Raw genomic sequence first — 115,343 nt, forward strand, 5'->3', positions numbered from 1 at the left:
AGTTATTATCGCTAAATTGTTATTTTCCTTTTTAAAATCACCCTCCACTCCTTTTTGAAATGATAAACTTTTAGTTGGTGAAACATAAAGTTGAATTAAAGATACTATTTCAACATCATCTGATTTTGCAAAGCACTGTATTTCATTTAAAATCATTTCATCTTGTAACGGAAGAAAGTCTTCTACTTCTAACTTCTCTCCTTTATGAAAGAAGTTTTGAAGTTCAGGAGTATAGAACGAAAGATTTTTCTCCTCTATCATTTTAAAAATTGTTTGCAGCAATACGTCTTTTCCTATCACAAACGGGTGGCCAAATCCATTATTGTAAAGCCCTTCTTTCATTTTCATTAATTGTTCGATGAAGGGGATTCCCGATTCTTCAATAACAAGTTTACCGTCAATTAAACGCATGTTAGCAATCAATTCTTCTATCTGTAAACCTTCTAATTCAAGCGACGAGTAATATAAATCTCTATTCCAAAAATCTAATTGATCCATTCCTAATGAATTAAATAAGAGCTCATCTATAATTGGAAAAACTCCATCTTCTGTTAAAGCTTTCGTTACATCATCTAATAATCTAGGTGTTTGATTTAAAATCGTACGTATTTCTTCGTCCTCTTGAATGATTCGTACCGTCCACTCACTATGATTTTCACCCGATATTTGCTGAAAACAATGTGAATATGGCCCATGTCCAACATCATGTAGAAGGGCTACAGTAGATACTAGCTTTCGTTCATATTTCGATAAATGTATGTCACCAATCTCAGTAAGATGTTCTATCACTTTATTTACTAGCACATATACACCTATCGAATGTTCTTTCCTCGTATGTATTGCGTTCTCATGTAAAAAATAAGTATGTCCTTGTTGTTTAATATTCGCCAACCTTTGAAATGCTTTTGTATCTATCAATCGAAGGATATCTCTATCACGAATAGAGATTGGTCCATAAATCGGATCTGTAATATACATACGTTCTCCTCCTATTTTTGTAAATGAAAGACCTATATCATTATACTTAATTTTCAGTCTATTATCATTGATATATGAGAAATTTTTAATAATCTTTTCATTAACCCTTCATGAAAACGTAGCTTATATACTTTACTATAATACTTATGAGAGACATAAAAGAATTGAAATAGCAATCCCCTATGTAAATAAGGTATAATCTACATATAGTGAACCTTTTACGTAATTAAATAAAAGGTTCTTATACTCAAAAATTCATAAACTAGAAGGTGCAACAATGTTAAGTAGTTTTATTCATTCAGTATTAACGTTTTTTGAAGGATTAGGTTATTGGGGCATTATGCTTGGACTTATGATTGAAATTATCCCAAGTGAAATTGTCCTTGCTTATGCAGGATACTTAGTATTCAATGGAAGTATCTCATTTATAGGCGCAGTTGTATTCGGTACAATTGGCGGTGTTATTGCCCAAATCTTTATTTATTGGCTTGGACGATACGGCGGACGCCCTATATTAGAACGTTATGGAAAATATATTTTCATACATAAAAAACAAATAGATGCTGCAGAAGATTGGTTTAATCGTTACGGAACTGGCGTCATTTTTACAGCACGCTTCATTCCAGTAGTGCGTCATGCGATTTCAATTCCTGCTGGTATTACAAAAATGCCTTTACTACGTTTCACTACATTAACAGCACTTGCGATTATCCCTTGGTCTATTATTTTCATTTATTTAGGTGAAAAACTAGGTGAAAATTGGGAAAATATTAACGATATTGCTGGTCCTTATGTGAAATCATTCGCAATTGGTGGCGTCGTACTTATACTTTTATACTTCGTTATAAAAAAATGGACAAAAAAGCGTAAAAATCTTGCTTAAGAATATAACAAAAACCGCTATAAATTCATTCGGAGTTATAGCGGTTTTTTATTTATTTATATATATATATATATATGAATTAATCTTCAAGAATTATATAACACCTTTCCATCTACATTTACATGGATAAGCAACCGTTTGATCATTTCTTTCGTATATTATCTCAAAAAGGAGTGATTCCCCTATGCATTGGCAGCAAAAAATACTATACTTAATCGGACGCCCTATCGGTATTTCCTTCATAAATGGGCAAGGAACTTCTGGTGTATTATGTTCAGCTCATGATGGTCAATTATATGTGTATGAATACCTTTTATCAAGCCCAGTTCGCAATGAAACATTATGATTATAGACAGATTCAAGATATACATGCATTCCCAAATTGTCCTCACCAAAATCCTCTATACTAAAAAAAATCGGAACGGCTCATAGCCATTCCGATTTCTATACTTTATTTCTCAGAATTAAATTTCTGCACTGCTTCATCAAAATAAATCCAACCTTTCCAGCCCAAATGAATCGTATCTTTTAAGAAATACTTATCATATTCATGACCAGAGAAATCAACTACTGGATATCCTGCTTTCTCAACCTGTTCTCGAACTTTTTTATAATACACTTCACGGCGTTCTTTCGGGAATCCAGTATAATCATACCAAGGCCCATTGACAGGTACAGAAATAAAGAGTGGTTTGACATTTTTCTCTTTAAATAAATCTAAAATAATTTGTAAATCATCGTATTCTGGTGATTCATCATATGTTTCATTTGCTCTAAAGTTTTTTAAACCTTTTAGTTTTTTCTTCAGATTATTCTTATGATAATACGGATTTTCAATTCCGAATGTATTTGTAGTAGACTCTGCTTTCCCTTCTTGTTCTGCGTGTTTACGTGCGTCTTCCCAAGAAATTGAACGAAGTCCGATATTTGTTTTCTCTTTCATCGGTTCGATTTTAAATAAAGAGTTAAATAAATCTCTATGATCTAAAATATTTCGATGCATATAAGCAAGTGGTTTAACTAAACCTGCTTTTATGTTATGTTTCGTATCATTATATACAATACCTTCTAATGAATTTTTTAATATATCATCTTCTTGAACAACTTTATAATCTAATAGCCGTTTCGCGATTTGCTTCTTCATTTCTGGATTTATCTCATCATTAAAAATAAAATGATATGCTTGTTGTTTGGAGAAATTATTAGTGAAATCCCCTTGTGATACACCAGTCTTTGTAAACCATTGTGGTGAAAGAACAAAGACTACTTTTTTACCTTCTAATTCATCCATAGTAGATGTCATATTTAAAATATGAGCTAAACTTTGTGTACCGCCAGTTCCAATTAAAAACGGTGTAAAACCAGCTGGATTTACTTTGAAATAATTAGACGGATGATATGCATCCATTCGTAAAAATTCTGATGAACCGTACATCGGTAAATACTGTGAATTCTCTAACATTTTTTGCTGTAAGAAAACACTTTGTAATTTCTCTTTTTGTAAAGAAGTAGCCGCATCTTCTACCTTCTTATCACTAATAAGCGATACTAAACTTTTCGATGGGATTAGAATGATAATGAAAAAAAGCACACACGCTAAAATTATAGGACCAAAGGCATGCTTCATTTTCATCTTCTGTCCCTCTTTCTATCGTTATTAACTTGTAACCCTTGTCTTTGACACGCCATCTTTTCTCTCCTTTTTCTCTATACATGTTCCATTCTATTTGTCTATTATATACATGTATGTATTTCCTTCCTTGTTCTATTAAATCCTATAGAAATAGCGCAAGAAAATGTTTCCATAGAAACACGTTAATTATACAAGATTCTACATAAATTTCACACTGGAATTTTAGTAATAATTTTATTTTTAAGTCGTAAAAAAACATATGAAATGTCTATATTTCATTCGGAACTGTACAAAAAAACAGACTATCACATACGTGAAGTCTGTTTCCCCATTCTTTTATTTTTGTACATCTGCCCATTTTAAACTTGTAGCTGGACCAAATTGATGTACATATAAATCTTTCACATATGGTTTTTGTAAGTAAGATAATCCGCGCTGGAATACCGGTGCAATTACTGCATCATCAAGTAGCATTTTTTCAGCATCTTGCATTGCTTTCCAGCGAGCCTTTTCATCATTACCTAATTCTGTTTTAATCTTCTTAATTAACGCATCATATTCTGGGTTTGCATATTCTGTATTATTAACACTGCTTCCAGAAAGAAATACTTCTAAATAAGTCATTGGATCTGGATAATCCGGTAACCAGCGTGATAACGACATTTCATATTCTTTCTTCTTCTCAAGTGCTAATTTTTGCGTATGTGGCTGTAATTTCACATTCACTTTTAAGCCTGGTAAGTTTTTCTCAAGCTGCTCTTTAATGTACTCTCCAACTTTTTTAAAGTTTTCTAAGTCATAATTTAATAGTTCTAACGTCACTTCATTTGTACCTGTCTCTTGTTTTGCTTTCTCCCAATATTCTTTCGCTTTTTTTACATCAGTTTTATTAAACTCACCTGCCGTACTTCTAAAATCTTTCTTATCTGGGCCCTTTAAGAATCCTTTTGGTACGTAATAGTTTGCTGCAACCGACCCATCATTTAAAAATGAATCTGCGAGTCCCTTCTTATCAAAAACTGTACTTAGCGCAAGACGTGCATTTTTATTTTTAAGAATCGGTACATTTTCATTAAATCGGAAGAAGTACATAACTGGATCTGTATATTGTTTTAGCTCTTTATTATTTTTATATTTATCTACGAATTCTGTAGAAATAACAGCTCTATCAACTTTATCTGTTTCATATAAATTTACCGCAGTTGAAATTTCTTTTACAATTTGATAGTTTACTTCATCTAACTTCACTTCTTTTTTATCCCAATACTTATCGTTTTTCTTCATTGTAAAGCTAGCTTCATGCTTCCACTCTGATAATGTAAACGGTCCATTATATACCGCTTTATTTGCTTCTAATCCATATTTATCACCTTGCTCTTTCGCATATTTTTCGTTAATTGGATAGAAGGATGGTAAAATTAATAATTTCGTAAAATACGGTACAGGATGTTCTAGCTCTACGACGAATGTTTTATCATCCTTCGCTTTTACTCCTAATTCATCTAGACCTAGTTGTTTTTTATTTATCTTCTCAGCATTTTTTACATCGTACGCAATGTATGCATATTGAGAAGCTGTATCTGGATTAATCAATTGCTTCCAAGCGTATACGTAATCATGGGCGGTTACTGGATCTCCGTTAGACCATTTCGCATCACGCAATTGGAATGTATATGTCTTTCCATCTTTACTCACTTCATATTTTTGTGCGCCTGCCTCAATTACTTCATCATTTTTCGATAGACGGAATAGTCCTTCCATTACGTTATTCAAAACGTTAAACGAGATTGCATCTGTGACTTTCACTGAGTTTAACGACGGAATTTCACCCGTTTCTAGTAACTGTAATACTTTCTTGTCATCTTTCGGCTTTGTCGTTGTTTTTTCTTTTTCGCAACCAACTAAAAATGAAGAAACGAATAGAATACTAACTAATGAGTAACGAACAACTTTTTTCATTTAAAAACCCCCTCTATTTTTAAGGTAAGTAACGACGAGCACCAGCGTATTCTTCTATATATCCTGGTGTATTTAGCGGTATAATCTCTACCGATCTTTCAGCTCTTGGTGAGTGAATCATATTGCCATCACCAATATACATTGCGACGTGATGGACACTACCTTTCCCTTGATCATGTGCAAAGAAAATTAAATCTCCTTTTTGTAGATTTTCTTTATCAACTGCAACTCCTGCTCTTGATTGTGGTCCAGAATCTCGCGGAATTGTAATGCCGTGCGATTTATAGATCGTATGCGTGAAGCCAGAGCAATCAAATCCAAAACCACTTGTACCAGCCCATATATACGGTAAACCTAAAAACATTTTCCCTGTGTTTATTAAATCATCGGCCGCCGGGGTTGGAATATCATTTTGAGAACGGTAAACCGTTCCATCATTTTTTCGTAGCCAAGCTTTCTGACCATTTGGCAACAATACACGGTATGAAATTGTGTCTTCACTTAATAGCGGCAGTCTTGTATTATAACTGACTTCAAGTGATTTATGTTTTTCAGAAGGATTTATATATAAAATCGCTGTTGGCTTTGTTATTAACACAAAAGGTTCATTTGTTTTATCTGCAAATTCTTGATTATATGTTAATTGCTTTTCAGGCATCCAGCCCGGATAACCTTCTTCATTTCGTGGCGTTGGCTGTCCATGCACTAATACCTTCACCCATTCACCTTTCTTATCAATAACAGTTACTTCTTGACCGAGTAACGCTTGTGTTTCTAATTTATTTGCATTTGTTAACCATAGTTTCTCGTCAAGTGTCATTGATTTCGTCCATTTCCATAGATCCACTGGATTTGTTGCACTCGGTGTATCGATTGGCCTTAATGAATCAGGTACTGTCCATAACGTTGCAGCAGATACATCTATAAATGCTTTATTATCCTTCTTTTCTTCAGCATTTGCCGATGTAAACGATGAAAATATAAATAAAGTTGTTAAAAATGCAGTTCCTACTTTTTTCATATTTATCCCCCTTAAAAGATAGTTTACTAGTCTCTTCTCCTAAAACTTACTATTCACTGTCGATTGAAGGTTTATCTTTGATCCAGAATACGTCATTCCTTCTGGCTCTTCCATTAACCAAAGCGGTGCATCAAGATCAAAATAATGAATATTAGGATGCGCTGCCGCTAAATGCGCAACAGCACTAACGGAAAGTGAAGACTCCATCATGCTGCCCACCATACACTTCACACCAGCTGTTTCTGCGATATCTGCAATACGCCATGCTTCACGTATGCCACCACATTTCATTAATTTAATATTAATGAAGTCTGCATATCTTCCTTGAACGAGCTTTAATGCGTCACTTGCTGAAAATATACTTTCATCGGCCATAATTGGCGTTTGCACACGATCTTTGACGTACTTTAACCCATCCCAATCTTTCGCGTGTACTGGTTGTTCAATAAATTCTATATTTAAATTACGATTTTCCATCTCTTGAATGATAGAGACCGCTTCTTTTGGACTCCAACCTTGATTCGCATCTAAACGTAATGTCGTATTTCTTGGTACCACATTTCGAATTGCCTCAATACGTTCCAAATCTAAATGCGCCTCTTTACCCACTTTAATCTTCAATGTTTGAAATCCTTTTTCTATATGTTTCTTCGCTTCTTTTGCCATTAATACAGGCTCATCTACACTCACTGTAATATCGGTATGAATTTCTTTCTTCCCGCCTAACAATGCATATAACGGCACATTTTGATATTGGCAATATACATCATATAAAGCGATATCTACCGCTGCTTTCGAACTTGAATTTCCAATACAACTCATTTGAATGCCCTGTAGTAACTGCTGAAACTGAATGATATTTTGACCAATTAAACATGAACGCATCGGTCCTAAAATCGCTTCTTCCATTCCGCTGGTGAAATCCCCCGTAATAACTGGCGTTGCGGCTGCAGCCCCCTTACCAATCACTCCTTCGTCTGTATGAATATAAACATCTATACTTTCAATTTCTGTTACAGTACGAAGTGCGGTTTTAAACGGTGTATGCAGTTTTACACGTCTACGATTTACTTTTACATCTGTAATTTTCATTTTGTTCATCCTTTCGTTCCCCAATGAAGTGAAATCTTAATCCACCGGAGATTTATACCCACGAATTATTAGGTAAACCCATTGGACATTTACTCTTCTATCACTCTACTTTGTTTTCGTTTACTTTTGATGTAGAACGATAATGTGAAATAAAAAAATCCAGCCATAAGAATGATTCTTACGGCTGGATTTTGTCTATGATTGAGTAGACAAAGCAGCAATCTGATTATATTTTTTCTGTGCATCTTTTAGCGCTACAAGTAACGCTTTTTGAGAAGAACCGAAATATCGGTTCTTTACTTCCATTACTAATGCCGGGTCATTTATATTTTTATGTAGAAATAAATATTTAACAAATTGAGATGTTAATGCAATTGTCGCTGAGCAGTCTGCATCTACAATTTCCCCTGTATCCTTAACAAGTACAAATGCTACGAAATAGCTTTTAAACTTTTCAGTAATGGGATTATTTTGAGGTGCTTTCGCATCCCCTACGATATAAATTGTATTTGAAGCGTACACAGCTATCTTCCTTTCGTATACGAGGATAACGGGTTTCTTAATAGTCGTATGAGCGAGGAACTCAACGTTGATTAAAAAATGTATCCACTTACCTTGTATTATAATATAATTGACAGAATTTTAACAACATTTATTTTAGTGCATATTCCATATCTATGAAAATAGCTTAAACTCTTCATTTTTACAATATGTGATTATTCCTTGTACCATTACATTCATACATAAAAAAACAGTTAGCGACGGCTAACTATTTTTTTCATTACTTGGGCATCACAAATATAGTTTCATTTGACTTAGAAAATTGATACTCTTTTCTCGCAAACTTCAAAATTTCTTCCTCATCGTCTGTTAAATTTTCTATGTTAGTCTTTAAAGAATCTTTATCTTTCTTTAAAGATACTAATTGTTCCTTTTGATCCGTAATCGTACCTTTCTTCTTATCAATTACTTCTTGTTGTTTCGTTAAAATATATTGAACGTACAGAGTAGTTGCTGCAATAAAAAGGACCATTAAAATAAGTCGCCTTAACTTCTTTTTATTTATCCTACGCTTGTCACTAGGTTGTGATAACTGCTCTGGTATATTAGGAACATTTACTCGTTTGAGTTTCCTCATTCAAATCCCCCTAACCCATATTTTTCACTACCATCGGCACGTTTTCTTACTAAACTAAATTCTATTCTTATAAAATAAACTCCTTCACAAAAATATCCCATAAATTAACCAATTAAAGATAGCATTCGACGACATTTCCATATTTACACCGATTTTTTTTATACATGCTGCTATAAAATAGTAGTTTCTGTAATTCTTTTTCTACTATTGTAGAAGAGTTTTTTCACACACAAAATTCCTTCCCTACATATCCATGTTATAACATGCTTACAAGGAGGGGAAATATGCATTACCGCACATTAGGTAACACTGGAATAACTGTTTCTGAAATAGGTTTTGGGGCATGGGCAATCGGTGGTGATGAATGGGGACCTGTTAACGATAAACAATCTATAACTGCTATAAAAAAAGCCATTGAGTGTGGTGTGAATTTTATTGATACTGCGGATGTGTATGGTTTAGGACATAGTGAAAAGTTGGTGGCTACCGCGATTAAAGGACATCGTAATGATATTATACTATCAACGAAAGGTGGTTTAATCGGACATCACTACGACCCTAATGGCGTTCCTGTATATGATACTCCTGAAAAAATCATCGCCGTATTTGAAACAAGTTTACAACGTCTTCAAACAGATTATATTGATCTTTATTTTTGTCATATTTGGTGGCATAATCGTAGAGAAACAGAAGCATTTCTACGTGCATTTGACATATTAAAACGTGATGGCAAAGTAAGAGCAGTCGGTGTTTCGACTCATGATTTACAATACATTCATCATTTCAATAACAACAACGAAATTGATATCGTACAACTTGATTACAATATATTAAATCGAAAACCGGAAAAAGATATATTACCATTCTTACAAGAGAAAAATCTAGGAGCTGTTATTCGTGGTCCATTAAAAATGGGCATTTTAACTGGAAAATTCACAAATAAAACAATTTTTCCAGATGGAGATTTACGCAAAGATTGGCCAAATGAAACTTGGTTTCAAGAAGACTTACAAACCGTAGAGAAACTTCGGTTGCTCTCAAATAAAAATCAGACCCTAGGGCAACTTGCACTTCGCTATGTACTCTCTCATCCGGCAGTAAGTGTTGTAATTCCTGGTGCGAAGTCAGGAACGCAAGCACAAGAAAATGCAAATGCATCTGTTCGCCCTATTTTGAGTGATGAAGAGCTTAACTATATTCATTCAATATAAAAAGCCCAATCCGGGCTTTTTAATTTGGCAAACTAATATCATACTCCATTCGCTTCGCTGTGTCCTCCGCAACATGCACACCTAACAAGTTTTTCACAATATGAAATGCCATATTAATTCCAGCTGAAATTCCGGCAGATGTTATAATATGTCCTTCATCTACAAACTTTACATTTTCTATAACTTCAACATTTTGAAACTCATTTTTAAACTTTTCAATACTAGCCCAATGTGTTGTTGCTTTTAACCCTTCCAGTAAACCTGCTTTCGCCAGTAATAACGCTCCTGTACAAACTGAAGTCATCAGCTTTACTTCTTTCATTTGTTGGCGAATCCATTTTATTACTATTTCATTTTTTATTTCATATTTCCTAGCACCTAGCCCACCCGGAATTATTAAAATATCCACTGGTGGTAAATTTTCAATACTATAATCTGGCTGTACCTTCAATCCATTCCTTGCTGTAATCATTTCTCCATTCTCGCTAACTGTATAAACAGTAAATGGTTTTTCTTCATTCACCTCAGTTACAGAAAAAACTTCAAATGGTCCTGCAAAATCTAACACTTCTACTTCATTAAATAAAAATATACCAACACTCCATTTATTCATCATAAGTTCACTTCCTGTTTCAAATGATGTAAAAGGTGATCATATCCTTTTTCTAATGCAATATCATACGCTGTTTTCCCATCATTTTCTTTATCATCTTATTAGCTCCATTTTTAAGGAGTAGCATAATTATTTCTTCATTTCCTAATAATGCCGCTTCGTGAAGTCCTGTCCAGCCACCACTTTGCATAATATTTACATTTGATCCTTTTTCAATTAAGAAAGCAACAAGTTCACTTTGCTTGTTCGCGATTGCTGCTTGCAAAGGCGTATTTTCATTTTCGTTTTTCGCTCTACTATGTATATCTGCACCGCTTTCTACAAGAAAACTCGTTATTTCTTTCTGTCCAAAATAAGCTGCTAAATGAAGTGGTGTCCAGCCATCTTCACTACATTCGTTAACAATACTTGGACTCGCCTTTATAAACTTCACTACTTTTTCCTTATGACCACTTATAACAGCTTGTGCTATTGATTGTAAATGCTCCATAATAATCTCCCATCCTTCAAAATATTTAAGCATCTCCTTCTACATGTTCTATTAATTATTATATTTTCCTTTTAAAACCTTAAGTTTACATAATAATATTCTATATCACCTTTTGTGCTTAATGCTGAATAGCAATAATGTTAAAAATACTGCCTTTAAACAATGAAGACCATGATTTCATTAGAGTTACTGAAAAAGCAAGCAAAAAACTATACTCATAGTTTTCATCATATTTGTTCAGTTGCATGAAATAAAACAGGTAATGTTTATTCTGCTATTTATGCTTTCAACATATCAAATAATATTATTCCAATAAAAAAACAATCCATTTTTAAAATGGATTGTTTTTTTATTTCTGTTTTATGCGGTTTATTTTATTTTTGTATTTTCAATGATGGAATAATTACATTTACAAAAATGAAACGCTACTATCTTAGCCCCTCTTATAGTAAGTTTTTCGTTTGAAAACAAAAATACAATTTCACCTTACAATTGAAAAAAACATACGTAAAAGTTTCTAAAACAGCTGCCTTATCATACTAATCTATAGCAATTCTGTCTTCTTCCCTTACCTGTTTCCTTTAACACATACGATTTTAAAACTAGCGCCGTTAATGAATCTGTTAATGTTTTATATGATAAATTTGATAATGCCAATAGATCGTTTGTATATAACATTCTATGCTTCTCTAATAATAATAGTACTAATCGTTCAGACGGTTTTAATGCCTCGTCACTTTCTAGTATAAAGTCTATATTTTTCATTTCTCTAATTACTACTCCTTATAAAAAAATACTTTAGGTGCTAATTTAATATAAAAATAATACATAACAAAACTATAGATATATTAAAATAGCACCATCTAAAAACACTATTATACTATAACATAGAAGTAGTGTTTCCCCAAATAGGAAATGCTTTTTTATATCGCTGTAAGATTCTTGCAAACGTACATAATATTTTGTACCATTACCCGCCAAGTTTTCTTCTAATTTCGCTGCTCATCCTGATGTATTTGTAATCAATGAAGTTCTTCTAAATTTATAAACAAATAAAAAACGGTTCGTCTATCATGCCCTAAACATGAATGACAACCGTTTTCCAGCTTCTTCTTAATTAACATGTTCTATCTTAAATATTTCTTGCAATATGCGGCTTACTGTAATGACTTGTTCCACCGCCACCAACTACTACTTTACCGCCTTTTTCGAAAATTAATAATTTACTTGAACCATCTGCAAGAAGCACTATTACTTCAGCATTATTACTTGTTGCTACATAAATTACATAACCACTCTTTGATATACAAGTTTCCCAATTCGAATCAAATTCTGATCTTACTACACGATTTGAATACACTTGATTTTCAATTCTATCTTGTTCTACGTTTTCCAAATTGATTCCTCCCACTTCACTAAAATAGCATTTATAGGAAAATAACAGCCCTATATTAAATAGTAGCCGACTTTAACATAAATAGTATATGTAATTAGTAGGAGAATGCTTGGACAACGAAAACGAAATAGACTTCAAAAATCTCACAATTGAAACTTCTCTTTAATCATTTCCGCCACTTCTTTTGCACTCAAATACGTGTTATTAATTTTTATATACTCTTCTTTTTCAATTTCACCATGAAGAGAGTTTAATCTATGCTTTTTCATCGTTTCTTTCAAATTATTTTCAGACCACTCAATATCTCTTTTTTTCGGTTTATGTTCTAATCTATTCGGGCTTTTATTTCGTTCTAATCTTTCATCTAATTCCGCTTCCAGCTCTACAAAATACACTGTCCCACCTTTTGATTCAAAAATACTTTCTACATTATGTATATAATCCCAATCCGCTTGGAGGTCAAATGCCCATATATACGTAAAAATCATTCCAGATAAATCACTTTTAGATACTTCTTCAAATATTTCATTACGAAATAAACTTACTAGTCTTTTTGCTTCTTTCGTACTGTAATCAAAAATTGGACTTACTAAATCAATTGTCATGTGGTTATGAAAAAGTTTTAAACCGGTTAATGTTGCTAATTCTTGCCCCACTGTCATTTTTCCAACTGCTTGTGGGCCAAATATTAATATAAGTTTCATTTATTTCCCTCCAATCTTTCTCTATAAACCATTACATAAAATTAAAAATAAGGCAGCCGATTTTAAATCGATTGCCTTATTTTTTATTCATATTTTTAGTTCTATTCTTTTCGCATAGCTTCAAAAGTAATCATTTGATTTGCATTTGACGGTTCTTTTTCATAATCATATTCAGCAGAGCAAGTAATGTTAGAGAAACCTATACTTTCTAACAAAAGTTTAAACTCTTCTATTCCATACCAACGCAGCGCAAAGCGTTGTAGTTCTGTTTGTACTAACTGTCCTTTACTCCACTTTTCATATTTCAAATATGATACAGTAACTTGGTTCAGCCAATCTATTTCAATTGATTTATTTTCTAATGTGATTCCGTCTCCACTCGGCAAAGAGAAAGTCGATGTATGAATTTCCCCAGTCTTCCAGTCATGCGGAAGCATAATATCTACGATTAATCGTCCATCTGGATTAAGATGTTCATAAAAACATTTCAATGCATTTATAGAATCCACACGATTTTCAATTAAACAAAAAGATCCAGTAGGAATGATAATTGCGTCATATTTATACGGAAGTGAAAATTGTTGCAAGCTTCCTTCATATAAATTAGGATGTAAGCCTCTCTCTTTACAGCGCTTACGACAAGAATCTAGCATTTCAGGTGAATAATCTATCCCATCCACTTTAAAACCAGCCTCTAGAAGCGGAATGATGACACGCCCTGAACCTACTGCGGCTTCGAGGATTCTTCCTCTACAATCTTTTAAACGTTCTTTGTAATACTCAATATCACCATTTAAAGAATAACCGACTGGTTTTGTGTAATCATACAGTTCCGTACAAAGTGTACTATAAAAGCTAAACATTTATTTTCTCCTCCGTTTTTACGTACGGAAGATTTCAATTCAACTAATCTTCCTGTACCTCTAATTTTAATGAGATTTCGAAAGAGCTGACTGTCATAATATATCACTCACTTTCCATAGAATATAATGATATTGTATTACATAACCTTCCAATTTGAAATATAAAAATTAAAAATTCAGACTACAAATTAAAGAGCTTACTTTAGTAGGCTCTTCAGAAAAAGTATTTATTTCACAATCGGCAATGTCACTTCACTTAATTTCACTGTAAGTTTCGTGCCAGCTTTCGGTCTAATTGTATAATCATAATCACTTGCAATTAAAACAACTCCGATTTGATGCCCCGCTTTAAATACATAATCATCTGGCTGCATGTCCCATGTAAATGTATAATCTTTGCCCGGTTGAATCGCTGTTGAATTTTCTATACTCTTTAAGTTTTGTGGATCCATCCAGCCTCTCGTTACGATTTCCGGCTTCGCTCCTCCATAGTCAACAAGTAATGCTGTTAAATTTGATACAGATCGATCAATATTTCCTGTAATTGAAATCTTTGGTGTACCACTTATACGCGTATCTTTTTGCAGTACAGGCATTGTATATACTAATCGATTTGCTACTTCTAATTCTGGATTTGCTACTAATTGGTTTGATTTCATTTGTGCATCATCTAAGAATGAGAAAGCTTTATTAGCCGATCCCATACTTAATGGTAAATTGACTGATTTATTACTTAAATACATACGGATTTTTGAAGGTACAGCTGATGGATCTGGCCAATTTTTTATCTTTTGCCACGTTTTATTTTCTCTTTGCACATCAACCATTGGTTCATCCATAATTCCATTTTCAATTCCGTACAACCAATAATCTAACCACTTATTTTGTGTTTGCTGCCAGTTATTACTTGATGTCCCACCATGACCACCTTGGTGTAGCCACATTTTACGAGGAACATTATTTTCTCCAAGTGCTTCCCACCATTGCGCGAACTGTTTTGTTTTAACATTCCAATCGTTTAAACCATGAACAACAAATACACTCGCTTTTACATTTTTAGCATCTTTTACATAGTTACGTTTATCCCAAAAATCATTATAATTACCTGTTTTTCGGTCTTGTCCAGCCGTTAACTCTTTTATAACTTGTCCGCAAACTTCAGGGTTTTCCCTTGTCAGTACTGCTTCTGCCATATTATCTGTATCTTCCCCTTGATATCCGCCTGGAGCAATGACTGCACCATTTGCACGATAATAATCATACCAACTACTAATTGCTGCGATTGGAATAATTGTTTTTAAACCTTCAACTCCAGTAGTCGCAACAGCATTTGGTAATGTACCATTATAGGAAACTCCAGTCATACCTACATTTCCTGTAGACCAATTTACCTGAACTTCCTCACCCTGTTCTGTAAATGCTTTCGCGCGACCGTTTACCCAATCAATAACAGATTTTGTCCCGAGTATCTCTTGTTCATCTCCAGTTGTAGGGCATCCATCTGATTTTCCAGTACCAATACTTTCGCCTAGAATAACTGCATAACCTCTTGGCACGTAATAGTTCCCATACGAACCAAGATTAACCGCTCCATACGGTTTTCCTTCATACACATACAATTCTTCATCTACATTATATACAGGAACATCTTTTAATCCAGATCGATATGGACTCATTTCATAAATAACAGGAACTTTCACATTCGGATCTGTCTTTGGACGCATAACTTTCATCGATACTCTGTCTTTCTTACCGTCTCGATCACTATCAACTTCTGTCTCTACATATAAATTTTCGATAATAGCTTCATCGAGAGAATAAATCGGTTTTGTCATCCCATTTTCTAATTCAATTTTCGTACTTTTAGTCTCTTCCTTCTTCTCTGCATGCACATCCATAGTAAAGCTAGGTATAATTGTTGCAGATAGCATTGCTGACAGTGTAATTGCCATTTTCTTTTTACTCAAAATGTTCCCTCCCCTTATTCGTTCTCTTTTACTATATAACAAAATAACTGAAAATTCAGTTTTATTTTATATAAAAGTTGAGAAACTCAAAGATTTCTTATTAAGTAAAATTTAATGCAGGTATGAAAGTATTTTCCCACTTCCTCCTTCTTTATAAAGTGAAACTTTAATCAGCCCTCACCAATTGGGCGTTTACGATCAGCAGGGCCACTTCTTTGCTTTCGCTGAATTTTGAGGTGGGGTCTTACTGCCCGGCAAATAGCGGGATAAATAGAGAAAAAGACAACCGATATTTCTATCGCTTGCCTTACATTCCATTTATTATTTTTCTAACTCTTTAAAGGTATCTTTCAAGTCTTTATCAGATACCTTTATATCTGCATTTTTAAGCAGTTCTCTAGTAACTTGTTGATGGAATTGAGGATCTTGTATACGTTGCTGTTCTAATTCTTTACGAATATTCTCTTTCTCTTCCTCATACGGTTTAAGCTCTTTTTTATCCGTTAGCTTAATAATATGATATCCGAAAGAAGATTTAACAGGTTCACTCAATTGACCAACTTCTAACTTATACGCAGCATCCTCAAATTCTTTCACCATCATACCAGGTCCAAATTCAGATAGTTCCCCACCTTTTTCTTTAGAACCTGGATCCTCTGAATATTGTTTAGCCAATGCCGCGAAATCTTCGCCACTATTTAATTTTTCTTTAATTTCTTTTGCTGTCTTTTCATCTTTTACTAAAATATGGCTAACTTGAAGCTTTGGCTTATAATGATCTTTAATATCTTTTTCCGTTACGGTTGCTTTAATAGCTTTTTCAAAAGCAAAAGTAAGCTTTAATTTCTCTTTCAACTTATCTTCATTTTTCACACCATTGGATTCCATATATGTATTAAAATTATCGCCCATCTTGTCTTTTAATTCTTTTAGTTGTTTCGTTACCTCTTCATCCGTAGCTTTATATTTATCATTTAATACTTTTTCTACTACCATTTCAGATAAATTCTGTTTACCGTAGTTTTCTTTTAATTTCTTGTTAAAATCACTTTCTGAAATGCTTCCTGATTTTGTCGTTACAATATTATCTGATGAACCACATGCAGATAAAGATAACGTCATACCCATTAAAATGCTACCAATTACTAATTTCTTTCTTTTCAAATCTGAATACCTCACTTCATTAAATTCAAATATAACCATTTAAATATAACGTTTTCCTGTGAACTTCACGTGAATTTAATGCAAGTAGAACATTTGCTAATTCTCCATTTAATACATCAATTTTGAAAATTATGGTGATTCATCCTGTATCGCTAATCGCTAATCTCTAAAGCTGCAAAAAGGACTAATATTTTCATTAGTCCTTTTTCACATTTATATAAAATTGAATTTCTCCATCTATAGAGGAAACTCCATATTCAAAACCATGCCTTTCTAAAATACTTTTCACTATCGCTAAACCTAATCCTGTACCTGATTTTTCTTTACTACGAGAAGATTCTAGTACATAAAAAGGCTCCCAAATTTTCTCGATATCCTTAATTTTATCCGTAGGAATGCCATTTTTTATTTGGAAATATATACTTTTATTTCTATCTTCTAATGTAATTATTATGTTTTGATTTGCTGTATATTTTATCGCATTAGAAATTAAATTTTGAAACACCATTCTCATTTTATTTAAATCTGCATAAACGATTGTATCGCCCGCATTACAATTTACTTGCAAGTTAATTTCTTTCGAATCCAGTTCAATCTGATGCTTATCTAATATACTCTGGACCAGTGGTTCAATGGGGAATTCTTCTTTTTGTAAAATATCTCTTTCTAGTTTAGAAAATCGTAATAGTTCTTCAATTAAGTTTGATATTTGATCTGTTTGTTTAATAATTGTATCTACATAAGTCCCATCATCTAATCCATCTTTAATCCCCATAGAGTATGCTTTTACTAATGCGATCGGTGTCTTTAATTCATGCGTTACATCACCCATAAATCGTTTTAAATGTTCATTACGATCAGTTAAATCTTGATGTGCTTCATGTAGTTTTTCGCTCATGATATTAATACTATTGGCCAACTCTCCTATTTCATCATTCGTTTTCACTTTCGTTCTTTTAAACTGTAAATGTGAAATATCCTGAGCTACATCACTTAGCTCTTTCAGTGGCGTCGTTATTATTTTTGAAAGTATCCACACAAGTAAAATAATAAGAAGCAGCGAGAAACATACGATGTATAAGTAAAATGTATTTAACGTATTTATAATTTCATTTGAATTCGCAATGGAAGTACCAATTAAAATTATCGTATCATTTTTCGCAATATATTTAGCAAAAAAACTCGCTTTTACCTTTCCTTGATCGTACAGTTTATTCGATTGCCCTTCCGTTTTCACTTTCATGACTTCGTCTTTCGTAATCCAAAGCTTATTTAACGTTACTTTCTTTTTCGTAAGTTGCATGCGTAACGCGTCGTTCATAGCATCTTCTGACTGATTAATTGGCGTATACGCAATTGTAACGTTATTTTCACTTTCAATTATATGGATAACATCTTCTAAGTCATTGACTGGCGCATTTTGTATTTGAGTTGTAAATTCATTTAAGTTCTCACGTGTTTTATAAATATTATATTTCGGCAGGAGATAGTTAATTAACAATAAAGAAATTGTAAATATAAGAATAACGGTTAAAGAAATGCTGAGAAATAGCTTTTTCCCAAGTTTATTCATTTTGTTCCTCCAAACTATAACCCAGCCCACGATGCGTCTTAATAATATTTTCTCCAATTTTTTTACGCAGCCTTCTTACATGTGTATCAACCGTTCTCTCTTCTCCAAAATAGTCAAATCCCCATACAATGTCTAACAATTTTTTACGAGTTAAAATAGTTCCTTTATGATTTAAAAAGCATTTTATTAATTCGAGCTCTGTTTTTGTAATTTCTAACTCTATATCATTTTTATATACTTTATTTTTGGCAAAATTTATCTTTACATCTTGTACTTGAATAATATCATCATGCTGAATAAGTTTTTTCGCTCGTGTAATTAGTACTCCTGGATGAAATGGTTTTTTTACGTACTCATCTGCCCCACTTTGAAGCGCTGCTAATTCATCTTCACTTTCACTTTTCGCCGTAAGCATTAATACTTTTACGCTTGAATTCTTTTTTATTTCCTGACAGACAGTAATACCACTATGTTTCGGCATCATCCAATCCAAAATAGCTAAATCAATTTTTTCATCATAAAATATTTGAAGTGCTTCCTCTCCGTCTTTCGCTAATAATACTTCAAAGCCTTCTTTTTCAAAATAAGCTTTTAAAATCCTTAACATATCTTGTTCGTCATCTGCAATTAAAACTTTCATATTTTTTCCTCCATTGCTTTTAAACAAAAACCAATTGTATCATACAACATCTTTGTTACATGAATGTGACAGAAAAATATTTAAAGCTTTTGAGGGGATAGTAATGGTGAGGTGTTGTACTATGATAAAAAAAATCGGGGTCATTTCTCTTCTTCTATTTCTATTATCAACAAATGCGTTCGCAAATACAAATCAACAAATTGAAGTATTTGATTGTCAAAAAGAAATGGTCATTCAAAAACAATCTTTAGATCCAGTAATCCAAAAAGAAGCAGTTCAATACGCTAAATCAATTACTGGTCCATTTAAAAACTTAAATGTCGTTCCAAAAGATGGCTATATGATAAAAATCCCTTTATCTAAGCCGGTTTCTATTACTAATCAATGGTTACACACTACAATAGACGAAGTACTTATACTACTCCCACTAAAAGATAAGCCTTATATTATGCTTTATGATGATGAAAATAATCCGCATTTTTATTATGTAAAAGGTAAACCAGGATTATTATTGAAACAAATGAAGGTTAAAACGTAATTGACTGAAAAGGAGTCACCTTATAAGCTAAATTTTAAAAGCTAAGGTGCTCTTTTTTATAATAACAATTTGGTAAATGAAATTATAAAAGTTGTTTCTAATATAAGGGTCGCACCTTCATATATATCAGCGATTTTTTAAGATATATCGATTTATCAACGAAAATACCTTTCCGTAGCTATTGTTTGGATAGCAATCTCTATAATACTTTGTAGTGACTTGATCCCTTATATAATCCTCCTTTTACAAATCCATTTGAAGTATAAAACACATCCCCTTGCTTCGTGTCAGTATGTAAAACAATCACTTCAAAATACTTTTCCGCATGACATAATAGCTGGTTTAATAATAAGTTCCCTAACCCTATACGCCGATAATCCCTTAAAATATAAAATCTCCTTAACCGCCCAATCCTATTGTCTTTTGTGTACGGATCTTTATTTAAACCTCCAACTCCGACTAACATATCCCCTTGGAAAATACCATATAAACATTCTCCAGTTTTATTGAATACATTTACTTTGTTTTTATATTCATTTATTAGCCTTATAAGGAAATTAAAGCCCTCTTCTTCACTGTCTTGAACGAGATGACTGAATTCATATTCCATTAAATCTTCTATTTGTTGAATATGTATATCTTTCAAGTCCAATCCCCCTAAGTACGAAAACACATAAAAATGCTCGAGAATCATTTATTCTGAGCATTTTTATGCTTATTACTTTATTTAATTCATAGTATGCATATACTTCACTTCATATGTAAATCGATAATATAGTTGTTTAAGTCTTATTGAACTAAAGCACCTGTTTGCTTAAATAAATACATTTATATTTATAATGTCTCTCAAATATAATATCAGTTTATAAATTCACCGTTCTTCTCTAGCAGGTATAAGTTAAATTATAATTTGTTAATTGATATGCTTGTGTAACCACTGTTCAAATATCTTTAACTGTTCTTCAGTATGAAAGTAATGTTCACCCGTCTCCATAACTTCTAATTCACAACGATGTTTTTTTGTAAAATAGTTAATAGTTTCAAATTCGCACAGTTCATCCTTGGCTCCGTACATAATATATGTATCTGTATTCCATGTACTAATAGGATGCTCTTTTACATAGCATAAATAATCCCAATATAACTTTTGACCAATAGGTGTCTCTATAGTCATTTCTTTTTGCAAAAGCTCCGGTGTTACATTAAACCATTTCATCATATTTTCAATAATTCGTTCCATATTAACTACTGGTGATAAAAATAATGCCTTTTCTAGCACATCATTTTGATAAGCTAAAAGACTAAAATACGCCCCCATACTACATGCAAATACGTTTATTTCTTTCCAATGATCTTTTGCGTAGTTCATAATTATAGATAATTCATTAACACAAAACTGTACTTTACAAGGAGTGTTATCATTTTTTCTTTCTCCATGCTCAGGTTAGTCCCCTTTATTAATTAATCCCTTTAATCCTCTCAGACATAACCGATAATAAAAATTTCGGAAGTACAAGTTGTCGCTTTAATCTTTTCGGCTGTGAGAGTAACCTATACAACCATTCAGTTCCAGTATCCCTCATTATTTTTGGTGCTCTTTTTACAGTACCAGATATTATATCAATCATGCCTCCGATACCAATAGATAGCGGGACGTTTAATGTTTGTATATTTTCATAGATGAACTCTTCTTGTTTTGGTGAACCTAGTCCTACGAGTAGTAAATGTGGCTTGAACTGCTTAATTTTCATTTTTATTTCTTCTATTTCTTCACCATTTACAAATCCATGCTGTCCTTTAAAATGTGCTCCTGGAAACTGCTCATTTAATTTTTTTAATGCCTTTTTATTACTTTCTGGCGCAGCTCCAAACAGAAAGACACGATATTCATTGTCGTTACAATATTTTATTAAATCGTGAGTTAAATCCGCTCCAGTAACACGTTCTTTCAAAGTTCCTTTTAATATTTTCGAGCCAATTATGACACCAATCCCATCCGCTGTTATTAAATCCGCAGATAGTAACATCTTTTTAAACTGCTTTGATTTTTCCGTATTTTCCTTTGCAGACATAACAATTTCAGGATTTGCAGTTACTACAAACCTTGGTTTCTCTTGTTGTTCATGTAGCCAACCTTTTAATAAACTTATAGCTTTTGCATATTCTAAAGTTGAAAAAGGTATACCTTTTATAAACTGCTGATCCACTATACTCTCCCCTTACATAAGCTGCAAATATTCATCAATATCTTTAGAAATTTGAATAAAAGCCTTATTCCAAAATTCATAATTTCTTATATCTATTTCAAAATATTTTTTCATAAGCTCCTCTACTGGAACCTTTCCTGTTTCTCGTAAAAACTCTTTATATTTCGAATGAAAAGTACCTTTACTTTCTTGAGCGATTTCTAATAAACTAAAACTTACTAAATATCCAAATGTGTATGGATAATTGTAAAAAGGAACATCTGCTATATAAAATTGAATATATTTCATCCATACAAACGGTTGGTATTCACTTAAAGCATTTCCATAAGCTTCTTTTTGTGCAATTATAGATAATTTCTCAATTTCATCAGCACTTAAAGGACCCTCTTTACATTTTTCATAAAATGTTTTTTCAAACTGATACGATGCTCGTATTGCCATTACATAATTAAAACTATTTCTTATTTTCCAGCTAAGTAATGACTTTTTCATATCTTTACTATCCGTTGTTTCAATTAGATAATTTAAGAGTACCGTTTCAAAGAAAATAGATGCTGATTCAGCCGTACTCATTGGCAAATTATCATCTAAAAAAGATATAGATTGTTCGAAACTCATATTATAAAAATGCCAAGCGTGTCCTAATTCATGAGCGAGCACTCTTGCACTATCTATACTCCCATCATAGCGCATTGAAATTCGTGATTCTTTCTCACTGAAAAATGGAGCACAAAACCCACCTGGTGGTTTATTCTCTCTCGGTTCAGCATTTACCCATCCACTTTCTATCGCATTACGTGCAAATTCTGCTAATTCTTCATCAATATTCTTACATGCATCATAAACGTTTTGTACTGCTACTGAAAAAGGAATTATAACGTCATTATTTTCCTTTACCGTCATAAGTTCATGCCATGTAATTGACTCTTTTCCCTTCTTATACACGTTTAAAGCACTTACTAATTTATCAAGGTTTTCTTCTGTCGCATTCCACATTTGGAATAATACAGCTTCTGAAATGCCATTCGCATGAAAAGATTGTGTTAAAATCTCTCTATCTTCTATTTCATTACTCTTTGCATTACGCAATCTCCCTATTTGATTTAATACAGTAGCAAAGATTTCTTTTTCCTTATGTAAAGTACTTGTAAGTAACTCGAATACTTCTAATCTTTCCTTTTCATTTTCACTATTCATTGCAATATTATTTGCTTGTCCAAAGGATAATTGTTTATTATTGTGCTCTATTTCTATCCTATCCCGTAATTGTATGTACATATCTTCCCACGCACTAAGTTCATTTTTTATAAACTTAATATTAATATTATCGGAAGTTTCTACTTCACTATGTTTTATTATTTGCTGTACTTCACTTTTTAGTTCCTTCACTTTCACATTCAATTTAGTAAGGTCAGATGAAACACTTTCTTCAACCCATTGACAATACAAATAGTATTCTGCTTTTTCAATAGCTTGTATAAGCTTTGAAAGAACCTCTACATCTTTTGTTACAAAATATTGCTCTTTCAACTCTAAAATCGGAAATAGAATATCCTCATTCAAATACAATCGATTTAAATCCCATCTAGCAATTTCTTGCATTTTTATAGCCGCCTCCTATTTTTACAAATAGTTACAGATATTTCTTCCTACACAATTATATATGAAATAAAAAATTTCGATATCCTTAAATATTCAGATTCCTATAAATGCATTCTTATTTATATCTTTTCTTCTACCATAAAGTATCATTTCACATATAAAAAATAATCCCTCTACAGAATTGCATTTGATATAGGCTAACTTCAAAGGTTTCATCTTCATCCATACCATATCGACCGATTATCACAGATTAAAAAATAAAAAAGGATTGATCAAAAGATCAATCCTTTACTCTACTTCATTTAAGAAAAATAACGTTATAACGCCAGGTCCTGTATGTGCACCGATTGCTGCACCAATTGTATTTACGATAAATACTTCACAGCCGAATCTTTCCGTAATTAATGATTTTAATGCTTCAGCTGTTTCTATGTCATCACCATGAGTTATACCGATTGTTTGACCTTTAAGGTCTTTACCACGCTCTTCCATAATATCAACAATTCGGCTTAATACTTTCTTTTTCCCTCTTACCTTTTCAAGTGGTACAAGTTTTCCTTCTTCCACGTTTAAGATAGGCTTAATGTTTAGTAAACCACCGATAAAACCAGCTACTTTACTTAAACGTCCACCTCTAACAAGGTACTGTAAGTCAGCTACAGTGAAGATGTGCTCCATATGGTTCATTAGAAAAGCGACACGGTTTAAAATATCTTCTTTTGATGCGCCGTCTTTTGCCATTTTAGCAGCTTCTAAAACGACAAGACCTTGACCAAGCGAAGCACATTTCGTATCAATAATTTCTAAATCTAAATCTGCATATGTTTCTTTTACTTCCTCTTTAATGACAACTGATGATTGATATGTACCAGACAGTTCAGATGAAAAAGCTAAATATATACAAGGATTACCTTCTTTTGCATAAGAAACAAATTTTTCTTGGAAAGTTTCAAGTGAAGGCAATGACGTTCTATAAACAGCGCCTTCTCTCATTTTTTGCAATAATGTAACTGACTCTAATGTTACTCCATCTAAATACTCTGTTTCTGCTTCATCATATACACGGAGTGGAATTAAATCAATATCATATGCTTGCAGCAATTCTACTGGTAAATCCGCCGCACTATCCGTAATGATTTTAACACTCATTTTTAAACCTCTATTCTGTTATAAATATAAAATAATAAAATAAAAATAGTACTTTTAAATTATATACGTAAAACTTAAATGAAGAAAGGAAAACACTTTATATTGTATGCACTATTCTTCAAAACTTGAACTATTAATGAAAATCATGTGATTCCAACCACTTTTTCCCTGATATTATATTCGATATAATGAAAATAGCACAAGTAGCCTGAAGGAGGATGCACATGAGTATTCAACTAGCTACATCTAATGATCTAGAATGGATTAATAATCAATATGAATCAATAGGATTTGTACGAAGTGATTTAAAGAGAGATAAAGTTGCAATTATTACATATAACAACGAGTATGCAGGTGTTGGACGATTAGTCCAAATAGATGCAGATACTATAGAAATGGGCGGGATTTTTATTCTCCCTAAATTTAGAGGGCTACAATTAGCTGGTGAGCTTGTTTCATTTTTAGTAGAAACTGTAAAAAAATCACAAATACAAGATGTATATTGTCTTCCTTTTGAGGAATTAGAAAACTTTTATAAGAAATATGGCTATACTGAAGTCGATACTACGAAAGAGGTAGTCCATCCAATTATTCTAAAAAAATATAATTGGTGTTTGGAGAATTACGATAAACACGTTCTACTCTTCAAATTGTAAATGTAATAAAAAAATATATTCTCAATTGCTTTTCTATCCGTACTCCTAATCGGAGCTAAGGATTAATCAAAGATATTTTATCTCTCCTTTTATAAATGGTTGATTAAAACTCAATGTTCCGTTAATACTATAGGTAACATGATTGTATTTCTCCATTCTCCCTTGGAGAAGAGCAGTTAGCTTTTGCTAGCTGCTCTTTTATTTTTTCAAAAAGTCACATAAATATCTTTAATTCCAAACATTCAAAAGATAAAATGTGATAAGATTGTTATGAAGATATTTACCAACTAATAAATGCGCCCTAGACTTACGTACTAGGGCGCATTTATTTTTTAGTATGTAATTATCTATTATCCACAAAATAAGTATCATACGCTTTATCAAAAACATATCCTAACTTTTCTGCTCGGTTAGCAGATGTAGTATTCGCTGCGTCCCAGTTTGGATACTTTCCATTTTCTAAGCAATCCAATATAAGAGCTGCACTAACTACAGTTGCCAAACCTTTTCTTCTATGATTGTGATCAGTCGCAACTTCAATTTCAATTCCATCATTATAAATACTATACGAGGATGCACCACATACAACTTCTCCGTTATATAAAATGCTATAACCTATACCACGGTTTATATAATCTTCTACCGACTGAAATTGACTTATAAAATCTTCAGAGATTTTATGTAATATAGGGCTATTTGCGATATGCTCATCTATTCTTCTTAACTCATATTCTTTTGGAAGTGTTGATATAAAAGACTGTAATTTTGAACGATTAAAAACTTCTGGATTTCGTTTGAACTTATAGCGTAAAAACTTATCTATTTTTCTTTCATGGAATGTTTCTAAGCGTTGTTTCCACTCTTCACTATTTACGATAACTAAAATTCTTTCTGGAATATTACGTAATAACTCTTCTGTTTCTTTCACATTTGGGTCTCCAGCGTAAAATGTAAAAATCCCTACCGTAACTTGTGCTACTGTTGGATTTTCAAGATCATTGACCCAAGCAGTACCCATATGCCCTTGTAAATAAGAAAGTAAAACAACGTTATTGAAATCCTCAAACATAGAAACTAGTTTTTTTCTTGTATGTATATTCGCTTCATATATCATTTACATTCCCGCCTTCTTTAAAATCAATCGTATTCTAAATCTTTAAGAATCAACTTATATAATTTTTCACTCAACCGCTTGTTATATAAGCAAACACTATTAAACTAAAATTTTATATAATTATAAATTATTCACAAATATAAAATTATTATAACATCTAATAAAAAAGAGTATCTCACTTTTTAAACTTTTGAATATACATCGTGTATGTATAAACCCTCAACATAATGTATGAGGATTTATCAAAAAATGCGTTACAACTCCTTCTTAGAAATAAAAGATTCCATTTCACCATTTTTATATACTTTAGTCAATTTAACAACTGACTTGTACGTGTTAACCTCATCCCTTATCATTTTTTTCAACTCTTCTATTTCGATATTACCAGTTCCACTCTCTACTTTTAAACAATTTGAAATGTTTAAGTATCCACTAGATGCGAAAAGAATAATGAATGTAATATCAGGAAAATTAATGAACAGTATTCCAAACTTTAAAGGGTTCGCAGCAGTATCGGATAAAACTAATCGAAAATCTAACAGTTCAGGTACTTGAACAAAGTCCTTAGAAACAATCGCTTTACCTACAATTGCAACTTGCTTTACTACATTCCCAAGTTCATCTGTAAATTCAGTACATATAGGTGTATCTATTGTTTTAGCTTGTAAAGATACATTTAATTCTACATTATGAAAATCGAAAAAGATTGTACTACCCTCTGTTAAACATTGCGGGCACACATTTCCTAGCAAGCTAAAGTCCTCTTCAATATATTTAACTTTTGTTTTGCAACTACATACTTTCCCTATTCGAATCGCATCAATCTTTGAACAATCGACAAATATAACCTCATTGTCTTCTTGTACGAATGATACGATACCTGTTTTCTTATTAAATGAAAGAAAATAAGATACAACAATTTCCTTTCTTGCTATTATGATATTTTCAACTTTAGTATACGCTTCTAGACTTTGTAAAAACTCACATATACTATTTTGGCAACACCCACAATCACGTTTCGGTTCACAACCCACTTACACTCCATCCCTTCTCTATATAGAATTGCTACTACATATATATGAGTAGCAAATAAGAAAAGCTTGGACAATATAACTTTAACGTAACATTATCGTTACCTACTCGTACATTTATATGGAAATTACACCAATTTTGAGTAAGGACACATAATTTTTACTATAAATACATATAACAATTTCATCTTTCATAAAAAAAACGTTATAATAAGGTGTAGCCTCTACGATTACGTTATAAAGGAGATTAAAACTATGGCTAAAATTAAAGTGTACCAAGCAAAAGAAGAAAATATGGATGCAGTAAAAAATATCATTGATGTTGAGGAACAAAACCCAACTGCTGAAAATTTACAAAATCTATATGCGTGTGTATTAGATACTGAAGATATGGCATTGCCTGAATCATATATTGAAGAAGATATCTTAATTGATTCTATTGAAGTTATGGTTAACGCTTCTCAAAGCAAAGTAAGAGACTTAGGCGCATACGATGTAATCGAAGTTCAAAACAAAGGCAAGAAAACGCAAATTTTATTACTTGCAGACGAAGAATACGAAATTATCGAAGGCTAATCTAACACCGTACATACGAAAAAGCTCCTTTCCAATTGGAAAGGAGCTTTTTCATTACGCTTTTGATGTTTCACTCTTTTTATTCATTTGTTCTTTCTTAATTACCATACGCTCATTTCCCATAAAGAAAATGAATATGAATGCTAATCCAGCTGGTACCAATGCCCACATGAATGTTTGAACAATTGAACTAGAAAGAGCGTCAATAATCTTATCTAATATTTGCGGAGGGATTTGAGATCTTGCCGATTCTGATAAAATGGCTCTTGAATCCCCTAATTTTGTATTCATTCCCCCGCTCATACCTTTAAACGCTTCTTCTAATTGATCTTGGAAACCTGTTCTTTGGATCATTCCGAAGATTGTAATGCCTAGTGTCATTCCTAATGAACGAATGAAGTTACTCGTTGAAGTCGCAGACCCGCGCTGTTCCATACCGAAGTTGTGAATAGCTGCCATACTTAGTACAGAGAATGAGAAACCGACTCCAAATCCGATAATAATCATATAAACTGTTAATAATGCACGACTTGTTTCTGGTGTTAACGTGCTTAATAAGAATAATCCAATTAGCATAATAACCGCAGAAATAATCATAATGTTTCGGTAGCTAAGCTTAGTTGTTAAAAATCCGCCTAACTGCGCTGTTACGACTGACCCTAACATCATCGGTAAAAGTAATAATCCTGAGTTTGTTGCAGTCCCGCCGTATACACCTTGAATGAATAACGGAATGTATACAGTTGCTGACATAAATGCAGCCCCGTAACATAATGCAATAATTGTACTCATTCCGAATAAGCGCTGTTTAAACATCTCAAATGAAATAATTGGTTCTTCTACTTTTCGTTCAATAAAAATGAATGCGATGATTAAAATAGCGAATCCACCAAATAAACTTAAAATAAAGCTAGAATCCCAATCATATTTTTGTCCGCCTAGTTCAAGCGCAAACATTAAAGAAACTACTGCACCAACTAAAGTAATTGCGCCAAACCAATCAATTTTTTGCTTTCTATGAACGCGTGATTCTTTATAAAAGAATGTAATAAAAATAAGTGCTAAAATGCCAAGTGGTAAGTTAATATAAAATACCCAGTGCCAGCTAATGTAATCGGTAATATATGCGCCAAGTAATGGCCCGAAAATACTAGATAATCCAAATACAGCTCCAAATAAACCACCCATTTTCCCGCGTTTTTCAGGTGGGAAAATATCAAAAACGATAGTAAACGCGATCGGCACTAATGCCCCGCCGCCAATACCTTGAATAGCACGATAAATACCTAACTGTGTAATATTTTCAGCAGTACCACAAAGTGCCGAACCAATCATAAAGACGATTAAACCGAAAATAAAGAATCTCTTTCTACCATACATATCTGATAGCTTACCGAAAATCGGCATGCCTGCCATTTCTGCGACCATATAGGCAGAAACGACCCATACAAAGTTTTCGAGGCCTCCTAAGTCACCAACGATTGTTCCCATCGCCGTTACGACAATGGTATTATCCATCGATGCCATTAAAATACCTAGCAATAAGCCCGCCACAACAAAGCCGAGCTTACTATTCTTCTCAACCATATCTCTTGCTCTCCCTCATACTACTTATATTTGTTTATGTTCTTTTACGACTGCATTACCTTTTTGATTAAAACTAGTATGATATTCTACAACACTAATTTCACATCCAGGACCAATTGTGACGTTGTTGCCTCTTACAACTTCAGCAATCGTATGTTCTAAATAGATATCATCTCCTTCAACAATCGAAGTTTGGAAGTTTCCAGCATGACTAGTAAAAGGAATAAATCTCGCTTTTTTACGAACGGTAATTTTTTTACCACCAATTTCTCTTACCTTACTGCCTTCATAACGAAGTGAGATTTGAATATTTTCAGCATTAAGTAATCCATCACTTTCAAGACCACCAGTTAATGATAAATCTTCTACTTCAATATCTCCCTTTACATTTAAAGCACCTTTTACATCTACGAAATCACCTGAAAACTTTCCTTCAATATCTATCATACCTCTAACTTTTGTTTTTTCAATATGAGCATCACCATGAATTTGTGTATTACCATATACTTTTACATATTCCGCATCTACATTTCCTTGTACTTCGTTATCTCCATACACGACATAGTTTTTCACTTTTACATTACCACGTACATCACTCGTTCCGTACGTTTTAAACTCATTGCAACTCATATCATTCGTAATTGTTCCTTCACCGCGAATCTTCACTTTATTATAATCTCCGCCTACTGAATTACCAGAACCATTTACTGTGAGACTATGTGGATGTTCCATACTGATTTCTCCCTTCCGTTAAACCTGCTTAATTTCTTTTACATTTGCATTTTTATCAACAGTAAGAACACCAGTATATTCAATCAGTTCAATCTCACAGTTTGCTCCTACTGTAACATTGTTTCCTCTTACCGTTCTTATGTGAGCATAATCAATATCGATATTGTCACCTTCTAATAGTTCAGCTTCTAACTGCAAGCCAAACACTGTTTTAAATAGTCTACTAAATGTACCTGATCTATGTCTTACTTTAATCGTTTGACCACCAATTTCTTTCGCTCGACATGTACCGTGAATATTTATATTAATTTCATCTGCGCTTAATAAACCACCGATTGTAAATTGTCCTTCTGAAGAAAAAGTATCCACTTCACAATTACCGTCAATTGTAGCTTGACCATTGACTTTAAATTCTTCACCAGTGACATTTCCACCTATTGTACCTTTTCCTGCAATTTTCAAACTGTTTGCTTTTACATTTTGCGTAATTGTTGCTTTTCCATCAATTCGCATCGTTTCAGCTTGAACTGTGCCATCAACTTTACCAGATCCGCTAATTCGTGCACTGCTACTTTTCAAATCGCCAGTAACTGCACCGTAACCGTTACATTCAAATTGCTCACATTCAACATTTCCATTCACAGTTCCTTTTCCGTTTAATTGCACTTTATGAAACTCGCCACCATTCGATGAACCGTAACCATTTATAATCAAATTATCTGTACGCATACTTTCTCCTCCACTACAACAATTTAGTTTTTAATGCTTCGGTATATTTCATAATCGCTTCGCGTAAAACGATTTTGGTGCCTTTTTCAAAAATTAAATCGTCCACGTTTGAAACTAATAAACATGTAGAAATCCCTAACTTTCGGACAATGATTAAATCACAAGTTTTATGTTTAATTGCTTCATAATTTTCACGTAAAACTTGCAAGACCATTTTTCCTTCTTCTAAACTAATCTCTCCTGATTGTAGTAATTCTTCTAACATGTACACATAAAGAATGTCTACAAATTGAAACTCTGCTGTTTTATTCGTTTGTTCTATGAAAAATTGTAAAACTGGTTCTGATGCAATCCCCTTGCATAAAATGTCTTCCTTTGTTAAAAGAATTTCTCTCACACTCGGCGAAAACATGTTCGCTAGTTCATCAAGTGATAAATCCTCTTTCATCGTTTGGATTTTATCGATACGCTCTAATATCTTTTCTTTCGGAAAAAATGTCTCTTGACCTGTAAACGTTGATTTTCGTACAAACCAATCTTCCGGAATTAAATTTTTTCTTTTCCACCTATATAACTGTCCGTATGAAATACCAGTTAGTTCTAATAAATCTTTTTTTGAAATTAAATCTGTACTCAACTGTACAACACTCCTTCCTGATAACAATGTAACATAACACTGTTACGTTGCAAATAAACTTTTATCACAAGTAGCGTAACAATGTGTAAAACAAACCTATTCCTACATACAAAAAAGGCTCTTACACACCTTATGAAAATGTGCAAAAGCCCTTATATATCAAGACTTAAACCAAATATTATAAAAATCAATCCAACCTTGTGAATTAATCATTATATTTTGAACTTTTTCATGTGTACTTACCTCTTGTTTATTACGATATAAAGGAATAATATGAATTTGACGTAACAAAGTATCCTCGATATCGCGTAACAGTGTAACTCTTTTCTCTAATTCTTCTTGTCTAAAATAAGGAGACAACTTTTCATGAAAGTCCATGCTGCTTTGTCCATGAATAAAACTATTTTTTGTAAGAAACATATATAATAGACTATCTTCTATTCGTTCACTAATTGTGGCACTATCATGCATCATATCGGCCTTTTGTATCATACTTACTTCCAATAGCTCTTCTATATCAAGAAAATTATTTTCTACACGAACCCCGTATTTCGCACACTCTTTTTGTATCCACTGTGCATCTTCAACATGATCTCGTCCTGTAAATGTGTAGAGTTGTAGCACTTCATTATGATAAGTACTCCTTTTAATTAAACTTTCTACATCTTCCTCAATCTCTACAATGCTTTCACCTGCTAATATTAGTTTTTTTGCCACTTCTCCACGTTCTCCGCCGAGTTCTTGAACGATTGTATAACCATGAATGATGTTGTATAACGCTTTCCGAAATAACGCATCTTGCATTGGTCCTTCTTTCGTAAGATTACATGTTATATATGTCACGTTCGACTCAAGCCGAGACAATTCTTTATTATGTTTTTCTTTATCTTTATACTGCGCCTTTACTAAAACATCGTATGTACTTACACCTTGTTCTACATTCCACAACTCAACACGATCTAAAAAAGGTCTTTCACGAAAATATAAAGGATGTCCTTCTAAAATGAACAGATTTTCATTACTTTTATATAATTGAAAAGGCCCTGTTCCAATTAGCCCTCCTGCTTCATCTTCATTCACGATAGAACACTGTTCTGCACTTAGCATATGTAAAAACATTCGATTTTCTGTATGTAATTGAATTTCGAAAACGTAGTCATCCACTGAACGGATACTTTCAACGTGTTGTAACATCCATGCGTGTGCATTATTTTCCAGCTTCATAAATCGATTCAACGAGTATATAACATCATGTGCAGTAAGTTGTTTTCCATTATGAAAGTGAACTCCTTTTCGTAAGTAAAACGTCCATATTTTTTTAGCGTCATTATATTCCCAGTGAAATGCAAGTCTTGGCTCTATAATGTTTGTATTACCGTCTACATACACGAGTGTGTCGAATATATGTTTTACCATATGGCATTCTGAGCGCATTGTAGCGTATACAGGATCTAATGTGATATCTAAATTCATTTGTACTTGCAACCGGAGTACATCTCTTCTCCCTTCAGATGTCATTTCAACCTTATGACCAAATATTGAATCCACCCAGCAGTGATATTCTCCCTTTACCGATGGAAAATGCGAGCTATAGCGTTCCACAAATATGCTTCCGCTTTTCACATCCCCTTTTTTCGTTATTTCTTTTCCTCTATCTAAAATTAAAGAAATCGGGTGCTTTTGAAATATTAACTTAGAACGATTTCCTCTACCGCGACCTGGAAACCACTTAATCCAATTTAAATCATCTAATTTTTTTATAATTAATTTACTATTACGCTCTGTACAAAATAAAGTTTCAGATATATTTTGCACTGTTACTTCCAAACGTTCTCCCTCTTTTTTTCCTTTTCCATAAGCAATCCATAGTTCAATGTATTGATCTAAAATAAACATCAAAATCCCCCTAAAAGGTGAAAAATACTCCCTATTCTTTCTACCCTTTTTCCAACTCTCCTTTCATCTTATCATTTCAATATAGAAAGGAGGAATTAATATTGAATTATCTCTTACTTCGTTACAATAAACCTATTTTTATTAGACTGTGCGGTGAATTATTAACCCGAACGACTGAATCTATGTTAGCTCTCATTATGATTATTTACGTCAATAAAATGTTAAACGGCAATGTAATAATAACTATGCTGATTTTCGGCTTACAGCCACTTTCAGACATTTTATTTACACTTATTGCTGGAGGAATTACTGATAAATATGGTCGAAAAAAGATTATGTTACTCGGATTATTACTACAAGGTGTTGCAATCGGTAGTTTTGTTTTCGCTCAATCCGTTTTTATATTTGCACTGTTATATGTCATTAATGGTATTGGCCGTTCCTTATACATTCCAGCTCAGCGTGCACAAATTGCTGATTTAACAAAACAAGAGCAGCAAGCAGAGATTTTTGCTCTCCTACAAACGATGGGAGCAATTGGATCCGTAGTCGGCCCTTTAATCGGTGCAATTTTTTATAATACTCACCCAGAATATTTATTTATCGTGCAAAGTGTAACCCTTACGATATATGCCGTTGTTGTTTGGACCCAGCTCCCAGAAACCGTTCCACCTATAAGTAAGTCGAAACAAACAGTTGAGGCAAGTTCACCAAAACAATTTGTTTTTAAACATTATGCCATATTCGGTCTTATGGTTTCTACACTTCCTATTAGCTTTTTTTATGCCCAAACTGAGACGAATTATCGTATTTTTGCAGAACATGTATTTACTAATCTCGTATTCATACTCGCATTTATTTCAATATGCAAAGCCATTTTGGAAATCATTCTACAAATCTTCCTCGTAAAATGGTCTGAACGATTTTCTATGGCGAAAATCATCCTTATTTCTTACGCCTGCTATACAATAGCTGCAGTTGGCTTTAGTTATTCAACGACGATATTGTCGTTGTTCTTCACCTTACTCTTTTTAGTCATTGGAGAAAGTATTGCTCTAAACCATTTATTACGATTCGTTTCAGAAATTGCACCTCATGATAAACGTGGTTTATATTTTTCAATTTACGGTATACACTGGGATATATCTCGAACGTGTGGACCAGTTATTGGTGCAGTTTTATTAAGTAAGTTAAATGGAAGTATGCTGTTTTATATTTGTGCTAGTTTCTTATTAATTGGAGGTATTGTTCAAGCGCTATTTGTTCAAAATTTGGAACGTAAAAAAATCGTGAACCATCCTACACATAATTTATAGGTTACTACTTTTTCAGTAGATCAACATTTCTTATTGGATGAATGCTAAAAGTATTTCGCATATGACAGGAGACGTTCCTTATTTACAACTAAAAACACCTCACTTAAAGAAAGTGAGGTGTTTTTGAAATCACTTAATTTCTTATCCTGCCATTTTATTAATACTATCCTCTGGTGAAAATACGGAAATATGATCTACCTTCCCAGTCGATTTTGGAATGACAAATTTCAATTCATACTGGTTATTTACTTTGTATACATATATTTTGTCTTCACCATTCTCTTTAACTGAAGATGGTTTTCCTAATGCTTTTTCAATTTCTTGTAATGTAATCGATTTTAGTTCTGCATGATATGAGCGTACATCAAAAACTTGTGATCCTTTATTAAATCCGAAAACAACATTTTTATTTGTAAAAGTTGCGTACATTCCGTTCCCTGCTTGTTCGGTTTTATTTGCTTTCCCCCACGCTTTTTCAATTTCTTCAATATCCCCTGTATGGGCTCCAAATGGTACATTAGGTACTTTTCCTTCTTTGGCGAGTTCAAACAAATCTTTAACGTGGTTAATTGATTTTTGATTAAGTGTTCTATTTTTCGAATCTGACTCAGGTGATGGGTTTGTTGTTTTTTCATTACTTGGTTTTGCTTCAGGATTTTTCTGTTCTTCTGAAGAATTGCTTTGTTCATTTTTATTATTTTCCGAGGTTAGATTTGTTTCCTTTCTTTCGTCTGTCCCTTTACATGCTGCTAATGCAAATGTGCATGTAAAAGTGAGGAATATCATACCTATTTTCCAATATACCTTCATCACTTTTACCCCCTATTGTATTTTATTCATTTCGATAACCAACCGGATGCGAAGTATAATATCGATTAAGGACTTCTAATTCTAAATCATCACTTTCCCATAATTTAAAAAACTTGGATTTATATTGTTAATCATCGTATTCATCTCCTTATTTAAACCTTCTCTTCTCAATGATAATATCCTCTATCTATATACTTAAAACATGCTGTTACAACAGCTCCTTGAAACAGAAAAAAACCAGTAGGAAATAATTATTCTTTTCCTACTGGTTGAAATGAAATTAAACGGTAAATCTTAGCTTCTTAAAAAATATAACGATAGTGTTTTTTACAGTTTCAAAATTATAAGCAAACGTATTGTCTCCACTTAATGATGAAATACATGTTAAACCTGCAGCTTTAATAAAAGCTTTTACATCTACAAGCATAGAATTAGCCTCCATGAATTTAATTACAATCATTATAACAGGTGTTTTACGATGCTAACATGAAAGTAATAAATACATTTCTATTATTAATTTATCCCGCTATTTGCCGGGCAGTAAGATCCCCACCTCAAAATTCAGCGGAAACAAAGAAGTTAGGTGGGGGCCCTGTTGTCCGTAAAAGCCCGATTGGTGAGGGCTGATAATCAGTGGGGATGAACAAAACCCCCACTGATTAAAGTTTCACTTATTTAGCTCACAGTACACCATTCCAATGTCATATAAAAAAGCTGCCCAAAAAGGGCAGCTTCAAATATGTATATTACACTTCCACCGTTTTACCATCTTCAACAATATGATAAAGTAAATGCGCTAAATGATGAATTGGACCGTATTCTTCCTCTTCCTCATCTGTTTCACCTTGGAACTCAAGATCGTTTAAGTACAGTGCTAAAAATTGATAGTATAGTTTTAAATCAAATCCGTAGCACGCAGTTGGCTCTTCATGATCACCTTCGTATTGTAACATTAAGTATTGATCGTTCCCTTCTGCATCTTCTGCGTCAAAGAATACGAAGAATCCAACGTTTGTATCTAAATCAAATAGATGACGAGTGCCTTTTTCTGTTGCTTTGTTGAAGTCCTCTTCACTTAATTTATGTACTGTTGTCGCTTTAGCATTATCTTCTTGATGGAAATTTACTGTAAATGTTTTCAATGCTGACACCTCCTGATTGTATAATACTAGCATAACATATAAAAAGGACTGCTTACAAATGTAAACAGTCCTTACATTCATTTTCGCATTGCTCGTAATAAGAAGCTTACGATAAAAATTAAAATAATCGCACCGATTAAAGCTGGAATAATTGCATATCCGCCAATGACTGGACCAAAACTACCAAGTAATTTCGAACCAACCCAAGAACCGATAATACCAGCAATAATATTACCTATTACACCACCAGGTACGTCCTTTCCAGTAATTAAGCTCGCAAGCCATCCTAATATACCACCGACGATTAAAGACCAAATCATATAATAACCTCCTTTACATTTCACCAATCAAAATATAATTAGAAACAATTGCTTACCATTAGTTATGTGACATTTTTCATAAGTTATTCATGTTGTTCAACTTTAAGATTTTTGAGAATAATACACACAGATTAAACCTTTTTTTGAACTAACGATTTATCCGACTTGTTATTACACACATTAAGGACAATCTGGCTTCAATATTGTTCGCATAAACTCTTCTTTAAAAGCTGCATAGTTAAAACCAACAGCAATTCTTTGAATCGGCCGATCATCAAACCTTGTTGGCTCAGCTATTTTTCTAAAGTCTGCTACACTTTGGCCCCTAGTCACATCATTTGTCGTACTAATCCACACTGCCGATTTTTTATATTCGAAAATACTGTCATTTATAAACGAGATAAACGGTAGTAAATCGTGTATAGGACTTCCACCAATACCCGGATATTCTTTTTTATAGAAATTCTCATAATAAAAATCAATCATTGGTTTAATGAGTTTCGCCTGTCCAGTTCCTTGTTTATCTATTATATTGGCCATTTCAGGTGTAATAAGCGCGCCCTGTGTTACATTTAACGGGTATATGCTAGCGTTTTTCGCATATTTCATAACAATATTTGCTGCAATTGGATCACCATAAAAATTCGCTTCAGATACTGGTGTAACATTACCTGGAAATAGGAAAGCGCCGCCCATTATATAATACGAACAAATACGATCCATTATATTTGGATACAATAAAAATAACGTAGCAAGCGTCGTTAGTCTCCCTGTCGCCACAATTATAATATCTTCTGGACAAGGTTCGATTAATTTGATTAATTCACAAAAATTTTCTCGTTTACAAATTCTCATCTCAGGTGGAATAATAGGACCTAAACCGTGGTCCCCGTGGATTTCAGGGAAAAACAAAGGCTCTTCAGCTGTCATCGGTCTACTCGCACCTTCAATAATTTTCACTTGTGTAGCATAGTACCTTTCCAAAAAATAAACATTTTCCGTAACGATATCTCGTGATACATTCCCGTACTCAGCAACAATACCTAGAATATCTAATTTACATGTTTTATTTGCATAAATTAACGCTACGGCGTCATCAATACCAAAGTCTCCAAAAAAGATAATTTTCTTATTAACTATTCTCACCCCTCTTGAGCATACTCTACTATTATTATTATGTGAAAAAGACAAGGCGGTGAAACAGCGCAAACTAAAAAAGCCGCCTATTTATTGGCGACTTCAATCTTTTTATAAGACAAATATGCAAGTACATTTTTACTTGAATCGTATTTCGGGTTATTTCCTTTTCTCGGCTCTCTCATATGTGTCTTTTCAAATCCAGGAATGTCTGGCATTTTCCCCATAAATTCAAGCATTTCTTCCTCAGTACCTTCAATGCGTACACGAATCATTATAACTATTCCTCAATTCTCAGTTTCTCTGTACTAAGTATATCGTACTTCAGAAAGACTGCAACACATTTATCTTTTTAACGTTGTACTTTTTTTACATATAAACATAGCCATTTCAGTATAGAACGATTCTACTTTATTATTTTTAAATTGAATATTAAAATATCCCTTCATTTCGTTTGGTGCTTTCATCATACATTCTGTTAACTTTTCACGCTTTTGTACAGGGACATCCATCATATTACACCACCAGTCAAAATCAAACTTCTTATCAAAAGTCAGACATGACTGCATTTGCAAACCGTTTTTTTCTAATAAAGTAAGCCATTCTGTCTTTTTTAGAGCTCGTTCATGACTTGGGTCACGCTTTTTTTCTATAAAATTATAAAATGTATCATATTCATTATTTTCTGGCGAAACATTATCTATTAAGATGAATAATCCATTATCCTCCAACGTACGATTTACTTCATAAATAAATTGAGCCGGACTCGTAAAATGATGGGCTGCAATCCGGCATGTAATTGTATCAAAAAAATGGTCTGAAAATGGTAAATTCTCTGCATTTCCTGCTACAAATGATACATTTTCATGACCATTCTGCTTTATAAAAACTTTTGCTTTTTCTAACATCTGTTCTGTTAAATCAAGTGCAACTACTTCTTCAAACATAGGTGCTAACATATTTGCCACATGCCCGCCACCAGTAGCAACATCAAGAAGACGATTATTATGACGAGACTCAACTTGTTGAACTACATATTGTAAATCCAGTCCTTTAGCATGTATTTTACTATTTACATATTTATCTGCATTACTGCCAAACTGTTTTTTCACAAGCTCTTCTTTACTCATATTATCATCTTCTTTCTATTGTTATTTACATATACGACTCATATAATTATTACAATTCTCTTCATGTATTTTCAAATCCTCTTTTCATCTCACTTCTCATCATGTTCCCTTATAATCAAAATAATATGATTACACGTTCTTCCATTAAACAAAAAAAGGCTACGGGAACTTGCCCCCTAACCTGACTAAATATTTACTACATTTTTATTTCTTCGTATATATCTATATAATATAAATCCTCTTTCAACTTCATAATAACATCTACTTCGTTATAAGTAGCCTCACGAGCATGTAAACCGAATTGATCCATACCAATCCATATCCACCCAGGTGTAAGATATAAAACATCTATATTAAAATAATCTAACTTAGTAAGCTCCGATGTAATAAATTTATCTTTATTAGCGATTTGTTTATCTATTAAACCGTATTCTTTTCCATTTTCAAATAGCGAAATAAATTTCCCTACAATCGGATGTTCACGAACAATAAAATGATATTCTTTTTCCTCTATATTTACCACAATCAAACGAGAAACAGATAAATCAGGCCCTGAATTCGACATATTTGTTTATTCACCTCCTTATATAGGCTTCTTAAATATGATAACAAATGAATATTCAAATTAAGTTAATATAATGTAAAAAATAAAAAAGCTGAATTCCCTTTAGAAATCAGCCTTTATAATTTGATTAACTTTATTCTTTTACAAATTATTATAATGTTTCTTTTTCCTCATCATTTCCGGAAACTAAACTTCCTATAGCATCTGCTGTTACTTCCACTACAAATTCACAAATACCAGCTACAACTTCTCCAATTATTTCATCCATCTTTTTACCCCCTTATTTTATGTAACCTATTTGCATTATAGAAGAAATTGGTAAATGTAAACTATCGAAAAAGGTGACATAAACCTTACAGAATTGTAAGCTCTTTTATCCCTTTACTTATCCCCTTTGAAACTCCAAGTATTTTTAGCAGACATATAGGCCATCATAATATGAAGCAAGTAATAATCTAGTGTCAGGAGGCGTTTAATATGTATTACGTAAAATTAATTAAAGGTCAATCTTTCTACGCTTTTGATCATCGTTTCTTAGTGTCTGAAGAAGAAGAGGTTTCAGAGAAAATTTATAATTACTTACGACGTAATGAATTTTTTGAAGTACGTAAAGAAGAATATTCTGCTTAATTACAAAAAGCATTAAGAAAAATATCATTTAGTTGGGATATATTCTTGATGCTTTTATGTGAATTGCTTCTTTCCAACACTTGTTTTCGACTTTATTAAAATATTCTAGTATTTGTCCAAACTACTCATCCTGTAAGTAAAACTGATGAAACAACTTTTGCAGTCCCATTTTCTCCAAATAAAGCAATTGTACGTACAAACATTTCAAGCTATAGATCAAAACGTTGGCAGTGGAACACACGAATATTCATTAACTGTAGAAAACCTTACTAGTGGTGCAAGCGCAGAAGTTGTTGGCCCACTATCTTTTAGCGTTTTAGCTATTGGACAAGAGCGTAAATGTTGCTAAGTGAATCTAATATTTAATTTTGTACTTGAGAAAAGCGAGGCGTAGTTATACGTTCTTGCTTTTTTATATGTACCTTTACTTTCTATTAGCTTTAATCATAAATTTTTTACGTTTTGATTCACTTATTTCATCAATTAACACATCAAACTTTTGACAAATCAAAAAGATTGAAATCCAATTATGAAACACGTAATATAGACTCTGACTCTAAAAAAGTTCGTATGAAAATAATACATAAATAAGGAGGTTTTATATACGAGTTTTTCATTTTAAAAGACGGAGAGGTTTTATGTTATGTGGCGTAATAAAAACGTTTGGATTGTTCTAATTGGGGAGTTTATTGCAGGTCTAGGATTATGGCTTGGTATTCTTGGTAACCTTGAATTTATGCAAAAATATGTCCCTTCTGATTTCATGAAATCAGTTATATTATTTATCGGACTATTAGCCGGTGTTCTAGTTGGACCTATGGCTGGCCGTGTCATCGATCAGTATGAAAAGAAAAAAGTTCTTCTTTACGCTGGATTTGGTCGAGTTTTAAGTGTTATTTTCATGTTTTTTGCTATTCAATTTGAAAGTATCGCATTTATGATTGCATTTATGGTTGCTCTTCAAATTTCAGCAGCATTTTATTTCCCTGCATTACAATCTGTAATTCCACTCATCGTACGTGAGCATGAGTTATTACAAATGAACGGTGTACATATGAATGTTGGTACAATTGCTCGTATTGCAGGTACTTCACTAGGTGGAATTCTTTTAGTTGTGATGAGTTTACAGTACATGTATGCCTTCTCAATGGCAGCATACGCCTTATTATTCCTCTCGACTTTCTTCCTACAATTCGAAGACAAGAAATCAACAACACCAAGTAAACAAGCTGCAAAAGATAATAGCTTTATGGAAGTATTTCGTATTTTAAAAGGAATTCCTATTGCTTTTACAGCACTTATATTAAGTATCATCCCTCTATTATTTATAGCTGGGTTTAATTTAATGGTTATTAACATTAGCGAAATGCAACATGATCCTACGATTAAAGGGTTCATATATACAATTGAAGGTGTGGCATTTATGTTAGGTGCCTTCGTAATTAAACGTCTATCTGATCATTTCAAACCTGAAAAATTACTATATTTCTTCGCAGTTTGTACTGCTTTTGCACATCTGTCATTGTTCTTTAGCGATATAAAATGGATGGCTCTTACATCATTTGGTTTATTTGGGTTTAGTGTTGGCTGCTTCTTCCCTATTATGTCGACGATTTTCCAAACGAAAGTGGAAAAAAGTTATCACGGTCGCCTCTTCTCATTCCGTAATATGTTTGAGAGGGTTATGTTCCAAATCGTCTTACTTGGCACAGGCTTCTTCTTAGATACAATTGGGTTACAATATATGGTTCTCATCTTCGGAGTCGTTTCATTATTGATTATTTCTATTTCCCTTTCTAAGCAGAAACATTATGAAAAACAGCATTCGCAATCTGCGAATTTATAAAATAAACAAAGAAGTATGGATCTAATATTGAATCCATACTTCTTTGTTTTATAATACGCCTATTTATTACGTTTATTGAAATTACCTAAAGGAGTATCCCCCTTTTATTTCGAATAGATTATAAAAAGTACTCTTTATAAAAGGAGTGGTAAAATGTCTGATGGCATCGAAGTATTTATTATCCTGCTCTTTGCAATTGTTCTGTTTAGCATCCTAAACTTTTTAGCCATTTCCTTATCTGGACATAGTTTAAAAAAAGAATCGTGGCAGGTTTCATATTTTTACTACTGACTCCCATTATCTTTTTGACTATCGCAACATTTGCTTCTATATTCGATAAAGCAGGATTTGGCGCAGGTACGTTAGCCTTTATGATCGCAAGCGTATATATATTAAATGGAATAGTAATTCTGCTTTCCTCTTTATTTATCCTCAAAAAAGACATAACATAGGCTATAGTACTAGCATGAATCTGACTTTACACTAGATTCATGCTTATTTAATTTCTCCTAAATTTTTATATGAAATTAAATAATTCTTTAAAAAAATTTAAACTTTATTTATTATAATATCCCTATCGCATTCGCACGTTTATTCAAATTTAAAAGAAAGGAGCACAAAATGAAAAAGGTTCTACTTACAATTCCTATACTAATTATCCTACTTAGTGGATGCAGCAATAACGATATATACGGTTCTTGGGAAGTCGTTGACAATAAAAAAGGTGAATGTCCTGTATATTATAAATTTGAAACAGTTGTCAAAAAAGAAAATAAAGAGAAAATTGTGCAAAATTTAGTAGAAATGCAAACAACAAAGAATAAAGACGATTTATATAAAGGCTCATTTGTAAAAAATTCTAATGTATATCACATTGATTATGGTAATTCATTTACATCGGACCAAACTTTAAAAGTTGCCGACGGTACATTAAATGTATACTTTTTGACAGCCGAAAAATTATGCACATATAAAAAGAAATGATTACATTTCAGAGGAGACGCAGAAAATATTTTCTGCGTTATTTCACTTTAGAAATCGTCCACAAAAATAGCCCTTGTTTTCGTATTCTTTTTCATTCAAAACATGAGAAATATGCTTAATAAAAACTAGAAAATACCTTAAGTTATATAAAATGAATCATATAATACACATTTCAATTAACACATCTACGCTATTTACATCGATACTTTTCAAAATAGGCTGATCCTTCCTCTAAATTTGTCAATCGTTTTAATTTTCATAAAAAAATGATAAAATATAAACATGTGTTTTCAGAATAATTAAAAATGCAGAATGAAAGCACTGTTTTAGGAGGGGTTTTGATGACTTACACGTTAGCAACTAGAATGAAAGCATTCCAATCTTCTATATTTAGTGAATTAGGAGCCTATAAAAAAGAAAAAATTGCAGCAGGTCATAACATGATTGATTTGAGCATCGGAAATCCTGATATGCCGCCCGCTGATTTTGTAAGAGAAACAATGGTACATACAGCGAGTGAAAAAGAGAGCTACGGGTATACATTATCCGGTATTCAAGAATTTCACGAAGCTGTAACTGAATATTACAACAACACTCATAACGTTTTATTAAATGCGGATAAAGAAGTTTTATTATTAATGGGTTCACAAGACGGGCTCGTTCATTTACCTATGGTTTATGCAAATCCAGGTGATATTATATTAGTTCCTGATCCAGGATATACAGCTTATGAAACAGGTATTCAAATGGCTGGTGCAACATCTTACTACATGCCTTTAACGAAAGAGAATGATTTCTTACCAGACTTAGAAGTTATCCCTGAAGAAATTGCCGATCAAGCGAAGATGATGATTTTAAACTTCCCAGGGAATCCCGTTCCAGCAATAGCTCATGAAGATTTCTTTAAAGAAGTAATCGCATTCGCGAAAAAGCATAATATTATCGTTGTCCATGATTTTGCTTATGCTGAATTTTATTTCGATGGTAATAAGCCAATTAGCTTCCTCTCTGTACCTGGTGCTAAAGAAGTTGGTGTAGAAATCAATTCTTTGTCAAAAAGTTATAGTTTAGCAGGTAGCCGTATTGGATATATGATTGGAAACGAAGAAATTGTTCGTGCACTTACTCAATTTAAATCTAATACCGATTACGGTGTATTTTTACCAATTCAAAAAGCGGCATGTGCTGCACTAAGAAACGGTGCTACGTTTTGTGAGAAAAACCGTGAAATTTATCAAGAACGTAGAGATACACTAATCGATGGATTCCGAACATTTGGCTGGAATGTCGATAAGCCAGCTGGTAGTATGTTTGTCTGGGCTGAAATTCCACAAGGATGGACTTCTCTAGACTTCGCTTATGCATTAATGGATCGTGCAAATGTCGTTGTTACACCTGGTCATGCATTTGGACCTCACGGAGAAGGCTTCGTACGTATTGCACTCGTTCAAAATAAAGAAGTGTTGCAACAAGTTGTTGAAAACATTAGAAATAGCGGCATTTTCGTCCTTGAAAAAGTAAATGAATTAGTTAAAAATTAGTTCCCACTCCCCTGCTTAACTTTAGCAGGGGTATTATTAATTGGAGGTACTTTCATATGCATATTAAAGACACACTTCCCCATCGTTATCCATTTTTAATGATTGATAAAGTAACAAATGCAAAACAAGATGAATTCGTTACAGGATATAAACTCATTACAAATAACGAATGGTTTATAAATGATAGTCAAAAACATATGCCTCATATGTTAATTGTAGAAGCACTTGCTCAGCTTAGTGCATTTGTACATACAAGTGATTCTGGAGGACTAGGATTCCTCTCCTCTTTAGATGGAGTTGAATTCCACGGAAAAGCATATCCCGGTGATAAACTTGATTTACATTATGAGCTAACGCGCAATCGCCGAGGTTTTGTTCTTGGTAAAGGTATTGCAACTGTCAACGACCAGCCTATTGTAACTATAGAAAAACTATTAATATATCAAGCAGATTAAAGTGTTCCTTATATCAGTTGGAAATATCTATTCTCAACCAATTAAGTAAATAGGAAAACATATTACGTAGTTAGGAGCAGGAAAATGGAACGTACTATCGGTATCGATGCTGGAGGCACATTAACGAAAATAGCTTATTTTAACGAAAAAAAGCTATTAACTTTTAAAAAATTTTATTCTCATGAACAACATAAAATAATAGATTGGATTAAAAACAACAATGGCATAAAACAAATATGTATTACGGGTGGTAAATCGAAATTATTACAGCAACTGCTTACAGGTTCATATAAAATAATAGAGCTAAACGAATTTGAATCTACTCTTGCAGGTGTCCAATACATATTAAAAGAAGAAAAACACACTATAAACAATTTTATTTTAACCAATATCGGTACAGGTACTTCTATCCATTATGTTTATAATGAACAATATATTCGCGCTGGTGGAACCGGAGTTGGCGGTGGGACTATTATGGGACTTTCAAAATTGTTAACAAATATAGATCATTTTGAAGATATAATACCTCTAACAAAAGTAGGATCTAGAAAAGAACTAGATATTACGGTTGGAGATATTTATGGTGGTATTCTTTCCCCTATCGATAATAACTTAACTGCTAGCAACTTCGGAAAAGCAGCCATTACAGAATCAAATAATAGTAGCTCCGATATACTAGCTACTGTGCAAGGACTTGTCGGTGAAGTCGTTACTGCATTAAGCCTTCAATTCGCTGAAACAAAAAACATTGAACATATTATTTATATTGGTTCGACTTTATGTAATAACGTACAACTTCAACATATTATTAGTAGCTACACCGAATATCAAAATAAAACACCAATCTTTTTACAAGATGGTGGTAATAGCGGTGCAATTGGTGCATTACTTCATGCTACGAAATAAAAAGCTGACTTTTGTCAGCTTTTTAGAAATGGCACTTCAAATTCAATAATTGATTCCCCGTTCTCTCCAATTCGCTCCACGCTTATTCTATCAATCACACAATTTAACTCCCCATGAAAACTAGGAATCTCCTTCACTACTTCAGCAGCTAATTCGGCACTTTCTTTTCTTCCGACTGTTACATGCGGGATGTACGGAATGTCTTCTTTCAAAAATTGTAATAAAGGTCCTGTATACAGCCTATCATGTAGTTCTTCTATTTGTTTTCTTCCTCCATCAACTTCTAAAAACAAATAGTTTCCTACACTAGTGATACGATTTGCAAACTCAATTTCAATTTTGCCTCCCCCTATTGATACATTAAAAATATGAGATTTTAATTCATCATTTGAAATATTACTCTTAAATGGGAATACGATTGTTATATGCGGTAGAATTAATCCAAATAAAGGATCATGTTTATGTCTAATGTTCTCTATTTTATCGATGGACATGTTGTTTAGAAAAAGTAAAATTGTACGCATTTTTATACTTCCCACTTTCTCGCGAAGTTTTTATATTTATCATATTGAATAGTAGCTTGCACTTCAACAAATTATTTCGCTTACACATAAAAACAAAAAACTTCTCAGATGAGAAGTTTTCATATAGCATGATTATTATTTTCCCGCCAAACTTTCCTAAACTTATACTTTGAACTGTTCCACCACCGGGTAAATGATTAACAATTGCAACCACATCTGAATTATTACCAACGTATGTCCCAGTATATTTCTTAAAATCATCTGAACTAACATCATATATATCTTTTATTCTTTCTCCGTCAGAACAAGCCGCAATGAATAAAAAAATTGTTAGCATAACGATCATGTTATGATGCATATATTTCATTTAGCATCCCCCATTTTTATCGATATTCGTTAATTACAATATTTACTTTCAAATCCCTTTTTAAATATACGCATTTTAATCAAAATTAAAAATTTTCATTTTTTATGTTTACAATTATCCATTAATTGTATATACTTACTAACGTAAGAAAAAAATTCTAAAAGGAGGTCGAAGGAAATGATGAAATTACAATTACATGCATTAACTTTAGCGTTAACTGCACCTGTGTTTTCTGGACAATTAAATATGAATTCGACCACCCTAATGGAGAATTGAAAATCGTACTTTATTTCATTTAATTCATAAATTCGCCACAGGAGGTCGTATACTTTCCTGTGGCTTTTTCACGCCCAGCCATAGGAGAACTGTATCTTCCTGTGGTTTTTTTGCGCGATTTTTTTAGTCTCTTACATTATTTTTCTAAGAAAGGAGCAACATTCAATGACTATTAGCGTATTGTTTTTAAGTATTACGATTCAAAGAAATACAATTTCCAAAGATGAAATTCTTCATAATCAGCAAATTGAAAAAGCTATGAATGATGTTAAGGAGCGCCAAGCACTTTACTGTGATCACCTGTAATTCCTTTTCGAAAGGAGGAATTCATTTATGACTTTTCATATTTTCTTTTTTACGACTGTGCTTCAAAAAAATACTTTATCTGAAACTGAAATCAATCGTAAACAACAGTTAAAACGACTGACTGATAAAATAACTGACATTAAAAGTTCGCACTACACTCAAATGTATTAAAAATATATTTTAAAGGGGTAATATATTCATGAAATTTAAAGCATTCTTTTTAACAATCACCATTCAAAAACGTAAGCTCTCACAGAAAGAGATTTTACGCGAGCAACACATCCAAAACATTATGGACGAAGTAAAAGAGCGCCAATCTTCTTATTACACTCGTCTTTTCTAAATCACTTATAAAGGGGTAATTATCTAATGAAATTTAAAGTATTCTTTTTAACCATTACCATTCAAAAAAATAAATTTTCCGAGTCTGAAATGCTCCATGAGCGACAAATTAATCAGGCTATGGATTCTGTAAAAGAAAGACAAAGTCATTACTGTAGTCACCTTTAATTTCTTATTACACTCGTTTTTTCTAAATCACTTATAAAGGGGCAATTATTTTATGAAATTTAAAGTATTCTTTTTAACCATTACCATTCAAAAAAATAAATTTTCTGAGTCTGAAATGCTTCATGAACGACAAATTAATCAGGCTATGGATTCTGTAAAAGAAAGACAAAGTCATTACTGTAGTCATCTGTAATTCCAATTCGAAAGGAGGAATTCACATATGAAGTTTCACCTTTTCTTTTTAACGATTACGATTCAAAAAGAAACAATATCTCAAAATGAATTAAAACAAGAAAGACAATATAAACAAGTTATTAATGAAATTCGAGATCGTAGAAGCAAATACTACACTCATCTTTAATCGTTTAACTATATAGAATTGAAAGGAGTAGATTATGATGTTAATAGCACGCTGTAAAGAAATGATTTGGATAGTTCAGAGGGATTCCACATAGTTTTATAGAGCTTATATCACACAAGTTCATCACTGAATTTGATATATAAAAAATATATAATAAAATCAAATCAACCCGCTTTTAATTTTTTTTTATAAACAAAAGATACACCACTTAAAAAGAGGTGTATCTTTCTTAGGTTTTACTATTTCCGATTACTTCTCTTCGTCTTAAACAATCTCACTAAGTTCGAAACAACTGTTTTTGTTACTGCATAAACTGGTACTGCTAAAATCATTCCGATGATTCCAGCAAAGTTACCTACCCCTAAAATTAGGATAATAATTGTTAATGGGTGGATGTTTAATTTTGAGCTCATAATACGTGGTGAAATAATATTACTTTCAAACTGTTGTACAATTGTTACGATAATAATTACGTATAAGGCTTGCATCGGAGATACGAACAGTCCTACAATAACAGCTGGTGCTGCTCCGATAAATGGACCTAAGTTAGGAATGATGTTTGTAAATGCTGCTATAATTCCTAAAACAAAAGCGTACGGTAAATCGATAATTAAATAACCGATAAAAGTAAAAGCACCTACAAATATACAAACGAGCGCTTGCCCTTGAATATATGCAGATAATGTTTCGTTCGTTTCCTTAATGATACGAAGCCCATCTTCACGGTAAGACTCTGGTAATAAACTTACCGCTTTTCCTGGAAAGGCATGTCCATCTTTAAACATGTAAAATAAAATGAACGGTACAGTAAATACAACTAACGCAACGTTCGTGATAATACCAAATAAAGCCGTTGCACTCGACGTAATTGTATTTGGTATATCTTTTAAGTATTCAATCGCATTTTTTTCAATTGTTTCAATGGAAACGTAGTTTTGTGTAGATAACCATTCAAACAACCTATGATGTGATAATTCTTGTATGTATACTTTTCCCTCTTTTATGTAGCCTGGCATATTTTTTACTAAGTCCATTAGCTGTTGTGAAATCGTAGGAACAACTACTCCAACGCCAACCGCAGTTAATGTTATGATAAAAAGATATAACAGCAATATCGCTAAATTTCTAGGTACTTTTTTATTCTCCAAAAAGATTAATACAGGATTAAATATGAAGTATAAAAAAAGCGCGATTAAGATTGGGAAAAATAATGTTGATATGAAGATACCAATCGGTTGAAATAAAAATGATATTTTTGTGCAAATAAATATGATTCCTACAACCATTAGCACTTCTAATGTCCAAAAGTGCACTTTTGATTTCAAAAAAATGGCCTCCTTTAAACTAGCACTTCTCTTCATTGTACCAAAATAAGTATGAATTTCACATAATATTTTCCTTTACAATATTCCAAAATACCGATAAATACACTACAATGAGATTACATACAAATTTGCAGGTAAAGGTGATAAAAATGACACAATGCATCATTTGCAGAAAAGATACGAAAGAACTTAGTGAACAATATGTCATTCCAGAAATATTATGTGGATATTATTTCACAAACTCAATTTGTGATACTTGCCATGAACAAATGACAACAAATATTGATCGTCCTTTAATTAGGCATAAATTGAGTCAATTTAAGATTGAACAAATGAAAAGACAAATTGATTCCCCACTCTATACGAATGAGCACGGCGAAGAACTTGCGGCTGCTGAGACTGATGTTGTCGAAGTAAGCGACGAAATTCTTTATTCTAATGCATTAATTATGAAACTATGTAAAAAGCACGATATTTCCTTACATAATGAAATTTGGAAAGAGGAACGTGTAACGAAAGTAGCAAGTTCTATTCAACGTGAATTGCTATTAGATAACCGTAAATATAAAATGAGTATATTAAAAATGGCTTATACATTCGCTGTACAAACAGTTGATGGCTACTTTGAAAATCAAGATGCAATTGATATCTCTACCATTCTCTCAAATGCAGATTTCGTGGAACTAAAAGAAAAAAGCATTGTACGTGATTTAAGCAAAAGTTCTTTATGGAATACGCTAAATACAAGTAGTGAAAATCATTACTTTATTTTACTTAGCGATAAAGACGGTTTGTTTTGCTTCATTCGTTTGTTTGACATCTTTGATGTTGTCGTTCATTTATCAGAAAAAAGATTTGACCTTCCATCACCCATTGTCGGTGTAAATAATGTGAATACACAGAAATTTCATGTCCAAAGTTTAAAACAGTATATGGATGGGCTGTTTAAAGAAAAAGCACCTACTATATAACAAGGACCAGAACATACGGTCTCCTTTCTTGATGAAAAGACACTGTGTTATAATGAGTATGAAAAGAACAATACAATCACATAAACCAATTATAAATTGTATATAAATAAAAAAGACTAGTGTGCGGCTACACACTAGTCCACGTAACTTAGCAGATTGGATTGTTCATTTATCCTATTTGTTTCTTACAAACAAAACAACCCACATTCTATAGGCATAGGTGGGTTGTTATTTTTTGAGCTTGTCTATTAAAACGACGACGAACGTTAACAATGCAACGAGAAACAGTCCACCCTGCAGTAGCAACGCTATTTCACTCACGTATTATCACCCCCCTCCTACTCGGAGAAGTGATAATTGAACAACCAACCGCACCTTAAGTTACCCTTTAATTTTACCATATTTTCTAATAATTTACGATGAAAACCCGCAAGCGAATAACTTGCGGATTTTTTATCCCGTATTAACAGGCAATAAACAAAATGAAGCAATAAATAGATGAAACTTTATTTCTGACTATTTTTTTAATGCATATGCATCAGCAATCATTTCACCAACAATTTTATTTGCTTCTTTCTTCTCGTCTTTCAATAATGGGAATAACAATTCTGCCACTTCATATGCTTCTTCTAAATGTGGATATCCTGATAAAACAAACGTATCAATTCCTAACGATTCATATTCTTTTATTCTTTCTGCTACTGTATGCGGATCGCCTACAAGTGCAGTACCTGCCCCACCTCTTACAAGTCCGATTCCAGCCCATAAATTAGGGCCTATCTCTAACGACTCTCTCGTACCTTTATTTAAATGTGCCATCCGTTTTTGACCAACCGAATCATATCTTGCAAATGTCTTTTGAGCAAGCTCAATTGTTTCATTATCCACATATTGAATTAAACGTTCTGCCTCTTCCCATGCTTCTTCTTCTGTCTCTCTTACAATTACGTGTAATCTAATGCCAAATCGTACTGTACGCCCCTTCTCTTCTGCAAGTTTTCTTACTTCTTCTATTTTCTCTTTCACTTGCTCTGGCGGCTCTCCCCACGTTAAGTATACATCACTATGTTGAGCTGCTACTTCTTTTCCAGCAGTTGATGATCCCCCGAAATATATTGGAGGATAGGGCGTTTGAACTGGTGGGAAGACAACTTTACTATCTGTAACTTTAATATGTTTTCCTTCTAAAGAGATCGTTTCACCCTGCAATGTCGATTTCCAAACTTTTAAAAATTCATCCGCTGCTTCATATCTTTCATCATGCTCAAGATATAATCCATCTCCTTGTAGTTCAACTGGATCTCCTCCAGCTACTACATTGATAAGTAGTCTCCCATCTGAAATTCTATCAAATGTAGATGCCATCCTCGCTGCAACTGTAGGTGACATTAGTCCTGGTCTCACTGCTACTAAAAATTTTAGTTTTTCTGTTTCAGCAGCAAGAGCTGAAGCTAACACCCAAGGGTCTTCACATCCTTGACCAGTTGGAAGTAAAACACCCGTATATCCTAAATAATCAGCTGCCGCAGCAACTTGCTTATAATAACCATATTCAGCTGCTCTTCCTCGTTTTGTCGTTCCTAAATATCGACCATCTCCATAAGCCGGAATAAACCATAATAATTCCATACCTTTACACACCCCTTATTTATTTTGAGTCGTATACTAACACATTCTATATAAATTACCCCTAATAATTTATATGTTAATCCCCTGTCTCACCTTTAAAGTTATCTCGCCATCTTAAAAACTTCACTTCTAGTAAACGTACTAGAGAGTCAGAAAACTTCCCAACAAATGCAAATATAATTATGCCGACAAATACGATATCTGTATTTGAAAATTGCCTTGCATCCATAATCATATAGCCAATACCTTCTGTAGACCCCATAAGTTCTGCTACTACTAAACTCACCCATGCAACACCTAACGATAACCTTGCTCCTAGTAAAAGGTTAGGCAATGCAGCTGGTAAAATTAGTTTCGTGATTAATTTTCTTTTACTAAACTCTAACACTCTCGCAACATCAAATAACTTTGAATCCACACCTCTAATACCTAAAAATGCGTTTACGTATAAAGGAAAAAATGCACCATCTGCAATTAATAACACTTTAGCTGTTTCACCAAAACCGAACCATAATACGAAAAGCGGTGCAACAGCTAAATGAGGTACAGTTCTTAACATTTGCATAGATGGATCTAAATATTGCTCACTTCTCGTTGAAAATCCAACAATCGTTCCTAAAATGATTCCTAAGCCTCCGCCAATAAAGAAACCAGCCGCAGCCCTAAATACACTAATACTTAAATGGCCGAATAACTCTCCTGTTTTAATAAGATCTTGGAAAGCTAGAAAAATATCTAATGGTGTTGGTAAGACTGTTTTAGAAACAAGACCGAATACGCCAGCCAACTGCCAAATTATTAATATAATAACCGGTATAGTAATCGCCCTTACTAAAATTTTTACATTTAACTTTCGCACCTTCTTGACGCTGTTTTTCTCAATCGTTATACTCGCTGGTTTCATAACAGCTTTCGTATTTTCCACTTTACAAAACCTCTTTTCACTTCGCTTTCAATGCTTTTTCTACGAAAGAATTATCTACAACTTTTTCCGTCTTAAGTTCTTTCTTTATAGAACCGAGCTTATATTGAAAATCCGCTGTCTTTTGTTGTTCTGCTATTATTTCCTTCGTTACCGGAACTAAAATTGGTTTGTCGTGATTAAACACTTCTTTTACGATCTCCGCATCTATCTTTTTTACAGAAGTATATACTTTTATTGCTTCATCTAAGTTAGCATCTTGCCATACACGTGCTTTCTCATAAACTTTGAGGAATTTCTCAACTAATTCTGGATGTTCTTTCGCAAATTTTGTTCTCGTAATTAAAAATTCTGGTGAAGAGACATTTAATGTTTCACCGTCTGCAATCACTTTCGCACCTTTATTTAATGTATGTAATGATATGAAAGGGTCCCAAATCGCCCATGCATCTACTGATCCTGATTCAAATGCAGGCTGCGCTTCGTCTGGTTGTAATTGAATGACATTTACATCTTTTGCATCGATACCTTCTTTATCGAGTGCTCGATATAATAAATTAAAGGCACTACTTCCTTTTGCTACTGCAATTTTTTTACCTTTTAACTCTTTTACACTCGTAATCTTGCTATCTTTTTGAACGAGAATTCCAGTTCCTTTTCTCGCATAACTTGTATTGGCGATTTCGGTAAATCCAATACCTGCTGCTTGCGCTGAAATGACTGGAGAATTCCCTACTTCACCAAAGTCTAATCGGTTTGATGCAATTGCTTCAAAATAAGGAGGTCCACTTTGGAACTCTGTCCATTTCACTTTAACTCCTTCTTTTTTAAACTCCTCTTCAAACCACCCCTTTTTCTTTGCTAGTAATAGCGGGCTTAATCCTTGCTGTATACCAATTTGTATTGTTACATCTTCTTTCTTACTACTTACTGTACTTTTTTCACATCCTAATAAACATACTGATATAGCTAAAGCAAAAGAAAGAACTTTAAATTTTTTATACATATAAAATCACCCTTTTCCTATATACTTGTTTGAATCAATCCTCCATATTCAAACTGCTGTAATACTTTCGTTCGAAGTTGTTGGAATAATTGAGAAGTTTTATTTCGCGGATAAGGCAAATTATTTTCAATTACTTTATGTATTTTTCCAGGCTTTGTACTCATAATGATGATTCGGTTTGAAAGATATATCGCTTCGTCTATATCATGTGTAACGAATATCATTGTTGTTTTCTTCTGCTCCCAAATATTTAGCAATACTTCTTGTAAATGACTTCGAGTAAAAGCATCCAGCGCTCCAAAAGGTTCATCAAGTAATAATATATTGGGATCTCTTAATAACGCTCTTGCTATCGCAACACGTTGTGACATCCCGCCTGAAATTTCTTTCGGATACGATTTTTCAAAGCCATCTAACCGAACGATTTCAACCCATTCTCTCACCTTATCTTTCACATACTTATCTTTTAACGACAAATCTGCCGCTATATTTTCTTCAACTGTTAACCATGGAAAAAGCCTATGTTCTTGAAAAATAAAACCTTGTTTCTTGCTGGTTTTTAAAATAGGCTCCCCGTCAATAACAACTTCACCTTCAAAATCATTATCTAGACCTGCAACAATTTTTAGTAATGTACTTTTTCCACACCCACTCGGACCGATTACTGTAACAAAATCCCCTTTCTCTAATTGAACATTAATATTCTCTAATACTTGAACAATACCAGTTTGTTTCAAAAAACATTTTGATACCCCATCAATTGAAACAGTCATTTCTTCCCCTCCTTAAAATGATTCATATAAATGAACAGATTCAGTATTTGTGCAATAAAAAAACCAAAGGCATTTTATCTGTTGATAAAATGCCTTTGGTTTCTCCAATCAGCAATATGTTATGGAATTAAGTACATATTATACAAATATTTCCGATAAGTCAACTAGGTTTTATTAAAACATACATATGATTTGTTTGAACATTTTACTTTTTTTTTATTTAAACGGTATCGTTTACTTACTATTTTTTATGATCTTTAATCCACTGTAACCAATAAGAAAACTCACACGCTAAATGCATTTGATGGGATTTAATAACTAAGCGACGAAATTTCTACAAAAAAAGAGTAATTTCAAGAAATATGCTACTAACCTTAGATTTATCAAAAAAGTTAGATCGTATAACTTAAGACTACTCATTCCTATTCAAAATATTTATGTAATTTAATTTTATTTCCTCTGCACCCTGGCTGTCTCCAAAACTATTGATGGAAGCTCTTTTTGAATGATTTCTTTTAATCCATAAAGAGCTTTCTTCACATAACCACCTTCGAAATTTCCTAATGGTTCTGGTACTTCATCCTCATCCAATATGAAGTATTCTCCATTTGGAAGTACCATAATATCGATGATTAAATCTTCAAAGGAAACCACTTCATCTTTTATTTGTGTGTTTTTTACGATATTAAAATATGAACCTAAATACTTTCCTTTTATATCTCTCCATACGTATAAATTGTACGGACGATCTTTCCAGTAATATGCGATTGTATAACTCCCTTTTGGGATTGTTAACTTAGTATCATTTGCAGTCATTGTAAATGAATACTGCACCTCGCGAAACAAAACGATACTTTGTGATTGTTTTTCAAGTAATAAGCAATTGTGATCTACTATTGTTGAGTTATACCGGATTTTTCTTTCTATAATTTCAATTTTCGATGTAAGTAACTTATTCATTATTTTGTTTCCCCTTATGCTAGTTCTATCCTCAATTATATCCATTTATGTAGTGATAAAGAAGTATATAGTTTTTTATATAATGATTTATACAAGTACATAATAAAAACTCCTTCTTATTTAGAAAGAGTTTTTCACTATCCATGTTTCATATTTTTTCACTTCTAACGGAAGCTCATTTGTTTTTATGCAACTAACAGCACTATTACTCATGTTTTAACTTTTCCTTAACCGCATCATAAAATTTTCGTTCTTCATCAACATTTAAGTAAACACGACTTACTGTTTTAGAAAAGCCGTATAACAACTGCGCTTTCACTGGCTCTTTTAATGTTATTTCAAAAGTAGCAGGTTCTTTTATGAACTCCATAACAGTTGCATCCAATACCTGTTTCCCTTCTTTTGCCGTTAGCAATTCCCCCTTGTAGAACGCAATACTATCTATTTGTGTAAATGGCATAACGATTTTCTTTCCTAATCCGATTTGAATGATTACTTGTTCTTCTGTTACGACAAGGGGATTTTTGCGCATCGCTTGTATTTCAGCTATAAAATAAATCATCGCGTATACATTTAAAATAAGTAAAATCCATGCTATTACTGAATTCCACTGATGTAGTAAATAATGAAAACCAATGCTTTCAATTACTGTTGCGTGAATAATCATGATATACACACCTATAGCACCAGTCTTTTTATGATATGAGTATACAGATTTACCTGTTGGTACTTTTTCACGCCACGATAAAAACGCATAATAGATTAACTTACACTCTGTTAGAATGACATCTACTAACTTACTTCTTTTCATAGTAGCGTCAAACGCTGCATCAATTGCATAAGAAAAGGAATAATTTTCTCTTCTATATTCTTTATATTTTTTTATTATTTTAGGAAGCACTCTAACAATTTTATAGAGAAGGAATAATTCTATACCTACAAATGCAATTTCAGCCGCAACAATAATATAAGAGATGAATGAAAAAGCTTGTAAATAGTCACTTGGAATAATAAATCTTGCAAAAATATAACCAGCTATTACAACAGGAACTATATACGTTAATGAGTATCTTTTTCGAATAATGAAGAAATACGTGATGATTGGAATGACAAACATGCAATCTAATAATGACCCAAGCACAACTTCTTTCGGCGCAACTGGTACAATTGGAAGGGCATACAATAAATAGTTTGATAGCATAATTAAAGAGACGAGTCCAATCCAAATATCTTTTCGCCTTTGTGATAGTGTAGCCTTCATACGTTCACTCCTTTATTTAAAAACCTCATTTAAATGGTCTTTATAAAATGAAATGGCACGTTCAAATTCTTTTACTTCCTCTACTTTCACGACAGTTTCAAGTAATAATTTCATCGCTGATTCGTGATCGTTTACGTTATATTTTGCTAATGATAAAAATACTTTCATCGGAGCGTTCTCTGGGAATTTTTTCACCCCAGCTTCTAATACTGTAATTGCCTTTTCATATTCCCCTATACAACGATATGTACTTCCTAAACCAATATAAGCACCGCAAAGCGATTCGCCATCAAGTCCATTTGCGATTGCCTGCTCATAATACGGAACTGCTTCTGTTTCTAGCCCCATTACATCATGTATCCACGCACACTGATACAGTACTTCTGCATCCTTTGTAAAGTTTGTTAATCCTATAAGCATCTCTTTAGACTGCGCATACTTCTTTTCGTTTCTAAGTTTAATAGCTTGCTTTAATAAATGTTCCATAGAATCCACTCCTCACCAATTATTCTGTGTATAGCTCTTGATTGATATACGCTTCACATTCGTGTAAAAGTAAAATTCCCACCAATTAAAGTTTCGCTTACTTATTACTATGCGGATTCATTCTTATCTAAAAACTTAATTTTAAAAAGCAGTGACACGATTACATAATATCTCTAAGCTTTTGACAATTTCTTTCGCTGTTTCATCTTTCCCATTGCACAACTTCCCTTTACCATTCTGTCCAATTACATAATGCACAGCTCCGCGCGAATATAAAGAATGTGGTGAATTCGCAATCATTACATTCGCCCTTGCTTCTTTCATTCTATTTTTTGCTCTTTCAAACAGTTCTTCTTCACTTAAATCACTTTCAAGTTTAAAACCAACAAGCACTGTTTCTGGGTCCCATTCTTTTATTTGTTTTAATACTTTTGGAGCCTTTTGAAAATGAATAATCGGTGCTATATCACTTGAAATTTTTCCGTTCATATTAAGAACATTACCATCTTGATCACAAATCTTCTCCACAATCCAATCTGATCCAGCCGCTGCCATAATGACTGCATCAACCTTTTCATGTGTGATGATACTTTTCATTTTATCTTGTAAATCAACGATTCCTTCAAACGGATGTAATTCTAACCCTCTATGTACATCACTCGGTTTCTCCGCAAAATAACCGTGTAAATATATAACATGTGCCCCTTTAGCTAGAAGTTCTTCTGCGATTATCCTTCCAATTGTACCTTTGGCCATATTCGTATGCCCGCGTACTTGATCCCATTTTTCTAGACAACCACCGCTCGTAATTAATACCTTTTTCCCCTTCATTGTAACCATCCCTTACTAATTTTTCTTACGAAACCATTCTGTTCCAAAGTCAACTATATCACGCTGTTTCATTAGACGACACGTTGCATTCCCTATCTTCCCATTTTTTACAGTTCCTTTTCGCTCAAACTCCACACCAATTTCTACAAACTTCTCAGATTCGTAATCCATTTCAACAAACTCTTTCCACACTCTTTCACCGTTTTCTATAATAGGTGCTCCTACTTGTATTAACTCACATGCACCAGAACGCACCTCGGATAAATGAACAGACGTATTGGAATCATATCCAACACCAATTAATAATACGTACCCGTCTAAATCATATATTTTTCTTAATGGAGATTCTTCTCCAAAGCTCATTGATAACGAATGGTTCATTGTTATTTCTACTGCATGTTTTCCCCATGCAGCAAAACTTCCTAACGGATGATTACTACGTACTACATTCGGATATGTACGAAAACATTCAACTATTTCACCCATTCCCCTTGTTGGGGTTATACGTGAATCAAATGCTGGGACGTTATCTCGGATAATTTGCCACCAGTCTTCCGGTACAGGTGGCCTTGACCAATGTTTCGGATCGGACAAATCCGAAGATTGCGTTGGCATTATTATCGTTCCTTCTTCCGTAACAACTTTCATTAATGCTTCTACTACAGCAACCGCACCACCAGATATCCACCCGATAGAACTTAGTGATGAATGAACGATAATTGTCATTCCTTTTTCGACTCCTAATGCTTTTAAATCTTTTGTTATTGTTTCGATTGTATTTGGAAATTGTGTACTTGCAACTATTTCATTCATTTTCATATTGGTTCCCCCACTAGCTACGTAAATTTAAACTTTTATATAAATATATTATCATATTTTTCTTAATTTTTAACTTAATCATATTCATTACTACAAAAATATGTATTACTGAAGCCTCAAAACTCTATTAAAATCGTAGATAATGATGAGCGAGAGTTTTTTTGAAATGAAGAAAAATGTAAATCCTATTTTTTTCAAACTATACTCCATATGCATTTTTTTATACTATTTTTCCATGTAACAATGAAATCTTTCTATCCCTGGATATTTTTCTCCTAAACTTTTAACTTGAAAACCAATTCTTTTATAAAATTCTACCGCCCCATCGTCTGTCTCCGCTTCTATATAAGTCAATTGGTATACTCTTACAATCTCTTTAATCATTTGCAGTGCAATTCCTTTTTGACGATAATCTGGAGCCACTGCTATATGACATATTCTTGCTTTAGTTTCTCCGATTATTTCAATACCTAGACAAGCTTTTTCTTCATATTTGTACAAAGTCCCTTTATTACTTTGATAAAATATTACTGCCTTCTTTAAGCTTATTTCATTTGGACCGACAGCATATTGTAGCACATTTAATATTGAATCTTTTTCAATTTGTTCAACGCGCTGTATATTCATACTTTCATCCCTTTCTATGAAAAAAGACTAGCTCTTAATAAAAAGAGCTAATCTCATTACGCCGTTATTTTTTCTTCTTTTTTTACAACGACAGCCACATAACTATGAAGTATCATTCCAATAATAACGAGACTCATACCAATCCAAGATAATGATGACGGAATTGGTGCAGATAACCAGATCAGCTCTCCTACTAGCGCAAATAAAACTTCACCAGACTGCGTCGCTTCCACTGTTGCTAATTTTTGCGGATCATCTTTTACAAGATCTGTCGCAAAGAAAAATAATACTGTCGCGATTAACCCAGAGCTAACTGCTACAATAAAACATTGAAAAACTTGGCTACTTGACGGTAATCCGCCAGTTGATACTTCGTAACCAGATAATAAAAACCAAAATGGTAAACTTGCTAATGTCATACCGAGTACTCGCTGAAATACATCTAATTCCCCTTTACAAACTTGCATCATTTTTCTATTTCCAAGAGGATACGCAAATGCTGCAATAACTACAGGAACTACACATAAAATGGTTTCACGAATACCTAATGAAGAAGCATGTTCTACTTGCATGAGAACAACACCGAATAAAATAATGCCCGACATAACTAATTCCTTCATCGGAAGTTTTTTATGTAGTGGATCCACCGCAAAAAATGGTGTTAACAAAATCCCTGCAACGATTGTAATTTGCCATGTTGATGCAACGAGCCAACCTGGTCCGAACGCTCCAGCAAAACTAAGCGGTGCATAAAAGAGACCAAATCCAACGATACTCCAAACTAACCATTCTTTCGGATTGTTTTTCATATATTGAAAGAGTTGCTTTAAGTTCCCTCTATACATAACAATAAGTAATAGCATTGGAACCATAAAATAATACCGTAATGATGCACTCCAAATCCAGCTTCCACCTTCTAAGTCCATTGCCCTGTTTAAAACAAAAGTAAAGGCAAAGAAAAATGATGCCAGTATCCCTATAACAATTGCTTTCATTGTAAAACCCCTTGTATTTAATTTTTAATCTCTATGACATATATTTTAGTATACGCGATGAAAAATCTACATACAAACTTACATTTCATTTTGGGATAATGAAGGAATTGTGGTAGATTTACATGGGAATAAAGTGCATTGGTATGAAATCGAGGTCATTACATACCAAAATTTTCAAGGGGCAAAATCTACTTTAATCTCGACCCACTATACTCACCATGAAAATATACGCATCCGCTATAAAAGATGGCTACCAACTATTGCACATTCAATTTACTGGTTTTCTATTGAGAAACCAGTAAATTGAATGATAGCTTGGGAAGAAAAGCGAACGAATAAAAACAAACGCCTCCTTTAATTATTATTTAGAGGCGTTCGTTCATTCAAAAATTAAAGAATATGTAGTTTATATTCTCTGTATAATTTCCTCAATTGACTTATATGAGCTTGATGATACCGATTATGATCTGCTATATGCCATATTCCCCATCTTATTGTCGCAGTTTCCCCTTTTTCATACAAAACTTTCTCTCTTAAAAGAACAACACCATATGTTCATCATCACTATACACACCATTCATTTTTATAGCCCTTTTTTCAATTCCGTACGTTTTAAATCCCATTGATTCATATAATCGTTTTGCTGGTTCGTTCGTTGACACAACCCCTAAATTGAATTGCTCTAGCTTCATCTCTTTTGCCCTTTCAATTGCTTTACGTATTAAATCACGTGCAAGACCACTTCTTCGATTTTCAGTATCTACATACATCGCAACGATATGTCCTTTATGCTTATATGCGTCCTTTTCTTCTGTTAATAAAGTAACAACCCCAACTAAACGATTTTCATTATTAAAAGCACCAAATGTAAAACTACTGTTGGATGAAAGATTACTAGCAACACGTTCAAGAGGTTTTTCTTGACGTACTGCTTCTTCATAAGTCGTTACAAATGCTTCTGGATTTACTTGTAATGCTTGTAAACGTAACTCCCAATATTGTTTTGCATCCGCTTTTGTAAGTAATCGAATCATTTTATCTTCCCCTTTTTAATTTACATAATATTTTTATAGGCTACTTTTTTTGATTCATACTCTTCTTTTAATATACTGTAACGATTGCGATGAATGAACTTCCCCTGTCTCAATCGATCATTTCTCATTAGCCCTTCGCATACAAATCCAGCATTTTCATAACTCTTTTTAGCTTGTGTATTATCTTCATCTACACGTAACCAAACTTTCTCCAATTCAAACTGGGAAAAACCTATTTGTAACATGCTGTTTAGAGCTGCCATTCCAAACCCTTTACCCCAATAGTCTTTATTTCCAATCGCAATTCCTAGTTCTGCATTTTTATTTGTTTTATCAAAATTTTTAAGGTCTACCCATCCAATATGTATACCTGTCTCAGTAACGATTGCCCTTTGTTCATAACCATTTTTTCGGCTTATACAAGCTTCAATCCAGTTTCTCGTATCTCCACGAGTGAACGGAGGATATTGATCTGGTACAACTAAATGCTTTGTTACATTTCTATCTAATGACCATTGATAGCGATCTTCTACATCATCTAGTGTCAATTCTCTTAATTGAACATATGGTACATTCATTGTTCTCTCCCCTTTTTATTTACCAATAGAAAATCCTTCGAACACTCTTCCACCATACTGCTCTAACGTCTTTTCTATAAAATGAATTAATTCATTTTTCTCTCCCGTTTTATAAAAATAATCAAAAGCCGCTACAAATTTGTTTGCATATTGCTCATCATATCTTCTTAGCACTCTAATAAACCATTTTGAACTCCCAAGCCACATACCATTTACTCTTAATACATATTCATGTACTAAATCCGCTAATAAATTAGCGATAAACAATTCTTCTTCTCTTTTCGTTGCACCAATAAAGTCATCTAAAGTATCCGTAATAAAATATCGCTTCTGCTTAATCGTTTCTTCGGTCCATTTAGCTGGTCCTTTATGTAGTAAATCATTCGCTTCTTTTTTTAATTTCTCAACAATTTCCTGTTCCCCTTTTAATGCAATCCCTTCTGAAACTAATTGTGGTAACGACGGTCTCCCTCGATCACAATCCATTTTGAAAAAAGTTTTATATGTTTCAAAATTATGAACAAACACCTCAACAGGCCATCCATTACTATAGAAAGATTCTCTATAACAAGAAGTTAAACTGTGGTCAACTATTACAATATCAAGGTCAGATGTTTTCGTCGCTTCTCCTCGTGCAACGCTTCCGCCGAGTAAAGCTACATCACAATTCGGAAATTGTGATGTAATTATGTTTTGTGCTGCTTCGATTGGTTTCATAACCGCTCCTCTTTTCTTATTCCACTTTCTTTTTTTTAGCTCTTTCTCTCGCTTTTTTTATATAGCTTTCTGCATCTGGTGTTTTACATGATGTTGCACCGTGATCAACCACTACTTTTCCAATTTCACTTGCAATTCCAATCGCTTGTCGCTCTAAGTCTTCATTACGAATTCCTATTGCGATTAAAGCACTATTCATCGCTTCTTTTTTTCTATTTTTTTCATTATGTATATTTTCTTTAATCTCTTCTAAGTACGGAGAGAAGAAATCATCATGTAACGTTTTATTTTTAATCGCTATATTTGCTAATAAAGACCAGCCAGCTCTTCCAATCCATTCATCATTAGACTTTGTCCACTCTTCCATTCTTTCTATTGCAATTGGCGAAGTACATATAGATGTCATAAGAACATCCATTAAACAGTAATAATCAACATCCTGAACCCAACTATTAAGCTGCTCTGTCGTTATTTTCTTCGGGTCTAAAATATAAGTTGCTAATGTCATCGCGTCCATATTTTTCGTTTCCCACAATTCAACTGCTAAATCGTGATCTTTTTTTATCATCTTTTTTAACAATTTTAAATTTGCAAAACTAACTCCAAATAACGGCTCTTTCGCTCCGTGGTTTTTATACGTTTTTCGATTTTGTTCTGTTCCATATCCTTCTAGTTGCTGCATTACTTCCTCAAGTAACATATACCCACCTCTTTATCTTTTATGTTGACTCTATATATGTATGTACGATATATTCTACATTACTTTTTGGTTTTCCTATATTTATTTTTAAAATACGGTATGTGAAATTTCTAAACATTGCACAACTACACTATCAAAAAACTGTATATTTAACATGTACAGTTTTTTGATGGTAACAATTTTCCGTAGAATAAGATATAAACTACGAAAGAATTTTTAATGAGAGGTGTATTTCCAACATGTTTAGAAAACTCTTTAAAATGGTTTACTATCATACTTTTATACCTCCTTCATAAATTATGTGTATTACATTTGTTCTTAGCCAAAATCTTTCTACATTTTAATAACTCTCTCAATAAGATTTTCTTATATAGAAATCCCTACAAACGCTGTAGGGATTTTTGTATAAATCATTTTGTTACACTCTTTTTCATATGATAATAGTTTCTTTATTCAGATGCATTCATAAGCACAATTCTCCAACCATCTGGATCCTCTATTGTGGTTCCTTTCTCTATCCAATACGGGTTTTCTGGTTCCACCTCATGATAGCCCATATTACTTAATCGATTTACTATCTTTTCAATTTCATCTTTATTAGGTATATAAAAAACTAGTAAATTATCTTTTGTCGGCGCTGGACATGGACTTCCATTAACATGTGTAGTAAACTCCAAATGATACTCTTCATCTGGTAATCCAAACATAACCCCGTCATATCCTTCGTGATTGTGAAATTCTCCTATACGTTTTAGTCCTAATCCTGTTTCATAAAAACTTATCACTTCTTCAAATTTATCTGTTGGTCTTGCAATTCTAAATTGAACCCAATTCTTCATGCAAATCTCCTCCTTTTCATTTTCCAAAGCTTTATAGTAATTAGTATAGGTTACATATATTTCCTTTAACATCCCTCATTAGTGTGAGCTTCCTAAGTTGAAAGACCTATTAGTTAATAAACAATAGGTCTTTCGTATAAAATTCATATAAAACTAGTTATATAAATGTAGAGATGAAATATAAGCTATTACGTATGAAATAATTCTCCTTGCAGAGCCTTTATATACCGATCAGCAAATCTTTGTACAGCTTCATTCGCATCTTCCACCACACCATGAAATGCATTATATAGTCGGCTAAATACAAATATTCGAATCAATAATTAGAACGAAAATGAAGTGATATGAAAGTATGATTAGCCTTCTTTCGGTTTTAAGACTTTAGTCTCATTCCTATAAATTTTTTATTTCCTACTTCCAAGGTAATAGTTTTTAATTTTATTAAAACTTTCTAATATATTTAACACTTTAATCGTTAAAAGAAAGCACAAATCTTCATAAAATAAACGAATCAATTAATTTTTTGTCACAACTTTAACACAACCATACCTACTATTACACATCAGGAGGGTATTAGGTTTAAATTAAGGAGAGAGATAATTATGCTGTATGAAGTATTTGATACGGAAGGCAGTAACAATATAAAGTTTGTTGATAAAACTAACAGGTGAATTTAATATGATAATTGAAGAGTTTGTAAAGAAAGATTAATATTGATTTCAAGCTTCATTTTAGGGGAAATAAACATTACAAACTATATGAATTAATAAGTAGCATTAAAGCAAAATTTATATCCACGAAATATTTAAATTCATATACAATTTTATACAACCACTTTTTATAAAACAAGAAAAGTGGTTGTATGTGTTAGATAGTATTCTTTTTTACAAAATCACGCTACATATTTCATTAAACTACAACTACTCGTTTTCTTTTTTCTTCTTTTGTTCCTCAGAAGGTTCTTCTGTTGGGTCTGGTTCTTGTTCATCCTTTTTGTTTAATTCATTATTTTTTTCTTTAGCAGGATCTTGTTTGTCATTTTTTTCCTCCTGTCTTTGTTCAGAAGGTTCCTCCGTTGGATCTGGCTCCTTTTCGTCTTTTGGAGCTGGATTACAACCAATTAATAATCCTACTGTAAATATGCTTGTCATAAATATTGAAAACATTTTTTTATAATTCAATTAAAACACCTCCTAAAATTAATATCCCTTATATTGTTTCCAATTAATAATTCAATTTATCCAATTATTTGTGACATTTCTTTAAAAATGACATTCCTTTAAAATCTTGCATACATTTGGCTAAACTTTTTTACACTTGTAAAAAAGTTTCTTTGCATTTCCCTACCTATAATTGCTAATATAGTAGAGTAGAACTTTTATAGAGAGAAGGAAAATTATGCACAATGGAATTCGAATGACAACTTTAGTAAAAAGGGCTATGTTAGTGTGTGCGGGGGTATTATTCACATACGAAGCGGCTTTTGGATCAGTACATACCGCTCTAGCTAGTACAGAGGATGAAGCAAAATCTGTTCAACTTGTAAGTGAGATTCAAACATCTCTTGCTCCGAAAGAAGCGCCAAAACATTATAACGGGCAAGTTAGAAAAGTCGCTTATTTAACATTTGATGACGGTCCTGGAAAATACACAGCTGAGCTTTTAGATATGTTAAAGAAAGAAAATGCAAAAGCAACATTCTTCCTAATTGGTTCAAACGTAAAAGCTTTCCCTGATCTTGTAAAACGCGAAGATGCTGAAGGCCACTACGTTGGGATGCACAGTATGACTCATAACTACAAGAAACTCTACACTGAAGGTCATTACGTAGATGAAATGAAGGAAGACCAAGGCTTAATCGCTGGTGTTTTAGGTAAATCACCAGTATTAACTCGTCCATCTTACGGCTCTATGCCAGGATTAAACGAAGCTCTTCGCAACAAAGTTGTAGAAAATGGCTTAAAAGTTTGGGATTGGACAATTGATTCTTTAGACTGGAAATATAACAAAATGCAAGTTGATGCTGCATCTGCTAAAATTGTAGAAAACGTGTTACATGGTGCTACAAATCCAACAGAAGTTATCCTTATGCATGATATTCATCCACAATCAGTAAAAGCAGTTCCTGGAATTATTAAAGGACTGAAAGAAAAAGGATATGAATTAGAAGCATATAATGAGAACGAACACTTCCCATTAAACTTCTGGCATGATAATCGTATGTAATGAAAAGACTTGATTTCCTCTAGTAGGTTATCAAGTCTTTTTTATCGTTTTTAGAATTTCCTTATAGAGAAAACCTATACATGCTTGCACCATATCAATATTATACGTCCCTTCCCTTTTATCAAATAAATTTAACTTTGAAATATCACATGCTATCTTTAACCTAGTTTAAATAAGTCGATATTATATGATCGTATTTATAGTACAAACTGAAGAAGCTTGGAATCAATTTAAGAAAGAAACGCGATAAGTAAAAAACTACAAAAGCGACTTATTCAAAATAAAAACATACATATCAGAATACAGACAAAAAAAGGATTGAATATACAATTTCAATCCTTTTTTTATATTATCAACACTTTAGCACATATTACTCTTAAGGAGTGATATGTATATGGATTTTCTTTCACCTGAATATTTGTCTGCCCTACTGGCCATCATTGTAATCGATTTAGTGTTAGCCGGAGATAACGCCATCGTAATTGGATTAGCAGCAAGAAGATTACCGAAAGATCAACAAAAGAAAGTTATTATATGGGGTACAGTCGGGGCAATCGCTATTAGAGCCCTCGCTACCTTAGTTGTCGTTTGGTTATTAAAAATACCTGGTTTACTTTTAATTGGTGGTGTACTCCTTATATGGATTGCTTACAAATTAATCGCTGAAGGCAAAGATCATGATATTAAAGCAGAAGAAGGATTTTGGTCTGCCATTAAAACTATTATTATTGCTGATGCGTTAATGGGCATTGATAATGTACTCGCTGTTGCAGGAGCTGCCCATGGTAACTTTTCTTTAGTAATCATTGGGCTATTAGTTTCTATTCCTGTAGTTGTATGGGGCAGTACATTGATTTTAAAATGGGTAGATCGTTTTCCTGTCATCATTACGATTGGAGCAGCCGTTTTAGCTTATACTGCCGCGAAAATGATTGTAGATGAGAAATGGTTCGCTGGATTTTTCGAAAGTAACCCTTTCGTTAAATGGGCATTTATCATTATTATCATCGTCGGTGTAATTTTCTTCGGAAAGGCAAAACAAAAAGCAAAAGCTGGTTCTGTCTAATAATGATGGTATATTTACAAATAAAAGGCACTATTCATATGAATAGTGCCTTTTATTATTTATTTAGCTTCCCCTTCCGGAGTCGTTTTTACTTTCGTTTTGTTTTTATCACGGTTGTTATAGTTATACTTCGAACGGTCTACTGGAGTAAATCCTTGCGGTGTGTAGAATCGTAATAAGTCACCATTTACGACTTGGTCAGAGTATTTTAGTGAGTTTTGAACCATTTGTTCATTTTTCTTTATTTCATCTGTAAATTCTACTGGTTTTCCAGTAGTTGTATCATAATATTTGCCGTTTAGTGCCGTAACTGTTGGGCTTACGTAATTACCGTTACGGAACGCAACGACTTGTTTATGATCTGGTGATAATAAATCAGAACCAAATTGAACATAATTCTTTGTATCTGTACCTAGTAAGTGTAATAGTGTTGGAAGAACGTCAATTTCACCACCGTATTGATGTTGTACGCCACCTTTCACTCCTGGTACACGAACGATTAAAGGTACACGTTGTAACTGTGCATTTTCAAATGAGTTCATTTCTTTACCCATTACTTTTGACATTGCTGCGTTATGGTTATCTGAAATACCGTAATGGTCTCCGTACATAACGATAATTGAGTTATCATATAAACCAGATTGTTTCAAGTAATCGATGAAGCCTTTTACAGATTCGTCTAAATAGCGTGCTGTTTGGAAGTACGTATCTACTGATGAATCACCTGTTGTTGCTGGTTCAATCGTTGCTTCTGCCTTATCGATTGGATAAGGGAAATGGTTTGATAACGTAATAAATTTTGTATAGAACGGTTGTTTCAACGTTTGTAATAACGGAATAGATTCATTAAAGAATGGTTTATCTTTTAATCCGTAGTTTACTACGTCTTTTTCATTCATATCATAGTATGACGCATCAAAGAATTTATTAAAACCAAATGATTTATAAATATCGTCACGGTTCCAGAATGTTTTGTAGTTACCGTGGAATACTGCTGATGTGTATCCTTGTTGTCCTAAAATAGCTGGTGCTGATTGATACGTATTATGAGATTTCGTTGTAAAGACAGAACCTTGCGGTAAACCAAACATTGAATTCTCTAACATAAACTCCGCATCAGATGTTTTCCCTTGTCCTGTTTGATGGAAGAAGTTATCAAAGTATAGTGTATTCGCATCTTTTGTAAATGAGTTTAAGAACGGTGTAACTTCTTGACCATTTAATTTGTAATCAATTAAGAAGTTTTGGAATGACTCTAAATGAATGTAAATTACGTTCATTCCCTTTCCTTTACCGAAATACTCAGGATTTGGACTTGCATAAGTTGATGTTAAATAATTTCGTACTTCTGTCATATTATCGCCATCAGCTAATGCTCGTTCTGTCGATGCTTTCGCACTTTGAATTCCATCATAAATTGTGTAGTTGTATGCACCTAAATATTTCACAATATAATTACGGTCAAACGTTCTAGTTAATAATTCAGGACGGTCAGACTCTGCAAGACCTAAGTTAACACTGAATAATAAAATACCTGCTACAAATACTAATGATAATTTATGCTTCGCAACACGAATTGGTTTCGGATTTGCAAATTTCGTTGCTACTAATCCAATTAAAATAATTGTATCTAAGAAGTATAGCGGATCATAAAGATGTAGCAACGCAACAATACTACCACCTAAATCTCCAAAGTTATTCGTTTGTGTTAATGTCGGGAACGTAATAAAGTCACTGAAAAAGCGATAATATACTACGTTTGCGTATAAAAGAATCGACAATAACAAGTTGATAACAATTAACCAAATATAAGATCGTTTCCCTTTTGCAAATAATGCAAGTCCTAAAAATAGAACTGCTGAACTAAGCGGGTTAAAAAACAGCAAGAATTTTTGAATTGTGTTTGAAATTCCTAAATTAAATTCCGTTACATAAGCTGCATATGTTTTGAGCCAAAATAAAATAACGGCAAACAGAAAGAATCCAAAATGATTGCTTAACACATTTTTGCTCTTTAATAAGAACTGTTTCATTTCTCCACCTCTTTTAATCATCCAAGGCTTATTTTTTATAAGTCTGTCTCTCTATTCAAATTTTCTTCTTCAAATAGATTATCTTTATTTAACTATATGAAGAATATTAGTAATTATAATTTGAAGCTAGTATTTATTCAACTATTTCTTTCTAGACATTTTGACCTTGGTTTCTATTTAACAAAATAAATTTGTAACATTTCCTGTTTTCTCCCAAGATTCATCCACTAATTATGACACCCCATACTATATACCTTTATAAACTCATTCGCAAACTATTCTATCTCCAAATTTGGTACATATTTCACATGATAAAATAATGCGATTTGATTATATTACTCCACTTACATTTCCTTTCTTCAACTAACTCTTTAAATCTTAAACTCATTACATCCCTTCCATACATAAAAAATTCTCATGTTCATTGATATTATATTTGAATAATTATTCATTTGATCTCCCAGCGATGTTACGTTTTCTCGACAAAAAAACTCGCTCTTTTTAGAGCGAGTTTTTTCATTATATATTATTGACCTTTGTACATTGCATCTACTTGTTTTTGAAGTTCCTCATTTTCTAAGAACTCATCATAAGTAGCCTCTTTATCGATTACACCGTTTGGTGTTACTTCGATAATGCGGTTTGCAATTGTTTGTACGAACTGATGGTCATGAGATGTGAATAAGATTGTACCTTTGAATGCGATTAAACCGTTGTTTAACGCTGTGATTGACTCAAGGTCTAAATGGTTCGTTGGATCGTCAAGTGTGATTACGTTCGCACCACTTAACATCATTTTAGATAACATACAACGAACTTTTTCGCCTCCAGATAATACAGAAACGTTCTTCTTAACTTCTTCACCTGAGAATAACATACGGCCTAAGAAACCACGTAAGAAGCTTTCAGACTCATCTTGTGGAGAGAATTGACGTAACCATTCAACTAAGTTGTAATCACTGTTCTCAAAGTACTTAGAGTTATCTCTTGGGAAGTAAGATTGAGAGGTTGTAACACCCCATTTGAATGAACCACTATCCGGCTCCATTTCACCCATAAGGATTTTAAATAATGTTGTCATTGCAATATCGTTACGGCCGATAAATGCAACTTTATCACCTTTATTTAAAGTGAAGTACACATTATCTAACACTTTTTCACCATCAATTGTTTTAGAAAGACCTTCAACAGTTAATAAGTCATTTCCTACTTCACGCTCAGGTGTGAAGCCAACGAATGGGTAACGGCGTGATGACGGTCTAATATCATCTAATGTAATTTTGTCTAATAATTTTTTACGAGAAGTTGCTTGTTTCGCTTTAGAAGCGTTTGAACTAAAGCGTGCAATGAAGTTTTGTAACTCTTTTACTTTCTCTTCTTTTTTCTTATTAGCATCTTGTGTTAATTTTAAAGCTAATTGGCTTGACTCATACCAGAAGTCATAGTTACCAACATAAAGCTGAATTTTACCGAAATCAAGGTCAGCCATGTGCGTACATACTTTATTTAAGAAGTGACGGTCATGGGATACTACGATAACTGTGTTTTCAAAGTTCATTAAGAAGTTTTCTAACCATTGAATCGCTTTTAAGTCCAAGTGGTTGGTAGGCTCATCTAATAATAGAATGTCAGGTTGACCGAATAAAGCTTGAGCAAGTAATACTTTTACTTTCTCTGCCCCAGTTAATTCTGACAATTTCTTATCATGAAGATCTTCACCAATACCTAAACCTTTAAGAAGGATTGCAGCTTCTGACTCAGCTTCCCAACCGTTAAGCTCAGCGAACTCACCTTCAAGTTCAGCAGCACGCATACCATCTTCATCACTAAAGTCTTCTTTCATGTAAATAGCATTTTTCTCTTGCATTACTTTGTAAAGTTGCGTGTGACCCATAATTACTGTTTCTAATACTGGGAACTCTTCATATTCGAAGTGGTTCTGTTTTAATACTGCTAGACGCTCACCTGGCGTAATATGTATGTCACCTGTTGACGGTTCAATTTCTCCAGATAAAATCTTTAGAAATGTTGATTTACCAGCACCGTTTGCTCCGATTAAACCATAGCAGTTACCTGGCGTGAATTTTATGTTAACATCTTCAAATAATTTGCGATCCGCGAAACGCAAACTAACGTTACTTACTGTAATCATTTGTGTCCTCCTACTAATACCGCTTATTTCAGCGTTTTCTCACCGATTGTCTTAAAAAATCGCATATTACGACTCAATTATTGTAGACTATAGCTATTATATAGTAGAAGCTGGATGAATAGCAACGGTTGATTACCTTTCTACAATGAAATCGGATAGTTTTTGTCCATTCCCCTAGCTATTGTATGTATATCATCGACCTCTTTCTCATATAACCTTTCACTGCTCATTCTGTAATATATCGGATTCATTTTCTTCTGAAATATTATATACCGAAAAAACTGTAGAGAAATCATTCCCTACAGTCTCTTCTTATTTCGTATTTATTATTTTCTCTTTGTAACTCTTCATTTTACTCGTTAACCCTATTAACGCTGGTAATAATATCGGCATCACAATTAAAGCTAATAGAAGAAGTGCAACGCCAACTACTGATGCAACTTGTATAAGTGTTAATACACCTGATGGAATTAATGCTGCAAATGTCCCGCCTAAAATTAGCGCAGCTGATAATACAACTCCTCCTATATGACGAGATGCAGTTACAATTTTCGTTACCGAATCCCCTTCTATCTCGTTATAGCGCATCATTACGAAAATACTATAATCCACTCCTAAAGCGACAATCATAATGAAGCTAAAGAATGGAACATTCCAGCTTAATGACTCTACATGTAATACATGTGCACTAATTTGTTCGCTTATACCAAGTGATGCAAAGTACGCCAATAGTAATGAGCCAATAATAAATATTGTGTTTAGTAATGAGCGTGTAATTACGATTAATACAATCGCAATGCCAATCAACATAATCGTAGCTGTACGTAAGAAATCTTGCCCTGTTACTTCTTTTAAATCCACGTTTCTAGCTGTTGTTCCGCCAATTGCTGTTTTCGCATCATGTAATTCCGTTCCTTTTACAGTGCCATCGATTGTTTTATTAATTTCTTGAATAATTGGCATCGCTTCTTTTGAATACGGATTTACATCTAAAATGATAGTCATTTTAGCAATTTTTCTATCCTGTGACATGTACGTGTTCAATGCTTTTTGGAAATCTTCTCCCTCTAGCACTTCTTTTGGAATATAAAACTTCTCAGAGCTTTTCGATTCATTGAGCTCCCCTAAATATTTCTGTGCGTCATGCAGGCCATTACTTACTTTTCCAAGCCCTTCTGTACTTTTAGATAAACCGGATTGTAATTGGCCCATCTTTTCTTGCAGATCTTTAAGGCCCGTTAAAAGTTGTCCTTGCCCATCGTTTATTTTCGTTAATCCAGACTGTAACTCAACTGATTTATTTGCAATTTGTTTTGAACCTGAAGAACCTTCATTTAATCCATTTTTAAGATCGGCTGCTCCCTTTTGTAACTTATTAACTCCATTGCTCATTTCTTTTAAGCCGTTATCCACTTTCAGTAACGATTGATTCGCTTCTTTAAATGAACTCATCGCCGTTTTGTGCTGTGTTGCTAATTGATTTAATTCATTTGAAAGTACGCTTAATTTCTTTTGAGCCTCTTTAGCAATTCCTATCGTTTGTTGTATGTTTGGATCATTCGCTAATTCTGGTTTCGTTTGAACGAAATTGGTCATTAACATTTCAATTTGTTCATATCCCTTTTTCGCACCATCAATCGCTTGAGAAATACTTCCGAAGTATTGATCGTAAGAGTTTAAACCTTTTTCTAACTGTGCATAACCAGCATGCAGCTGCGACGTTGCATTAGATAGAACATTTATATTTTCGTTTACTGAAGCTAAACCACTCTCAATTTGCTGTGCTCCTTGTGCACCGTCGTTTATGCCATTTGATAATTGATGTAAAGCTGTTCCCAATGCTGATACCCCGTTTTTCGCCTCGTTCGTTCCATCAATTAATTTTTGAACATTCGCAAGACTATTTGAATCATTACTTCCCATTTTATTTTTCGCATCTGTTAATCCATCATTAATTTCCTTTATGCCACCATCGACATCCCCTAATCCTGTATTCAATTCTCCCGCTTGCTTATTTAAATATAATTCTTTTATCTTCTCACCAGTTGGACGTGTTGGTGCATATACTTCTGACACACCTTTAACTTTCGAAATTTTATCAGTTAATTCGTCTAAAATTTGTAGAGAAGTTCCTTCATCCAGCTTTTTATCAGATTGAATGACTAATGTACTCGGTGAAGAGAAACCAGGCGGAAAATGATCCTCTATTACGTTAATACCCATCTTGGATTCATACTTATTATCCACTTCAAATAAATCATTGTAATTAAGTGTATTAGAGTATTTTAATACGAAAGGAATCGATATTACGACTACGATGATTAAAGCGACAAATGGTCTTGCTACTGAGTTTTTCGCAAAGAATCCCCATAAACGACTATCCTCATGACCTTTAAATGTTTTTACTGGATAAAACATTCCTTTTCCTAAAAGCACCATAAAAAATGGATTTAACGTAGTTAATACGAGTAATAATACTGCGACACCAATTGCTACGGCTGAAGTAGATTGATATAATTTAAAACTCGCTAAAGCAAGAGATGCAAAACCAATTAGTACTGCTATCCCACTATATAAAACGGTTTTCCCTGCCGATTTAAACGTTTCTTTCGTAGCTAAAAATGCATTTTCTTGTTTACTTAATTCTTCCTTAAACCTTGTATATAATAAAATGTTATAGTCTGTTCCAACCCCAAACAGGACAACAACTACAAACACTTGTGTAAAGTTAGAAAACGGAAAATTAAATTGATCTACTAGATGGGCAATAATCCCCATTGAAACTAAATATGATACACCCACTGTAAGCAGAGAAACGATTGGAACAATTGGTGAACGAAATACAATGATTAATACAACTAAAATGAAAATGATAGAAATAACTTCTGTCTTTTTCACTCCCTCTTGAGAGGATGTAAGAAAATCACCCGCTATTAAATCACTTCCTGTTAAGTACGTTTTAACTCCCTTCGGTTTAATTTTATTATGAAGCCCATTTGCAATTTTTGATATTTCACCATGTTTTTTATCTACAGAAATTTGCGTTAAAATGGTCGTATTGTCTTTAGATATCAATTGTTTTTCCAAGTCTTTATTATCTAAATGTGAAACAACTTCCTTAATTCCTAATTGCTCTTTTTCATTTTGTAAAGCGTTGATTGTTTTTATTATTTCATCTTTTTGCTCAGTTGTTAAAGCTGCTTTACTTCCACTATTAAAAACAGCTATAACATCATATTTTTCTGTCCCGTCTTTATCCATCTCTCTTATCATTTTGTCAGCGATACTACTTTGCTCTGTATTCGGAATCGTAATATGCCCTTTTTCTTTCACTAATTTATCCATATTAGGCATCGTTACGATCATTGTAATAGTAATAACTATCCATAATAGAAAAGATAAACTTCTCCAATTTTTTAGCTTACTCATTTTAATCATCTCCCGTTTTGAAAGTATAATGTTAGTTCCGGAATGAATATTCATTCCTATTATTTTGAAACTATTTTTAGGAATGAACGTTCATTCCTATCATTCTATTGATTTATTCTATAGACCCTATTAAACTAATCTTTTCCGGAATGAATGTTCATTCCTTTGGTTGCACAAATACCCTCTCCTACTTTCATTTTTTAAATCTATTTAGGAATGAATATTCATTCCTGTCCTTATAAAGCTATAGAATCAAATGATTCTAATAGCATTCCAAGAGCTTTCTTCCAATTCTTTTACTAACTCTTTCGAGTATTCTAATTGCCCTGTTGCAATTACTTTCGTTAATGCTTCTAGCGGCTGATATACAATAATAATTAAAGCAACTGGAGGCAACGGACGAAGAAAACCTTTTGCGATTCCATCTTCAATAATATTCATAAAGAAGCCTATAAAATCGTCAAATATTTTCTTACTTTGTTCATCAAGAAAATAACTGTCACAGTGAGAATTTGTAAATAAAAAAGCGTCCACATTGTTTCTCGCAAATTCAAATAAACGGTTGTACGTATGACTAAACTGTTCACGAATATTTGCTTCAACAGGAAAATCTGTTTTTATCATTTCAGAAAGCTCTAACATACTTTTTGAAAATAATGAGTTAACTAGTGCCTCTTTATTTTCAAAATAGCGATAAATAGTACCCGCACCGACTTTTGCCTTTTCAGCGATCATTGGAATTGTCGTACCATCGTAACCACGCTCTGCAAAAAGTTGCATCGCAGCATCAAAAATATCCTCTTGTTTGTTTTTAGCCATTTTTTCCACCTCTATTTTTAGGAATGAAAATTCATTCCGTTTTTAATTATAAATTACAGGGAATAAAAGTCAAGTGCCTGACAACGTATAGTTGCGATTCTATTCTCTTTTATGTGAATAAAATTATATCAGCGATTTTCAGGATATATCAACTTACCGACAAAAATTAATACGATGAGATGGAGTTATCCCAAAATTTTGTTCGAAACAACTCCATCTTATATGCAAATTAAAAGAAATCATAAATAAACGGCTTACGCACTGGTACTAAATTCTCAAATGACCGTATTACTTCGTCACTTCCACTAATGAATTCCAGTTCATTTAGTTCTAACGGACGTTTATATCCAAGCATTATTGCCGATAGCGCAGTTATATCCAGTTTAATTCCTTTTTCCGTTGTTTCTTCTACAATTGTTATTTCATGATTTGCAAGTCTCACTGTTATGTTATTCCATGGAGCAAATGCGTCTGTAATGTTTAGGATCACTTCTTGCTGTACATTGTTCCAATTCAACTCATATTGTTTTAAAAACTGCTCCACATCTACAATTCTTCCCATAAAATATGGTTTTATTTCTGTCTTCACGCGTGGCTCTTGCAATGTATATAATAATGGTTCGCTCTCACTTACTGTCATTTCAATTTCTTTAATCATAGAATCATGCTGACAAATAAAGTTCCACAGACCATTTCGTGCTTCATTATGCAGTGGTACAAATTCTTCTACTGTCATTTTATAGTTTTCTATTTTGTATAACATGTAACCTGCTGCCTTTTTATTTTCATCATAGTAAATGGCTAATGTTAAATCATCATAAACCGCTTGTAACCACCAGTTCTTCTCTCGAACTAACATACATGAAAAACGTTCTGCAAATGCTTCATAGAGCTTCTCGACTTCTTCTGGATGATTTTCTTTATTAAAACGTTTCACAGTACCATTTACTTGTTTTTTCATTACTAAATCGCTCTTACTCATATGACATTTGAGTAGATTCGCACAAAGTTCCCAGCCGTATTTACGATAAAATGAAACAGCAAATGGATGTAACATAGAGACTGTATAGCCATCTTTTTTCATTGTTTGAAGTGAATGTTGAAGTAGCTCTTTTACATACCCACTTCTTCTGTACTCTGGATACGTCGCTACTCCTGCAACGCCACCCATTTTAAATTTTTCTTTACCTATGTAAATATGAAACGGAATGAGATGTAGTTTTGCAGCTAAGTCTTCCCCTTCCATAATGCCGTATATTTCATGACTTTCCTTCATTTTTGTAAGTTGCTGCTGTAATCGTTCCTCATCTACTTTATATTGAAAAGCGTATTCTGATAAACGTAATGCTTCTCTGAACTTATCTTCTTTTAATTGTATGACATTCATATAAATCTCCTCCATTCTCTGTTTGAATTGTATCATAATTCTTACTATTATAGTTCGGTAAGTGAAACTACAAGAACGTTTTAACAAAAAAAGCAGATACATCACGTATCTGCTTTCCATCCTTTTTATTTAGCTAATTTTTGAAGTTCGTCAAAGAATGTAGGATATGATACACCTACTGCTTCTGCATCTTCAATAATTGTTTTTCCTTCTGCTAGGCAGCCAGCAATTGCAAGCATCATTCCGATACGGTGATCACCATAACTATTTACTATATTGCCTTTTAGAGCTGATTTTCCGTAAATGATCATACCGTCATCAGTTGCTTCTATTCGAGCTCCTAGTTTCGTTAACTCAGCAACGACTGTATCAATACGGTTTGTTTCTTTTACTTTTAATTCGTGTGCATCTTTAATTACTGTAATTCCTTCTGCTTGCGTTGCCGCTAATGCAATAACAGGAATCTCATCAATTAATCTTGGGATAATATCCCCGCCAATTTCAATTCCTTTTAATGAAGATGTTTCAATCGTAATGTTTGCAGCTGGTTCTGATGATCCTTCGTTAATTGGCTCTACAGTGAACGTAGCACCCATTTTCTCTAAAACATCAATAATACCTGTACGAGTTGGATTCATCCCTACATTTTGTAATACTAGTTTACTATTTGGAATGATTGCACCGGCTACTAGGAAAAATGCAGCTGATGATACGTCACCTGGCACTTGAACATCTGTTGCTGTTAGCTTTTGTCCACCTGCAAGTTTCACTGTTTTTCCTTCGCGCGTTACTGTAACGCTAAATGCTTCAAGCATTCTTTCCGTATGATCACGGGAAATATGTGGTTCTGTAACAGCTGTTACACCTTCTGCGCGAAGTCCTGCAAGTAAAATAGCTGACTTTACTTGTGCGCTTGCTACAGGCGAAGTGTATTCAATTGCTTTTAAATCTCCGCCCCGTATTGTTAGCGGTGTAAACGTTCCTTCTTCCCGCCCATCAATGTTTGCACCCATTTGTTTTAATGGATTTGTAACACGTTTCATCGGTCTTTTTGCGATAGATGCATCACCTTGTACGCAAGAGAAAAATGGTGTATTTGCCAAAATCCCTGACATTAAACGTATAGTTGTACCAGAATTACCAACATCTAATACAGCTTTCGGTTCTTGTAAACCTTCTAATCCTTTGCCAACTACAGTGACTTCATCACCGTTTTGCACGATGTCTACTCCCATTTCTTTAAAACAAGAAATCGTACTTAAACAATCTGCACCGGGCAAGAAACCTTTAATTGTTGTTTTTCCTTCTGCAATCGCACCGAACATGACAGCGCGGTGTGAAATGGATTTATCTCCTGGAATTGTAATGTTACCATTTAATCCGTTATTAACAGGTTGTATCGTTCTTTCCTTCACGTTTTCACCTTCTCATTTAAATTGTTTCATAAGTTTGGTATTTTTCTTCTCCAAGCGCTAGCTTTGCTTTCATACGATCTTCTTCTCTTTGGAAGCTAATGCGTAATACCCCAAGCAATCCTTCACGCGCTTCTAATATTTGCAAGTTCGTAATACTAATTTCTTCGCGCGCCAAAATACTCGTAATATGAGCCAATGCCCCTACTTTATCTAAAACATCGACGTATAAGTCGTGATAGGCAGGAATTGCCCCTCTCTTTCGTACTGGTAAAGAGTCACGGTATTCTTTCGCGTCTGCAAAATAGTTTTGAATCTCGCCTGCATCTCCGGTCGAAACTGTATCATATAAATCTTCCATTTCAGAGATCCACTCTTTTAATAATACCATTAAATGCTCACGATTTTGTTTAACAATATCACTCCACATTTTTGGGCTACTAGATGCGATACGTGTAATGTCTTTAAATCCTCCGGCAGCTAGTTGATGAATGAGCGGATTATCTCCTGCATGTTTCTCCACTTGCTTTACTAACCCAGCTGCGATAAGATGCGGAAAATGACTAACGATCCCTGTTACATAATCATGTTCTTCCGTATTTAAAACGAGAAAATGAGATCCCGTTCCATTTAACCAACGCTTAAGTTCTTCTACATGTTCATTTGGCACATGATTCATCGGCGTTAAAATGTAAAATGCATTTTCAAATAAATGCGCTTTTGCACTTTCAACGCCTGTTTTATGAGAACCTGCCATCGGATGTCCGCCAATGAAAGAAACTTCTTTTGAAAACAAAGCTTCCGCTTCATTCATAATCGTCCCTTTTGTACTACCAACATCGGTTACAATCACATCTTCTCGTAAACGAAATGACGCTAATTTGTGTAATAACTTCTTCGTTTCTTCAACTGGAGAAGCAAAAACAATTAAATGTGCCTCTTCACATGCATGCTGTAAATTAATTGCTATTTCATCTACTACATGTAATTCTTTTGCACGCTCTACTTGCTCTTTAAATATATCGTACCCTGTTATCGTTACATCGTGCTCTTTCTTAATTGCTAATGCGAGAGAGCCTCCTATTAAACCTGTTCCAATTAATACTACCTTTTTACGCATTTTCCTCATCTCGAGACTTTCTTTTTTTATTTTCAAAGTGTTGTTGTAACACTGAAATCACCCCTTCATTTTGCTCCCTTGTTCCGACTGTAATACGGATACCATTCGGGAACGGACGAATAATAAATCCTGCGTGTGCACAAGCTTCATAAATCTCTCCAGCATTCTCAACTGGCAAGAAGATGAAATTTGTTTGCGATGGATAAAATGGAATTTCATTTTCCTTACAAAAGCTTTCATATTGTTGTAATCCCTCTGTATTTACACGAACTATTTCCTCAATAAACTCATCGTCACCAAAAGCAATCGTCGCTGCTTTTTGCGCTAATGAAGATACGTTAAATGGCAAACGAACGACATTTAATTTTTCGATTAACTCTTCCTGTCCAACCGCATATCCAACGCGGAAAGAAGCTAATCCGTACGCTTTAGAAAATGTTCTAAGTACAAGAATATTTTTATGTTTTTCTAAAAGCGGTAATGTCTCTGGGAAATCTTTTGCTGTTACGTATTCATAGTACGCTTCATCAATGACAATTAACGTATTTTCACTAATACCTTCAATGAATTGAGTCAATTTTCGGTCATTCACATATGTGCCTGTTGGATTGTTCGGGTTACAAATCCATACAATTTTTGTATTGTTATCTACTACTGAAGAAATTTCTTCTAAGTCGTATACACCGTTATTTAACGCAACTTCCTTCACTTCGCAACCTTCTATAATTGCATGATGACGGTACTGCGGGAATGTTGCACCTGCTGTTACAATGTTATCTCCCGCTCGTAATACGGCGCGGCTTATTATTTGAATGATTTCATCTAAACCACTACCACAAAGTACTTGTTCCATTTGCACATGCAACTTATCTGCGATTGTTTGACGGAGCGTTGTAGCGCCTCCGTCAGGATATAAAGCATGTTCCAACCAAGAGTTTTGCAACTCTTCTAAAACTCTCGGTGAACAACCAAATGGATTTTCATTCGATGCTAATTTCACAAACAAATGATCTCCGTACACTTCTTTCATTTGTTCTGGTGATTTACCTGGTTTATATGGTTGTACTGATGATAGTTGATCTTTTACTTGCACGTTAAACCCACCTTTTTATTAAAATTCTTTTGCGTAGTTATTGTGTTGCATAATATTTTGTTTTAATAATTCCATACGATCTTTTCCGAATTGTTCGACTAGAGCATCTGCAAGTTCCCATGCCACAACAGATTCAGCTACTACACCCGCCGCTGGTACTGCGCAACTATCAGATCTTTCAATACTCGCTTGGAATGCTTCTTTCGTATCAATATCAACGCTTGCTAACGGTTTGTATAAAGTAGGAATCGGCTTCATCACGCCTCTTACGATAATTGGCATACCTGTTGTCATACCGCCTTCTAGACCGCCGGCATTATTCGTTTTTCTCGTGTATCCTTTTTCTTCATCCCACAGAATTTCATCATGCACTTTGCTTCCTGGTTGTCGTGCCGCTTCAAAACCTACGCCAATTTCAGCACCTTTAAATGCATTTATACTCATAATTGCACCAGCAAGTTTTGCATCTAATTTACGATCGTAATGGACGTAACTACCGACGCCAATCGGCATACCTTCTGCAATGACTTCCACAATACCACCGATTGAATCTCCACTACTTTTTGCGTTGTCAATCGCATTCATCATTTCTTGCTCTACTTCTTTATCTAAACATCGAACTGGTGAGTTTTCAGTAATTGTTTGAATTTCTTCAATCGATAAGTTTGAAATATGTTTTGCTTTTACTCCACCAATTTCAAGAACATGTCCTGCAATTTCCACGCCTAATTCGCTTAAAATTTGTTTTGCAACTGCACCAGCAGCTACACGAACTGTCGTTTCTCTTGCAGATGACCGCTCTAATACGTTTCTTATATCACGATGACCATATTTAATTGCTCCATTTAAATCTGCATGTCCGGGACGTGGTTTTGTAATTGTACGTTTCATGTCTTTACTTTCTTTTTCCGAAATTGGCTCTGCACCCATTACTTTCGTCCAATGTTTGAAATCATCATTTTTTACAATTAACGTAATCGGTGATCCAAGTGTCATCCCGTGACGAACACCACTTACAATTTCAACTGTATCTGTTTCAATTTGCATACGTCTTCCGCGTCCATGACCTTTTTGTCTTCTTAATAATTCTTTATTAATATGTTCCGCCGTAAGTGTCAAACCGGCTGGTACACCTTCTAAAATAACTGTTAACTGCGGTCCATGTGATTCTCCAGCTGTAATGTATCTCATTTCTCTTGCCCCTTTACTATTTTTTTGTACAAAAAAGTCCCTACTGAGCGCTCAGTAGGGACGATGTTTATCGCGGTACCACCCTAGTTGTAGACTTCTTTCGTCTACCTCTCTTCTTCTTTAACGATCGTTTGACCGTCTTCCCCTCCAAAAGTTGTCGGGAAAGATGCTCCAAGGCTGTAATTCATGCTTACCTTTGTACTGATTCACACCGACCATCAGCTCTCTTTAACAGTGAGATAAGCACTACTGTTTCCTCTTCAACGCATATATGATATGGAATTAAGATAATTTATTTTTGAAACCTTTTAACTCATCAATGAATCTATGGAATTCTGGAATGTCCATTTGTTGTGCAGAATCTGATAATGCAACTGCTGGATCTGGATGAACTTCAGCCATTACTGCATCTGCGCCAATTGCAAGTGCCGCTTTCGCTGTTGGTAATAATAAATCTCTGCGTCCAGTTGAATGTGTTACATCAACGATAACTGGTAAATGTGTTTCTTTCTTTAAAATTGGTACTGCAGAAATGTCTAATGTGTTACGTGTTGCTCTTTCGTATGTGCGGATACCGCGCTCACAAAGAATAATTTGATCGTTACCTTGCGCAATGATGTATTCCGCTGCGTTAATGAACTCATCAATTGTTGCTGCTAATCCACGTTTTAATAATACTGGTTTGTTAACTTTACCTACAGCTCGTAATAAATCGAAGTTTTGCATGTTACGTGCGCCAACTTGAATTACATCAACGTAGTCTAATGCCATTTCAACATCGTTCGGATTTAAAATTTCACTAATAATTGCTAAGTCAAACTCATCTGCTACTTGACGTAAAATTTGAAGTCCTTCTACTCCTAAACCTTGGAAATCGTATGGAGAAGTTCTCGGTTTGAATGCACCACCGCGCATTAATTTTAAGCCTTGGTCTTTCATCGCTTGCCCTACTTGGCGAACTTGTTCTAAGCTTTCTACCGCACAAGGTCCCATGATGAATGTTTGTGTTCCGTTACCAATCAATTCACCTTTTACATCAACGATTGTGTTTTCTTGTTTCTTTTTACGTGATACTAATAACGCTTTACGGTTATCATCTTCTTGTAACTCTAAGCTAGCTTTGAAGATTGTTTTGAAAATATGTTGAACTGTTGATGTTTCGAATGGTCCTTCGTTATGCTCTGCGATCATATCAAGTACTTCACGCTCACGTACTGGATCAAAGCGTTTCGTACCTTGTACTTGCTTTTGCTCTCCAATTTTTTGAACGATTTCACCACGTTTGTTTAAAAGGTGTAATAGTTGTAAGTTAATTTCATCTACCTGTTTACGTAATTGATCTAATTCATGATTTGCCATTTGGAAATCCTCCTCTAATGTTTTAAAAGTATAGTAAGAGAATAAAAAATTCTCTATTTTCTGAACTGACTAATTATACAAATTTATAGTGGAATCGATACCTCTTCTTATCTTAAACTAATAATTCGTACAAAGACATGAACTACTAGTTAGAAACCCACTTTTTTGTACAAAAAAGCCCTACTGATCCAATCAGTAGGGACGATATTTATCGCGGTACCACCCTAGTTGTAGACTTCTTTCGTCTACCTCTCTTCATTGTTAACGATCATCTGACCGTCTTTCCCTTCATAAAGACAATACTATCTTTACTACGAAAAAGATGCTCTAGGACTGTAATTCGCTCTTGTTTATGTACTGGTTCGCACCAACCACCAGCTCTCTGTTACAGGGAAACAACAACTACTGCTTTTCCTTTCAATGCATGACTATTTTATTTTCAAGTTGGACCACTAAAATACAAAAAGTCCCTACTGAATAAATCAGTAGGGACGATATTTATCGCGGTACCACCCTAGTTGCAGACTAACTTTCCGTCTACCTCTCTTCACTGTTAACGATCAATTGACCGCTTTTTCCTCATAAAGACAAACTATCTTTATTACGAAAAAGATGCTCCAAGACTGTAATTCATGATTATCCCTGTACTGGTTCACACCAACCACCAGCTCTCTGTTACAGTAAGATTAACCACTACTGTGATCTCTTCATTGCACTTTGTTTATTCAAATGTTTTTTGAAATTGAATAAGTATGATTCGTATTATAGAACGCTTTTCAAAACACTGTCAACAACTTTTTATATATTTTTTAAAATTCCACTTTCGTCCTATAATTCTTTTTGTAAATCACCCATTACAATTCCTATGCGAATCATTTCATTTTCTAGTAAATGTAAAACATATTCCTCTACTTCATACTGAACTAATAATTCTTTTATTTGTATGATTTCTTTTTCAAATAAAACGGCTTCGTGACATGTTTGTAGTAAAATAAAAAACACATTTGCAAATATTTCTTTATGCGCTTTCATACTTTCTTTTTTATGAAGCATTTCAATCAATAACTGCTTCATTTCCTCACCTGTACATTTACCATGTACACTTGAAAATGCACGAGACATAATACATAATCCTTTTTCTAATATTTCATCCATGTATAAAATAATACGTAAAAGCATTACATATTCTCTTGCAGTTATCTCACCCATTTTTGGTCGTTCTCGCAAAAATACACTGAGCCAAGCTGTCCAAAATTTTTGTTGTTCTTTTACACTTAATGTTTTGACGTAATAGCATAAAAACTGCATAAACTTAATTTTATTTTCTTCATTTTCTAGTATGAGTAACGGGTATAACCAATCTGTTTTTTGCTCCCAATATAGTACACATTTAATAAATACAAAGCTAAGCCACTTCAAGAAAGCTTCTCTCGTATGCGGATGTAATACTTCCAAATGTTCTATCGCATACTTAATAAATCGCTTCATTTCTGTAAATAAAGGTAAATTTATTTGCGTGTAACATAAGCCGGCCCATGCATATTCCGTAATCTCATTTTGTTTTTTTAAATCTAAGTATGGTAACAAATATTTTCGGCACCATTGTTTTTCAATATGATATAAAAATGTAATATCTGCTATTAAACGGGCAAACATAAAGTTTGTTCGTTCCGAATTAACTCTTACTTGTTCTTCAAATAAAAATAAATATTCATATACATTACGATCGTATAAATGATCATATGATAACAACTTTAATAATACAGCCGTCATTTTTCCAACTGGATGCTGAATTGATTCATTATAAAAATCTTGTTTCCCAAGCTTAAAATCTGTATCACTCTTCATAACTTGAGGAAACACTGAAAAAGCAAATCGTTTTACAACACGTATACTATTCTCTTCTAACTCTTCTAGTCGATTACTAACTTCATATAGAAAACTACTAATTAACCAATGAAAAGCGGTATTTCTAACAAATTTCTGCAATAGCGGAATAATTTTTTGGATTTGCTCATTCGTCAATCCTCGATTATTTCGCCATTCTCTAATACAAACAAACCATACTTCATTACTTATTTCTTGCACTCCTACTAATCGGTATGCAAATGAAATACTCCACTCTGTGTTTAATTTACATGCTTTTGATAACATCTCTAAAAAATGGCGTTGTTCAAAAACACCATCTTGCGAAAATTGCTGAACTTGCTTCATAATTTCAACATCTTTCAGCTGCAATAATCCGTCAGCAGTTACATTGCAAGTAATGCTTTCTGCTGTATCTTCTTTCTTTTGTACACTGTATCGTTCAGAATGAAAATGAGGATGCTTTTGCTTCATTAACTCATACCCATTTGCCGTAGATGGGCTACTCGAATCACACTTGAATAATAAGTCTAATACGAGACATGCATCAAATACCCTCTCTTCTGTAAGATGCTTTATTACAGTTCGAGTGACTTCTTCTTTTGTTTTTTCTAAACAATGTGCATAATGCCTTTTTAAAAGTTGAAAAACTTCGTGTTTATAAGTGAAATCTAAAAGAAGTCCTTCATGTAACAACCATTTCATTTTGTCATCTACACGAACAAAAATATTTTTATTCATCGCATCAATTGCAATTCGCTTTTGAAGTACACTATTTGCTTCTATCATTTCTGTAATATAATAATCCGCTTTTTTCTCATTGTTTTCGCATAAATAAGTTAGACACTCTTTTACAATTCGTATTAAAAATGCAAGATCATTTTGATGAAACTCTTTCTCTACATTTTCCTTATTTCTTTTTTTCAGTGCCGTTTGTCTTAACGACAACATTCTCAATTTTTCTAATCCAATCATCATAATTGGAACAGCATAATAAGCGATATATGGCCTCATCTTTTCGTTCCAAATTTGCTCCACATGAGAAAATGTAGATACTGGTAAGCGACTCGATTCCTCGAGTTCTATTGATTCTTGCGTATCATTCCCCCATTTTCTTACACGTTTCAACTTCAGTTTTCCGTCTAAAATAAAAGTTAGTAACAATAAGGCAATTTCTTTATGCTCAGGAAAAGAACATTTTTGCAGTAACTTAGAAATCTTTTCTATAGAGCTACTATCTTTTTCAGCTGTTTCTAATAAAAGGAGTGTCCACCTTGCAAACAACAGCGGGTCCATCTTACTCTTCGTTTCGTTTAAGTAGTTACAAATTGTTCTCCATAATAACGGTGATATTTTAGAATAGTTTTTATAAATTAATTGAAATAATTCTTTCTGATGACTAAAAAGAAATTGTTCCACTAACCATTCTGCAAGTAATTCATCTACTTCATTATAGTTTGGCGTAAGCATAAACAAATTTTGTAATTTACCTTCTGCTTCTAACCATTCGACCCATTCATAATCATGAGCAAATTCCACAAAGTAACGTACTGTTTCAATTTTTTTAATCGATTGCTTTATGTATGATAATTGTTCCTGTTCTACTGACGGGGGAACCGTTACAATATCCCGAATACGCATTCTTTTCGTAATATAATTATCACCCATTAATTCAGCCCAGCGTTTTACCGCTTTTACGAGGGATTGATGATTATTCACCTTATTCGGATACACAATTGGTCTTATCCCTAAATGTTCCCAATGGTACGTATTTTCTCCTTGTGCGACAAAAGCAAATCGTCTTGTACTTGGTGGTAAACCAGTTGCTAAATATTTCATTACTGGGTCATTATGACTATATCCAACGAATAAAACGGTGTAATTTGAGAATAGATCAACTAAAAATCTTCTTGCCCATCCTTCTGTTAAGTAAGCCCTTCCAAAATCACCGTCTGTTAAAATTAAAGCCTCTTTCTCCTGTTCTACATTACCATGTATATAAGCAAGACCTTTAAAAGCTCTCCCAGTCGGTAAAGCTGGAGCGTAATAAACATTGATATCTCTATTTATTTCCTTAATTGCTGTTGTAAAATGTTGATCAAAATTTGTTGTTACAATGCGGATATCTGTATCTAAAGGAAATAGCCTTGGAATTGCATAATGCAATGGATTCGGTTTTGATTTCTCTATATGAACAAGATCTCTTGCGACTTGATGTACATCTTTTGTTTTCGCAATTTTACCAAGATAATAATCATGTGGTTCTGTTATTTCGCGTTTTTCGACATATAACGTTTTTGCAATTTCATCAACTAAATCATCAAAATTCGGTAAGTTTGATTTCCCTTTCATAGAAACTCCCGCTCCAACAAATAACACTAACTTTCCTTGCTCAAGGTGATCAATTAACTCATCTGGAATTTCTACTTCTGAAGTAATCCACATCCTGGATTCCCCCTTACCTAAAAATGTCATACACTCTCATTTTACTATAACATTTTTTCAATGTTTTTATAATATTTAGACTAAATTCCGAACATGAAAAAGTTTTATATAAATAAATCCGTTACAATGTATGAACTTCAGAATTTATTGAAAAACTATGTATAAATCGGAGGTGTAAATTTTGAATGATTTCACAGTAGTGCTTATCAAGTTTATATCGTGCATTATCGCATTTAGCATTGGGCTTGCTTTATTTTTCCCTGCAACGTTTGTTCAAATTATTTCATTCAGTCTCTTTGTTACAATCGTATCCTACATGTTCGTTGATAAAATTATTTTAAATCGAATTGGCAATACTGGTGCCATTATGTCGGATTTCTTATTAACATATTTAAGCGTATGGATTTTCGGTAATATTTTATTAGACAACTATATGCAAATTGCATGGGGCAGTATCCTTTCTGCCATCGTCTTCACTTTATCTGAAGTAATCGTTCATCGCTTCTCTAACTCTCATACAAGGCACAACAATGATAACATTCGTATTAATCGCCGCTTTGCATATGGTACGGAGTTTGCTGAAGAACAAAATATATTGGATAAAGACAAGAAGAAGTAACATTTTAATGCAGGAGCACCCTTTTTAATTATGTGGTGCTTCTTTTTTGTATATTTTCATTATGGTACGTGAAATTATATAAACGATTATTTCAAAATATCGACTTACCGACAATATTTGACGCTTTTTTCTAATAAAAAAACTACCTCTTATTTAGAGGCAGCCACTTTCAAGTCTTTTAATGCAACAACATCCGCAAACGCTCCCAATACTGCGTTATGATGTTGCACAATATCTTCAGCACGTAACACTTCTGTATTAAATGTACTATGCGCATCACTCACTAACGTTACTTTATATCCTTCACTACATGCTCTGCGCGTTGTCGTATCTACACAATACTCTGTTTGCATTCCCGAAAGAATAACGTGTTCAATTCCTTTCTCTTGTAACACTTCGCTTAAGTTTGTATTATGGAATGAATCTGGAGTCGTCTTTTCAACTATATTATCTCCTTCTTGCGGAGCGATGGCCGCATGGATTCGCCATCCATCCGTACCTTTTTCTAACGGATGATCTTTAGGACCGTTATGTTGGATATAAATAACTGGAATATCATTTGAACGACATTCCCTAATAAGCTCTTGCAATGTTTGTAAAAACTTTCCCCCATTATGTACTGGCATTCCAGCTGTATACATACCCGCTTGCACATCAATTACGATTAATGCTTTTTTCATTTCACACATCCCCCTTTGTTTGTATAAGCCATTATTATTGTTTATATTCCATCATCCAACAATCTTCTAATTTCCCCTCATGCAACTCATGTTCCTTTAAAATCTTTACTTTTTTAAATCTACTTTTTTCATAACACTTTATTGCTCGTTCATTATTTACTTTCGGATCCATTGCAATTGCTTCTGCTCCCATTTCACCCATAATATATGTAATTGCTGCCTGAACGAGTTTTGTTCCAATTCCCTTTCCCCAATAGGCTGGTTCACCGATAAATTGGTCCATACCCCATACATTTTGTGATTCTTTATAGCCATATAACGCTTTCCACTCTGAATCCACTGGGTACATTTGTATGTAACCAATCGGAACCGTATCAAATTCTATTAAACATCTTTTTTCATTACTGTTTGGACTATGTATAAAATGATCAAGCACCTTTTCTACAGATTGCGGATTATCTCGTCCTTCGTAATACCGCAGGACTGCTGGGTCCGTTAACCATTTAGAAATGATAGATGCATCATCTTCCATTACGTATCTAATCAATAAACCTTCTTTTTGAAAAAGCATATTATACCTCTATTATTCCTTTATATTTTTTCTTGCTGTTACATCTTTCATTGCACCTACTAATGCATATGGTAGTAATGTAATCGCAAAAAATGCTGTAAATACGTTAAATTGCGGGATTGTATAGAGTGTGAACCATTCAGTGAAAAATTGAGAATTTAATATTCTATTAAAAAACTCTCCGCCTGGCCTAAAGTTTGGTGCCCACCCAGTGATTTCACACAAAATAAAGTGAAACTTTAATCAGTGGGGGTTTTGTTCATCCCCCACTGATTATCAGCCCTCACCAATCGGGCTTTTACGGGCAGTTGATCCCCCACCTAACTTCTTCGCTTTCGCTGAATTTTGAGGTGGGGGGCTTACTGCCCGTTAATGCGGGATAAACAGTAACTGAACAATAAAAAATGCCCCTAGATAACGAAACCAAGTCCGTTTCCATATAGGTTGTGCATTTTTTAATATATCCCCCATCTTACCCCCTCCTTAAATATCCATCATATTGATTATACACTTTCCTCACTTTATTTGTTAAAATTTTCTATATAATTAATGCTGTTGGGGGGAATACATTATGTCTAATCCTATATTTACATCCACTTTAATCATTCTTAGAGGAAACTCCGCAAGTGGTAAAACAACGATTGCAAAACAACTACAAGAACATTTCGGACAAGGGACACTTTTAGTATCACAGGATGTTGTACGTAGAGATATGCTTAGAGTACACGACACAATGGGTAATTTATCACATGATTTACTATTTGAAATTACGAAGTACGGAAAAGGAAAATGTGAATTTGTTATTTTAGAAGGTATATTGAACAGTCATAGGTATGGTGAGATGTTAAAAGAATTAATTCGTTATTTTGATGAAAATGCATTTGCATATTACTTTGATTTATCATTAGAGGAAACTATTAGACGACATAACACAAGGGACAAACGACATGAATTTGGTGAAGATTCCCTACAAAAATGGTATAATCCGCACGATACTATTAAGGTTGCCAGAGAAACTATTTTTACAGATAACTTTACGCAAAAAGATATATTTGATGCAATTCTTAATGATGTTGCGATCAAAAAACAAGCCTAACATAATATGTTAGGCTTGTTATGTATTTTGTATTTCAGTTTTTATAATTAAACAATCTATACATAAATAATAGTATATATTCATTTCCCCAAACTGGAAATCAACTACTGAAATAAGTCCACGTTCCTCAATATCTTGAGTAATTGTAGCAACATATTTCATCTCTTTCGCACAAGTTGGACACGCCAAATCCTTTGGAAGATCATCATATAACGGTACCCCTAATAATCTACATACATATTCAGAACCGAACAAGTTAAAAGCTTCCCAGTAACTATCTTCATCTGTAGGTATATCTTCATTTTTCATATTTATAAGCTTTACCGTTGTTTTTGGTAATAAAACTGGTAACTTATATTCCTCTTCCATTATCCATTCTTCTGTATTTTGCTGCTGTATGATTTGAACAGTTTTCCCTCCATCACTTAACTGAAAATATTGCGGTTCCCATACCATCGCGCAGTTCAAGCATGAAACGAATGGTAAAATATTTAGTTCATTACTTTTAAGTTCAGCAAGTCTCCCATCTTTTAAATCAAAACAGAGAATTTGATGCATCTTTTCACCGCATAACTTACATACTGGCAAATTACAATCTTGACCGCCAAAATAATGATTATATGAACCTCTTCCTTCAATTACTCTATACCCTTTCCTTTCTTTGCAATGTGCACCATATAATTCTGTTGTCATATTCTATCCTCGCCTTTTATAAGAATGATTCACAAAATGATAATAATTAAGACTAAAAAACATCGTCTTCCTGAATAGTTTCCATAATAAATTCTTTTAAACTCGGAGATATTTCTTCCATTTCGTCATCCGCGTGATACCAAATGTATATTTCATCATCCATTTTTCCATTATTTATTTTAAAGCACAATTTATCCCCTGAACCATCGTCACCAATTATGATAAGGTTTTCTGGCATATACTCATCTCTCATGTCAACATTTTGTCTAACTATATCATCCCAAGTTTTCGTTACATTTCTATTATCTTTAATCGGATATAGTATCCATTCCCCTATTTCAGCATTATTAACTAATTTAATAAGATCCCTATATTGATTTGGGAAAGCAGCACCTAACTTTTCTTCAGTTTCTTTTATTTGCAGCTCCAATACACCTTGTTTCTTTGTTTCAATATATTCTCTTACTTCTTTCATGAAATACACCTATCCTTTGAACTTAATTACACTATTATGAGTGAAAGTGTTTAGTAAACGATTTGATCCAATTTATACATTTCATTATACGTTAATCCTTCGTTTTCAACATACTACTCTTCTCTACTTCTCAATAACCTTCTGTTCTACTTCCTTACCTCATTCTTAATAGTTTTATTTTCTAAACATCATACAATTTTTATGTTTTGTTACAGGTTTAGTAATAAGCCATTTAAAAATCCTATTATACTTCCACTAAAAAAATAAAAGCCAGCCTCAATAATGAAGTGACCCCCGAAAGTTAGACAGGTCGTTTCATTAGGCAGCCTCTAGGGTATGAGCCCGGTATTGTACTGGGCTCATACCCTTTAATTTTGCCTTAATTCTTTTATGATTATAGTATTCTATATACTTTGCTAACTCTTGTTTGAAATGTGTTATACTTTCAAATTCTTTTCGATACAGAAATTCCGATTTCATGATACCGAAGAAATTTTCAATAACGGCATTGTCATAACAGTTTCCTTTGCGAGACATACTTTGAGTTATGCCACAATTCTTAAGAGAATGACGGTATTGTTTCATTTGATAGTGCCAACCTTGATCAGAGTGAATGAGGAGTTTATCCGGATCGGTTACACAATAAAGGGCTTGGTCCAACATCGTTGAAACAAGGGAATAGGTCGGTCTTGAACCAATTGTATACGTGATAATTTCACCATTAAATAAATCCAACATTGGTGATAGGTATAACTTCTCCCCAAATAACTTAAACTCCGTAATATCTGTAACCCACTTTTCATTTGGTTTTTCAGCTTGGAAGTTGCGATTTAAAATATTTGGTGCAATTTTCCCAACTGTCCCTTTGTAAGAGCGATATTTTTTCATACGAACCAGACATTTTAACCCTAATTCTTTCATAAGACGATACACTTTTTTATGATTTACTTTGTGTCCACGATTCATAAGTTCATCACGAATACGACGATAACCATAACACCCATCGTGTTCATTATAAATAGCTTGAATCAGTTCTTTTACCTCCGCATTTGGATCAGGACGATTAAAATGTTTCATCCAGTAATAGTACGTACTACGTGGAATGTTTGCGAGTTGAAGTAACTCCTTGATAGGAAATTCATGCCTTAACTCGTAGATTACTTGCGCTTTGTCTTGTTTGGTGATTTTTCTTTGTTTTGAACTAAGGCATTCAACTTTTTTAAATATGAATTTTCCATACGTAAACGCTCATTTTCCGCTTGTAAGGCTTCGATTGATCCTTCATCTACTGGTTTTATTTTTTTATCTTTCATGGTTGGACGCCCCTTTTTCTTTGATTGTAGGGCATCCAATCCTCCTGTTTCATAAGCTATTTTCCATTTCCGAAGTGTTTCATAAGACGGTATATTGAAAAGTGCCGCTGTTTCTCTGATAGATGTCCCGTGTTCATTCATATAATAAAGTACATCTAGTTTATACTGGGCTGGGTAGAATGTATAGCACTTTTCAAAGGCCTTTTCACCTGAAGACTCATATCGTCTAATCCACTCACGAAGTACGCTAGGGTTAACTCCTATAGATTTAGCAATTGTTTTTCCACTTTCTGTACCATCTAAATATCGTTTCACCGCTTGGATTTTTTCTTTTGAAGAAAATTTAGCCATAAAAAATGCACCTCCAATTGTTAGACTGTGTCTAACAATTGGGGTGCACTTCATATAGACTAAGGCTTTTTTATTAACCTCAAAAATACCCTTACCCAGTATTTTTATTTTCGACAAAAAATAGCCGGGGGTATATTTCACTATCTCATCGTTAAAAGTTTGCTCTTCGCATTTATAGGAATATTTGCAACCTCAATCTCTTCAATCGATTCACCGTAACGTCCTTTTGCAAAAACCTTTAATGCTTCATCTCTCTTTAACATATGCTTAACCGTTTTCTTTATTTTCTGCTCTCTACCACGTTCATCGAATGCAATAAATTCATATTCATACCACTCATCACCAATATGCTGACCAATTGTATTCACAACCGTATAGTATTCTTTCGTCTTATAAAATGGATTATATTTATCGATAACCGGTCCAAGTTTCGTAGGCAGTAACATTACTACTATCACTATCATCGCTATTATAGTAGTGATCATTTTTTTCCTCATAATAAACATTCCTCCTCTGCAGGATATATATACATCCATTTTAAAAAGGGGGAATAAAATCTACTATTGAATCTCATTACATTACACTTACATTTTTGTAAGAATTAAAAAAGGTGAACGAATTTACTCGTTCACCTTTTAGCTTGCTTTAAAGCCACCGCCAAGTACATCACGTACATCATGTATAACAACGAAAGCATCTTCATCTACCCGGCTAATAACTTGTTTTAACTTAACAAGCTCTTGTTTATTAATAACAACATATAAAACTTCTTTATTTTTACCAGTATATCCGCCGCGCCCTTCTAATACAGTAACACCGCGTGTCATATTTTTCGTAATAGTTTCACGAATTAAGTCTGGTTGATTCGAAATAATCGTAACAGCCGTTTTTGTGTCCATTCCTTCTACAATGAAATCAATCACCTTCGCTCCAATGAACACAGCTACAAGTGTATACATTGCCTTTTCTTGCCCTATTATAAATACTGAACCAGCAATTACAACAATATCAATAATTAGTACGCCTTTACCTACACTCCAACCTAAATATTGATTTGCTAACTGAGCTAAGATTGCCGATCCTCCCGATGTACCTCCAGCTTTGAACATACAGCCTAATCCAATACCCACAAATAAACCAGCAAATAAAGCTGCTAATAATGTATCACTATTTACATGATACTCAATATGTTCTGTAACGTATAAAAACAAAGATGTTTCTACAATCCCTAAAATTGTATAAATCATTGTTTTCTTATCAAAAAATTTATAACCAATAGCTAGTAAAATTGCATTTATAGCAAAATTCACAATCCCTGGTGACCAATCAAATAAGTAGTACGTAACAACCGTTAAACCAATAATTCCACCTTCCGATAAACGGTTTGGAATTGCAAAGTAATTAATACCAATTGCGAATAATAATGAACCAATTGTAATTAGTGTTATTTCCTTTATACGTTGATTAACCATAGTTCATACCCTCCCCCCATTTGACATTGTATCACTATCTCCTAGAGGTTTAGAAGTGGTTTTTATTCCGCATTTTCCCTCTTAAAAATTGAAATATTATGTTTAAACAGAGGGTTGATTAATTATTCATATTTGCTCTAACTGCATGGATAAATTGCTCCACATTCCCTTTCTGAATATGCTTAGCGCGAATGGTTTCATGATTATAAGTAAACTCAAAGTACGAATGAAAATCTATGCTATCTATATGCAAATATGAGTACTCTTCAAATGTTGAAGGATAGTACGGAAATTTCCCGTAAAAAAGGAGACGTCTAGTAGTGGCAACAAAAATTCCATGTTGATAACATAACATGAAATTATCCTTCTCAAAGATCCCTACCACAAAAGCCAGAATCTTTTCATCATCATCTACATACTTTTTCATACTCGATAAAAGTTCATTCATGCATATTCCTCCAAATTCTATTCATTGCATTAACACTTGAAAAGAATCCATGGATTATTACAAACCGGTTTAACTCCTTTATAAAGTATGAAACGCGTTTCCTGTCAAAGATATTTCAAAAAAATAATCCGTTATGCGATTATACACATAACGGATTAAGATTAAACTGTAGAGCGTTCCACAAGTTCGTATGGAATTTCCAGCTTTTCTTGTTTAGAACTCTCGTCATTCACTTTTCTATGCAACATTTCAAAAGCAGTTTTCCCTATCTCCTTTAAATTTTGATCAATAGTTGTCAATTGTAACACTTGCGAGATAGGTTGATTATCAAAGCCAATAATCGCTAAATCCTCAGGAACTTGAATCCCTAGTTTTTCAACCTCTGTCATAACCCCAATCGCAACTTCATCACCTGCTACTATTAATGCTTCAGGAAGATCCTGTATCTCTTTTAACTTATGAGCCACTTTTACACCATCTTCTAGTGTAAAACATTCTGTAAAAATCCATTCTTCATTAACCTCTTCGTCTATAGATTGCAATCGCTGTTTATAAACATCAAAACGCTTTTGACTACTCGGCCCTAATTTTCTTCCCGTACAATAACCAATTTTTTTATAACCTTTCTCAATCAAATAATCCATTCCTAATTGAAAGGCCGCTGAATGATTCGTATATACACTTGAGATGTTTGAAATATCATTATCTTCACAAGCAATTATTGTGCCGTAAGAAGCATACGGTTCTATCGTTTCCCAATCATTTGCACGTGAACAAATAATAAGACCATCCAATTGTTTTGTTTTTAACATATGTAAACTTTTTATTTCTTCTTTTTTATTATAATTCGTTTGGCAAAGTAACACTCTGTAATTATGAGTTAACGCAATCTCCATCATTCCGCTCACCATCGCATCAAAACACGGATGATTAATATACGGTAAAATCACACCAACAATATTCGTCTTTCCTTTTGATAAATGAACAGCATTTGCGTTTTGCGAGTAATTCAATTTCTCAACTATCTCTATAACCGCTTTCCTTTTTTCTTCACTTACATATGGGTGATCATTCAACACTCTCGAAACAGTCGTAACTGAAACTCCCGCTATCTTTGCTATATCTTTAATATTAGCCATACACTCACCTCTATCTTTAACTTAATGAATCTCATGAACATATGTCAAATCTTCTTATCATTACACCTTCATTCGTTTCTCTTACAAAAGTGTAATTTTTCTGTAAGCTAATTCGATAGTGACTTTCCGCAACATTTCATACAATTAAGTCAGAAACAAGGTAACAACCATTCGAAAAGGAGCGGATTAATATGATGAACAAAATGAAAACGAACAATTTCTTACATACAATGGGCATGGTATTTTCCACTCTTATCGACGCAAAAGCTGTTGCTTCTACATTAAACAAGTAAGGAGAATATATTATAAATAACATCACTTTTAACAAATTAGATTTTTTAGGACTAGCTAGTGGCTCGCTTCTTCTTACTGCTTTTATTTACGCCGCTACGCTTGTATAACTTTGTGTCCCCTTTCCCCTTTATTATAAATAGTAATAGAAAAGACGACCGTCTATGCCCGGTCGTCTTTTCTTATTTTTGATTTGATTGCAAAGCTTCTTTTAACTCCTCAAACTTCTCATTTAATTGATCTGTCATCATTTTCATAGCGGTTTTTCGATCTATTTGTTCTCCAGCCTCAATTTGAATCGGATCTCCAAAAATCAATTGTGCCTTTTTCCCCTTTATTAATTCTTTTACACTTGATGGACCAACATAAGCTGCCGGCACTAAAGGTACATTAGAACGCATCGCAATTGTCACAGCACCCGCTTTTAATGAAACATCTTCCGCTGATCTCGTTCCACTCGGAAAAATCCCTACTACCTTTCCTTCTTTTAATAAACGTGATGGAATTTTAAGTGTACTCGGTCCCGGATTCGCGCGATCTACAGGGAATGCATTTACATTTTTAAAGAACCAATTTTTGAATTTCCCTTCAAATAATTCTTTTTTTGCCATGTAATGAATCTCTGTTGGGTACATCCCTGTAGCTAACATTAATACATCCATAAAACTTGTATGTGTACACGCAACAACATACGGACCACCTTCTGGTAGCTTTTCTCTTCCTTGCACTTCTACTTTCCCAGCTGTTTTAAATATATATTTCAACAAAAATGTAATTGGTTTATACATTTATTTCGTTCCTTTCTAAACATCCGAAGTATAATCATATTCTTACAACAATTATAACACTAAGTTTTAGGAGTTGGTAATAAAAATAAGTATGAATTGTTAAATTTCAATTCTTACAAAAGTGTAATTTTCTTGTAAGCTAATTCGATAGTTACTTCTCACTATATTTCATACAATTAAGTCAGAAACAGGGCAACAACTATTCGAAAAGGAGTCGATTGATATGATGAACAATATGAAAACGAACAATTTCTTAAATACAATGGGCATGGTATTATCAGCTCTTTTCGACGCAAAAGCTGTTGCTTATACATTAAACAAGTAAGGAGAACTCATTATGAATAACATCACTTTTAACAAATTAGACTTTTTAGGATTAGCTAGCGGCTCTCTTCTTCTTACTGCTTTTATTTACGCTGCTACGCTTGTATAACTTTGTGTCCCCTTTCCCCTTTATATAGAAAAAGACGACCGTCTATGCCCGGTCGTCTTTTTAATTTTTTCTTTCTTTCAATTCTTTTAAAAGCTGTATCAGCTCAGCTTGTTGTTTTATCTTTTTACGACCATTTCGATTAATTGCTGCAAGCTCACAGGCAACTCCCACGGCGAAGAAAAACAATAAACTTTCTAACATGTAAAATCCTCCATTTGCCTATTAAACAGCTTGACGTAATTGTTCTTCTTGTAAAACTCTCTTATTTATATTTTCTTCTTTTCTCTGACAAACGTTATTGCGAATAAGCGCTGCAATAACAAGTACAGTCCCTATAATATCAAACATTGTGATTTGATACCCTTGCATCATAATAGCTAAAGTCGTAATTGGTACAAAATTAATAAATAAAATTCCATTAATGGATGATAAAATTTTCACACCATAGTTCCAAGCAAGTAGCGCTACAATACCTGGCAATGTCATCATAAATAACAAATCATATTTCACAATAGAAATCGTTCCCATACTCGGAACTGAAATATATCCAAGCGACGTAATAATTACCGTTATAATCGCTGTAACAGTCGTACCGAATACACACGTCAACGTAGAATAACGTAATGTTGACCAATCACTACAAGTTTGACCACCCATCGTATAAATAACCCAGCCTACAACACCAATAAATATAAATGCTAATGGGAACATATTATCTTTCAATGTTACAAAGAAACTCATGTCACCTTTTGTAATAACAAACACAGCTCCTACAAAACCAATAACCATACTCGTTATCATATACTTCTTCGGTTTTATATGCTTATATCCCCATAAAATACAAATAGAAATCATCGGCATAAGTGCTTCCATAATGGAAGCTACCATTACACCCGACTTACCCATCAACATTTGCCCTAAAAATATGAGGACATTATATACTGTAAATGCCATCGTTCCAAAAAAGACGAGTAACTTTCCTCTTCCCTCTAAACGAAATGCCTGTTTTCCTTCTTTCATTAACAACAATACAATCAGCATTATCGCCACTGCTCCATAGCGAATAAGCGAAAAATAAAATGGATCTATGTATTCTAGCGCATGATCAGCAACTGGAAACATCGCTCCCCATGACATACTCGCAATTAAACACGCTAAAGCCCCTATTATCATTTGACCTCTCCTCACCGCAATCCCCGTTTCTTTCTATTTGCACAAAGAGAATTGTAAAAGAAAAAATATATCACGTAAAATGATTCAAAATGATGTTAACTATCATTTATAATGATAGTTAACATCAAGGGGGATTACAAAATGGAATTACGAGACTTACAAATCTTTAAAAGCGTTGCCGATCAGGGGAGTGTAAGTAGTGCAGCAAAGGAATTAAATTATGTACAATCAAATGTAACTGCACGTATTAAACAACTAGAAAACGAATTAAAAACCCCACTCTTTTACCGCCATAAACGAGGAATGACTTTAACAGCTGAAGGAAGAAAAATGCTCGTTTATGTTAGTAAAATTTTGCAAGATGTCGACGAACTAAAACAAGTATTTTTGGATAGCGAAACACCTTCTGGTATATTAAAAATCGGTACAGTCGAAACAGTAAGTACACTGCCTACCATTTTATCTTCTTACTATAAAAGCTATCCGAATGTCGATTTATCATTACAAGCGGGTCTAACAGAAGAATTAATTAGAGAAGTACTTGATCATCAATTAGATGGCGCCTTTATATCAGGTCCTATTAAACATCCACTAATCGAACAATACGATGTTAGTACAGAGAAATTAATGCTTATAACACAAAATAAAGCCTTTCATATAGAAGAATTTACAACAACGCCTCTACTCGTTTTTAACCAAGGATGTGGATACCGCTCCAAACTAGAACGTTGGCTTAAAGATGAAGGTTTGCTACCAAAAAGAATTATGGAATTCAATATATTAGAGACAATATTAAACAGTGTTGCACTCGGTCTCGGAATTACACTCGTACCACAGTCTGCTGTCCATCATCTTTCTAAAGCAGGTAAGGTACATTGTCATGCAATCCCTGAAAAATACGGCAGTATTTCAACGGTTTTCATACGCCGTAAAGATAGCTATATGACAAATTCAATGCGTAGTTTTTTAAAAACAATTGAAGACCATCATCATATCAATATGCTGTGAAAGACATTCTTACATGAATGTCTTTTTTTCTTACAAAAGTGTAAGTCTTTCGTAAGCTAATTCGATAGTTGCAAGTAGCCATATTCCCTATAATTAAGACATAAGCAGGGCAACAACAATTCGAAAAGGAGCGGATACGCATGATGAACAATATGAAATCAAATAAATTTTTAAATACAATGGGCATGGTGCTATCCGCACTTGTCGATGCAAAAGCTGTTGCAACTACATTAAACAAATAAGGAGAGATTATAATGAACAACATTACTTTCAACAAATCAGACTTTATCGGACTTGCAAGTGGAGCTACTCTTCTTACGGCTTTCATTTATACACTTGCTCAAGGTCTTATTTAACACTTTGTTTCCCCAAACCCCTTTATATATAGAAAAAGCTGCTCGTCTTATAGACAAGCAGCTTTTTAGTTTGTCCCGCTTTAATGGGCAGTAAGACCCCCACCTCGAAATTCAGCGAAAGCAAAGAAGTTAGGTGGGGATCAGGCTGCCCATTAAAGTCCGATTGGTGAGGGCTAATAATCAGTGGGGGATGAAGAACCCCCCCACTGATTAAAGTTTCACTTTATTTCATATATAATTTGACCCGTTTTCGTAATATCATATCCGCCAATCGCATTTAATTCATTATGAAATTCTTCCGATTGCAGAATGTCTTTCACAACTTCAATCAGCTCTTCATTTTCTTTATTCTTCAAAATTACTAAATCATACTGTTCTTTCATGATCGGAATAAAGTCCACATTTACAATTTGCGAAAACTTTTCTGAACCTACTCCTACATCAGCTTTTCCATTTGCAACTTGCGTGGCAACACCAAGATGATTCGATTCTTCCCATTCATATCCACTAATATCAGCTTTATTTAATTTTTGGATTCGTAATTGTTCATCCACTAACACTCTAATACCAGAACCCTTTTCTCGATTCACAAACTTTATAGTGGACCCGGATATGTCAGCCCATGTCTTTATTCTCTTCGGATTTCCTTTTCGGACATAAAATCCCACATTTCTGGACAATAAATTAATCATAATACATGGCTGTCCTACTAAAATGCGTTTTACGTAAGGAATATTATATGTACCCGTTTCACCATCAAACAAATGCAAACTAACGATACTTCCTTCTCCTTGATACATTTTCACCAAACTTGTTAAGCTACCTTGATACGCTCTTAAAACATTAGAACTTGGCAAACGATTTTCTATACGTTTAGCTAACATATCTAACGTTAGTTCTTGACCACTAATAATACACGTGTTCAAGTTACTACTACCATCGTTTTTTACAGGATTAACTTGTACCTTTCCTGTTTTCATTTGCTTTATATATTGATCTAAATCTGCTGCATCAATGCGCATCTGTCTACCAACTCTATAAGAAGGAAGTTCTCCTTTTTTAATTAAGTCGTATACAGTTAATTTCGATACTTTTAATCGCTTTGCTACTTCTTCCGTTGTGTAGGAATGATGATCCATAGACGATTCCTCACTTTCTCCTTTCATTGTAACAAAGAAAAGAATATTTCTCCTATTTTTAAAAAATAGATATATGTTCAAATTATATTCAATTATAACTAGTTATATTTAGTTATATTTAGTTATAATTAAATGTATCAAAATGAAAGGGTATTTTTTTATGAATAAATTTATATTACGTTCCATCGGGGCACTTATACTTTCTTTCCTTCTTATATTTAGCGCTGCTTGTACAAGTGGGGAAAAGCATACAAATTCAGCTGCTAAAGAGGATAAAACAGTTGAACTGACTATCTCAGCTGCTGCAAGCTTACAAGATGCATTAAAAGAAATCGAAAAACAATATAAAGAAAAAGAGCCAAATATCAAACTTTCTTTTAACTTCGGTGCTTCTGGAGCACTTCAACAACAAATTGAACAAGGTGCACCTGCTGATTTATTCTTCTCAGCAGCAGAAGATAAATTCCAAACCCTTGTAAAAAAAGGATTCATTAATGAAAAAGAAGGGAAAAATCTTCTTGGAAATGAACTAGTTCTAGTCATTCCTAAAGATAGTTCTCTTACAAAATTTCAAGATTTAAAAGATGAGAAAATCAAAAAAATTGCACTTGGTACACCTGAATCTGTACCTGCTGGCAAATATGCAAAGGCTTCTCTAACACACGAAAACCTTTGGAATGATGTTCAAAATAAAGTCGTATTTACAAAAGATGTTCGCCAAGTGTTAACATATGTAGAAACAGGGAATGTCGATGCTGGTATCGTATACAAAACAGATGCTCTCATTTCGGATAAAGTAAAGATTGGTGAGACAGCAGCAGCTACTTCTCATGAGCCAATCCACTATCCTTTAGGTGTTATAAAGGAATCTAAACATAAGAAAGAGGCGACCTCATTTTATGAGTATTTGCAGTCAAAAGATGCACAATCTATCTTTAAGAAATATGGATTTACAGTCCTGTCGTAATTACTATGAGCATTGATGCTATTTTATCGCCTGTCTTTCTATCTTTAAGAGTAGCTGCGTGTGCCACTATTCTCGTTACAATTTTAGGGACAATTGTCGGGCGAGCACTAGCTCGCTCCTCATGGCGATATAAAGTACTATTAGAAACCATATTTTTATTACCAATGGTACTTCCACCAACTGTTATCGGCTTCTTTCTCATTATCATCTTTGGAAACAACAGCCCGATCGGAAAGTGGATTGAATCATTATTTCAGCAGTCTATTATGTTCACATCTACTGCTGCGATCATCGCTTCTACAGTTGTTGCATTTCCGCTTATGTACCAATCAGCGAAAACAGGGTTTTCTATCGCAAATGTACAAATTGAAGAAAGTGCTCGTGACCTTGGCGCAAGTGAATATCAAGTTTTTCTACACGTTACACTTCCACTCGCATTTCCCGCATTACTAAGCGGGATGATTTTGAGCTTTGTCCGCGCACTCGGAGAGTTTGGTGCTACACTTATGTTTGCCGGGAACATTCCTGGTAAAACACAGACAATCCCAACTGCAATTTACATGGCTATTGATGCAAGTAATATGCAACTCGCCTGGACACTTGTAGTTATTACTATCGGTATGTCACTCGTATTTCTACTATGTATTCAACTTATTAATAAAAGAATCACTAACTCTTAAAGCAGCTTTTGTCAAAGCTGCTTCTTTATTTCTTAGGAAATAAAATATACCAATGGGAAATAACTGAATTTTACCTCTTATTAAAATAGACATTTTATTTGAATTCACTTTCTAAAATAGGCAATTTCCTGTTATTATATGGAGGTGTTTCAAAAAATGAAGAAATGAAAACGCATTTATATCGTGAATTCTTCATCCTGTTTTAGCGATCGGTAATCTTCTACTCTATTAGTGGTGCATTACCGATCGTTAGAACGATATGTAACTATATTGGTATAGCAAACCGAAGGGAGTCTTGTAATGGACATTTTATTAGCGCTTCTTCCTGCAATTGCATGGGGAAACATCTTATTAGTAAGCGTAAAAATGGGCGGTGGTGCATATAGCCAAACGGTAGGTATGACAATCGGTGCTCTATTCTTCGCAACAATTATGTATGTATTTACTCAACCAGCTTTAACAATGACAATCTTAATTGTTGGTTTTATCTCAGGTTTATTCTGGGCTTTAGGACAAGTAAACCAATTAAAAACAGTTGAAAAACTAGGTGTTTCAACTACTGTAACGATTTCTACTGGTATGCAACTTGTTGCAACTTCTATCTTTGGGGTTATCGCTTTCCGTGAGTGGACTACTACGACAACAATCATTCTGGGAACGATTGCAATCCTATTAATCGTAGTTGGTGTTGTATTCACATCATTAGATGATAAAGAAAATGCTCAGCCACCTGGACAATTGAAAAAAGGACTTCTTACTTTAATTGTTTCTACTTTCGGCTATCTTGTATATGTAATAATTATTCGTTGGTATAATATTGATGGTTGGTCTGCTATCTTACCACAAGCAGTTGGTATGTTTGTTGGTGCGGTTGTACTGACGTCTAAACATAAACCATTTAACAAATATGCAATCCGTAATGCTTTGTCTGGTTTACTATGGGGAACTGGAAACTTATTCTTACTTCTTTCATTACCACGTGTTGGAGTAGCAACAAGCTTCCCATTATCTCAAACTGGAATCGTTATCTCAACATTCGGTGCGATTGTATTCTTAGGTGAAAAGAAAACAAAACGTCAATTGATCTTTATTGCACTAGGTAGTGTTTTAATTATCGGCGGCGCTGTATTACTTGGTATGACAAAAGCATAATCTTATATTCTATTAGTAAACCCCTGAAGCATATATGCTTCAGGGGTTTTTCAATTCTAATTATTTTCTAGATATAGTTATTTTTATGTTCTTGTCCCTTATAATTGCTCTTCCACTCTAGCAAACCAGCTACACATATAAAGAGATTAATAACAGTTAATATTAGCATGATGTATAAACCAATATAAGGAATAGCTCCTTCCTTTACCATGAATTTCCGCCTTCTCATTATCCATTCCATCTACGGTAAGTCTTTTCTTTTTACAAAATTCTCTTAAAGATGATATCGTTTTTATAACATATCTCTACTAGAAAGGAATAAAGGATATGCTAACTAAACATCGAATTTTATTTATTGGTGCTGGTCGTATGGCAGAAGCTATATTTTCCGGATTACTTAAAACAAGCAAAGAATACATCGAAGAAATTATCGTTTCTAACCGAAGCAACGTAGAAAAGCTAAAGCAATTACAAGGGCGATATGATGTGTCTACTACAACAGATTGGAAGCAGCATGTTACATCTGTTGATACGGTTGTTTTAGCAATGCCACCTTCTGCTCATGAAGAGTTATTAGCTGAGCTATCTCCGTTACTATCAAATCAACTAGTCGTAACAGTAGCAGCTGGCATTGGACCATCTTATTTAGAAGCTAGACTCCCAAAAGGCACGCCTGTTGCTTGGATTATGCCTAATACAGCTGCTGAAATTGGAAAGTCTATCTCCTTATATACAATGGGACAATCAGTAAACGAGATACATCAAGAAACCCTGCAACTACTTTTAAAAGGTATTGGTACTTCGCAACTTTGTACTGAGGAAGAAGTTCATCAGCTTACTGCAGTTACTGGAAGTGCACCAGCCTTCCTTTATTACTTTGCTGAAAGCTTAATTGAAGCAACAAAAAGTTATGGAGGCGATGAAGAAACCGCAAAACATCTTGTCATTCAAATGATTTCTGGCTCTGCTTCTATGCTCGAACAAACGCAAAATCCAGCTAACCTCCGCGAACAAGTAACAACGCCAGGTGGTTCCACAGCTGAGGGTCTCAAAACTTTATACGAGTATAATTTTTCAGAGGCAATTCAAAAAGCAGTAGAAGCAACAAACAAAAAAGCTAGGGGGAAATAATATGATTTTAACAAGTTTAAAAGACTATACAACATTACATAACGGTGTAAAAATGCCTTGGTTTGGTTTAGGTGTTTTTAAAGTAGAAGATGGTTCAGAAGTAATTGATTCTGTAAAAGCAGCAATTAAAAATGGCTACCGCAGCATCGATACTGCAGCAATCTATCAAAATGAAGAAGGCGTTGGACAAGCGATTCGTGAATCCGGTGTTTCACGTGAAGAATTATTTATTACCTCAAAAGTATGGAATAGCGATCAAGGATATGAAACAACACTTCAAGCATTTGAAACTACATTAGAGAAATTAGGTCTAGAATATTTAGATTTATATTTAGTACATTGGCCTGTAAAAGGGAAATATACTGAATCATGGAAAGCATTAGAAAAACTTTATAAAGATGGTCGTGTTCGCGCTATCGGTGTGAGTAATTTCCACATTCACCACTTACAAGACGTATTTGAAATTGCTGAAATTAAGCCAATGGTCAACCAAGTGGAATACCACCCACGTTTAGCACAAGAAGAGTTACATGCATTCTGTAAAGAACATAATATCCAGCTTGAAGCTTGGTCACCATTAATGCAAGGACAACTACTAGATAATCCAACGTTACAAGAAATTGCGACAAAATATAATAAATCAACTGCGCAAATTATTTTACGCTGGGATTTACAAAACAAAGTTGTAACAATTCCTAAATCAATTAAAGAACATCGCATTATTGAAAATGCAAACATCTTCGACTTTGAATTAAGTGCTGATGATATGAAAGCAATTCAAGCTTTAAATGAAGACCGTCGCGTTGGTCCAGATCCAGATAACTTTAACTTCTAGTAGAAAAACCACTGCCATATGCAGTGGTCTTTTTATTTAAGAAAACTGAAAATTTAAACTATATTCCATTCAGTTGACACTTCATTATTCAAGGTGTAAGATTTTGAATTATCAAAGAAACACAAAAATTAATAAAATTTATTCGTTTACTCATTGTATCAAGAGAGGTGGAGGGACTGGCCCTTTGAAACCTCGGCAACAGGTTCATTTTGAATACTGTGCCACTTCCTGCAAGCTTTATGCTTGAAAGATAGAATGAGGGACTTCGTTTATATACGGGTGCATAACTTGTACGTAAAAATCCCTCTTTCTCAATATGAAAAGAGGGATTTTTTATTTTTCATTTCCCTCATCATCATCCAAACTTAATTATTTAGGAGGAAAATCAAATGAAAAAGAAGTTTGTACCCGGTATTGCATCAGTTGTAGGAGTAAGTATTTTATTAACTGGTTGCGGTAGTTATAAAAACGAAGCAAGCGGAGCAAATGCAAAAGACGAGGCACCTAGTAAACAGGTTTTAAACTTATCTTCACCTACTGAAATACGAACAATGGATACGGCTCGTGCTACAGATACTGATTCTGGTCAAGTAATGAGAAACGTATTTGAAGGTTTGTATAATCTTGGTGAAGGTAACAAACCTGTTCCTGGTGTTGCAAAATCTCATGAAGTAAGTGGCGATAAAACGAAATACACATTCCATTTGCGAGATTCAAAATGGTCAAACGGCACTCCTGTTACAGCTAAAGATTTTGTGTTCGCTTGGCAAAGAGCCGTAGATCCAGCAACAGCCTCTGAATATGCATTTCTATTCTTTGATATTAAAAACGCAACAAAAATTAACAACAAAGAACTTCCAGCCGACCAACTTGGTGTAAAAGCAGTTGATGACCATACGTTTGAGGTAGAATTGGAGCGTCCTGTTCCGTATTTTATTAGCTTAACAGCATTCCCAACATTTCTACCAATTAACGAGGAATTCTTTAAAGCACAAGGTGATAAGTACGCTTTAGAAGATAATACAATCTTGTACAACGGAGCTTTTACACTAAGCGATTGGAAGCACGAACAAAGCTTTAAATTCAAGAAAAACCCTACCTATTGGGATAAAGATACTGTCAAACTAGAAGAAATCAATTTTAACGTCGTAAAAGAAAAATCAACAGAAGTAAATTTATTCGAGTCAAAACAATTAGATCGTATAAAACTAACATCTGACTTCGTCGATAAATATAAAAAGGATGCTAACTTTAAAGAACGTCCAAACGTAGGCGTACAATTTTTACGTATGAATCAACAAAACAAAGTGCTTCAAAACGTTTCTGCACGCCAAGCAATTGATCAAACAATTGATAGAAAATCCTTTGTAAATACGTTATTAAATGATGGATCTACACCAACATTTGGTCTCGTTCCAAAAAACTTTGCAAAAGGACCTGAAGGAAAAGACTTCCGTACTGCAAACGGCGATTTAACAAAAGTTGATACAAAATCTGCACAAGAGTTATGGAAAAAAGCTAAACAAGAGCTTGGTTCGGAAAAGATAACATTAGAATTATTAACGAGTGATGCTGACCTTGATAAGAAAACTGGTGAATTCTTAAAAGGACAACTAGAAAAGAATCTAGATGGATTAACAGTAAATATAAAACCGCAACCGCGTAAGCAACAAGTTTCGCTTTTATTAAAAGGTGACTACGAAATCGGAATTGATGGCTGGAGCCCTGACTTTACGGATCCAATTACATTCCTTGAGCTATTTACAACGAATAACCCTTATAACTTAGATCATTACTCTAATAAGGAATTCGATGAAACAATAGCAAAAGTGAAAACAACTTTAGCTGGTGATGAAAAAGCTCGCTGGGAAGCATTACTAGCATCCGAGAAAATATTATTTAAAGACTCTGTTATCGCTCCTCTTTACCAAAAAGGCGAATCTTATTTAGAACGTTCTTATGTGAAAGGAATTGTGCAAGTAGACTTTGCAGGTCAATTAAACTTCAAGTGGGCAAAAATTGAAAAATAAAGTGAAACTTTAATAAGTGGGGGGTTCTTCATCCCCACTTATTATTAGCCCACACCAATTGTTTTTTTAGCAAAATATATTAAAAATAGGTTCTCTCACACATGAGAATCTGCTTTTTTAATATATTATTCTAAGAAATTAACAATCTATTTTTACTATTGGCATATAGTTCTTTCCAGTGCTAATATTCTAAATAATCAAAGAAACAAAATATTTCACCATCAAAATATAATGTCTACTACGTTGAAACACATAACGATAGATTATAGTTCAACATGTATATACATATAGAACACATGATTACCTATAAACAAATATTTATAATAGGTTTTATCTCCTTCTATAGCCACTTCAAGACACGGACATTATGACGTTACGAACAACACATTTAGGGAGGAACGAACAATGAAGAAAAAAGTTGTACCTGTTGTTGCATCTGTTTTAGGGGCAAGTCTATTACTAACTGCTTGCGGGGGAAATAAAGATAATGCAAGCGGAGCGAAAGCAAACGATAAAGCACCTGATAAACAGGCAATTAACTTATCATTCGCTTCAGAAATTCCAACAATGGATGTTGCAAAAGCAACGGATGGGGAATCCATGAACGTAATGCGCAATGTTTTTGAAGGGTTATATGCAATGGGAGAAGATAATAAACCGGTTCCTGGTGTCGCTGAGTCGGTTGACATTAGTCCCGATAAAACAAAATATACATTCCATCTGCGTGATTCAAAATGGTCAAACGGTACTCCTGTTACAGCAAAGGACTTTACCTTCGCTTGGCAACGTGCCGTAAATCCTGATACAGCAGCTGAATACGCATTCTTATTCTTCGATATAAAGAATGCGAAACAAATAAACCAAAAACAATTGCCAATTGATCAACTAGGGGTCAAAGCTGTTGATGACAAAACGTTAGAAGTACAACTAGACCGTCCTGTTCCCTACTTCTTAAGCTTAACGACATTCTCAACATTCTTACCAATTAATGAAGAGTACTTAAAGTCTCAAGGCGATAAATATGGTTTAGAAACAAATCATTTAATTTACAACGGTGCTTTCACATTAGAGAACTGGAAACATGAACAAAGCTTCCAATTGAAGAAAAACCTTAACTATTGGGATGCTAAAACTGTAAAACTAGAAGAAATCAACTTCAATGTCGTTAAAGATAAGTCTACAGAAGTGAACTTATATGATTCAGGACAAATTGATCGTGTTGCTTTAACTGCAGAGTTTGTTGATAAATATAAGAGCGATCCAAACTTCAAGGAACGCGCTGAAGTCGGCATTCAATTCTTACGATTAAATCAAAAAAATGAAACATTAAAAAATCAACATGCACGCCTTGCTATTAACGGCGCAATGAATAAAAAAGCTTACGTAGAAACAATTTTAAATAACGGTGCTATTCCAGCTGAAGGAATGGTTCCTGCGAAATTCGCAAAGAGCCCAGAAGGCAACGACTTCCGTAAAGAAAATGGAAATCTAGTCAAGGATGATGTGAAAACAGCGAAAGAAAACTGGAAAAAAGCAAAACAAGAACTTGGTACTGACAAAGTAACAATCGAACTATTAACAAGTGACAATGCTTTAGCTAAAAAGACTGGTGAATATTTAAAAGGTGAATTAGAAAAGAACTTAAACGGATTAACAGTGAACTTAAAACCACAACCACGTAAACAACAGCTAAAACTACTATTAAGTGGTGACTATGAAATTGGTATTGACGGCTGGGGCCCTGACTTCGCTGATCCAATTACATTCTTAGATCTATTTACAACAGATAGTGCTTATAACTTCGATAAATACTCTAACAAAGAGTACGATGAGCTAATTCATAAAGTGAAAACAGATTTAGCTGGCGATGAAAAAGCACGCTTTGAAGCAATGAAGCAAGCTGAAAAAATTCTATTACAAGACGGCGCTGTCGCTCCTTTATACCAACAAGGTCGTTCTTACTTACAACGCTCTTTCATTAAAGGACTTGTAACAACTGACTTCGGTGGTGAATTTAACTACAAGTGGACAGAAGTTGCAAAATAATAAAATAAAAAGGTATCCAATCACAGGATACCTTTTTATTTTATACTTCTTTAACTACATGACTTCTTCTCTTTACTATTCCTTTTATAGATACAGTAATTACCGCTACCAATTGCGTAACTAATATAATGACTAATAATGAAATAATATTTTTCTCTAGACTAACTCCCCCAAATATTATTGTATAATAGCCATTTGCTGCATATGTTGCGGGAAATACTTCACCCATTGTTTGATATGTTTTAGAAAGCATTTCATGCGGTACAATTACACCCGAACTTACAAGTTGTAGTGATAGCGAGATAATATTAAAAATCATACCTGCGTTTCCAAACACAGTTAGAAACATTTGTGTTAATGAAAGAAATGCGAAGAAGACTATTTTCAATAATCCTCTTTTCCTTCTTTTTGCATTGAACCAAAACTCATCATAAATATAAACACAAACATTAAATATGTTCTCCACGTCAAAGAAGGTATATGCCCTGACCAAAGATAGCTAACTAAATAATTAATTCCCATAATACAAGACGATATTACTATACTAATACTTATTAGTTTTACATATTTGAACATATCTTTTCTCCTTGTTTTTATTTTTCTACTTCTTCAAATTGTAGATTCACCGGTTCTTCTAAAAGTGTTTCATAAAAGTTCTCTGCCAAATCTGTTGAAGGAATTTTTTCATCTACTTCATCAAATCGAATACTATCTAGCCACACACAACCTTCCCCTGATAATAAAACACCAAATGCAATACCAAGCGCTCCTTCTTTTATATCTAATACAACCGAGTACGATTGCCAGTTATTCGTATTTTTAATTGGGCGATTTTGCATATTATCCATAGCGAGCGGTTCTGTATCTTTTCCATCTACTCGCATCCACAATCCTGCCCAATCTCTTACGCTTTCACTCTTAACAAATGCTGTAAAACGTAATCTCTTCCCTACATATTTATCCGCTCTGAACATTTGCATTAATGTCGAAAATCCTCCGTGCGTAACATTCTCTTTTGCTTTTATGTATGCAGATACTTTTCCTTGATGGACAACTTCATAATCTAAACCCATCTCATATTCAGCAGGATGACTTCCACTTAAGATCCATCCTTTTGGTATACCTTTTTGCATTGAAACACCCTCTCTTTCTATATAAAATGACTGGAAGTACTTTCGATATTTCTTTGGTGGCAATTGAAACATTCTTTTAAAAGCTCTCGTAAATGCCTCTTGTGAGGAAAAACCGTATTGCACTGCAATATCAATAACAGCTCTCTCCGTTGACACTAAAACTTGTGCAGCATGAGTTAACCTTCTCTTTCGAATATAATCCGTTACACTCATCCCAACATATCTTTGAAAGATGCGATGAAAATGGTACATCGATACTGCACTGTGAGATGCCACTCTTTCTGTTGTAAGCTCCTCATGTAAGTGATTCTCTATATATTCAATTGATTTTTTTATTATCTCTTTATATTCTTCATGCATTTTAGTCCCTCCCTCACAACTTCAATTTACCATATACATACAAATCGTTTTTGATTTAAATTGCGGATTAGCCCTTGTGACTGCAGAATAATAATTTATTTTCAACACATACATAATTACATGTTTTTGGGAAAAACTTGTATAGAACGAATTTACATAAGGAGGAATTTATAATGAGAATTCTACTATCAGTTTTATTAGCTCTTATGCTAGTACCTGCATTAACAGGATGTAAAGCTCCTGCAAAAGAAGACACAACTTCTAATAAAAAGACGACTGAAGAAGCAAAAAATGAGGCTCCTGCAGATTTAAAATTAAACTTTAATGAATTTAGTTTAGATGCAGACTATGAAGATACGAAGAAAGACTACGAAGCTGATTATAAAAATGTAGCGGCTGATAAGAAAATGGAAGCAAAGCTTGAAGATCATAAAACAAATGCAAAGTTTACAGGTGACGAGGCTATTACAAAATTAAGCCCACTTCTACAAGAATTAAAATTTGATAAAGACACTCCTGACCAAGAAGTAATCGATCAAGTAGTGAACGTGTTCAAACTTGATAAAGACTATCAAAAATTCGATTTAGAAGTTGTCTTCTCTGATGGAACGAAAAAAGAATACAAAAGAGAAATAAAATAACCTTGCACAGGCAAGGTTATTTTTTCGTTTCTGCTTGAAAACGTTTATAGTATGTCGATGCTGTTGCAAAATTAATTTCTATATCACGAATCAACGATGAATCTTCTTCTTTAGCTAACTTCTGTAATTTTTTCATCGCTTGCTCCGATTCATTCAAGAAACCAATATATACTTCATGTTCTTGCTCTTTCGACTTCGGCACACGAATTTCTTTACGTATATGATCAATATCTTCTAACATGCTCGTTGTTACCTTTTGCACATCTTCTTTATATGTAGCAGTCGTTATTTCCTTACCGCCCTTTTCTTTTGCTACTTCAAATAACTGCAGTGCTTTATTAATTTCTTTATTCATTTTCAAATCATATTTTTCATGTACTGCACGGTATTCATTCATCTCTTCTGTTTGTTCTGTAGATTGCTCTACCTTTTCTTTCAGTTCTTTCGTATCTTTATTTCCATTACACCCTGCTAGAAGGAGCATTCCTCCCATTACGGCAATACCCAAAACCTTCTTCATCTCTTCTTCTCCTTTTATCTACAACTATTACTCATTATAGTTTCTTTTATCTCCACTTGTTATTATACCGAGAACATCCTACTTTTTACACTTAAGACGACATCGTAATATATATACCAACATGTTTGTCACAGTATCGTCACTTTATACAAATAACTTTTGCAATGCTTTACTACATCACCTTACAAAACTGTATGAGGTATTTCAAAGAAATGAAAAAAAGAACTGATCCAAACATTCCCTTTGAATCAGTTCTTTTTTGTTAAGCCTCTAGATTTTGTTTTTGTTGCAGTTCAAACTGCTTCTCACTTCTTCTAGCCATAAATAGATAACATAACACTGCTCCTACTTCACAAAGCGCAATAACAACACCCATCGGTAATGCTGTATTACTTCCACCGATACCTACTAGCGGAGCAACAAGAGCTCCTGAAATAAACTGTAATAAACCTAATAAAGCTGATGCTGTTCCTGCAGCTTGCTTCTGATTTCTCATCGCTAATGAGAACCCAGTTGTTGATACAACCCCGACACTTGATACGACAAGGAATAACGAACATAAAACACCAATTAAACCTATTCCTAATACAATTGTCAGTAGTAAAGATAGACCACCAACAGCTGCGATAATAATACCCGCAACAAATAATGTCTTCTCATTTACTTTCCCCGCTAAACGACCCGTTACCTGACTAGCAATAATAATACCGATGCCGTTAATCGCAAAAAATAAACTAAATTGCTGTGGTGATGCTCCGTATATGTTCTGCAACACAAATGGTGAGCCCGAAATGTATGCAAACATTGCCGCTGTTACTAATCCTTGT

General features: G+C 33.7%; 122 protein-coding genes, 8 pseudogenes, 1 riboswitch and 3 other annotated features (2 of these 134 running past the window's edge). Of the genes and pseudogenes, 38 read left to right on the forward strand and 92 right to left on the reverse strand.

The genetic code is table 11. The annotated features are described in order from the left end of the window. Positions 1-978 carry the 5' portion of an HD domain-containing protein gene (locus F3I02_RS22090; protein WP_196478445.1) on the reverse strand. The gene continues 138 nt to the left of window position 1, outside the view, so only the first 978 of its 1,116 coding nucleotides appear in the window; it begins with the start codon at positions 976-978; its stop codon lies beyond the left edge, outside the window. Positions 979-1,255: 277 nt separating this feature from the next. Here F3I02_RS22090 and uptA point away from each other — a divergent pair, with 277 nt between their 5' ends. Further along, complete coding sequence (gene uptA / locus F3I02_RS22095; protein ID WP_000952913.1) at positions 1,256-1,861, forward strand: undecaprenyl phosphate transporter UptA; 606 nt, start codon at positions 1,256-1,258, stop codon at positions 1,859-1,861. A 184-nt stretch (positions 1,862-2,045) separates the two neighbouring features. After that, a pseudogene (locus F3I02_RS22100) lies at positions 2,046-2,271 on the forward strand (hypothetical protein). Between the two features lie 41 nt (positions 2,272-2,312). On the opposite strand, the gene dltD reads toward F3I02_RS22100, so the two are convergent. The 6 genes from dltD to F3I02_RS22130 form a co-directional block, all read right to left on the reverse strand. Further along, positions 2,313-3,494 carry a D-alanyl-lipoteichoic acid biosynthesis protein DltD gene (dltD, locus tag F3I02_RS22105; protein ID WP_000782300.1) on the reverse strand — a complete coding sequence of 394 codons (1,182 nt, stop codon included), beginning with the start codon at positions 3,492-3,494 and terminating at the stop codon, positions 2,313-2,315. Between the two features lie 336 nt (positions 3,495-3,830). After that, a complete protein-coding gene (locus tag F3I02_RS22110) occupies positions 3,831-5,453 on the reverse strand; it encodes a peptide ABC transporter substrate-binding protein (protein WP_000758240.1) in 1,623 nt (540 codons plus the stop codon). Between the two features lie 19 nt (positions 5,454-5,472). Beyond that, entirely contained in the window at positions 5,473-6,474 is a 1,002-nt protein-coding gene (locus tag F3I02_RS22115) for a C40 family peptidase (RefSeq protein WP_000755429.1), read from the reverse strand. 39 nt (positions 6,475-6,513) lie between these two features. Next, on the reverse strand, positions 6,514-7,575 hold the full coding sequence (locus tag F3I02_RS22120) for a dipeptide epimerase (protein WP_001038461.1): 1,062 nt from the start codon (positions 7,573-7,575) through the stop codon (positions 6,514-6,516). Between the two features lie 186 nt (positions 7,576-7,761). Further along, entirely contained in the window at positions 7,762-8,088 is a 327-nt protein-coding gene (locus tag F3I02_RS22125) for a DUF3870 domain-containing protein (protein WP_000271314.1), read from the reverse strand. A 259-nt stretch (positions 8,089-8,347) separates the two neighbouring features. Next, a complete protein-coding gene (locus tag F3I02_RS22130) occupies positions 8,348-8,704 on the reverse strand; it encodes an FtsB family cell division protein (protein ID WP_001228728.1) in 357 nt (118 codons plus the stop codon). A gap of 284 nt (positions 8,705-8,988) precedes the next feature. Between F3I02_RS22130 and F3I02_RS22135 the strand changes: the two genes are divergently transcribed. Next, positions 8,989-9,915 carry an aldo/keto reductase gene (locus F3I02_RS22135; RefSeq protein ID WP_000559371.1) on the forward strand — a complete coding sequence of 309 codons (927 nt, stop codon included), beginning with the start codon at positions 8,989-8,991 and terminating at the stop codon, positions 9,913-9,915. 19 nt (positions 9,916-9,934) lie between these two features. Here the strand turns inward: F3I02_RS22135 and F3I02_RS22140 are convergent, their stop codons facing one another. The 10 genes and pseudogenes from F3I02_RS22140 to F3I02_RS22185 all read right to left on the reverse strand — a co-directional run bounded on the left by F3I02_RS22140 (position 9,935) and on the right by F3I02_RS22185 (position 19,325). Continuing rightward, positions 9,935-10,531, reverse strand: coding sequence for a DJ-1/PfpI family protein (locus tag F3I02_RS22140; RefSeq protein ID WP_000981426.1), 597 nt, complete (start codon positions 10,529-10,531; stop codon positions 9,935-9,937). Beyond that, positions 10,528-11,018: pseudogene (locus tag F3I02_RS22145) on the reverse strand (ankyrin repeat domain-containing protein). Before F3I02_RS22145 ends, F3I02_RS22140 begins: the two are co-directional and overlap by 4 nt. A 534-nt stretch (positions 11,019-11,552) precedes the next feature. Then, a complete protein-coding gene (locus F3I02_RS22150) occupies positions 11,553-11,783 on the reverse strand; it encodes a hypothetical protein (RefSeq protein ID WP_000789031.1) in 231 nt (76 codons plus the stop codon). A gap of 367 nt (positions 11,784-12,150) precedes the next feature. Beyond that, the gene (locus F3I02_RS22155; RefSeq protein ID WP_000432429.1) at positions 12,151-12,414 is read right to left on the reverse strand and encodes a hypothetical protein; all 264 of its coding nucleotides are present in this window, start codon (positions 12,412-12,414) and stop codon (positions 12,151-12,153) included. Between the two features lie 143 nt (positions 12,415-12,557). Then, positions 12,558-13,118: an AAA family ATPase gene (locus F3I02_RS22160; RefSeq protein WP_000767063.1), complete on the reverse strand. Its 561-nt coding sequence runs from the start codon at positions 13,116-13,118 to the stop codon at positions 12,558-12,560. A 101-nt stretch (positions 13,119-13,219) separates the two neighbouring features. Further along, positions 13,220-13,981, reverse strand: coding sequence for a class I SAM-dependent methyltransferase (locus tag F3I02_RS22165; RefSeq protein WP_000490915.1), 762 nt, complete (start codon positions 13,979-13,981; stop codon positions 13,220-13,222). Between the two features lie 227 nt (positions 13,982-14,208). Then, complete coding sequence (locus F3I02_RS22170; RefSeq protein WP_196478446.1) at positions 14,209-15,948, reverse strand: Xaa-Pro dipeptidyl-peptidase; 1,740 nt, start codon at positions 15,946-15,948, stop codon at positions 14,209-14,211. A 321-nt stretch (positions 15,949-16,269) separates the two neighbouring features. Next, complete coding sequence (locus tag F3I02_RS22175) at positions 16,270-17,112, reverse strand: peptidylprolyl isomerase PrsA (RefSeq protein ID WP_196478447.1); 843 nt, start codon at positions 17,110-17,112, stop codon at positions 16,270-16,272. Between the two features lie 196 nt (positions 17,113-17,308). Next, a complete protein-coding gene (locus F3I02_RS22180; RefSeq protein WP_074594784.1) occupies positions 17,309-18,685 on the reverse strand; it encodes a sensor histidine kinase in 1,377 nt (458 codons plus the stop codon). After that, positions 18,678-19,325: a response regulator transcription factor gene (locus F3I02_RS22185; protein WP_000865978.1), complete on the reverse strand. Its 648-nt coding sequence runs from the start codon at positions 19,323-19,325 to the stop codon at positions 18,678-18,680. Before F3I02_RS22185 ends, F3I02_RS22180 begins: the two co-directional genes overlap by 8 nt. A 121-nt stretch (positions 19,326-19,446) precedes the next feature. Here F3I02_RS22185 and F3I02_RS22190 point away from each other — a divergent pair, with 121 nt between their 5' ends. Then, positions 19,447-19,863 carry a hypothetical protein gene (locus tag F3I02_RS22190; RefSeq protein ID WP_000591768.1) on the forward strand — a complete coding sequence of 139 codons (417 nt, stop codon included), beginning with the start codon at positions 19,447-19,449 and terminating at the stop codon, positions 19,861-19,863. Positions 19,864-20,062: 199 nt separating this feature from the next. On the opposite strand, the gene F3I02_RS22195 is transcribed toward F3I02_RS22190, so the two are convergent. The 5 genes and pseudogenes from F3I02_RS22195 to F3I02_RS22215 all read right to left on the reverse strand — a co-directional run bounded on the left by F3I02_RS22195 (position 20,063) and on the right by F3I02_RS22215 (position 24,821). Then, positions 20,063-20,557 carry a GNAT family N-acetyltransferase gene (locus F3I02_RS22195; protein WP_142238049.1) on the reverse strand — a complete coding sequence of 165 codons (495 nt, stop codon included), beginning with the start codon at positions 20,555-20,557 and terminating at the stop codon, positions 20,063-20,065. 219 nt (positions 20,558-20,776) lie between these two features. Continuing rightward, a pseudogene (locus tag F3I02_RS22200) lies at positions 20,777-21,307 on the reverse strand (alpha/beta hydrolase); the annotation flags it as partial. 13 nt (positions 21,308-21,320) lie between these two features. Then, positions 21,321-22,070 (reverse strand): WecB/TagA/CpsF family glycosyltransferase, encoded by a 750-nt coding sequence (locus F3I02_RS22205; protein WP_196478448.1) that lies wholly within the window; start codon positions 22,068-22,070, stop codon positions 21,321-21,323. Between the two features lie 12 nt (positions 22,071-22,082). After that, positions 22,083-23,672: a M3 family metallopeptidase gene (locus tag F3I02_RS22210; RefSeq protein WP_196478449.1), complete on the reverse strand. Its 1,590-nt coding sequence runs from the start codon at positions 23,670-23,672 to the stop codon at positions 22,083-22,085. 288 nt (positions 23,673-23,960) lie between these two features. Beyond that, positions 23,961-24,821 (reverse strand): DegV family protein, encoded by an 861-nt coding sequence (locus F3I02_RS22215; RefSeq protein WP_000111644.1) that lies wholly within the window; start codon positions 24,819-24,821, stop codon positions 23,961-23,963. Positions 24,822-25,045: 224 nt separating this feature from the next. On the opposite strand from F3I02_RS22215, the gene F3I02_RS22220 reads away from it, so the two are divergent. Then, positions 25,046-25,477, forward strand: coding sequence for a GNAT family N-acetyltransferase (locus tag F3I02_RS22220; RefSeq protein WP_000027157.1), 432 nt, complete (start codon positions 25,046-25,048; stop codon positions 25,475-25,477). Positions 25,478-25,820: 343 nt separating this feature from the next. Here F3I02_RS22220 and F3I02_RS22225 read toward each other — a convergent pair whose 3' ends face one another. Next, positions 25,821-26,591, reverse strand: a complete 771-nt coding sequence (locus F3I02_RS22225) for a GNAT family N-acetyltransferase (protein ID WP_196478450.1) — start codon at positions 26,589-26,591, stop codon at positions 25,821-25,823. A gap of 254 nt (positions 26,592-26,845) precedes the next feature. Next, on the reverse strand, positions 26,846-27,625 hold the full coding sequence (locus F3I02_RS22230; RefSeq protein WP_000501704.1) for a BC_2878 family exosporium-associated protein: 780 nt from the start codon (positions 27,623-27,625) through the stop codon (positions 26,846-26,848). 252 nt (positions 27,626-27,877) lie between these two features. On the opposite strand from F3I02_RS22230, the gene F3I02_RS22235 reads away from it, so the two are divergent. Beyond that, complete coding sequence (locus F3I02_RS22235) at positions 27,878-28,198, forward strand: hypothetical protein (protein ID WP_001062727.1); 321 nt, start codon at positions 27,878-27,880, stop codon at positions 28,196-28,198. A gap of 54 nt (positions 28,199-28,252) precedes the next feature. Here the strand turns inward: F3I02_RS22235 and F3I02_RS22240 are convergent, their stop codons facing one another. The 5 genes from F3I02_RS22240 to F3I02_RS22260 form a co-directional block, all read right to left on the reverse strand. Next, complete coding sequence (locus F3I02_RS22240) at positions 28,253-29,785, reverse strand: MDR family MFS transporter (RefSeq protein ID WP_000229654.1); 1,533 nt, start codon at positions 29,783-29,785, stop codon at positions 28,253-28,255. Positions 29,786-29,809: 24 nt separating this feature from the next. Beyond that, positions 29,810-30,517, reverse strand: coding sequence for a polymer-forming cytoskeletal protein (locus tag F3I02_RS22245; RefSeq protein WP_196478451.1), 708 nt, complete (start codon positions 30,515-30,517; stop codon positions 29,810-29,812). Between the two features lie 18 nt (positions 30,518-30,535). Next, a complete protein-coding gene (locus F3I02_RS22250; RefSeq protein ID WP_001258385.1) occupies positions 30,536-31,246 on the reverse strand; it encodes a bactofilin family protein in 711 nt (236 codons plus the stop codon). Between the two features lie 13 nt (positions 31,247-31,259). Then, entirely contained in the window at positions 31,260-31,883 is a 624-nt protein-coding gene (locus tag F3I02_RS22255; protein ID WP_000102239.1) for a YhbD family protein, read from the reverse strand. A 159-nt stretch (positions 31,884-32,042) separates the two neighbouring features. Next, the gene (locus F3I02_RS22260; RefSeq protein WP_163050752.1) at positions 32,043-33,779 is read right to left on the reverse strand and encodes an ABC transporter substrate-binding protein; all 1,737 of its coding nucleotides are present in this window, start codon (positions 33,777-33,779) and stop codon (positions 32,043-32,045) included. A 101-nt stretch (positions 33,780-33,880) separates the two neighbouring features. Here F3I02_RS22260 and F3I02_RS22265 point away from each other — a divergent pair, with 101 nt between their 5' ends. Further along, complete coding sequence (locus F3I02_RS22265) at positions 33,881-35,095, forward strand: MDR family MFS transporter (RefSeq protein ID WP_001108460.1); 1,215 nt, start codon at positions 33,881-33,883, stop codon at positions 35,093-35,095. 141 nt (positions 35,096-35,236) lie between these two features. Here F3I02_RS22265 and F3I02_RS22270 read toward each other — a convergent pair whose 3' ends face one another. From F3I02_RS22270 to F3I02_RS22305, 8 genes are all read right to left on the reverse strand, one after another. After that, positions 35,237-35,905 (reverse strand): YjgB family protein, encoded by a 669-nt coding sequence (locus F3I02_RS22270; protein ID WP_046945972.1) that lies wholly within the window; start codon positions 35,903-35,905, stop codon positions 35,237-35,239. Positions 35,906-36,185: 280 nt separating this feature from the next. Beyond that, positions 36,186-36,332, reverse strand: coding sequence for a hypothetical protein (locus F3I02_RS22275; RefSeq protein ID WP_000959549.1), 147 nt, complete (start codon positions 36,330-36,332; stop codon positions 36,186-36,188). Positions 36,333-36,651: 319 nt separating this feature from the next. Next, positions 36,652-37,047: a hypothetical protein gene (locus F3I02_RS22280; protein ID WP_000847589.1), complete on the reverse strand. Its 396-nt coding sequence runs from the start codon at positions 37,045-37,047 to the stop codon at positions 36,652-36,654. Positions 37,048-37,124: 77 nt separating this feature from the next. Further along, entirely contained in the window at positions 37,125-37,367 is a 243-nt protein-coding gene (locus F3I02_RS22285; protein WP_000638306.1) for a GlsB/YeaQ/YmgE family stress response membrane protein, read from the reverse strand. A 180-nt stretch (positions 37,368-37,547) separates the two neighbouring features. Then, on the reverse strand, positions 37,548-38,513 hold the full coding sequence (locus tag F3I02_RS22290; RefSeq protein WP_001223681.1) for a nucleoside hydrolase: 966 nt from the start codon (positions 38,511-38,513) through the stop codon (positions 37,548-37,550). A 77-nt stretch (positions 38,514-38,590) separates the two neighbouring features. Beyond that, the gene (locus F3I02_RS22295) at positions 38,591-38,779 is read right to left on the reverse strand and encodes a DUF3970 family protein (protein WP_000621885.1); all 189 of its coding nucleotides are present in this window, start codon (positions 38,777-38,779) and stop codon (positions 38,591-38,593) included. Positions 38,780-38,848: 69 nt separating this feature from the next. Continuing rightward, positions 38,849-39,634 (reverse strand): class I SAM-dependent methyltransferase, encoded by a 786-nt coding sequence (locus F3I02_RS22300; protein WP_000031308.1) that lies wholly within the window; start codon positions 39,632-39,634, stop codon positions 38,849-38,851. A 196-nt stretch (positions 39,635-39,830) separates the two neighbouring features. Next, a complete protein-coding gene (locus tag F3I02_RS22305; RefSeq protein WP_000071478.1) occupies positions 39,831-40,199 on the reverse strand; it encodes a hypothetical protein in 369 nt (122 codons plus the stop codon). A 477-nt stretch (positions 40,200-40,676) separates the two neighbouring features. Here F3I02_RS22305 and F3I02_RS22310 point away from each other — a divergent pair, with 477 nt between their 5' ends. From F3I02_RS22310 to coaW, 8 genes and pseudogenes are all read left to right on the forward strand, one after another. Further along, positions 40,677-40,829 (forward strand): YqbF domain-containing protein, encoded by a 153-nt coding sequence (locus F3I02_RS22310; RefSeq protein ID WP_000291905.1) that lies wholly within the window; start codon positions 40,677-40,679, stop codon positions 40,827-40,829. Positions 40,830-41,010: 181 nt separating this feature from the next. After that, positions 41,011-41,178, forward strand: a pseudogene (exsC, locus tag F3I02_RS22315) (exosporium protein ExsC); the annotation flags it as partial. Between the two features lie 294 nt (positions 41,179-41,472). Then, positions 41,473-42,675, forward strand: coding sequence for an MFS transporter (locus F3I02_RS22320; RefSeq protein WP_000269261.1), 1,203 nt, complete (start codon positions 41,473-41,475; stop codon positions 42,673-42,675). A 153-nt stretch (positions 42,676-42,828) separates the two neighbouring features. After that, a pseudogene (locus tag F3I02_RS22325) lies at positions 42,829-43,127 on the forward strand (hypothetical protein). A 169-nt stretch (positions 43,128-43,296) separates the two neighbouring features. Further along, positions 43,297-43,659 (forward strand): hypothetical protein, encoded by a 363-nt coding sequence (locus F3I02_RS22330; protein ID WP_000757018.1) that lies wholly within the window; start codon positions 43,297-43,299, stop codon positions 43,657-43,659. A gap of 341 nt (positions 43,660-44,000) precedes the next feature. Continuing rightward, on the forward strand, positions 44,001-45,200 hold the full coding sequence (locus F3I02_RS22335) for an LL-diaminopimelate aminotransferase (protein WP_000222707.1): 1,200 nt from the start codon (positions 44,001-44,003) through the stop codon (positions 45,198-45,200). Between the two features lie 56 nt (positions 45,201-45,256). Continuing rightward, the gene (locus tag F3I02_RS22340) at positions 45,257-45,655 is read left to right on the forward strand and encodes a 3-hydroxyacyl-ACP dehydratase FabZ family protein (RefSeq protein WP_196478452.1); all 399 of its coding nucleotides are present in this window, start codon (positions 45,257-45,259) and stop codon (positions 45,653-45,655) included. Between the two features lie 84 nt (positions 45,656-45,739). Beyond that, entirely contained in the window at positions 45,740-46,561 is an 822-nt protein-coding gene (coaW, locus tag F3I02_RS22345) for a type II pantothenate kinase (RefSeq protein ID WP_000442497.1), read from the forward strand. 14 nt (positions 46,562-46,575) lie between these two features. Here coaW and F3I02_RS22350 read toward each other — a convergent pair whose 3' ends face one another. Together F3I02_RS22350 and F3I02_RS35165 are read right to left on the reverse strand one after the other, a co-directional pair. Further along, the gene (locus F3I02_RS22350) at positions 46,576-47,085 is read right to left on the reverse strand and encodes a 2'-5' RNA ligase family protein (protein ID WP_001259202.1); all 510 of its coding nucleotides are present in this window, start codon (positions 47,083-47,085) and stop codon (positions 46,576-46,578) included. Further along, on the reverse strand, positions 47,042-47,452 hold the full coding sequence (locus F3I02_RS35165; RefSeq protein ID WP_196478453.1) for a DUF4825 domain-containing protein: 411 nt from the start codon (positions 47,450-47,452) through the stop codon (positions 47,042-47,044). The genes F3I02_RS22350 and F3I02_RS35165 overlap by 44 nt, the downstream gene beginning before the upstream one ends. A 441-nt stretch (positions 47,453-47,893) precedes the next feature. Here F3I02_RS35165 and F3I02_RS22360 point away from each other — a divergent pair, with 441 nt between their 5' ends. From F3I02_RS22360 to F3I02_RS22385, 6 genes are read left to right on the forward strand one after another with little or no spacing between them, the layout of a single operon-like run. Then, on the forward strand, positions 47,894-48,034 hold the full coding sequence (locus tag F3I02_RS22360) for a YrzI family small protein (protein WP_000156196.1): 141 nt from the start codon (positions 47,894-47,896) through the stop codon (positions 48,032-48,034). Positions 48,035-48,061: 27 nt separating this feature from the next. Then, complete coding sequence (locus F3I02_RS22365; RefSeq protein ID WP_000142730.1) at positions 48,062-48,205, forward strand: YrzI family small protein; 144 nt, start codon at positions 48,062-48,064, stop codon at positions 48,203-48,205. Between the two features lie 28 nt (positions 48,206-48,233). Continuing rightward, positions 48,234-48,377 carry a YrzI family small protein gene (locus F3I02_RS22370; protein WP_000668963.1) on the forward strand — a complete coding sequence of 48 codons (144 nt, stop codon included), beginning with the start codon at positions 48,234-48,236 and terminating at the stop codon, positions 48,375-48,377. 26 nt (positions 48,378-48,403) lie between these two features. Next, complete coding sequence (locus F3I02_RS22375) at positions 48,404-48,544, forward strand: YrzI family small protein (RefSeq protein WP_000669805.1); 141 nt, start codon at positions 48,404-48,406, stop codon at positions 48,542-48,544. A 52-nt stretch (positions 48,545-48,596) separates the two neighbouring features. Beyond that, a complete protein-coding gene (locus F3I02_RS22380; protein WP_000669805.1) occupies positions 48,597-48,737 on the forward strand; it encodes a YrzI family small protein in 141 nt (46 codons plus the stop codon). Positions 48,738-48,764: 27 nt separating this feature from the next. Then, positions 48,765-48,905, forward strand: a complete 141-nt coding sequence (locus F3I02_RS22385; RefSeq protein ID WP_000668498.1) for a YrzI family small protein — start codon at positions 48,765-48,767, stop codon at positions 48,903-48,905. 239 nt (positions 48,906-49,144) lie between these two features. Here the strand turns inward: F3I02_RS22385 and F3I02_RS22390 are convergent, their stop codons facing one another. Beyond that, positions 49,145-50,230, reverse strand: a complete 1,086-nt coding sequence (locus F3I02_RS22390) for an AI-2E family transporter (RefSeq protein WP_196478454.1) — start codon at positions 50,228-50,230, stop codon at positions 49,145-49,147. Between the two features lie 149 nt (positions 50,231-50,379). On the opposite strand from F3I02_RS22390, the gene F3I02_RS22395 reads away from it, so the two are divergent. Next, positions 50,380-51,201 carry an HNH endonuclease gene (locus F3I02_RS22395; RefSeq protein WP_000189712.1) on the forward strand — a complete coding sequence of 274 codons (822 nt, stop codon included), beginning with the start codon at positions 50,380-50,382 and terminating at the stop codon, positions 51,199-51,201. Positions 51,202-51,429: 228 nt separating this feature from the next. Here the strand turns inward: F3I02_RS22395 and F3I02_RS34125 are convergent, their stop codons facing one another. From F3I02_RS34125 to F3I02_RS22485, 20 genes and pseudogenes are all read right to left on the reverse strand, one after another. Continuing rightward, positions 51,430-51,522, reverse strand: a complete 93-nt coding sequence (locus F3I02_RS34125; protein WP_001289320.1) for a putative holin-like toxin — start codon at positions 51,520-51,522, stop codon at positions 51,430-51,432. A 195-nt stretch (positions 51,523-51,717) separates the two neighbouring features. Continuing rightward, complete coding sequence (ssuD, locus tag F3I02_RS22400) at positions 51,718-52,830, reverse strand: FMNH2-dependent alkanesulfonate monooxygenase (protein ID WP_196478455.1); 1,113 nt, start codon at positions 52,828-52,830, stop codon at positions 51,718-51,720. 76 nt (positions 52,831-52,906) lie between these two features. Continuing rightward, positions 52,907-53,755, reverse strand: a complete 849-nt coding sequence (locus tag F3I02_RS22405; RefSeq protein ID WP_196478456.1) for an ABC transporter permease — start codon at positions 53,753-53,755, stop codon at positions 52,907-52,909. Positions 53,756-53,771: 16 nt separating this feature from the next. After that, positions 53,772-54,758 (reverse strand): aliphatic sulfonate ABC transporter substrate-binding protein, encoded by a 987-nt coding sequence (locus tag F3I02_RS22410; protein ID WP_089148735.1) that lies wholly within the window; start codon positions 54,756-54,758, stop codon positions 53,772-53,774. Positions 54,759-54,775: 17 nt separating this feature from the next. Continuing rightward, positions 54,776-55,531, reverse strand: coding sequence for an ABC transporter ATP-binding protein (locus F3I02_RS22415; RefSeq protein ID WP_196478457.1), 756 nt, complete (start codon positions 55,529-55,531; stop codon positions 54,776-54,778). A 450-nt stretch (positions 55,532-55,981) separates the two neighbouring features. Beyond that, the gene (locus F3I02_RS22420) at positions 55,982-56,491 is read right to left on the reverse strand and encodes a ribonuclease FAU-1 family protein (RefSeq protein ID WP_196478458.1); all 510 of its coding nucleotides are present in this window, start codon (positions 56,489-56,491) and stop codon (positions 55,982-55,984) included. A gap of 205 nt (positions 56,492-56,696) precedes the next feature. Continuing rightward, the gene (locus tag F3I02_RS22425) at positions 56,697-57,752 is read right to left on the reverse strand and encodes a hypothetical protein (RefSeq protein ID WP_000648428.1); all 1,056 of its coding nucleotides are present in this window, start codon (positions 57,750-57,752) and stop codon (positions 56,697-56,699) included. Between the two features lie 12 nt (positions 57,753-57,764). Continuing rightward, complete coding sequence (locus tag F3I02_RS22430) at positions 57,765-58,238, reverse strand: tetratricopeptide repeat protein (RefSeq protein ID WP_000400636.1); 474 nt, start codon at positions 58,236-58,238, stop codon at positions 57,765-57,767. A gap of 141 nt (positions 58,239-58,379) precedes the next feature. Then, positions 58,380-59,069, reverse strand: a complete 690-nt coding sequence (locus F3I02_RS22435; RefSeq protein ID WP_000676728.1) for a phosphopantothenoylcysteine decarboxylase domain-containing protein — start codon at positions 59,067-59,069, stop codon at positions 58,380-58,382. A gap of 15 nt (positions 59,070-59,084) precedes the next feature. Then, the gene (locus F3I02_RS22440) at positions 59,085-59,888 is read right to left on the reverse strand and encodes an AAC(3) family N-acetyltransferase (protein ID WP_000783346.1); all 804 of its coding nucleotides are present in this window, start codon (positions 59,886-59,888) and stop codon (positions 59,085-59,087) included. A 225-nt stretch (positions 59,889-60,113) separates the two neighbouring features. Beyond that, positions 60,114-60,515, reverse strand: coding sequence for a GNAT family N-acetyltransferase (locus F3I02_RS22445; protein WP_001025789.1), 402 nt, complete (start codon positions 60,513-60,515; stop codon positions 60,114-60,116). A 56-nt stretch (positions 60,516-60,571) separates the two neighbouring features. Beyond that, on the reverse strand, positions 60,572-61,510 hold the full coding sequence (locus tag F3I02_RS22450; RefSeq protein WP_000644589.1) for a DMT family transporter: 939 nt from the start codon (positions 61,508-61,510) through the stop codon (positions 60,572-60,574). A 390-nt stretch (positions 61,511-61,900) separates the two neighbouring features. Next, positions 61,901-62,047: pseudogene (locus F3I02_RS22455) on the reverse strand (DinB family protein); the annotation flags it as partial. Next, positions 62,044-62,544, reverse strand: a complete 501-nt coding sequence (locus F3I02_RS22460) for a GNAT family N-acetyltransferase (protein ID WP_000620319.1) — start codon at positions 62,542-62,544, stop codon at positions 62,044-62,046. The gene F3I02_RS22460 and the pseudogene F3I02_RS22455, both read right to left, overlap by 4 nt. Positions 62,545-62,564: 20 nt before the next feature. Then, entirely contained in the window at positions 62,565-63,122 is a 558-nt protein-coding gene (locus F3I02_RS22465; RefSeq protein WP_196478459.1) for a GNAT family N-acetyltransferase, read from the reverse strand. Between the two features lie 15 nt (positions 63,123-63,137). Beyond that, positions 63,138-63,839: a nucleotidyltransferase domain-containing protein gene (locus F3I02_RS22470; RefSeq protein ID WP_000802426.1), complete on the reverse strand. Its 702-nt coding sequence runs from the start codon at positions 63,837-63,839 to the stop codon at positions 63,138-63,140. Positions 63,840-63,855: 16 nt separating this feature from the next. Further along, on the reverse strand, positions 63,856-64,539 hold the full coding sequence (locus F3I02_RS22475; RefSeq protein WP_196478460.1) for a DNA alkylation repair protein: 684 nt from the start codon (positions 64,537-64,539) through the stop codon (positions 63,856-63,858). Positions 64,540-64,988: 449 nt separating this feature from the next. After that, a complete protein-coding gene (locus F3I02_RS22480) occupies positions 64,989-65,378 on the reverse strand; it encodes a VOC family protein (protein WP_000800666.1) in 390 nt (129 codons plus the stop codon). Positions 65,379-65,566: 188 nt separating this feature from the next. Next, positions 65,567-65,680: pseudogene (locus tag F3I02_RS35020) on the reverse strand (hypothetical protein); the annotation flags it as partial. Between the two features lie 618 nt (positions 65,681-66,298). Next, positions 66,299-66,559: a hypothetical protein gene (locus tag F3I02_RS22485; RefSeq protein WP_001106981.1), complete on the reverse strand. Its 261-nt coding sequence runs from the start codon at positions 66,557-66,559 to the stop codon at positions 66,299-66,301. A gap of 217 nt (positions 66,560-66,776) precedes the next feature. On the opposite strand from F3I02_RS22485, the gene F3I02_RS22490 reads away from it, so the two are divergent. Continuing rightward, positions 66,777-67,604, forward strand: a complete 828-nt coding sequence (locus tag F3I02_RS22490) for a peptidoglycan-N-acetylglucosamine deacetylase (protein WP_000551445.1) — start codon at positions 66,777-66,779, stop codon at positions 67,602-67,604. Positions 67,605-67,998: 394 nt separating this feature from the next. After that, positions 67,999-68,670 (forward strand): TerC family protein, encoded by a 672-nt coding sequence (locus F3I02_RS22495; RefSeq protein WP_000346947.1) that lies wholly within the window; start codon positions 67,999-68,001, stop codon positions 68,668-68,670. Between the two features lie 59 nt (positions 68,671-68,729). Here F3I02_RS22495 and ltaS read toward each other — a convergent pair whose 3' ends face one another. The 11 genes from ltaS to F3I02_RS22550 form a co-directional block, all read right to left on the reverse strand. Continuing rightward, positions 68,730-70,703 carry a lipoteichoic acid synthase gene (gene ltaS, locus F3I02_RS22500; protein WP_196478461.1) on the reverse strand — a complete coding sequence of 658 codons (1,974 nt, stop codon included), beginning with the start codon at positions 70,701-70,703 and terminating at the stop codon, positions 68,730-68,732. Between the two features lie 526 nt (positions 70,704-71,229). After that, on the reverse strand, positions 71,230-72,855 hold the full coding sequence (locus F3I02_RS22505; RefSeq protein WP_000633864.1) for an ABC-F family ATP-binding cassette domain-containing protein: 1,626 nt from the start codon (positions 72,853-72,855) through the stop codon (positions 71,230-71,232). Positions 72,856-73,167: 312 nt separating this feature from the next. Continuing rightward, the gene (locus tag F3I02_RS22510) at positions 73,168-76,284 is read right to left on the reverse strand and encodes an MMPL family transporter (protein WP_196478462.1); all 3,117 of its coding nucleotides are present in this window, start codon (positions 76,282-76,284) and stop codon (positions 73,168-73,170) included. A gap of 252 nt (positions 76,285-76,536) precedes the next feature. Next, a complete protein-coding gene (locus F3I02_RS22515; protein WP_001107300.1) occupies positions 76,537-77,103 on the reverse strand; it encodes a TetR/AcrR family transcriptional regulator in 567 nt (188 codons plus the stop codon). Between the two features lie 229 nt (positions 77,104-77,332). Then, a complete protein-coding gene (locus tag F3I02_RS22520; protein ID WP_001100922.1) occupies positions 77,333-78,490 on the reverse strand; it encodes a GNAT family N-acetyltransferase in 1,158 nt (385 codons plus the stop codon). A gap of 125 nt (positions 78,491-78,615) precedes the next feature. Beyond that, entirely contained in the window at positions 78,616-79,905 is a 1,290-nt protein-coding gene (aroA, locus tag F3I02_RS22525; RefSeq protein ID WP_074593331.1) for a 3-phosphoshikimate 1-carboxyvinyltransferase, read from the reverse strand. Between the two features lie 16 nt (positions 79,906-79,921). After that, positions 79,922-81,022 (reverse strand): prephenate dehydrogenase, encoded by a 1,101-nt coding sequence (gene tyrA / locus F3I02_RS22530; RefSeq protein WP_001228129.1) that lies wholly within the window; start codon positions 81,020-81,022, stop codon positions 79,922-79,924. After that, a complete protein-coding gene (hisC, locus tag F3I02_RS22535; protein WP_196478463.1) occupies positions 81,015-82,115 on the reverse strand; it encodes a histidinol-phosphate transaminase in 1,101 nt (366 codons plus the stop codon). Before hisC ends, tyrA begins: the two co-directional genes overlap by 8 nt. An 18-nt stretch (positions 82,116-82,133) precedes the next feature. After that, complete coding sequence (gene aroC / locus F3I02_RS22540) at positions 82,134-83,306, reverse strand: chorismate synthase (protein ID WP_001269424.1); 1,173 nt, start codon at positions 83,304-83,306, stop codon at positions 82,134-82,136. A 53-nt stretch (positions 83,307-83,359) separates the two neighbouring features. Then, positions 83,360-83,579, reverse strand: a binding site (T-box leader). Between the two features lie 9 nt (positions 83,580-83,588). Continuing rightward, positions 83,589-84,665, reverse strand: a complete 1,077-nt coding sequence (locus tag F3I02_RS22545; RefSeq protein WP_196478464.1) for a bifunctional 3-deoxy-7-phosphoheptulonate synthase/chorismate mutase — start codon at positions 84,663-84,665, stop codon at positions 83,589-83,591. A gap of 194 nt (positions 84,666-84,859) precedes the next feature. After that, positions 84,860-85,095, reverse strand: a binding site (T-box leader). Between the two features lie 54 nt (positions 85,096-85,149). After that, positions 85,150-85,385: a binding site (T-box leader), on the reverse strand. A 108-nt stretch (positions 85,386-85,493) separates the two neighbouring features. Further along, positions 85,494-88,976 carry a DUF4020 domain-containing protein gene (locus tag F3I02_RS22550; protein WP_000265218.1) on the reverse strand — a complete coding sequence of 1,161 codons (3,483 nt, stop codon included), beginning with the start codon at positions 88,974-88,976 and terminating at the stop codon, positions 85,494-85,496. A 181-nt stretch (positions 88,977-89,157) separates the two neighbouring features. Between F3I02_RS22550 and F3I02_RS22555 the strand changes: the two genes are divergently transcribed. Next, positions 89,158-89,595 carry a YndM family protein gene (locus F3I02_RS22555; protein WP_000997702.1) on the forward strand — a complete coding sequence of 146 codons (438 nt, stop codon included), beginning with the start codon at positions 89,158-89,160 and terminating at the stop codon, positions 89,593-89,595. A 149-nt stretch (positions 89,596-89,744) separates the two neighbouring features. Here F3I02_RS22555 and F3I02_RS22560 read toward each other — a convergent pair whose 3' ends face one another. The 4 genes and pseudogenes from F3I02_RS22560 to F3I02_RS22575 all read right to left on the reverse strand — a co-directional run bounded on the left by F3I02_RS22560 (position 89,745) and on the right by F3I02_RS22575 (position 91,317). After that, the gene (locus F3I02_RS22560; RefSeq protein WP_086409544.1) at positions 89,745-90,275 is read right to left on the reverse strand and encodes a cysteine hydrolase family protein; all 531 of its coding nucleotides are present in this window, start codon (positions 90,273-90,275) and stop codon (positions 89,745-89,747) included. A 34-nt stretch (positions 90,276-90,309) separates the two neighbouring features. Further along, positions 90,310-90,846, reverse strand: a complete 537-nt coding sequence (locus F3I02_RS22565; protein WP_196478465.1) for a GNAT family N-acetyltransferase — start codon at positions 90,844-90,846, stop codon at positions 90,310-90,312. Positions 90,847-90,858: 12 nt separating this feature from the next. Next, positions 90,859-91,077 (reverse strand): annotated as a pseudogene (locus F3I02_RS22570) (YfzA family protein); the annotation flags it as partial. A 138-nt stretch (positions 91,078-91,215) separates the two neighbouring features. Next, positions 91,216-91,317 carry a YfzA family protein gene (locus F3I02_RS22575; protein WP_000502344.1) on the reverse strand — a complete coding sequence of 34 codons (102 nt, stop codon included), beginning with the start codon at positions 91,315-91,317 and terminating at the stop codon, positions 91,216-91,218. A gap of 100 nt (positions 91,318-91,417) precedes the next feature. Between F3I02_RS22575 and F3I02_RS22580 the strand changes: the two genes are divergently transcribed. Then, positions 91,418-91,942 carry a kinase gene (locus F3I02_RS22580; protein ID WP_000070081.1) on the forward strand — a complete coding sequence of 175 codons (525 nt, stop codon included), beginning with the start codon at positions 91,418-91,420 and terminating at the stop codon, positions 91,940-91,942. A gap of 18 nt (positions 91,943-91,960) precedes the next feature. Here the strand turns inward: F3I02_RS22580 and F3I02_RS22585 are convergent, their stop codons facing one another. From F3I02_RS22585 to F3I02_RS22615, 7 genes are all read right to left on the reverse strand, one after another. Then, positions 91,961-92,635 carry a hypothetical protein gene (locus tag F3I02_RS22585; RefSeq protein WP_000206087.1) on the reverse strand — a complete coding sequence of 225 codons (675 nt, stop codon included), beginning with the start codon at positions 92,633-92,635 and terminating at the stop codon, positions 91,961-91,963. Positions 92,636-92,687: 52 nt separating this feature from the next. Beyond that, complete coding sequence (locus F3I02_RS22590; RefSeq protein WP_000665936.1) at positions 92,688-93,110, reverse strand: SMI1/KNR4 family protein; 423 nt, start codon at positions 93,108-93,110, stop codon at positions 92,688-92,690. Between the two features lie 318 nt (positions 93,111-93,428). Beyond that, positions 93,429-94,774 (reverse strand): IS3-like element ISBth10 family transposase gene (locus tag F3I02_RS22595; protein WP_085960089.1). Its coding sequence is split into 2 segments (ribosomal slippage): positions 93,429-94,333 and positions 94,333-94,774, totalling 1,347 coding nucleotides; the frame shifts between segments, so codons are not numbered across the junction. 140 nt (positions 94,775-94,914) lie between these two features. Then, positions 94,915-95,271: a YxeA family protein gene (locus F3I02_RS22600; protein ID WP_001227798.1), complete on the reverse strand. Its 357-nt coding sequence runs from the start codon at positions 95,269-95,271 to the stop codon at positions 94,915-94,917. A gap of 138 nt (positions 95,272-95,409) precedes the next feature. Then, the gene (locus tag F3I02_RS22605; RefSeq protein WP_000248039.1) at positions 95,410-96,246 is read right to left on the reverse strand and encodes a YitT family protein; all 837 of its coding nucleotides are present in this window, start codon (positions 96,244-96,246) and stop codon (positions 95,410-95,412) included. Between the two features lie 118 nt (positions 96,247-96,364). Continuing rightward, on the reverse strand, positions 96,365-96,694 hold the full coding sequence (locus F3I02_RS22610) for a PH domain-containing protein (protein WP_196478466.1): 330 nt from the start codon (positions 96,692-96,694) through the stop codon (positions 96,365-96,367). A gap of 161 nt (positions 96,695-96,855) precedes the next feature. Next, positions 96,856-97,833, reverse strand: coding sequence for a LacI family DNA-binding transcriptional regulator (locus F3I02_RS22615; protein ID WP_074593944.1), 978 nt, complete (start codon positions 97,831-97,833; stop codon positions 96,856-96,858). Positions 97,834-98,138: 305 nt separating this feature from the next. On the opposite strand from F3I02_RS22615, the gene F3I02_RS22620 reads away from it, so the two are divergent. Beyond that, positions 98,139-98,234 carry a DUF3948 family protein gene (locus F3I02_RS22620; RefSeq protein WP_001060007.1) on the forward strand — a complete coding sequence of 32 codons (96 nt, stop codon included), beginning with the start codon at positions 98,139-98,141 and terminating at the stop codon, positions 98,232-98,234. 72 nt (positions 98,235-98,306) lie between these two features. On the opposite strand, the gene F3I02_RS22625 is transcribed toward F3I02_RS22620, so the two are convergent. Next, positions 98,307-98,912 carry a lysophospholipid acyltransferase family protein gene (locus tag F3I02_RS22625; RefSeq protein WP_000277769.1) on the reverse strand — a complete coding sequence of 202 codons (606 nt, stop codon included), beginning with the start codon at positions 98,910-98,912 and terminating at the stop codon, positions 98,307-98,309. Positions 98,913-99,249: 337 nt separating this feature from the next. Here F3I02_RS22625 and F3I02_RS22630 point away from each other — a divergent pair, with 337 nt between their 5' ends. Continuing rightward, positions 99,250-99,345, forward strand: a complete 96-nt coding sequence (locus F3I02_RS22630; protein WP_001060007.1) for a DUF3948 family protein — start codon at positions 99,250-99,252, stop codon at positions 99,343-99,345. A 60-nt stretch (positions 99,346-99,405) separates the two neighbouring features. Here the strand turns inward: F3I02_RS22630 and F3I02_RS22635 are convergent, their stop codons facing one another. Together F3I02_RS22635 and F3I02_RS22640 are read right to left on the reverse strand one after the other, a co-directional pair. After that, a complete protein-coding gene (locus F3I02_RS22635; RefSeq protein WP_000894065.1) occupies positions 99,406-99,546 on the reverse strand; it encodes a YrzO family protein in 141 nt (46 codons plus the stop codon). A gap of 21 nt (positions 99,547-99,567) precedes the next feature. After that, complete coding sequence (locus F3I02_RS22640; protein ID WP_196478467.1) at positions 99,568-100,533, reverse strand: DMT family transporter; 966 nt, start codon at positions 100,531-100,533, stop codon at positions 99,568-99,570. A 126-nt stretch (positions 100,534-100,659) separates the two neighbouring features. Here F3I02_RS22640 and F3I02_RS22645 point away from each other — a divergent pair, with 126 nt between their 5' ends. Together F3I02_RS22645 and F3I02_RS22650 are read left to right on the forward strand one after the other, a co-directional pair. After that, positions 100,660-101,526: a LysR family transcriptional regulator gene (locus F3I02_RS22645; protein ID WP_000423031.1), complete on the forward strand. Its 867-nt coding sequence runs from the start codon at positions 100,660-100,662 to the stop codon at positions 101,524-101,526. Positions 101,527-101,780: 254 nt separating this feature from the next. Further along, positions 101,781-101,882, forward strand: a complete 102-nt coding sequence (locus F3I02_RS22650; RefSeq protein WP_001060017.1) for a DUF3948 family protein — start codon at positions 101,781-101,783, stop codon at positions 101,880-101,882. A gap of 218 nt (positions 101,883-102,100) precedes the next feature. On the opposite strand, the gene F3I02_RS22655 is transcribed toward F3I02_RS22650, so the two are convergent. Then, positions 102,101-103,021, reverse strand: a complete 921-nt coding sequence (locus tag F3I02_RS22655; protein ID WP_033703495.1) for a substrate-binding domain-containing protein — start codon at positions 103,019-103,021, stop codon at positions 102,101-102,103. A 160-nt stretch (positions 103,022-103,181) separates the two neighbouring features. Here F3I02_RS22655 and modA point away from each other — a divergent pair, with 160 nt between their 5' ends. From modA to F3I02_RS22670, 3 genes are all read left to right on the forward strand, one after another. Then, positions 103,182-103,988, forward strand: coding sequence for a molybdate ABC transporter substrate-binding protein (modA, locus tag F3I02_RS22660; protein WP_001031844.1), 807 nt, complete (start codon positions 103,182-103,184; stop codon positions 103,986-103,988). Between the two features lie 5 nt (positions 103,989-103,993). Beyond that, positions 103,994-104,668 carry a molybdate ABC transporter permease subunit gene (gene modB / locus F3I02_RS22665; RefSeq protein WP_000020523.1) on the forward strand — a complete coding sequence of 225 codons (675 nt, stop codon included), beginning with the start codon at positions 103,994-103,996 and terminating at the stop codon, positions 104,666-104,668. Between the two features lie 300 nt (positions 104,669-104,968). After that, positions 104,969-105,820, forward strand: coding sequence for a GRP family sugar transporter (locus F3I02_RS22670; protein WP_000353544.1), 852 nt, complete (start codon positions 104,969-104,971; stop codon positions 105,818-105,820). Between the two features lie 67 nt (positions 105,821-105,887). On the opposite strand, the gene F3I02_RS22675 is transcribed toward F3I02_RS22670, so the two are convergent. Then, complete coding sequence (locus F3I02_RS22675) at positions 105,888-106,031, reverse strand: hypothetical protein (protein ID WP_000237841.1); 144 nt, start codon at positions 106,029-106,031, stop codon at positions 105,888-105,890. A gap of 116 nt (positions 106,032-106,147) precedes the next feature. Here F3I02_RS22675 and proC point away from each other — a divergent pair, with 116 nt between their 5' ends. The 4 genes from proC (at position 106,148) to F3I02_RS22695 (ending at position 111,862) form a co-directional block, all read left to right on the forward strand. Further along, positions 106,148-106,951, forward strand: a complete 804-nt coding sequence (proC, locus tag F3I02_RS22680; RefSeq protein WP_131251501.1) for a pyrroline-5-carboxylate reductase — start codon at positions 106,148-106,150, stop codon at positions 106,949-106,951. 1 nt (position 106,952) lies between these two features. Then, on the forward strand, positions 106,953-107,786 hold the full coding sequence (locus F3I02_RS22685; protein ID WP_000604198.1) for an aldo/keto reductase: 834 nt from the start codon (positions 106,953-106,955) through the stop codon (positions 107,784-107,786). 152 nt (positions 107,787-107,938) lie between these two features. After that, a riboswitch (SAM riboswitch) is annotated at positions 107,939-108,043 on the forward strand. Between the two features lie 132 nt (positions 108,044-108,175). Beyond that, positions 108,176-109,816, forward strand: coding sequence for a peptide ABC transporter substrate-binding protein (locus F3I02_RS22690; RefSeq protein WP_196478468.1), 1,641 nt, complete (start codon positions 108,176-108,178; stop codon positions 109,814-109,816). A 405-nt stretch (positions 109,817-110,221) separates the two neighbouring features. Next, positions 110,222-111,862 (forward strand): peptide ABC transporter substrate-binding protein, encoded by a 1,641-nt coding sequence (locus F3I02_RS22695; RefSeq protein ID WP_196478469.1) that lies wholly within the window; start codon positions 110,222-110,224, stop codon positions 111,860-111,862. A 40-nt stretch (positions 111,863-111,902) separates the two neighbouring features. Here the strand turns inward: F3I02_RS22695 and F3I02_RS22700 are convergent, their stop codons facing one another. Genes F3I02_RS22700 through F3I02_RS22710 form a run of 3 tightly spaced genes read right to left on the reverse strand, consistent with a single transcriptional unit; the run spans position 111,903 to position 113,355 of the window. After that, entirely contained in the window at positions 111,903-112,250 is a 348-nt protein-coding gene (locus F3I02_RS22700; RefSeq protein ID WP_000706214.1) for an ABC-2 transporter permease, read from the reverse strand. Further along, on the reverse strand, positions 112,247-112,438 hold the full coding sequence (locus F3I02_RS22705) for a hypothetical protein (RefSeq protein ID WP_000477648.1): 192 nt from the start codon (positions 112,436-112,438) through the stop codon (positions 112,247-112,249). The genes F3I02_RS22700 and F3I02_RS22705 overlap by 4 nt, the downstream gene beginning before the upstream one ends. 17 nt (positions 112,439-112,455) lie before the next feature. Further along, on the reverse strand, positions 112,456-113,355 hold the full coding sequence (locus F3I02_RS22710) for a helix-turn-helix transcriptional regulator (protein WP_074593937.1): 900 nt from the start codon (positions 113,353-113,355) through the stop codon (positions 112,456-112,458). Positions 113,356-113,528: 173 nt separating this feature from the next. On the opposite strand from F3I02_RS22710, the gene F3I02_RS22715 reads away from it, so the two are divergent. Continuing rightward, on the forward strand, positions 113,529-113,996 hold the full coding sequence (locus F3I02_RS22715; RefSeq protein ID WP_001221554.1) for a YusW family protein: 468 nt from the start codon (positions 113,529-113,531) through the stop codon (positions 113,994-113,996). A 16-nt stretch (positions 113,997-114,012) separates the two neighbouring features. Here F3I02_RS22715 and F3I02_RS22720 read toward each other — a convergent pair whose 3' ends face one another. Next, positions 114,013-114,516: a hypothetical protein gene (locus tag F3I02_RS22720; RefSeq protein ID WP_196478470.1), complete on the reverse strand. Its 504-nt coding sequence runs from the start codon at positions 114,514-114,516 to the stop codon at positions 114,013-114,015. 262 nt (positions 114,517-114,778) lie between these two features. After that, positions 114,779-115,343: the final stretch of a multidrug effflux MFS transporter gene (locus F3I02_RS22725; RefSeq protein WP_232294088.1), read on the reverse strand. The gene runs 695 nt beyond the window's last position; the window shows 565 of its 1,260 coding nt (coding positions 696-1,260); its start codon lies beyond the right edge, outside the window; its stop codon occupies positions 114,779-114,781.

It is taken from the genome of Bacillus sp. SRB3LM, from assembly GCF_015712745.1.
Classification (GTDB): Bacteria; Bacillota; Bacilli; order Bacillales; family Bacillaceae_G; genus Bacillus_A; species Bacillus_A thuringiensis_K.

Bases quoted from the DNA above. Each gene is read 5' to 3' on its own strand.
- uptA (WP_000952913.1), top strand. From the start codon at position 1,256: ATGTTAAGTAGTTTTATTCATTCAGTATTAACGTTTTTTGAAGGATTA.
- dltD (WP_000782300.1), bottom strand. From the start codon at position 3,494: ATGAAAATGAAGCATGCCTTTGGTCCTATAATTTTAGCGTGTGTGCTT.
- F3I02_RS22110 (WP_000758240.1), bottom strand. From the start codon at position 5,453: ATGAAAAAAGTTGTTCGTTACTCATTAGTTAGTATTCTATTCGTTTCT.
- F3I02_RS22115 (WP_000755429.1), bottom strand. From the start codon at position 6,474: ATGAAAAAAGTAGGAACTGCATTTTTAACAACTTTATTTATATTTTCA.
- F3I02_RS22120 (WP_001038461.1), bottom strand. From the start codon at position 7,575: ATGAACAAAATGAAAATTACAGATGTAAAAGTAAATCGTAGACGTGTA.
- F3I02_RS22130 (WP_001228728.1), bottom strand. From the start codon at position 8,704: ATGAGGAAACTCAAACGAGTAAATGTTCCTAATATACCAGAGCAGTTA.
- F3I02_RS22135 (WP_000559371.1), top strand. From the start codon at position 8,989: ATGCATTACCGCACATTAGGTAACACTGGAATAACTGTTTCTGAAATA.
- F3I02_RS22140 (WP_000981426.1), bottom strand. From the start codon at position 10,531: ATGATGAATAAATGGAGTGTTGGTATATTTTTATTTAATGAAGTAGAA.
- F3I02_RS22150 (WP_000789031.1), bottom strand. From the start codon at position 11,783: ATGAAAAATATAGACTTTATACTAGAAAGTGACGAGGCATTAAAACCG.
- F3I02_RS22160 (WP_000767063.1), bottom strand. From the start codon at position 13,118: ATGAAACTTATATTAATATTTGGCCCACAAGCAGTTGGAAAAATGACA.
- F3I02_RS22165 (WP_000490915.1), bottom strand. From the start codon at position 13,981: ATGTTTAGCTTTTATAGTACACTTTGTACGGAACTGTATGATTACACA.
- F3I02_RS22180 (WP_074594784.1), bottom strand. From the start codon at position 18,685: ATGAATAAACTTGGGAAAAAGCTATTTCTCAGCATTTCTTTAACCGTT.
- F3I02_RS22185 (WP_000865978.1), bottom strand. From the start codon at position 19,325: ATGAAAGTTTTAATTGCAGATGACGAACAAGATATGTTAAGGATTTTA.
- F3I02_RS22190 (WP_000591768.1), top strand. From the start codon at position 19,447: ATGATAAAAAAAATCGGGGTCATTTCTCTTCTTCTATTTCTATTATCA.
- F3I02_RS22195 (WP_142238049.1), bottom strand. From the start codon at position 20,557: ATGATTCTCGAGCATTTTTATGTGTTTTCGTACTTAGGGGGATTGGAC.
- F3I02_RS22210 (WP_196478449.1), bottom strand. From the start codon at position 23,672: ATGCAAGAAATTGCTAGATGGGATTTAAATCGATTGTATTTGAATGAG.
- F3I02_RS22215 (WP_000111644.1), bottom strand. From the start codon at position 24,821: ATGAGTGTTAAAATCATTACGGATAGTGCGGCGGATTTACCAGTAGAA.
- F3I02_RS22220 (WP_000027157.1), top strand. From the start codon at position 25,046: ATGAGTATTCAACTAGCTACATCTAATGATCTAGAATGGATTAATAAT.
- F3I02_RS22225 (WP_196478450.1), bottom strand. From the start codon at position 26,591: ATGATATATGAAGCGAATATACATACAAGAAAAAAACTAGTTTCTATG.
- F3I02_RS22235 (WP_001062727.1), top strand. From the start codon at position 27,878: ATGGCTAAAATTAAAGTGTACCAAGCAAAAGAAGAAAATATGGATGCA.
- F3I02_RS22240 (WP_000229654.1), bottom strand. From the start codon at position 29,785: ATGGTTGAGAAGAATAGTAAGCTCGGCTTTGTTGTGGCGGGCTTATTG.
- F3I02_RS22245 (WP_196478451.1), bottom strand. From the start codon at position 30,517: ATGGAACATCCACATAGTCTCACAGTAAATGGTTCTGGTAATTCAGTA.
- F3I02_RS22250 (WP_001258385.1), bottom strand. From the start codon at position 31,246: ATGCGTACAGATAATTTGATTATAAATGGTTACGGTTCATCGAATGGT.
- F3I02_RS22260 (WP_163050752.1), bottom strand. From the start codon at position 33,779: ATGTTTATTTTAGATCAATACATTGAACTATGGATTGCTTATGGAAAA.
- F3I02_RS22270 (WP_046945972.1), bottom strand. From the start codon at position 35,905: ATGAAGGTATATTGGAAAATAGGTATGATATTCCTCACTTTTACATGC.
- F3I02_RS22275 (WP_000959549.1), bottom strand. From the start codon at position 36,332: ATGCTTGTAGATGTAAAAGCTTTTATTAAAGCTGCAGGTTTAACATGT.
- F3I02_RS22285 (WP_000638306.1), bottom strand. From the start codon at position 37,367: ATGATTTGGTCTTTAATCGTCGGTGGTATATTAGGATGGCTTGCGAGC.
- F3I02_RS22295 (WP_000621885.1), bottom strand. From the start codon at position 38,779: ATGATTCGTGTACGCATTGAAGGTACTGAGGAAGAAATGCTTGAATTT.
- F3I02_RS22300 (WP_000031308.1), bottom strand. From the start codon at position 39,634: ATGAGTAAAGAAGAGCTTGTGAAAAAACAGTTTGGCAGTAATGCAGAT.
- F3I02_RS22305 (WP_000071478.1), bottom strand. From the start codon at position 40,199: ATGTCGAATTCAGGGCCTGATTTATCTGTTTCTCGTTTGATTGTGGTA.
- F3I02_RS22310 (WP_000291905.1), top strand. From the start codon at position 40,677: ATGTATTACGTAAAATTAATTAAAGGTCAATCTTTCTACGCTTTTGAT.
- F3I02_RS22320 (WP_000269261.1), top strand. From the start codon at position 41,473: ATGTGGCGTAATAAAAACGTTTGGATTGTTCTAATTGGGGAGTTTATT.
- F3I02_RS22330 (WP_000757018.1), top strand. From the start codon at position 43,297: ATGAAAAAGGTTCTACTTACAATTCCTATACTAATTATCCTACTTAGT.
- F3I02_RS22335 (WP_000222707.1), top strand. From the start codon at position 44,001: ATGACTTACACGTTAGCAACTAGAATGAAAGCATTCCAATCTTCTATA.
- F3I02_RS22340 (WP_196478452.1), top strand. From the start codon at position 45,257: ATGCATATTAAAGACACACTTCCCCATCGTTATCCATTTTTAATGATT.
- coaW (WP_000442497.1), top strand. From the start codon at position 45,740: ATGGAACGTACTATCGGTATCGATGCTGGAGGCACATTAACGAAAATA.
- F3I02_RS22350 (WP_001259202.1), bottom strand. From the start codon at position 47,085: ATGCGTACAATTTTACTTTTTCTAAACAACATGTCCATCGATAAAATA.
- F3I02_RS35165 (WP_196478453.1), bottom strand. From the start codon at position 47,452: ATGAAATATATGCATCATAACATGATCGTTATGCTAACAATTTTTTTA.
- F3I02_RS22360 (WP_000156196.1), top strand. From the start codon at position 47,894: ATGACTATTAGCGTATTGTTTTTAAGTATTACGATTCAAAGAAATACA.
- F3I02_RS22365 (WP_000142730.1), top strand. From the start codon at position 48,062: ATGACTTTTCATATTTTCTTTTTTACGACTGTGCTTCAAAAAAATACT.
- F3I02_RS22370 (WP_000668963.1), top strand. From the start codon at position 48,234: ATGAAATTTAAAGCATTCTTTTTAACAATCACCATTCAAAAACGTAAG.
- F3I02_RS22375 (WP_000669805.1), top strand. From the start codon at position 48,404: ATGAAATTTAAAGTATTCTTTTTAACCATTACCATTCAAAAAAATAAA.
- F3I02_RS22380 (WP_000669805.1), top strand. From the start codon at position 48,597: ATGAAATTTAAAGTATTCTTTTTAACCATTACCATTCAAAAAAATAAA.
- F3I02_RS22385 (WP_000668498.1), top strand. From the start codon at position 48,765: ATGAAGTTTCACCTTTTCTTTTTAACGATTACGATTCAAAAAGAAACA.
- F3I02_RS22395 (WP_000189712.1), top strand. From the start codon at position 50,380: ATGACACAATGCATCATTTGCAGAAAAGATACGAAAGAACTTAGTGAA.
- ssuD (WP_196478455.1), bottom strand. From the start codon at position 52,830: ATGGAATTATTATGGTTTATTCCGGCTTATGGAGATGGTCGATATTTA.
- F3I02_RS22410 (WP_089148735.1), bottom strand. From the start codon at position 54,758: ATGTATAAAAAATTTAAAGTTCTTTCTTTTGCTTTAGCTATATCAGTA.
- F3I02_RS22415 (WP_196478457.1), bottom strand. From the start codon at position 55,531: ATGACTGTTTCAATTGATGGGGTATCAAAATGTTTTTTGAAACAAACT.
- F3I02_RS22420 (WP_196478458.1), bottom strand. From the start codon at position 56,491: ATGAATAAGTTACTTACATCGAAAATTGAAATTATAGAAAGAAAAATC.
- F3I02_RS22425 (WP_000648428.1), bottom strand. From the start codon at position 57,752: ATGAAGGCTACACTATCACAAAGGCGAAAAGATATTTGGATTGGACTC.
- F3I02_RS22430 (WP_000400636.1), bottom strand. From the start codon at position 58,238: ATGGAACATTTATTAAAGCAAGCTATTAAACTTAGAAACGAAAAGAAG.
- F3I02_RS22435 (WP_000676728.1), bottom strand. From the start codon at position 59,069: ATGAAGGGGAAAAAGGTATTAATTACGAGCGGTGGTTGTCTAGAAAAA.
- F3I02_RS22440 (WP_000783346.1), bottom strand. From the start codon at position 59,888: ATGAAAATGAATGAAATAGTTGCAAGTACACAATTTCCAAATACAATC.
- F3I02_RS22445 (WP_001025789.1), bottom strand. From the start codon at position 60,515: ATGAATATACAGCGCGTTGAACAAATTGAAAAAGATTCAATATTAAAT.
- F3I02_RS22450 (WP_000644589.1), bottom strand. From the start codon at position 61,510: ATGAAAGCAATTGTTATAGGGATACTGGCATCATTTTTCTTTGCCTTT.
- F3I02_RS22460 (WP_000620319.1), bottom strand. From the start codon at position 62,544: ATGATTCGATTACTTACAAAAGCGGATGCAAAACAATATTGGGAGTTA.
- F3I02_RS22465 (WP_196478459.1), bottom strand. From the start codon at position 63,122: ATGAATGTACCATATGTTCAATTAAGAGAATTGACACTAGATGATGTA.
- F3I02_RS22470 (WP_000802426.1), bottom strand. From the start codon at position 63,839: ATGAAACCAATCGAAGCAGCACAAAACATAATTACATCACAATTTCCG.
- F3I02_RS22475 (WP_196478460.1), bottom strand. From the start codon at position 64,539: ATGTTACTTGAGGAAGTAATGCAGCAACTAGAAGGATATGGAACAGAA.
- F3I02_RS22480 (WP_000800666.1), bottom strand. From the start codon at position 65,378: ATGAAGAATTGGGTTCAATTTAGAATTGCAAGACCAACAGATAAATTT.
- F3I02_RS22490 (WP_000551445.1), top strand. From the start codon at position 66,777: ATGCACAATGGAATTCGAATGACAACTTTAGTAAAAAGGGCTATGTTA.
- F3I02_RS22495 (WP_000346947.1), top strand. From the start codon at position 67,999: ATGGATTTTCTTTCACCTGAATATTTGTCTGCCCTACTGGCCATCATT.
- ltaS (WP_196478461.1), bottom strand. From the start codon at position 70,703: ATGAAACAGTTCTTATTAAAGAGCAAAAATGTGTTAAGCAATCATTTT.
- F3I02_RS22505 (WP_000633864.1), bottom strand. From the start codon at position 72,855: ATGATTACAGTAAGTAACGTTAGTTTGCGTTTCGCGGATCGCAAATTA.
- F3I02_RS22510 (WP_196478462.1), bottom strand. From the start codon at position 76,284: ATGAGTAAGCTAAAAAATTGGAGAAGTTTATCTTTTCTATTATGGATA.
- F3I02_RS22515 (WP_001107300.1), bottom strand. From the start codon at position 77,103: ATGGCTAAAAACAAACAAGAGGATATTTTTGATGCTGCGATGCAACTT.
- F3I02_RS22520 (WP_001100922.1), bottom strand. From the start codon at position 78,490: ATGAATGTCATACAATTAAAAGAAGATAAGTTCAGAGAAGCATTACGT.
- tyrA (WP_001228129.1), bottom strand. From the start codon at position 81,022: ATGCGTAAAAAGGTAGTATTAATTGGAACAGGTTTAATAGGAGGCTCT.
- aroC (WP_001269424.1), bottom strand. From the start codon at position 83,306: ATGAGATACATTACAGCTGGAGAATCACATGGACCGCAGTTAACAGTT.
- F3I02_RS22545 (WP_196478464.1), bottom strand. From the start codon at position 84,665: ATGGCAAATCATGAATTAGATCAATTACGTAAACAGGTAGATGAAATT.
- F3I02_RS22550 (WP_000265218.1), bottom strand. From the start codon at position 88,976: ATGTGGATTACTTCAGAAGTAGAAATTCCAGATGAGTTAATTGATCAC.
- F3I02_RS22560 (WP_086409544.1), bottom strand. From the start codon at position 90,275: ATGAAAAAAGCATTAATCGTAATTGATGTGCAAGCGGGTATGTATACA.
- F3I02_RS22565 (WP_196478465.1), bottom strand. From the start codon at position 90,846: ATGCTTTTTCAAAAAGAAGGTTTATTGATTAGATACGTAATGGAAGAT.
- F3I02_RS22575 (WP_000502344.1), bottom strand. From the start codon at position 91,317: ATGGGGGATATATTAAAAAATGCACAACCTATATGGAAACGGACTTGG.
- F3I02_RS22580 (WP_000070081.1), top strand. From the start codon at position 91,418: ATGTCTAATCCTATATTTACATCCACTTTAATCATTCTTAGAGGAAAC.
- F3I02_RS22585 (WP_000206087.1), bottom strand. From the start codon at position 92,635: ATGACAACAGAATTATATGGTGCACATTGCAAAGAAAGGAAAGGGTAT.
- F3I02_RS22590 (WP_000665936.1), bottom strand. From the start codon at position 93,110: ATGAAAGAAGTAAGAGAATATATTGAAACAAAGAAACAAGGTGTATTG.
- F3I02_RS22600 (WP_001227798.1), bottom strand. From the start codon at position 95,271: ATGAGGAAAAAAATGATCACTACTATAATAGCGATGATAGTGATAGTA.
- F3I02_RS22605 (WP_000248039.1), bottom strand. From the start codon at position 96,246: ATGGTTAATCAACGTATAAAGGAAATAACACTAATTACAATTGGTTCA.
- F3I02_RS22610 (WP_196478466.1), bottom strand. From the start codon at position 96,694: ATGAATGAACTTTTATCGAGTATGAAAAAGTATGTAGATGATGATGAA.
- F3I02_RS22615 (WP_074593944.1), bottom strand. From the start codon at position 97,833: ATGGCTAATATTAAAGATATAGCAAAGATAGCGGGAGTTTCAGTTACG.
- F3I02_RS22625 (WP_000277769.1), bottom strand. From the start codon at position 98,912: ATGTATAAACCAATTACATTTTTGTTGAAATATATATTTAAAACAGCT.
- F3I02_RS22630 (WP_001060007.1), top strand. From the start codon at position 99,250: ATGAATAACATCACTTTTAACAAATTAGACTTTTTAGGATTAGCTAGC.
- F3I02_RS22635 (WP_000894065.1), bottom strand. From the start codon at position 99,546: ATGTTAGAAAGTTTATTGTTTTTCTTCGCCGTGGGAGTTGCCTGTGAG.
- F3I02_RS22645 (WP_000423031.1), top strand. From the start codon at position 100,660: ATGGAATTACGAGACTTACAAATCTTTAAAAGCGTTGCCGATCAGGGG.
- F3I02_RS22650 (WP_001060017.1), top strand. From the start codon at position 101,781: ATGAACAACATTACTTTCAACAAATCAGACTTTATCGGACTTGCAAGT.
- F3I02_RS22655 (WP_033703495.1), bottom strand. From the start codon at position 103,021: ATGGATCATCATTCCTACACAACGGAAGAAGTAGCAAAGCGATTAAAA.
- modA (WP_001031844.1), top strand. From the start codon at position 103,182: ATGAATAAATTTATATTACGTTCCATCGGGGCACTTATACTTTCTTTC.
- modB (WP_000020523.1), top strand. From the start codon at position 103,994: ATGAGCATTGATGCTATTTTATCGCCTGTCTTTCTATCTTTAAGAGTA.
- F3I02_RS22670 (WP_000353544.1), top strand. From the start codon at position 104,969: ATGGACATTTTATTAGCGCTTCTTCCTGCAATTGCATGGGGAAACATC.
- F3I02_RS22675 (WP_000237841.1), bottom strand. From the start codon at position 106,031: ATGGTAAAGGAAGGAGCTATTCCTTATATTGGTTTATACATCATGCTA.
- proC (WP_131251501.1), top strand. From the start codon at position 106,148: ATGCTAACTAAACATCGAATTTTATTTATTGGTGCTGGTCGTATGGCA.
- F3I02_RS22685 (WP_000604198.1), top strand. From the start codon at position 106,953: ATGATTTTAACAAGTTTAAAAGACTATACAACATTACATAACGGTGTA.
- F3I02_RS22690 (WP_196478468.1), top strand. From the start codon at position 108,176: ATGAAAAAGAAGTTTGTACCCGGTATTGCATCAGTTGTAGGAGTAAGT.
- F3I02_RS22695 (WP_196478469.1), top strand. From the start codon at position 110,222: ATGAAGAAAAAAGTTGTACCTGTTGTTGCATCTGTTTTAGGGGCAAGT.
- F3I02_RS22705 (WP_000477648.1), bottom strand. From the start codon at position 112,438: ATGTTCAAATATGTAAAACTAATAAGTATTAGTATAGTAATATCGTCT.
- F3I02_RS22710 (WP_074593937.1), bottom strand. From the start codon at position 113,355: ATGCATGAAGAATATAAAGAGATAATAAAAAAATCAATTGAATATATA.
- F3I02_RS22715 (WP_001221554.1), top strand. From the start codon at position 113,529: ATGAGAATTCTACTATCAGTTTTATTAGCTCTTATGCTAGTACCTGCA.
- F3I02_RS22720 (WP_196478470.1), bottom strand. From the start codon at position 114,516: ATGAAGAAGGTTTTGGGTATTGCCGTAATGGGAGGAATGCTCCTTCTA.